The 115343-nt window shown below is 50.9% G+C and carries 111 protein-coding genes (1 of these 111 running past the window's edge); 63 read left to right on the forward strand and 48 right to left on the reverse strand.

The features are described from left to right. The 5 genes from ACYVI1_RS30330 to sufD all read left to right on the forward strand — a co-directional run. Positions 1–639, forward strand: a 639-nt coding sequence (locus ACYVI1_RS30330) for a hypothetical protein (RefSeq protein ID WP_460915327.1), incomplete at its 5' end; no start/stop codon positions are given. A 378-nt stretch (positions 640–1017) separates the two neighbouring features. Further along, complete coding sequence (locus ACYVI1_RS30335) at positions 1018–1290, forward strand: hypothetical protein (RefSeq protein WP_460915329.1); 273 nt, start codon at positions 1018–1020, stop codon at positions 1288–1290. Positions 1291–1834: 544 nt separating this feature from the next. Continuing rightward, positions 1835–4513, forward strand: coding sequence for a hypothetical protein (locus ACYVI1_RS30340; RefSeq protein WP_460915331.1), 2679 nt, complete (start codon positions 1835–1837; stop codon positions 4511–4513). 235 nt (positions 4514–4748) lie between these two features. After that, positions 4749–5498 (forward strand): Fe-S cluster assembly ATPase SufC, encoded by a 750-nt coding sequence (gene sufC, locus ACYVI1_RS30345; protein ID WP_460915332.1) that lies wholly within the window; start codon positions 4749–4751, stop codon positions 5496–5498. An 80-nt stretch (positions 5499–5578) separates the two neighbouring features. Beyond that, positions 5579–6904, forward strand: a complete 1326-nt coding sequence (gene sufD, locus ACYVI1_RS30350) for a Fe-S cluster assembly protein SufD (protein ID WP_460915333.1) — start codon at positions 5579–5581, stop codon at positions 6902–6904. A gap of 66 nt (positions 6905–6970) precedes the next feature. Here the strand turns inward: sufD and ACYVI1_RS30355 are convergent, their stop codons facing one another. From ACYVI1_RS30355 to ACYVI1_RS30365, 3 genes are all read right to left on the reverse strand, one after another. After that, a complete protein-coding gene (locus ACYVI1_RS30355) occupies positions 6971–9622 on the reverse strand; it encodes a carboxypeptidase regulatory-like domain-containing protein (protein WP_460915334.1) in 2652 nt (883 codons plus the stop codon). Position 9623: 1 nt separating this feature from the next. Continuing rightward, on the reverse strand, positions 9624–10400 hold the full coding sequence (locus ACYVI1_RS30360) for a GLPGLI family protein (protein ID WP_460915335.1): 777 nt from the start codon (positions 10398–10400) through the stop codon (positions 9624–9626). A 720-nt stretch (positions 10401–11120) separates the two neighbouring features. Continuing rightward, positions 11121–11441: a response regulator transcription factor gene (locus ACYVI1_RS30365; protein ID WP_460915337.1), complete on the reverse strand. Its 321-nt coding sequence runs from the start codon at positions 11439–11441 to the stop codon at positions 11121–11123. Positions 11442–11900: 459 nt separating this feature from the next. Here ACYVI1_RS30365 and ACYVI1_RS30370 point away from each other — a divergent pair, with 459 nt between their 5' ends. The 5 genes from ACYVI1_RS30370 (at position 11901) to ACYVI1_RS30390 (ending at position 14725) form a co-directional block, all read left to right on the forward strand. After that, the gene (locus ACYVI1_RS30370) at positions 11901–13139 is read left to right on the forward strand and encodes a SufS family cysteine desulfurase (RefSeq protein ID WP_460915338.1); all 1239 of its coding nucleotides are present in this window, start codon (positions 11901–11903) and stop codon (positions 13137–13139) included. Positions 13140–13231: 92 nt separating this feature from the next. After that, entirely contained in the window at positions 13232–13438 is a 207-nt protein-coding gene (locus ACYVI1_RS30375) for a type II toxin-antitoxin system RelE/ParE family toxin (protein WP_460915339.1), read from the forward strand. Positions 13439–13441: 3 nt separating this feature from the next. Then, the gene (locus ACYVI1_RS30380) at positions 13442–13870 is read left to right on the forward strand and encodes a SufE family protein (RefSeq protein WP_460915340.1); all 429 of its coding nucleotides are present in this window, start codon (positions 13442–13444) and stop codon (positions 13868–13870) included. A gap of 10 nt (positions 13871–13880) precedes the next feature. Further along, on the forward strand, positions 13881–14192 hold the full coding sequence (locus tag ACYVI1_RS30385) for a DUF59 domain-containing protein (protein ID WP_460915341.1): 312 nt from the start codon (positions 13881–13883) through the stop codon (positions 14190–14192). 101 nt (positions 14193–14293) lie between these two features. Beyond that, complete coding sequence (locus ACYVI1_RS30390; RefSeq protein WP_460915342.1) at positions 14294–14725, forward strand: BrxA/BrxB family bacilliredoxin; 432 nt, start codon at positions 14294–14296, stop codon at positions 14723–14725. A gap of 75 nt (positions 14726–14800) precedes the next feature. Here ACYVI1_RS30390 and eboC read toward each other — a convergent pair whose 3' ends face one another. Both eboC and ACYVI1_RS30400 read right to left on the reverse strand, forming a co-directional pair. Further along, complete coding sequence (gene eboC, locus ACYVI1_RS30395; RefSeq protein ID WP_460915343.1) at positions 14801–15682, reverse strand: UbiA-like protein EboC; 882 nt, start codon at positions 15680–15682, stop codon at positions 14801–14803. 55 nt (positions 15683–15737) lie between these two features. Further along, positions 15738–16670 (reverse strand): TatD family hydrolase, encoded by a 933-nt coding sequence (locus ACYVI1_RS30400; protein ID WP_460915344.1) that lies wholly within the window; start codon positions 16668–16670, stop codon positions 15738–15740. Positions 16671–16838: 168 nt separating this feature from the next. Here ACYVI1_RS30400 and ACYVI1_RS30405 point away from each other — a divergent pair, with 168 nt between their 5' ends. Both ACYVI1_RS30405 and ACYVI1_RS30410 read left to right on the forward strand, forming a co-directional pair. Beyond that, the gene (locus ACYVI1_RS30405; RefSeq protein ID WP_460915346.1) at positions 16839–17498 is read left to right on the forward strand and encodes a DUF4136 domain-containing protein; all 660 of its coding nucleotides are present in this window, start codon (positions 16839–16841) and stop codon (positions 17496–17498) included. 6 nt (positions 17499–17504) lie between these two features. After that, a complete protein-coding gene (locus ACYVI1_RS30410) occupies positions 17505–18170 on the forward strand; it encodes a hypothetical protein (RefSeq protein WP_460915348.1) in 666 nt (221 codons plus the stop codon). 8 nt (positions 18171–18178) lie between these two features. Here ACYVI1_RS30410 and ACYVI1_RS30415 read toward each other — a convergent pair whose 3' ends face one another. The 3 genes from ACYVI1_RS30415 to rpsU form a co-directional block, all read right to left on the reverse strand. After that, on the reverse strand, positions 18179–18853 hold the full coding sequence (locus ACYVI1_RS30415; protein ID WP_460915349.1) for an EboA domain-containing protein: 675 nt from the start codon (positions 18851–18853) through the stop codon (positions 18179–18181). Positions 18854–18905: 52 nt separating this feature from the next. Further along, the gene (locus ACYVI1_RS30420) at positions 18906–19817 is read right to left on the reverse strand and encodes a tyrosine-type recombinase/integrase (protein WP_460915350.1); all 912 of its coding nucleotides are present in this window, start codon (positions 19815–19817) and stop codon (positions 18906–18908) included. 206 nt (positions 19818–20023) lie between these two features. After that, the gene (gene rpsU, locus ACYVI1_RS30425) at positions 20024–20221 is read right to left on the reverse strand and encodes a 30S ribosomal protein S21 (protein ID WP_012924721.1); all 198 of its coding nucleotides are present in this window, start codon (positions 20219–20221) and stop codon (positions 20024–20026) included. 58 nt (positions 20222–20279) lie between these two features. On the opposite strand from rpsU, the gene ACYVI1_RS30430 reads away from it, so the two are divergent. The 8 genes from ACYVI1_RS30430 (at position 20280) to ACYVI1_RS30465 (ending at position 26452) form a co-directional block, all read left to right on the forward strand. Continuing rightward, a complete protein-coding gene (locus ACYVI1_RS30430) occupies positions 20280–21212 on the forward strand; it encodes a Ppx/GppA phosphatase family protein (protein WP_460915351.1) in 933 nt (310 codons plus the stop codon). Positions 21213–21289: 77 nt separating this feature from the next. Beyond that, complete coding sequence (locus tag ACYVI1_RS30435; protein ID WP_460915353.1) at positions 21290–22294, forward strand: bile acid:sodium symporter family protein; 1005 nt, start codon at positions 21290–21292, stop codon at positions 22292–22294. A 120-nt stretch (positions 22295–22414) separates the two neighbouring features. Then, the gene (locus tag ACYVI1_RS30440; RefSeq protein WP_460915354.1) at positions 22415–22822 is read left to right on the forward strand and encodes a MarR family winged helix-turn-helix transcriptional regulator; all 408 of its coding nucleotides are present in this window, start codon (positions 22415–22417) and stop codon (positions 22820–22822) included. 47 nt (positions 22823–22869) lie between these two features. Further along, complete coding sequence (locus tag ACYVI1_RS30445) at positions 22870–23331, forward strand: DinB family protein (protein WP_460915355.1); 462 nt, start codon at positions 22870–22872, stop codon at positions 23329–23331. A gap of 84 nt (positions 23332–23415) precedes the next feature. Beyond that, positions 23416–23946, forward strand: a complete 531-nt coding sequence (locus ACYVI1_RS30450) for a DUF4442 domain-containing protein (protein WP_460915358.1) — start codon at positions 23416–23418, stop codon at positions 23944–23946. A gap of 8 nt (positions 23947–23954) precedes the next feature. Continuing rightward, positions 23955–24842 (forward strand): alpha/beta fold hydrolase, encoded by an 888-nt coding sequence (locus tag ACYVI1_RS30455; RefSeq protein WP_460915359.1) that lies wholly within the window; start codon positions 23955–23957, stop codon positions 24840–24842. Next, the gene (locus tag ACYVI1_RS30460) at positions 24839–25504 is read left to right on the forward strand and encodes an alpha/beta hydrolase (protein WP_460915361.1); all 666 of its coding nucleotides are present in this window, start codon (positions 24839–24841) and stop codon (positions 25502–25504) included. The genes ACYVI1_RS30455 and ACYVI1_RS30460 overlap by 4 nt, the downstream gene beginning before the upstream one ends. A gap of 183 nt (positions 25505–25687) precedes the next feature. Then, positions 25688–26452, forward strand: a complete 765-nt coding sequence (locus tag ACYVI1_RS30465) for an SDR family NAD(P)-dependent oxidoreductase (protein ID WP_460915362.1) — start codon at positions 25688–25690, stop codon at positions 26450–26452. Positions 26453–26500: 48 nt separating this feature from the next. Here ACYVI1_RS30465 and ACYVI1_RS30470 read toward each other — a convergent pair whose 3' ends face one another. Beyond that, a complete protein-coding gene (locus ACYVI1_RS30470; protein WP_460915363.1) occupies positions 26501–27565 on the reverse strand; it encodes a hypothetical protein in 1065 nt (354 codons plus the stop codon). Between the two features lie 185 nt (positions 27566–27750). Between ACYVI1_RS30470 and ACYVI1_RS30475 the strand changes: the two genes are divergently transcribed. The 5 genes from ACYVI1_RS30475 to ACYVI1_RS30495 all read left to right on the forward strand — a co-directional run bounded on the left by ACYVI1_RS30475 (position 27751) and on the right by ACYVI1_RS30495 (position 32498). After that, positions 27751–28968, forward strand: coding sequence for a putative sugar nucleotidyl transferase (locus ACYVI1_RS30475; protein ID WP_460915364.1), 1218 nt, complete (start codon positions 27751–27753; stop codon positions 28966–28968). A gap of 76 nt (positions 28969–29044) precedes the next feature. Continuing rightward, complete coding sequence (locus ACYVI1_RS30480; RefSeq protein ID WP_460915365.1) at positions 29045–30178, forward strand: DNA polymerase III subunit; 1134 nt, start codon at positions 29045–29047, stop codon at positions 30176–30178. A 98-nt stretch (positions 30179–30276) separates the two neighbouring features. Beyond that, complete coding sequence (locus tag ACYVI1_RS30485; RefSeq protein ID WP_460915366.1) at positions 30277–30753, forward strand: ATP-dependent zinc protease family protein; 477 nt, start codon at positions 30277–30279, stop codon at positions 30751–30753. A 50-nt stretch (positions 30754–30803) separates the two neighbouring features. Continuing rightward, entirely contained in the window at positions 30804–31712 is a 909-nt protein-coding gene (rimK, locus tag ACYVI1_RS30490; protein WP_460915368.1) for a 30S ribosomal protein S6--L-glutamate ligase, read from the forward strand. Between the two features lie 231 nt (positions 31713–31943). Beyond that, the gene (locus tag ACYVI1_RS30495; RefSeq protein ID WP_460915370.1) at positions 31944–32498 is read left to right on the forward strand and encodes a hypothetical protein; all 555 of its coding nucleotides are present in this window, start codon (positions 31944–31946) and stop codon (positions 32496–32498) included. Positions 32499–32512: 14 nt separating this feature from the next. Here ACYVI1_RS30495 and ACYVI1_RS30500 read toward each other — a convergent pair whose 3' ends face one another. The 6 genes from ACYVI1_RS30500 to ACYVI1_RS30525 form a co-directional block, all read right to left on the reverse strand. Then, positions 32513–33634 carry an NHL repeat-containing protein gene (locus ACYVI1_RS30500; protein ID WP_460915372.1) on the reverse strand — a complete coding sequence of 374 codons (1122 nt, stop codon included), beginning with the start codon at positions 33632–33634 and terminating at the stop codon, positions 32513–32515. A gap of 73 nt (positions 33635–33707) precedes the next feature. After that, positions 33708–34115 (reverse strand): hypothetical protein, encoded by a 408-nt coding sequence (locus ACYVI1_RS30505; protein ID WP_460915373.1) that lies wholly within the window; start codon positions 34113–34115, stop codon positions 33708–33710. A gap of 363 nt (positions 34116–34478) precedes the next feature. After that, positions 34479–34622 carry a hypothetical protein gene (locus ACYVI1_RS30510; RefSeq protein ID WP_460915374.1) on the reverse strand — a complete coding sequence of 48 codons (144 nt, stop codon included), beginning with the start codon at positions 34620–34622 and terminating at the stop codon, positions 34479–34481. Positions 34623–34641: 19 nt separating this feature from the next. Continuing rightward, positions 34642–35457, reverse strand: coding sequence for a porin family protein (locus tag ACYVI1_RS30515; protein WP_460915375.1), 816 nt, complete (start codon positions 35455–35457; stop codon positions 34642–34644). Positions 35458–35580: 123 nt separating this feature from the next. Then, entirely contained in the window at positions 35581–36219 is a 639-nt protein-coding gene (locus tag ACYVI1_RS30520; RefSeq protein ID WP_460915376.1) for a response regulator, read from the reverse strand. Then, positions 36216–38468, reverse strand: coding sequence for an ATP-binding protein (locus tag ACYVI1_RS30525; RefSeq protein ID WP_460915377.1), 2253 nt, complete (start codon positions 38466–38468; stop codon positions 36216–36218). Before ACYVI1_RS30525 ends, ACYVI1_RS30520 begins: the two co-directional genes overlap by 4 nt. 198 nt (positions 38469–38666) lie before the next feature. Here ACYVI1_RS30525 and ACYVI1_RS30530 point away from each other — a divergent pair, with 198 nt between their 5' ends. Both ACYVI1_RS30530 and ACYVI1_RS30535 read left to right on the forward strand, forming a co-directional pair. Beyond that, a complete protein-coding gene (locus ACYVI1_RS30530; RefSeq protein ID WP_460915379.1) occupies positions 38667–39323 on the forward strand; it encodes a hypothetical protein in 657 nt (218 codons plus the stop codon). A gap of 149 nt (positions 39324–39472) precedes the next feature. Beyond that, positions 39473–40384 carry a TIGR01777 family oxidoreductase gene (locus tag ACYVI1_RS30535; RefSeq protein WP_460915381.1) on the forward strand — a complete coding sequence of 304 codons (912 nt, stop codon included), beginning with the start codon at positions 39473–39475 and terminating at the stop codon, positions 40382–40384. Positions 40385–40507: 123 nt separating this feature from the next. On the opposite strand, the gene ACYVI1_RS30540 is transcribed toward ACYVI1_RS30535, so the two are convergent. After that, complete coding sequence (locus ACYVI1_RS30540) at positions 40508–40693, reverse strand: hypothetical protein (RefSeq protein WP_460915382.1); 186 nt, start codon at positions 40691–40693, stop codon at positions 40508–40510. Between the two features lie 88 nt (positions 40694–40781). On the opposite strand from ACYVI1_RS30540, the gene ACYVI1_RS30545 reads away from it, so the two are divergent. The 3 genes from ACYVI1_RS30545 to ACYVI1_RS30555 all read left to right on the forward strand — a co-directional run bounded on the left by ACYVI1_RS30545 (position 40782) and on the right by ACYVI1_RS30555 (position 42576). Further along, complete coding sequence (locus ACYVI1_RS30545) at positions 40782–41156, forward strand: 4'-phosphopantetheinyl transferase family protein (RefSeq protein WP_460915383.1); 375 nt, start codon at positions 40782–40784, stop codon at positions 41154–41156. 251 nt (positions 41157–41407) lie between these two features. Then, on the forward strand, positions 41408–41584 hold the full coding sequence (locus tag ACYVI1_RS30550) for a hypothetical protein (protein ID WP_460915384.1): 177 nt from the start codon (positions 41408–41410) through the stop codon (positions 41582–41584). Positions 41585–41697: 113 nt separating this feature from the next. Further along, positions 41698–42576 carry an alpha-1,2-fucosyltransferase gene (locus ACYVI1_RS30555; protein WP_460915385.1) on the forward strand — a complete coding sequence of 293 codons (879 nt, stop codon included), beginning with the start codon at positions 41698–41700 and terminating at the stop codon, positions 42574–42576. Here the strand turns inward: ACYVI1_RS30555 and ACYVI1_RS30560 are convergent. Continuing rightward, positions 42515–42964 carry a GTP-binding protein gene (locus tag ACYVI1_RS30560; RefSeq protein WP_460915386.1) on the reverse strand — a complete coding sequence of 150 codons (450 nt, stop codon included), beginning with the start codon at positions 42962–42964 and terminating at the stop codon, positions 42515–42517. The genes ACYVI1_RS30555 and ACYVI1_RS30560 overlap by 62 nt on opposite strands. Between ACYVI1_RS30560 and ACYVI1_RS30565 the strand changes: the two genes are divergently transcribed. Beyond that, positions 42945–43301, forward strand: coding sequence for a hypothetical protein (locus tag ACYVI1_RS30565; RefSeq protein WP_460915387.1), 357 nt, complete (start codon positions 42945–42947; stop codon positions 43299–43301). The genes ACYVI1_RS30560 and ACYVI1_RS30565 overlap by 20 nt on opposite strands. Before the next feature lie 164 nt (positions 43302–43465). Here ACYVI1_RS30565 and ACYVI1_RS30570 read toward each other — a convergent pair whose 3' ends face one another. Continuing rightward, a complete protein-coding gene (locus ACYVI1_RS30570) occupies positions 43466–44902 on the reverse strand; it encodes a mandelate racemase/muconate lactonizing enzyme family protein (RefSeq protein WP_460915388.1) in 1437 nt (478 codons plus the stop codon). A gap of 196 nt (positions 44903–45098) precedes the next feature. Here ACYVI1_RS30570 and ACYVI1_RS30575 point away from each other — a divergent pair, with 196 nt between their 5' ends. Together ACYVI1_RS30575 and ACYVI1_RS30580 are read left to right on the forward strand one after the other, a co-directional pair. Then, on the forward strand, positions 45099–46031 hold the full coding sequence (locus ACYVI1_RS30575; protein WP_460915389.1) for an RraA family protein: 933 nt from the start codon (positions 45099–45101) through the stop codon (positions 46029–46031). Positions 46032–46106: 75 nt separating this feature from the next. Further along, a complete protein-coding gene (locus ACYVI1_RS30580) occupies positions 46107–47039 on the forward strand; it encodes an RraA family protein (RefSeq protein ID WP_460915391.1) in 933 nt (310 codons plus the stop codon). Positions 47040–47047: 8 nt separating this feature from the next. Here ACYVI1_RS30580 and ACYVI1_RS30585 read toward each other — a convergent pair whose 3' ends face one another. The 4 genes from ACYVI1_RS30585 to treF form a co-directional block, all read right to left on the reverse strand. After that, positions 47048–48703 carry a glycerol-3-phosphate dehydrogenase/oxidase gene (locus ACYVI1_RS30585; RefSeq protein WP_460915393.1) on the reverse strand — a complete coding sequence of 552 codons (1656 nt, stop codon included), beginning with the start codon at positions 48701–48703 and terminating at the stop codon, positions 47048–47050. Between the two features lie 122 nt (positions 48704–48825). Beyond that, complete coding sequence (locus tag ACYVI1_RS30590) at positions 48826–49440, reverse strand: hypothetical protein (protein WP_460915394.1); 615 nt, start codon at positions 49438–49440, stop codon at positions 48826–48828. A gap of 98 nt (positions 49441–49538) precedes the next feature. Beyond that, the gene (locus ACYVI1_RS30595) at positions 49539–50294 is read right to left on the reverse strand and encodes an outer membrane beta-barrel protein (RefSeq protein ID WP_460915395.1); all 756 of its coding nucleotides are present in this window, start codon (positions 50292–50294) and stop codon (positions 49539–49541) included. Positions 50295–50402: 108 nt separating this feature from the next. Further along, positions 50403–51947: an alpha,alpha-trehalase TreF gene (treF, locus tag ACYVI1_RS30600; RefSeq protein WP_460915396.1), complete on the reverse strand. Its 1545-nt coding sequence runs from the start codon at positions 51945–51947 to the stop codon at positions 50403–50405. 198 nt (positions 51948–52145) lie between these two features. Here treF and ACYVI1_RS30605 point away from each other — a divergent pair, with 198 nt between their 5' ends. Further along, complete coding sequence (locus ACYVI1_RS30605) at positions 52146–53411, forward strand: MFS transporter (RefSeq protein ID WP_460915398.1); 1266 nt, start codon at positions 52146–52148, stop codon at positions 53409–53411. A 177-nt stretch (positions 53412–53588) separates the two neighbouring features. Here ACYVI1_RS30605 and ACYVI1_RS30610 read toward each other — a convergent pair whose 3' ends face one another. Continuing rightward, complete coding sequence (locus ACYVI1_RS30610) at positions 53589–57830, reverse strand: discoidin domain-containing protein (RefSeq protein ID WP_460915399.1); 4242 nt, start codon at positions 57828–57830, stop codon at positions 53589–53591. 415 nt (positions 57831–58245) lie between these two features. Here ACYVI1_RS30610 and ACYVI1_RS30615 point away from each other — a divergent pair, with 415 nt between their 5' ends. Beyond that, positions 58246–59373, forward strand: a complete 1128-nt coding sequence (locus tag ACYVI1_RS30615) for a sensor histidine kinase (RefSeq protein ID WP_460915400.1) — start codon at positions 58246–58248, stop codon at positions 59371–59373. Beyond that, a complete protein-coding gene (locus tag ACYVI1_RS30620; protein ID WP_460915401.1) occupies positions 59312–60067 on the forward strand; it encodes a LytR/AlgR family response regulator transcription factor in 756 nt (251 codons plus the stop codon). Before ACYVI1_RS30615 ends, ACYVI1_RS30620 begins: the two co-directional genes overlap by 62 nt. 14 nt (positions 60068–60081) lie before the next feature. Here the strand turns inward: ACYVI1_RS30620 and ACYVI1_RS30625 are convergent, their stop codons facing one another. The 4 genes from ACYVI1_RS30625 to ACYVI1_RS30640 all read right to left on the reverse strand — a co-directional run bounded on the left by ACYVI1_RS30625 (position 60082) and on the right by ACYVI1_RS30640 (position 65371). Next, on the reverse strand, positions 60082–60903 hold the full coding sequence (locus ACYVI1_RS30625) for an ATP-binding cassette domain-containing protein (RefSeq protein ID WP_460915402.1): 822 nt from the start codon (positions 60901–60903) through the stop codon (positions 60082–60084). Positions 60904–60947: 44 nt separating this feature from the next. Continuing rightward, entirely contained in the window at positions 60948–61736 is a 789-nt protein-coding gene (locus tag ACYVI1_RS30630) for an ABC transporter permease (RefSeq protein ID WP_460915404.1), read from the reverse strand. A gap of 10 nt (positions 61737–61746) precedes the next feature. Then, positions 61747–63531: an OmpA family protein gene (locus ACYVI1_RS30635; RefSeq protein ID WP_460915405.1), complete on the reverse strand. Its 1785-nt coding sequence runs from the start codon at positions 63529–63531 to the stop codon at positions 61747–61749. Positions 63532–63775: 244 nt separating this feature from the next. Further along, on the reverse strand, positions 63776–65371 hold the full coding sequence (locus ACYVI1_RS30640; RefSeq protein WP_460915406.1) for an N-acyl-D-amino-acid deacylase family protein: 1596 nt from the start codon (positions 65369–65371) through the stop codon (positions 63776–63778). Between the two features lie 171 nt (positions 65372–65542). Here ACYVI1_RS30640 and ACYVI1_RS30645 point away from each other — a divergent pair, with 171 nt between their 5' ends. From ACYVI1_RS30645 to ACYVI1_RS30675, 7 genes are read left to right on the forward strand one after another with little or no spacing between them, the layout of a single operon-like run. Beyond that, positions 65543–65737: a hypothetical protein gene (locus ACYVI1_RS30645; protein ID WP_460915407.1), complete on the forward strand. Its 195-nt coding sequence runs from the start codon at positions 65543–65545 to the stop codon at positions 65735–65737. A gap of 2 nt (positions 65738–65739) precedes the next feature. Next, positions 65740–65997: a hypothetical protein gene (locus ACYVI1_RS30650; RefSeq protein ID WP_460915409.1), complete on the forward strand. Its 258-nt coding sequence runs from the start codon at positions 65740–65742 to the stop codon at positions 65995–65997. 37 nt (positions 65998–66034) lie between these two features. After that, positions 66035–68032 (forward strand): M1 family metallopeptidase, encoded by a 1998-nt coding sequence (locus ACYVI1_RS30655; protein WP_460915411.1) that lies wholly within the window; start codon positions 66035–66037, stop codon positions 68030–68032. A gap of 48 nt (positions 68033–68080) precedes the next feature. Continuing rightward, a complete protein-coding gene (locus tag ACYVI1_RS30660; RefSeq protein WP_460915413.1) occupies positions 68081–68323 on the forward strand; it encodes a hypothetical protein in 243 nt (80 codons plus the stop codon). Continuing rightward, positions 68302–68604, forward strand: coding sequence for a type II toxin-antitoxin system RelE/ParE family toxin (locus ACYVI1_RS30665; protein ID WP_460915414.1), 303 nt, complete (start codon positions 68302–68304; stop codon positions 68602–68604). Before ACYVI1_RS30660 ends, ACYVI1_RS30665 begins: the two co-directional genes overlap by 22 nt. Before the next feature lie 3 nt (positions 68605–68607). After that, positions 68608–69099, forward strand: coding sequence for an NADH-quinone oxidoreductase subunit C (locus tag ACYVI1_RS30670; RefSeq protein WP_460915416.1), 492 nt, complete (start codon positions 68608–68610; stop codon positions 69097–69099). A gap of 8 nt (positions 69100–69107) precedes the next feature. Then, positions 69108–70775: a hypothetical protein gene (locus ACYVI1_RS30675; protein WP_460915418.1), complete on the forward strand. Its 1668-nt coding sequence runs from the start codon at positions 69108–69110 to the stop codon at positions 70773–70775. A 64-nt stretch (positions 70776–70839) separates the two neighbouring features. Here the strand turns inward: ACYVI1_RS30675 and ACYVI1_RS30680 are convergent, their stop codons facing one another. Next, positions 70840–72204 carry a M20/M25/M40 family metallo-hydrolase gene (locus ACYVI1_RS30680; protein WP_460915419.1) on the reverse strand — a complete coding sequence of 455 codons (1365 nt, stop codon included), beginning with the start codon at positions 72202–72204 and terminating at the stop codon, positions 70840–70842. 159 nt (positions 72205–72363) lie between these two features. On the opposite strand from ACYVI1_RS30680, the gene ACYVI1_RS30685 reads away from it, so the two are divergent. Then, a complete protein-coding gene (locus tag ACYVI1_RS30685) occupies positions 72364–72639 on the forward strand; it encodes a hypothetical protein (RefSeq protein ID WP_460915420.1) in 276 nt (91 codons plus the stop codon). 28 nt (positions 72640–72667) lie between these two features. Here the strand turns inward: ACYVI1_RS30685 and ACYVI1_RS30690 are convergent, their stop codons facing one another. Further along, positions 72668–73402, reverse strand: coding sequence for a hypothetical protein (locus ACYVI1_RS30690; protein WP_460915421.1), 735 nt, complete (start codon positions 73400–73402; stop codon positions 72668–72670). 315 nt (positions 73403–73717) lie between these two features. Between ACYVI1_RS30690 and kaiC the strand changes: the two genes are divergently transcribed. The 5 genes from kaiC to ACYVI1_RS30715 all read left to right on the forward strand — a co-directional run bounded on the left by kaiC (position 73718) and on the right by ACYVI1_RS30715 (position 78031). Further along, entirely contained in the window at positions 73718–75430 is a 1713-nt protein-coding gene (gene kaiC / locus ACYVI1_RS30695) for a circadian clock protein KaiC (protein WP_460915422.1), read from the forward strand. A gap of 18 nt (positions 75431–75448) precedes the next feature. After that, on the forward strand, positions 75449–75742 hold the full coding sequence (locus tag ACYVI1_RS30700) for a circadian clock KaiB family protein (RefSeq protein WP_460915423.1): 294 nt from the start codon (positions 75449–75451) through the stop codon (positions 75740–75742). A 4-nt stretch (positions 75743–75746) separates the two neighbouring features. Beyond that, positions 75747–76067 carry a circadian clock KaiB family protein gene (locus ACYVI1_RS30705; RefSeq protein ID WP_460915424.1) on the forward strand — a complete coding sequence of 107 codons (321 nt, stop codon included), beginning with the start codon at positions 75747–75749 and terminating at the stop codon, positions 76065–76067. Further along, entirely contained in the window at positions 76064–77371 is a 1308-nt protein-coding gene (locus ACYVI1_RS30710) for a sensor histidine kinase (RefSeq protein ID WP_460915425.1), read from the forward strand. The genes ACYVI1_RS30705 and ACYVI1_RS30710 overlap by 4 nt, the downstream gene beginning before the upstream one ends. Positions 77372–77470: 99 nt before the next feature. Then, positions 77471–78031, forward strand: a complete 561-nt coding sequence (locus ACYVI1_RS30715; RefSeq protein ID WP_460915427.1) for a cupin domain-containing protein — start codon at positions 77471–77473, stop codon at positions 78029–78031. Between the two features lie 66 nt (positions 78032–78097). Here ACYVI1_RS30715 and lpdA read toward each other — a convergent pair whose 3' ends face one another. Then, positions 78098–79498, reverse strand: a complete 1401-nt coding sequence (lpdA, locus tag ACYVI1_RS30720) for a dihydrolipoyl dehydrogenase (RefSeq protein WP_460915428.1) — start codon at positions 79496–79498, stop codon at positions 78098–78100. Positions 79499–79721: 223 nt separating this feature from the next. On the opposite strand from lpdA, the gene ACYVI1_RS30725 reads away from it, so the two are divergent. Continuing rightward, positions 79722–80303, forward strand: a complete 582-nt coding sequence (locus ACYVI1_RS30725) for a hypothetical protein (protein WP_460915429.1) — start codon at positions 79722–79724, stop codon at positions 80301–80303. Position 80304: 1 nt separating this feature from the next. Here ACYVI1_RS30725 and ACYVI1_RS30730 read toward each other — a convergent pair whose 3' ends face one another. Further along, positions 80305–82485: a tetratricopeptide repeat protein gene (locus ACYVI1_RS30730; protein ID WP_460915431.1), complete on the reverse strand. Its 2181-nt coding sequence runs from the start codon at positions 82483–82485 to the stop codon at positions 80305–80307. 502 nt (positions 82486–82987) lie between these two features. On the opposite strand from ACYVI1_RS30730, the gene ACYVI1_RS30735 reads away from it, so the two are divergent. The 3 genes from ACYVI1_RS30735 (at position 82988) to nth (ending at position 84573) form a co-directional block, all read left to right on the forward strand. Next, positions 82988–83587, forward strand: a complete 600-nt coding sequence (locus ACYVI1_RS30735; protein ID WP_012930482.1) for an RNA polymerase sigma factor — start codon at positions 82988–82990, stop codon at positions 83585–83587. Continuing rightward, the gene (locus ACYVI1_RS30740; protein WP_460915432.1) at positions 83562–83813 is read left to right on the forward strand and encodes a hypothetical protein; all 252 of its coding nucleotides are present in this window, start codon (positions 83562–83564) and stop codon (positions 83811–83813) included. Before ACYVI1_RS30735 ends, ACYVI1_RS30740 begins: the two co-directional genes overlap by 26 nt. Positions 83814–83904: 91 nt before the next feature. Next, positions 83905–84573, forward strand: a complete 669-nt coding sequence (gene nth, locus ACYVI1_RS30745; protein ID WP_460915681.1) for an endonuclease III — start codon at positions 83905–83907, stop codon at positions 84571–84573. 36 nt (positions 84574–84609) lie between these two features. On the opposite strand, the gene ACYVI1_RS30750 is transcribed toward nth, so the two are convergent. The 4 genes from ACYVI1_RS30750 to ACYVI1_RS30765 form a co-directional block, all read right to left on the reverse strand. Further along, on the reverse strand, positions 84610–85029 hold the full coding sequence (locus tag ACYVI1_RS30750; protein WP_460915433.1) for a nucleoside-diphosphate kinase: 420 nt from the start codon (positions 85027–85029) through the stop codon (positions 84610–84612). 148 nt (positions 85030–85177) lie between these two features. Next, positions 85178–85525, reverse strand: coding sequence for a hypothetical protein (locus tag ACYVI1_RS30755; protein WP_460915434.1), 348 nt, complete (start codon positions 85523–85525; stop codon positions 85178–85180). A gap of 42 nt (positions 85526–85567) precedes the next feature. Further along, positions 85568–85993 (reverse strand): hypothetical protein, encoded by a 426-nt coding sequence (locus ACYVI1_RS30760; protein ID WP_460915435.1) that lies wholly within the window; start codon positions 85991–85993, stop codon positions 85568–85570. A gap of 49 nt (positions 85994–86042) precedes the next feature. Next, positions 86043–86522, reverse strand: a complete 480-nt coding sequence (locus ACYVI1_RS30765; protein WP_460915436.1) for a hypothetical protein — start codon at positions 86520–86522, stop codon at positions 86043–86045. A gap of 451 nt (positions 86523–86973) precedes the next feature. Between ACYVI1_RS30765 and ACYVI1_RS30770 the strand changes: the two genes are divergently transcribed. From ACYVI1_RS30770 to rdgB, 4 genes are all read left to right on the forward strand, one after another. Then, the gene (locus ACYVI1_RS30770; protein ID WP_460915437.1) at positions 86974–88548 is read left to right on the forward strand and encodes a tetratricopeptide repeat protein; all 1575 of its coding nucleotides are present in this window, start codon (positions 86974–86976) and stop codon (positions 88546–88548) included. 88 nt (positions 88549–88636) lie between these two features. Further along, on the forward strand, positions 88637–89668 hold the full coding sequence (locus tag ACYVI1_RS30775; protein WP_460915438.1) for a DHH family phosphoesterase: 1032 nt from the start codon (positions 88637–88639) through the stop codon (positions 89666–89668). Between the two features lie 17 nt (positions 89669–89685). Beyond that, on the forward strand, positions 89686–90606 hold the full coding sequence (locus ACYVI1_RS30780) for an FKBP-type peptidyl-prolyl cis-trans isomerase (protein WP_460915439.1): 921 nt from the start codon (positions 89686–89688) through the stop codon (positions 90604–90606). Between the two features lie 111 nt (positions 90607–90717). Beyond that, a complete protein-coding gene (gene rdgB / locus ACYVI1_RS30785; RefSeq protein WP_460915440.1) occupies positions 90718–91317 on the forward strand; it encodes an RdgB/HAM1 family non-canonical purine NTP pyrophosphatase in 600 nt (199 codons plus the stop codon). Between the two features lie 131 nt (positions 91318–91448). Here rdgB and ACYVI1_RS30790 read toward each other — a convergent pair whose 3' ends face one another. The 3 genes from ACYVI1_RS30790 to ACYVI1_RS30800 all read right to left on the reverse strand — a co-directional run bounded on the left by ACYVI1_RS30790 (position 91449) and on the right by ACYVI1_RS30800 (position 95071). Continuing rightward, on the reverse strand, positions 91449–93569 hold the full coding sequence (locus tag ACYVI1_RS30790) for a peptidylprolyl isomerase (RefSeq protein ID WP_460915441.1): 2121 nt from the start codon (positions 93567–93569) through the stop codon (positions 91449–91451). A gap of 171 nt (positions 93570–93740) precedes the next feature. Next, a complete protein-coding gene (locus tag ACYVI1_RS30795; protein ID WP_460915442.1) occupies positions 93741–94304 on the reverse strand; it encodes a sll1863 family stress response protein in 564 nt (187 codons plus the stop codon). Between the two features lie 149 nt (positions 94305–94453). After that, complete coding sequence (locus tag ACYVI1_RS30800; protein WP_460915443.1) at positions 94454–95071, reverse strand: thioredoxin family protein; 618 nt, start codon at positions 95069–95071, stop codon at positions 94454–94456. A gap of 192 nt (positions 95072–95263) precedes the next feature. On the opposite strand from ACYVI1_RS30800, the gene ACYVI1_RS30805 reads away from it, so the two are divergent. From ACYVI1_RS30805 to ACYVI1_RS30825, 5 genes are all read left to right on the forward strand, one after another. After that, a complete protein-coding gene (locus ACYVI1_RS30805) occupies positions 95264–95881 on the forward strand; it encodes a TetR/AcrR family transcriptional regulator (protein ID WP_460915444.1) in 618 nt (205 codons plus the stop codon). Positions 95882–95928: 47 nt separating this feature from the next. Beyond that, positions 95929–97311: a TolC family protein gene (locus ACYVI1_RS30810; RefSeq protein WP_460915445.1), complete on the forward strand. Its 1383-nt coding sequence runs from the start codon at positions 95929–95931 to the stop codon at positions 97309–97311. A gap of 54 nt (positions 97312–97365) precedes the next feature. After that, positions 97366–97800 carry a DUF3995 domain-containing protein gene (locus ACYVI1_RS30815; RefSeq protein WP_460915446.1) on the forward strand — a complete coding sequence of 145 codons (435 nt, stop codon included), beginning with the start codon at positions 97366–97368 and terminating at the stop codon, positions 97798–97800. After that, positions 97797–98909, forward strand: a complete 1113-nt coding sequence (locus ACYVI1_RS30820; protein WP_460915447.1) for an efflux RND transporter periplasmic adaptor subunit — start codon at positions 97797–97799, stop codon at positions 98907–98909. The genes ACYVI1_RS30815 and ACYVI1_RS30820 overlap by 4 nt, the downstream gene beginning before the upstream one ends. A 97-nt stretch (positions 98910–99006) precedes the next feature. Continuing rightward, positions 99007–102087: an efflux RND transporter permease subunit gene (locus ACYVI1_RS30825; protein ID WP_460915449.1), complete on the forward strand. Its 3081-nt coding sequence runs from the start codon at positions 99007–99009 to the stop codon at positions 102085–102087. An 82-nt stretch (positions 102088–102169) separates the two neighbouring features. On the opposite strand, the gene ACYVI1_RS30830 is transcribed toward ACYVI1_RS30825, so the two are convergent. The 4 genes from ACYVI1_RS30830 to ACYVI1_RS30845 form a co-directional block, all read right to left on the reverse strand. Further along, a complete protein-coding gene (locus ACYVI1_RS30830) occupies positions 102170–105217 on the reverse strand; it encodes an endonuclease/exonuclease/phosphatase family protein (RefSeq protein WP_460915451.1) in 3048 nt (1015 codons plus the stop codon). A 190-nt stretch (positions 105218–105407) separates the two neighbouring features. After that, positions 105408–106505: a T9SS type A sorting domain-containing protein gene (locus ACYVI1_RS30835; RefSeq protein WP_460915453.1), complete on the reverse strand. Its 1098-nt coding sequence runs from the start codon at positions 106503–106505 to the stop codon at positions 105408–105410. Between the two features lie 71 nt (positions 106506–106576). Then, positions 106577–107746 carry an AIR synthase related protein gene (locus tag ACYVI1_RS30840; protein ID WP_460915455.1) on the reverse strand — a complete coding sequence of 390 codons (1170 nt, stop codon included), beginning with the start codon at positions 107744–107746 and terminating at the stop codon, positions 106577–106579. Positions 107747–107825: 79 nt separating this feature from the next. Then, a complete protein-coding gene (locus tag ACYVI1_RS30845; protein ID WP_460915456.1) occupies positions 107826–108794 on the reverse strand; it encodes a Gfo/Idh/MocA family protein in 969 nt (322 codons plus the stop codon). A 104-nt stretch (positions 108795–108898) separates the two neighbouring features. On the opposite strand from ACYVI1_RS30845, the gene ACYVI1_RS30850 reads away from it, so the two are divergent. Then, a complete protein-coding gene (locus tag ACYVI1_RS30850) occupies positions 108899–109750 on the forward strand; it encodes a DUF481 domain-containing protein (protein ID WP_460915457.1) in 852 nt (283 codons plus the stop codon). 95 nt (positions 109751–109845) lie between these two features. On the opposite strand, the gene ACYVI1_RS30855 is transcribed toward ACYVI1_RS30850, so the two are convergent. The 6 genes from ACYVI1_RS30855 to ACYVI1_RS30880 form a co-directional block, all read right to left on the reverse strand. Continuing rightward, positions 109846–110646, reverse strand: a complete 801-nt coding sequence (locus tag ACYVI1_RS30855; RefSeq protein ID WP_460915459.1) for a LysM peptidoglycan-binding domain-containing protein — start codon at positions 110644–110646, stop codon at positions 109846–109848. Positions 110647–110747: 101 nt separating this feature from the next. Then, positions 110748–111233 (reverse strand): 5-(carboxyamino)imidazole ribonucleotide mutase, encoded by a 486-nt coding sequence (gene purE / locus ACYVI1_RS30860; RefSeq protein ID WP_460915460.1) that lies wholly within the window; start codon positions 111231–111233, stop codon positions 110748–110750. A gap of 176 nt (positions 111234–111409) precedes the next feature. Then, positions 111410–112651, reverse strand: a complete 1242-nt coding sequence (locus tag ACYVI1_RS30865) for a DUF1501 domain-containing protein (protein ID WP_460915461.1) — start codon at positions 112649–112651, stop codon at positions 111410–111412. Positions 112652–112720: 69 nt separating this feature from the next. Then, complete coding sequence (locus tag ACYVI1_RS30870; RefSeq protein WP_460915462.1) at positions 112721–114169, reverse strand: DUF1800 domain-containing protein; 1449 nt, start codon at positions 114167–114169, stop codon at positions 112721–112723. A 197-nt stretch (positions 114170–114366) separates the two neighbouring features. Further along, positions 114367–114966, reverse strand: a complete 600-nt coding sequence (locus tag ACYVI1_RS30875) for a hypothetical protein (protein ID WP_460915464.1) — start codon at positions 114964–114966, stop codon at positions 114367–114369. Positions 114967–114969: 3 nt separating this feature from the next. Then, on the reverse strand, positions 114970–115343 hold the end of the coding sequence (locus ACYVI1_RS30880) for a DUF6973 domain-containing protein (RefSeq protein WP_460915466.1). Its footprint extends 454 nt past the window's final position; the window shows 374 of its 828 coding nt (coding positions 455–828); its start codon lies beyond the right edge, outside the window — the gene reads right to left on this strand; the stop codon is at positions 114970–114972.

A 115343-nucleotide genomic window follows, 5' to 3' on the forward strand; every position in this document is an offset into this window, starting at 1 on the left:
ACGGTGACAGCGGGTTTATGCCAGACGGCCACCAACACCTACTCGGCCACGGCCCTGGTCCAACTGACCAATCCGCCAGCGGGTGTGCTGACACTAAGCACGGGTGGCAAAAGCCTGACCTTCTCAACGAGTGCTCTTAGCCCCAGCAGCTTCACGGCCAGTTTTGAGGGGTTGGTTTCAGACGGTGCGTCGCATACGGTGGTAGCCAGTTTGCCCGGCTGTGACCCCGCCCATGTCTCTTACACCGCCCCAGTTTCCTGTTCACCAACGCTAATTTGTTCGGTTAGTGTAACGGCTATAGTTGTTCCCGGTACCTGTATCGGCGGTACGCCCCAGGCGAATGGTCAGATCGTGTTGAGCCAGTTCCAGCCGGGCTACACGTACCAGTATTCGCTGGGAGCGAGTTTCAATCCAGGGGCTTTGCTGTCGGGGGCGGCTCAGGCAATCCCGGCAGGCGGGGTGCTGGCAAGTACCTTAGCAAATCCAGCCGCTGCCCAGGCCTACACGGTGCGGGTATATAATCCTTCGGGTTGTTCCAGCGATATGACGGTAGTGTTGCAGCCAACGGCCTGCCCGTGTCCTCCGGTGGTGTGTGTTCCTCTTTTTATCAGCAGGACTAAGCGGGGGCCTCGCCTATAATGCGTTGCGCCAACCTGAAGTCTGTCTAAACGAAAAAGTCCACTCTACTGGGTGGACTTTTTCGTGGTCCTTACTAATCGGTTAGTAGCTAGCTGCTTACCCAATATGGGCTGACTTACCGAACCCGTTTCGGCGTAGATACAGAGTGAGTTTTATCAGCCTAAACCATTTCACTGGCTGTTTCAAAATCGCTTAACACGAACGGCACTAAATAATCAATAAGTACATTTGCCATAACGCAAAACAGGCTTTCGTATAGTGGTAGTACGGAGAGAACCTCGTCGGGTAAAATGGGCATGGTGATTTGAGTTTGGCGACCAAAAGTTACACACTAAACACCCGTTGGGTTTCTTAATAAAAGGCTAAAGTCAAGCTAAGGTGCGGGCTACATTCGTGTTGCCAGTATTGGTTCGGTGGTCTGGGCGACGGGATGTCGGCGAATTGGGTATCGGTGGGGTAGTGCGGTTGCTTCCGGAAACAATACCGGGAAACTATACGGTGGTACCGGCCACGATAATCTCGGGTGGTGGGCTGTATCTGTTCCCAAATCTCCCGGCGGGTACCAATGTGGCCGAGTTTGATAATACGACTTACCTCCAGGCTATTTCATCAGCACCAAACCCAACGAGTCGGGTGTACCAGCGAACGTGACCAGTGATGCCAACCCCATAATGGGCCACTCTGCGCCGATTACACTGGTGTTAACCAATCATATTCTGGAGATAGATGCTGGATTAGAGACTGGATGTCCACCAACTAACTATGTACCGATTGTAATTAAACGGACTCGGTAGGTTAATAATGGTAACGAATGTCTTTCCGGCTGGCGCTGCCCTTGTCAAGTGCCTTGTAGCTGCTAAGGTGGCATCGTTTTTGTACATCGATCAGGAAGGAAATGACATTCCTAAAACTAAACACAACAATAAACTAATAATACTTATTAGTAAACCTTAAAGACTCTTTCTTCACTACTACAACTAAAATGTTGCGGCTGGCATAGCCTTTGCCATTTGGTGAGCGGGTAAACCCCACTTACTAATCCTGGCACTATATGTACATTTCTACCAGCATACTACGGTCGAAAACGAATTACGAAGTTTTCATACGTCAGCTCGGTACAGCCAACGCTGCGTTCATACTGATTCTGACTTTATTCCTGTCGCAACGTGCTGAAGCACAGACCTGCAGTGTGTCTATGACGTTATCGCCAGGCTCGTGCGCTCCAGCCACGAATACGTATGTGCTATCCGGAACGCTGGCGGCTACCAACGTACCCACCAGTGGCACACTGGTTATTAGTTCGGGCGCTTTTTCGCCCCGTAGTCTGACCCTACCCGTCGGTAACGCTACGGGTACCTTTAGCTACAGCGGCCTCGTCAGCAATGGGCAGACCTACACCGTCACGGCCAGTTTTTCCAACTCAGCCTGCTCCCCTGTCAGTCAGATCTATACAGCTCCTGTTTCGTGTTCGGTAGCACCCGTGTGCTCCTTATCAGCTACAGCTACGGCGGGGGTATGCGCTACCGCCACCAACACGTACTCAGCAACGGTAGCCATCGGCCTGACCAATGCGCTGGCGGGTACGCTTACTGTCAGCATTCCGGGGTCGGCCCCCATTAGCCAGGCGATTGCGGCTAATACCGGTTCGTTTACGGCGGTCTTCGCTGGCTTGCCTTCCGATGGAGCCAGTCATATGGCAACAATCACCCTGCCCGGTTGCGGCACCACCACGGCTACCTATGCAGCTCCAGCCTCCTGTTCGGTCGCGCCCATGTGCAGCCTGAGTGCTATTGCAACAGCGGGCTTGTGCCAAACGGCCACCAACACGTTTACGAACACCGTAGTAGTGAGATTGACAAACCCAACGACCGGTGTGCTCACCGTGAGCGACGGCCCGGCCAGTCTGACCTTCGCCACGACTGCTGTGAGCAGCGCGACCTACACGGCTACGTTCAACAATATTGTGTCCAATGGCTCTCTACACACCGTAACGGCTAACCTGCCGGGCTGTTCGTCAACGACTACTACCTACACGGCTCCGGCGTCCTGTTCAACAGCACCGATTTGTTCGGTAGGTACGCCCGTAGTGACGGCAGGAGCCTGTGCCAGTGCCACGAATACCTACTCGGCTACGGCCCTGGTGACGATCCAGAACCCAGCCAGTGGCGGTACGCTGACCATCTCGAATGGCACGACCAGTCAGCCTTTCAGCACGACGGCGGGCAGTTCCAATACCTTCACGATGGTTTTCAATGGGCTGGTCTCCAGCGGACTACCCCGCACCATCACGGCCACCTTGCCGGGTTGCGGCTCAGCGACGGCCCAGTACACCGCCCCAGCCAGTTGCTCGGCAGTTCCTGTTTGTGTAATCAATAGTCCTGTGGTCACGGCGGGAGGTTGTGCTTCGGCCACCAACACCTACTCGACTACGGCAGTCGTTACACTGATCAATCCACCCGCCGGGGTGCTGACGGTTACTGACGGGCCGCGCAGCCTGACATCCACCATTATCAGTGGATTGGGCAGCTTTACTTTTACGGCTACGTTCAACGGACTGACTTCCGATGCCAGTACACACACCATCACCGCCAACCTGCCCGGTTGTAGTTCGCAGAGTGTTAATTACACCGCCCCGGCCTCCTGCTCGGTTGCACCGGCCTGTTCGGTCAGTGCTATAACAACCCGCAGCCTGTGTGCTACGGCGACAAATACCTTCTCCAACACGGTGTTGGTAACGTTAACAAATCCAACGGCGGGTACGCTGACCGTGACTGATGGACCAGCCAGCCTGACCTTCGCTGTGCCTACGCTGGTGGGCACGGCCACGGTCTCAGCCATTTTCAACGGGCTGCTCTCGAACGGGGCAACCCGCACGGTGATAGCCTCCCTGCCGGGCTGCTCAGCAACCCCCATCACCTACACGGCTCCGGCCAGTTGTTCAGGGGCTGCACCGGCCTGTTCGGTGGGTACACCGGTCATAACGGTGGGCAGTTGTGCCACTGCGACGAACACCTACTCGACCACGGCGGCCGTCACGCTGGCTAACACCACAGCGGGGGTACTGACCGTCAGCAATGGCGCAACCAGCCTGACCACTACGGTGGCCGGGGGGCTGAGCAGTTTCACCTATACAGCCACCTTCAACGGGTTGCCGTCGGACGGGGCCAGCCGCACCATCACGGCCAGTCTGCCCGGTTGCGGTTCGGCCACGGCCAGTTACACGGCTCCCATTTCCTGTACGCCCACCCTGGTCTGTCAGGTCCAAACCCCGACCGTCACCGTCGGTCCGTGTCTGACCGCTACCAACACGTATTCGACCACGGCGGTCGTGGTGCTACAGAACCCCGCCGGTGGCCAGATACTATCGATCTCCAACGGGATCACCAGCCAGGTCGTCGCCACCACAGCGGGCACCAGCAATACCTTCACGGCAACCTTCATCGGTGTACCTTCGGATGGCCTGACCCGCACTATCACCGCAACCCTGCCCGGTTGTGGCTCGGCCACGGCCCAGTATACCGCGCCGGCGAGTTGCGGCTCGACCACAACCTGTCCGCCGTTTACGCTCTCGCCCGCTTCGCTGCCGAACGGTACGGTGGGCATGCCCTATAACGTGACGCTGGTTGCCAGTGGCGGCACGGGGCCGTACAGCTACAGCGTTACGTTGGGCACACTGCCAGCCGGTCTGGCCTTATCGCCAGCGGGTATCATTTCGGGGACGCCGTCGGCTACCGGCTCGTTCGGGATTACGGTACGGGTGAGCGATAATGCCGGTTGTTTCCAAGAACTTGATCCGGGTATTCTCACAATTGGAACAAGCGTAAATTGCCCACCGGCCAGGTGTGTACCTTTAGTGATTCAGCGATTACGTTAAGAGTAACCCCGGCATTACGTGGTAAAATCATCAAGGCTGATTCCTACTATGTTCACCCGAAAAGCGCAGTCGGTTTATACACAAAAAAGTCCTCCACATAGAGGACTTTTTTGTGTATCATGAATAAGCCGGAACGGAGCCAACTTTTAAGCTTCTCATTTTGTTAGTTAACAGGGCAGATCGCCTTGCATCTGTTATCTTTGCGGCTTGTTTGCCTGTCACAATACACCTTATTATGTTATCTATCAGTAATTTACATGCCTCCATTGGCGCTAAAGAAATACTTAGAGGGCTTAATTTAGACGTTAACGCCGGTGAGATTCACGCGATTATGGGTCCCAATGGGGCTGGCAAGAGCACACTGGCATCCGTTCTGGCAGGTCGTGAGGACTATGCCGTAACGAGCGGCAGTATTTTATTCGAGGGGCAGGACTTAACCGAGATGGCTCCCGAAGTACGGGCGGCCGAAGGTATTTTTCTGGCGTTTCAGTACCCCATTGAAATTCCGGGCGTGAGCACGACGAATTTCCTGAAAACAGCTATGAATGAAATCCGCAAGTATCGCGGGCAGGACTCCCTCGACGCGGTGCAGTTTCTGAAGTTGATGAAAGAAAAAATGAAACTCGTCAACATCGACCAGTCCTTACTAAGCCGGTCGCTGAACGAAGGGTTTTCAGGAGGAGAGAAAAAACGGAACGAGATTTTTCAGATGGCGATGCTTGAACCCAGGCTGGCTATTCTTGACGAGACTGATTCGGGCTTAGACATTGATGCCCTGCGGATAGTGGCCGATGGAGTCAATAAACTTCGGTCGCCGGAGCGAGCTACCATCGTCGTAACGCACTATCAGCGACTGCTGGATTACATTGTACCCGATTACGTTCATGTACTCTACAATGGCCGCATCGTTAAATCAGGCCCAAAAGAATTGGCCCTCGAACTGGAAGAGAAAGGCTATGACTGGATTAGAGCTGAAGCGGTATAAATTAATGATGAATGATGAATGATAAATGATTTAGCAAGAGTCATTTATCATTCATCATTCAATCATTCATCATTAAAAACATGACTCCCTCCTACGCATCCTATAACGAGTTTAAAGAGCAGTTGCTGACGTCTTTTCGGGACAACGAAGAGCGGATGAATGGCGAACGGAAAGCACCCATTCATCAACTCCGGCGGGCGGCCCTGAAGCAATTCGAGCAGCTTGGTTTTCCAACCATCCGACACGAAGAGTGGAAATACACCAATGTAAACGGTTTACTTAAACAGGCTTTTGATCTGGATGATACAACCACGCTGACAATTGATGACCTGGCCCAGCTCGAAATTCCTAACCTCGACGGCAATCTGCTGTACTTCGTCAATGGCCGGTATCATCCCGAACTTTCGCGGATTGTCAGCCCGACGAATCAGGTGCAAATTACGAGTTTCGCCGAGACGTTAAAAAACGACCCTGACTTCATTGGGGCACATTTTGCCCGCTATGCCGACTATCAGGAGAATGCCTTCACGGCCCTGAATACAGCTTTAGCCAGCGATGGCGTGGTGGTGCGGGTGCCAGACAACACCACCGTTGAGCAACCGATTATTCTCCGCTTCATTACCGACTCGCGCACAAAAAATATAGCCTCGCAGCCGCGTAATCTCATTGTGATTGGCAAAAACGCAGAGTTGATGCTGGCCGAATCGTATCGCACACTGGGCGACGGTGCCAGTTTCGTTAACGTCGTGACGGAGATTGTTCTCGACCGCGACGCCCGGATGCAATACTATAAAGTTCAGAACGAAACTGATAAAGCTTATCACATTGGCACCACGCAGGTAAACCAGGCTGACAACACCCATTTTTATTCGGCAACGGTAACACTCGACGGCAATTTCGTGCGTAACAACCTGAACATCCGGCTCGATGGGCAACATGCCGAAGCCTTTATGTATGGGCTGTATATGCCTAACGGTCGGCAGCACGTAGACAACCATACCCTCGTTGACCACGCCATGCCCAACTCCTACAGCAACGAACTGTATAAAGGCATCTTAGACGACAACAGCACGGGCGTATTTAACGGGAAAATTTTCGTTCGGCCCGACGCCCAGAAAACCAACGCCTACCAGTCGTGCAAGAATGTGGTGTTGTCGCCGGGGGCATCCATGAACACCAAGCCCCAGTTGGAAATCTTCGCCGACGACGTGAAGTGTTCGCACGGCACCACCACCGGCCAACTCAACGACGAAGCGCTGTTTTACATGCGGTCGCGGGGGATTCCGAAAGACGAAGCCCGGACGCTGCTGCTCTACGCCTTCTCGCAGGACGTGCTGAGCCAAATCAAAATCCAGCCCATCCGCGAGTATCTGGAAAAGGTGGTAACAGAGAAGTTGGGTAAGTAATGAATAGAGGGGTAGAATGATTTTCTAACGTGCCAGGTTTAAGTGCCTGGCACGTTTTTTTTGCAATTAAAAACTATACCGAGCATACAGTAGAACCATCCGGTTGAGTAGCGGATAAGTTCCTTCTGAATATGTTGTTGGCGTGATTCCTAACTGCCGATTTACAGTTTGATTTAGAAGGTTAGTGCCTTCGAGCCGTAGTTGAAGTTTAGGGCTGAATTGGTAATTCACATTACCCTTTAAAAAAGAAAAAGTATTCTGCTGAATTTGGTTTATCTCGCCAGTTAAATCCAATTGATATTTTTTCTGACGATAGAATAAGCGGATGTATGCATTGAGCATGGTAAATGATTGTTGAAGCGATTGTTCGCTTTGAAAAGCTGTTAGTACGGTTCGCTGATAGGTTGCCCCTGTTTCTACATTGAATGGTGATTCAAAAACAGAAATGTATTTAGCTGTTGCCATAGGGATATAGCCAATAGTTGTTCTTAATTGACCATTCACAACTTGTTGAAATTTATTACGCATCAATTTTGCATCTAATCGAATATTTCCAGAAAGCGGATAAACAAGTTTCTCCAGCAAGAGGTTGGCTCCACATGTATTTATGTGTGGCGTATTAATAAGGCTAAGCACTGAATAGTCTGACAATAACCTATAGTTTGATAGACTCCAAAGATCATTCGACCGAAGTGCAAATAGGGTTGCAAAGAATGTCATTTTCCGCAGGGCTACATCGGTGTACGTATAGCTTACTGAAAGTTGGTCCCGATTATCGAACAATAAACTCTGATAACCCTCTTGAGCCGACCGGAAATCCGTAATGATAATCTTATTAATAAGCAGGGAGTTTGCTACAGGATTAACCTGGCGGTCGTAGGCAAGTGCCACCCGGCTTAGGGAACCAAGTCGGCACATAGTTGTTAGATTAGCCTGTACAAGAGCGCGGTTATAACCTCGTGTATCTATAGAAGCATTGACTAAGTCGATCTGTAAATGGCCCGATATCTCGAGAACACGCCCCGTTAGTTTAGCCGCAGTGCGGCTAAATAGTGATTGACGCGATAGGTTTAGGGTGTCACTATTTACTAAAACGGGATTGATTTTCTGCCGGAAGTTTACACCAAAAACACTACATGAATAACCTATCCGTTGCTCAAACTTTCGCTTTTTTATGCCATATAACCATTTAAACTGACCGGAATAGTATTGGTGCCGCTGATTAATTTCCTGATTGAGTACAGTATTGCCAGCAGGCAGGAAAGGAAAGATTTCCATCGCCAACAACGAATTTAACCGACTGTACATTCGTTCTGCCAGCCGGGTGTCAGTGGCCTGCATCATGACAACAACAGCATTAGTGGCGCTCAATTTGTGCGTTAGTTCAAAGGAATGCTGGTTATCCTCAGTTGTGTTGATAAACTGTTGTGGAAAGAGCGATGCTACCCCAGATGCAGTAAAGTATGTTGTTTGGTCTAACTTAATCGTTTTTGTACCAAAGGCCCCTTTATAAATTAGGGTTGTATTTTTCGACCAGTCATAAGCTGCCTGTAAACGCAAGTGCGCCAATGTAGGATGTTGATGCAAGGTGTCGGACTGTTGGTAGGAAAAAGGAGTATCGTTGATTAGCTGGACCGATTGCAACCGGGCATCCCAGACCCGATCCTGAAACAGGGTTAGGTTAGCCGTAAACTTCAGTTTTTGTAGTGGAGTCAAAGCGACATTAAATGTTCCTACCCGTTCGTTATTGAAATTCTCCAGGGGTGAGTTGAGATTACGTGCGAATGGTTGGGCTGTTTGTGTAAATGGCTTTATAACTAATTGTTCGCTGGTTGAGCGATCATCCGCCAGTACGTTGGTGCTTATGTCATTAATCTCTAACCGCTTCGTACCAACGTTATTAGCCGATAAAACCGAAAATCCTTTCAACTTCTTCTGATACGAAAACAAATTCCCCACAGCATCATATCGTTGTGGACCACCTCCTGCGTCCAGCATACCAAAGAGTAATGTTTGTCGATTGTTTTTGACTGTGAGGTTTAGTACGGTTTGGTTCGATTGCTCAATTTTTCGCAACAGTTTGTTCTCCGAAAAGTGCTCTATGGCCTGTACTTCGTTTAGTAAAGTCGGATTAATACTACGCGTGGCGAGTTGATGGGTGTTACCAACGAGGTCATCCCCATCTAAGAATATTTTCTCAACGCGCTGATTTTTGAAATAGATATCACCATTGTCTTCTACCCGAATATTGGGCATCTTTTTCAATACCTCTTCGAGGGTCCGCTCTGACCCATTCATAAACGAGTTGACTCTATAGCGCGTTGAATCTCCCTGTTCCCGAATGGGCACTCGCGCGGTTACCTGAACCTCATTAAGAATTAGTTGCCCTAATTTAAGCTGAATGAGAATTGGCCTGACTAAATCCTGGCTGGTCGGCAACGCCTGTGTTGATTCACGGTAACTGATGTGAGAGACTTTTAATAAATAGCTTTGTACTGGTTCAGGTGTGAAGTTAAGACTAAAAGCACCTTTTGAATTAGTACGGGCAAAGGCGACCACGAGGCTATCGGAACCATTAAGTACTGTAATGTACGCCGATTCGATAGGTTGCTGCGTTGATTCATTATGAACATAACCGGTAATAGGAAGGGGTTGCGCGTTAATGCACAACCCCGACAATAATAGAAGACTAAACCAAACCAAAAAATAACGCACCATATTATCGACCTTCTAAACACTCTGGACTTTGGGTTAAGATTTCTGGGTTTCTCGGATCAGCGGCTGTCCCGCTTATAAACTTTCTTTGTTTATCTTCCTCCATTAACTCAATTTTCTTATACTCAGTAAATGAGAAAGTAGGGTCTCCCGTATTTGGAGGAGCAATGAGGTATGTTTTTTTAGCGGTTGGATATTCGGCTGTAAGCAGTTTGTAGGCAATATTAGCGCGTTCGTTTACAATTTCAACAATTAGTCCCGGCAGGCCACTCAATTTTCCAGGCCCAATACTTAGGGGAATGGCCGTTGTAAACCAGGCAGTATATTTTGCACACCTAAACGTTGTTGTAGCCTTTTGGCACAGATACGGGCCAATCCGTTTCTTTTGGGCTTCGAGTTTCCAATGTAATTGTGGAATTGAATCGTTAACAATGCACTTTTTATTATTCGAGAAGGCTGTTCGTAGAGTCATTAGGCCTTTCGTATAATCCTTATATAACGTAAAATCCTTGCCATCGCCAGAATCATCCCATTCCACTGTAATCCTATCCCCCGAACTCGTAGTAGTCGTAGAATCTGTTGGAGGCACTAAATCTTTGGCATACATTACATACACACTTTCGGATCCATTATAAAATAAATCCTCAACTCGTGAGTCAATAATTTGCGAAAAAAGCGATGTAGTTTTCTGGTAGCTAAAGCGGCTTTGTGAGATATTCTTTTGAGCAGATGCACTAAGAGTACTAACAACAAAGGTTAGCATCAGGAAAAAAAATTTCATAGTTTTTATATTTTTATGAATTAATAAATTCCTCCCAGACCTATCAGCCTGAGAGGAACAACCTGCCATTAGTCTTTCGGACACGGAATTTCAGTAACTTTTGCTTTCTGCGTAATGACGTTATAGTTGATTCTATAACATTTATCGGCAAATTTAGCTGTGGCACCGGCGCTTAATGCAACAGCAAGTGAAAGTGTCATTAGTGTTTTCATTTTGAATTAAGTTTTGTTTTGAGAAATCAATTAGTCCTATTAGTTGGGACATGGTATCTGCCAGCATTCCATTTCACCTTTTCCCTTTTCACGGCACCGGATGCATCTTTCTATCATCTTTTGCTTGATTTTTGAAGCCGATACCATTGCTGTTTGAGGGCGGGTTTTCACCACAGTGCGTCCTGTAGCATGGTTACTACCGACGGATGTTCCTGACTTTGCCATCGTCAGCGTTGTAACAAATAGCAGTAGAAGCAGAAAAGAAAGCTTAGTAAGTATTTTCATAGTAAGCCTAATTAGAGTTTACGTGAAACATATACTCAAAAGCCGCTTCTACTTTAGTCGACATGGGTTTCAGCAGCTTTCTTAACAACAAAGATATTGCCCTCTACTAGCCCAAAATAGGGAGCAAACTCCTCAAAAATTGAGGAGTTTGCTCCCTATTTTTTTTTAAGAAAGTGGTTTAAATAATACGACTTTTTGAGCTTTCCAACTATCGTCTGCACGCCTATGTAACTAAATCGCCGGAAGGGCATTTATCAGTTAGTAGCTCATGCCATTGGCGCAGCTCATCCTGATGTTTTCGGACAAAACGGGCCAGTTTGCGGGCACCCTGCAAATCAAGTTTGCTGCCAATGCGGTTGCGGTAGTTCACAACGCTTTTGGTAGTCAGGTTGAGTCGGTCGGCAATTTCAGCATTGGTCAGATCATCGTTGATGTGAATCAGCACTTCCCATTCGCGGGGAGTGAGTTCAAAAATGCCCCGGTTTGGTATGATCGCTTCGGGCGCTCCTTCGGTACGGTTCTGCAGGTGGCGTGGTGGCTTCATGTCGGTGAGTGGCTTTTGCACGAACAAAAAATAGCAATACGGCATGTAACCTTATCAAATCATGCGAGACAATGATAGTATAATTTTTCCCCTGAAAAGATGACCTTCCGACGCAATCTGACTGAAATCACCATTTTACCGGATGAAATCACCCAAAAACTCAACAAACATGATAATTTTTCAATATCTCGCTTTAAACGCAATTAAGAGCCTGTTTCACTCCTTCTTTAGACAAAACATATCTACCTATTCAATGGGCAATCAACCAGCAAATGCCTATAAACAGATTATGGCACGGCATAGGCAACTTCAACTCCCCCATTTCTCTACTACGATTAACTCCATCTAATTAAGCCGTGAATTTCCGGCTATTCGTCCTCGAACCCGAACCTAATTCAACCTGCTTTGCGTTTTCCTTATAGACTTAACGGACTTTTTGACGCTTCATTTCTGCTCCTCATGCAATCAGCCATAGATACAGCCCTCGATATACAACAAATCCGTCGGGACTTTCCGATACTCGATCAGCAGGTGAATGGTCGGCCCTTAGTGTATTTTGACAATGCGGCTACTAACCAGAAACCGCTGCCGGTCATCAATGCCCTGACCCGGTATTATGAGGGCTATAATGCGAATATTCACCGGGGCATTCACCATTTGGCCGAGCAGGCAACGGCGGCTTTTGAAGCGTCGCGCCGGGCTATTCAGACGTTTCTGAATGCCAAACACTGGCAGGAAATCATCTTTACCTATGGCACCACCGATGGCATCAATCTGGTCGCGCAAAGCTACGGTCGTCGGTTTCTGACCGAGGGCGACGAGATTATTATCTCAACCATGGAGCACCACTCCAACATTGTCCCCTGGCAAATGCTATGCGAAGAACGGGGTTGCGTGCTCAAGGTGATTCCGGTTGACGATAACGGCGAACTGATTCTGGACGAATATGAAAAGTTACTGTCGGAGCGCACGAAACTGGTCTCTGTCGTTCACGTCTCCAACTCGCTCGGTACCATCAATCCCGTTAAAATCATCATCGACAAAGCGCACGAAGTGGGGGCCGTTGTCCTGATTGATGGTGCCCAGGCCAGTTCGCATATCGACCTCGACGTGCAGGCGCTCGACGCTGATTTCTACGTATTCTCGGCCCATAAACTCTATGGCCCAACGGGCATGGGCGTTCTATATGGCAAAAAAGACCTTCTGGACGCCATGCCACCGTATCGGGGCGGGGGTGAGATGATTAAAGAAGTCACTTTTGCTAAGACGACTTACAACGATCTGCCGTATAAATTCGAGGCTGGCACACCCAACATCGCCGATGTCGTGGCCGTTAAAACCGCCCTTGAGTACATGGCCGGTTTGGGAAAAGAAAACATTGCCGCCCACGAAAATGACCTGCTTCTCTACGCAACCGAGCAACTCAGGGAGTTGGATGGTCTGCGAATTATCGGGCAGGCAAAACACAAAATTGGGGTTATCTCGTTTGTGCTGGCCGGTATTCACCACCAGGATACGGGTGTCATTCTGGATCAGCAGGGCATTGCCGTTCGGACGGGTCATCACTGCACAATGCCGCTGATGCAACGCTTCGGCATTGCCGGAACTACGCGGGCCTCGTTTGCGGTTTATAACACCAGAGATGAAGTTGACCGGCTCGTTACAGGCCTGCGCCGGGTGCAGAAAATGATGTTATGATGGGCTAAATCCTTGTAGTTTATGGAAATTGAAACACTTTTAGATAAACATCAGGTAATCGAAAGTTTTGGAAATTTACCCGACCAGGTATTTTGGCAGAAGACTGGTCAGATGAATTGGACAAAAAAGTTGACCTGCTGATGGTATTTCCAGAAATGGGGCGCATGGTTCCCGATCTTGATATTAGCTTCATTCGTGAAGTATTCGTCCGAAAGTATCGGTTAGTCTACCAATATCAAGATGAAACACTCCGAATTTTAGCCATTCGCCCAATGAGCCAACCACTTGGTAAACTTTAATCAATGACTATTAACGAAAAACAGGACGAGATTATCGACGAATTCGACTTGTTCGATGACCAGCTCGACAAGACGCAGTACATTATTGATTTAGGCAAAAAGTTGCCCCCCATGCCCGAAACCCAAAAAACCAACGAAAACCGGATTATGGGCTGTCAGTCAAAAGTATGGGTCGATGCCGAACTGAAAGACGATAAATTGTATTTTTACGGTGATAGCGAACCAACGGCTCAGATTTCCAAAGGGTTAGTGGGCCTATTGATTCGGGTGCTGTCGGGCGAAAAACCCGAAGCTGTGGCCAATGCCGACCTGTATTTTATTCCCCGCGTGGGCATGGGCAACCTCATTACATCGTTGCGGGCCGGTGGGCTGGCATCGATGATCGAACGCATGAAGGCATATGGCCGGGCGTATTCAAACCAAACCGCGTAGCCTCATTGTTATGAACGAAACAGAACTGAAAGAACAAGTCGTGCTGGCCCTTAAAGGCGTATATGACCCCGAAATTCCGGTGGACGTGTATGAACTGGGCCTCATCTACGACATCAAGATATTTCCGGTCAACAATGTCTATATTCTGATGACGCTGACCTCGCCATCCTGCCCCTCAGCGGGGGCGATTCCAGCCGAAATCGAAGAGAAAGTGCGGGCCGTCGAAGGCGTGAACGACGTAAGTGTTGAGTTGACCTTCGACCCGCCTTACTCCACCGAACTGATGTCGGAAGTAGCCAAACTTGAACTTGGATTTATGTGATATACGATGTACGAATTATGATGTACGATAGAATTCGTAGCGTGATTCAAGCGTCGTAAGTCTCTTTTCCCAAATCGTAATTCAAAAATCGTAAATCAATTATGTATCCTCCTCATTTGCTTGTCCCGATGCGGGAAGACCTGACCAGCGTTGGGTTCGATGAACTAACCACCGCTGATGACGTGGTGAACACCATGGAGAACGCCGAAGGCACCATGCTCGTCGTTGTGAATTCGGTATGTGGCTGCGCGGCTGGTGCGGCTCGTCCGGGCGTTAAGGCGGCTCTGGCAGCCAGTTCCGTAAAGCCCGACAAAATGGTGACCGTTTTTGCCGGTGGCGATTTAGAAGCCACTGCCAAAATGCGGGAATATCTGTTGCCCTATCCGCCCTCGTCGCCGGCCATCGGTATTTTCAAAGACGGTGACCTGGTGCATTTCATTGAGCGGCACCACATTGAAGGTCGATCGGCGCAGATGATTGCCCAGCACCTCGAAATGGCGCTGGAAGAATTCTGTACGCCAGCGAACGCGTAAGTAACTGGTCAAAGAGCAACGGGCCGTATGCCATATCTTGGAGATATGGCATACGGCCCGTTGCTCTTTGACCAGTTACGTTACTGCAAATACTTTCGCGAGCAGGCGCGACAGAGGTAACAGACAAAACACCAGCAGGGCCAGCGGAAACGACGCAAAGGCCGCTACCCAGGCTGCGTTCATAACAATAAGCGACAAAACGCCCGCGCGTACCGCCAGGCCAATATTCCGGCCTATTGGTTCGTTCACTGCCCGCCAGAGTGGCGGAAAAATATAGTAGCCAAATAAGAGTAAAAACGGCAGAGCAGTTCCCAATTGTTGCTGTCGTTGGGCCAGCGCTGCCACACAGCCAATGACCAGTGCATAGAGCAAGCCCGCCACCCGAAGTGTAGTTGCGCTGCCCCCGTGAACTTCACCCCGGCTAATCATGGTGATCGCGGCAATGTAGACAATTGGCACCACGCCAACCCAGGCCCAGGGCATAACCTGATTGGGTATAATGCTGATGCCCAGAAGCAAATTCAGCCCGCGGCATAAGCCCATATTCACCGGCCCCAGCCAGGGGTGATGCTTTCCGAAGCGGTCGTAAACAAGCGCGGCAACAGCAATCGCAATCGCCAGAAAGCCAGCCGTTTGATTCACCAGGAAGGAGGCTATACTGCCAATTAATAATAAAAAACTGCCCAACAGTATAGCTGCGGTTTTGCTGACAGTTCCACTTGGGATAGCCCGTTCGGGTCGCTCAGTGGCATCCAGTTCCGCATCAAACACATCGTTGAATACGACTCCCCCGCCATACAGCCCCACGGTTGCCAGCACAAGCCAGCCTATTGGGCCCGGAGCCGGGGAAAAGCCCTGAAAATAACCCGCGATTGCCATACCCGCCAGCACATCGGCAACAGCCGTAACCAGATTAGCCGGACGGGTAAGGGAGAGGAGTGCCTTGTATTTGTTCAATGATGAATGATGAATGATGAATGATAGGCGACTTTTTAATTTATCATTCATCATTCTATTTAATAATCGTTGATTCTTTGTCTATTCTCGGAGCCTGACCACCGCGCAGCACCGAACTGCCGTTGTAGCGCTGGCTTTGGTCGATGTCCAGTGGTTGCGTAAAGTCGTCGAGGCTAAGCTGGCCGCTTTGGGCAAAGGCCCTAATGGCGTTGGTAAACGTCACGAGCCGGATGGCTTCGTCCGAAATGCCGCGTTGTTTCATCAGCGCAGCCGTTTTCGGTACGGCCAGCGGATCGCTGATGCCCCAGTCGGCAGCCGAATTAATCATGATTCGTTCGGGTCCGTACTGCTTCACCACGTCAACCATGCGCTCGTTGCCCATCTTCGTAAACGGGTAAATGGTAAATCCTGCCCAGAAGCCCCGGTCGAGCACTTCGCGAACCGTTTCCTCATTATTATGGTCGACAATCACCATGCCTGGCTCCAGACCATGTTCGAGTGCAATGTCCATACTGCGGGTGGTGCCGTGTTTTTTGTCGCGGTGGGGCGTGTGAATCTGCACCGGTAAACTGGCTTCTTTGGCCAGGTCCAACTGCGCCCGGTAGTATTTTTCTTCGGCGGCCGTCTGATCATCGAAACCAATTTCGCCCACGCCAACCACGCCTTCTTTGTAGATGAACAGGGGCAAGATTTCCATAACCTGTTCGGCCAATTCTTCCTGATTGGCCTCTTTGGAGTTCAGCCCGATGGTGCAGTAATGCCGAATGCCGAACTGCGACGCCCGAAACCGCTCCCAACCTACCAAACTGGCAAAATAATCCCGAAACGAGTCGACGCCCGTGCGGGGCTGACCGAGCCAGAAAGCCGGTTCAATCAGGGCGACTACACCCGCATCGGCCATAGCCTGATAATCGTCGGTGGTTCGGGAGGTCATGTGAACGTGCATATCGAAAAATGACATACCCCGAATAGAATCCATAAAGTCCATACGTTATTCCTGATTAAGCGGACGTGAGGTGTGTCCTCAATTGGCGGGCAAAGTTCTCAAAAAATCTTCCTTTTCCCGCGCCTAATTTTTAGCCAGATTTTACGTCGTTCGCTAAACTTCGGATTAGTCCATTCGTTTTATAGATAAACAACAAATACAACCATCCGTATGTCTCAACAACGTAAATCAGCAAAAGGGAGTCAGTGGGTTCTCTTACTGCTAACGATAGGCGCCAGTTTAACCGCCTGCCGGGAAAACGCCGTTAACGACCTGTCGCCACAGGATGCACAGGTGTATATCACTAACTTCGACCGCTCTGTCAATTTCAATCAGTACAAAACTTTTAGTCTGCCCGACTCGGTCGTCATCGAATCGAATGATGGTTACCGACCGTCGTTGGGTGCGCTGGAACGCCGATTTACGACAAATGTGGCCACAGCGCTGACGAATCGGGGATTTCAGCGGGTTGCTCAGGGACAAACCGCCGATCTGGGCGTTGCCGTGATTCGGGTTACCAACCAATACACTGGCGTAGGCACCAATCCCTATTCGTATTACGGCAATTACTGGGGCGGGGGCGTTGGAGGACTGGGCGGCTATTCACCTTATTATCAGAGCTATTACACCTACCAGGTAACGGATGAGTATTGGGAAATTCAGGTAGTCGATTTACAAAACCGTCCGGCTACAACCGGCATCGGGCAATCGCAACTAAAAGTCATTTACGACGCCACCATCCGGGGTTCGGATGTGACGACAACGGAGAATGTCGATACCGCTATCACGGCTATTTTCAATCAATCGCCTTATTTAAAGGCAGTTCACTAAGAGACTATGAAACGCACAGGCATCCTGTTCGCGCTGCTGGCACTACCACTTAGTGCACTGGCACAGCATCAAAATGATTCCAGAAATGAGTCATCCATTTATGATCGATACGTCACCTTCAACATTTCGGCCCGCTACGGCGTGTCGCTTCCAATGGGCGGACAGAAAGGTTATATCGACAAGATTTCGCCGACTAATGTCGGTTTAGAAGGTGAATGGCTGTTTCCACAACGGTTTTCGCTGGGTATGAAGACGGGTTACCAATATACCCAGCAACGGCTTGGCCGACAGGTTTACACCTACTCGTCTTCAGCGGCTGACCAGTCTATTTCGGCGGTGCAAACGCGCACGCTTTCCATTATTCCGGTAATGGCTTCCGTTTCATACTATTTTGCGACTAACGCTGCCGCCATCAGGCCCTATGTGCAACTTGCCGGGGGCGGGGCTTACATCGACTACACAAATTTTTTCGGCACCCTGGGCGATCAGCAAAGTGGGTTTAAAGGAGCCATTGCACCCGCCGTTGGCCTGAAGGTTTACGGCGGGCGCGAACGCGGGTTAGGAGCCGAAGTTCAGGCCCAGTATCAAAACATATTTTTCGCCTACGACCTATTGAAAAACTCGGCCCCCTCGCTGATGCTGTCGGTGGGTATTTCGTACCGGTGGTATTAGGCCTTGCACTACATTAGCCGCTCGATGTGTTGGGGCAAACTCCGACCGGCAGCCCGGCGTTCGGCTGCGTAATCGGCCAGCGTTTGGGCAAGCTGGCCGTTTTTTCGTTCGTCCAGCCTACTGATCTGCGTAACGTCTTTATCCGTAAAAAATGCTTTCAGTACCATCTGATTCCAGGCCGCTTCGTCGAACTGATCAGCCGGGTAAGGATTATGCAGCATAATGGCCGACTGCACATCGGCAATGTTATTCCGGATGCCTTCGGTGGCCTGAAACCGCCAGGCTTCGGGGTAGGCAAGTACGGGTAGAGCCGAGTAAAGCGCAACTAATTCATTCAGTTCAGCGGCCTTGAAAAGTTGTGCAATCGTTCTGACATACATGGCTTCATCATCAGCAGGGAGTTGAAGCAGCCACCATACCCGCGCGAGTCGGTCAAGTGTCCAGTCGACGACGGTGAAGCCGGGGCGCACCCGTTCCAGGGCAAAGGCGACATCTGCCGGAACGTCAACGGCTTGTTTACCAACAAAGCGGGGCAGGGCCGTGAAAACACGATAAAATACCGGCGTTTGCGGGTTGCTCTGAAATGAATCGGCCTGCTGGCGCAGGTACGCTACGACCTTTTCAGAATTGGGTTGCTGTTCAATCAGATAGAACAGCGTCTGGCTCATTTGGAGGATATTCATGCGTAACGCGGACGGAAGTCCGCTCTTAACAACCTGCGGACCTGCGTCCGCGTTACTTTTTCGCCTTTGGATGGGCCTGGTCGTATGTTTTCTTTAGTTGCTCTAAGCTGGTATGGGTATAAATCTGCGTAGCGGCCAAACTACTATGGCCGAGCAAATCTTTTATCGCGTTCAGGTCGGCGCCCCGGTTGAGCAGGTGGGTAGCAAATGAGTGGCGAAGTACGTGGGGGCTTTTGGTTGAGAGGGTTGTCACTAACGTAAGATTCCGTTTCACAATGCGCTGAATCAGAACCGGATAGGATTGAATTCCCTTATCACTCACGATTAAGTAGACCGCATCGGCCTGCCCGGCGAACGCTTCCTCTTTCAGGCGGCTATACTGTTGGACAAGCTCAAACAAAGGTTGCGTGAGCGGCACAATGCGGTGTTTATTCCGCTTGCCCAGTACGGTAATTGTTTTGTCGTACAGGTTCAGGTCGACAGTTTTCAGCCCGATCAACTCGCTCAGCCGAATGCCGGTTCCGTAGAGTAATTCCAGCACGAGTTTGTCGCGGATGCCCTCAAATGTAGCGGGAAACTCAACGTCATTGAGCAGCATCTCCATGGGCTTCTCTTCGACATACTGCGGCAGTTTTTTGCTGGCTTTCAGGGCCTGAATTTTTAGCATCGGGTCGAGGGTAAGTACGTTCCGGCGCAACAGAAACCCGTAGAAACTCCGCAGGGTAGCAATCTTGCGATTCACCGACGATTTATCCATTCCACTCTCCACCAAACTAACAATCCACGACCGGATGTGCCGAAAGTCGGCCCGTTCGGGCTGCCCGGCATTGCATTCCGTTACCAGAAATTTGCTGAACTGCTCCAGGTCGCTGGCATACGCCGTGAGGGTGTGGTGGCTCAGGCGTTTTTCGTAGCGGATGTGGGCGAGGAAGTCGGAACAAACAGTTTGCCCTGCCGGATTCATCTGATTTTATTGATTACTGAGATTATATACGGTACCAAATCTAATCATGTCAATTATATTAATCACAAAAATTCCGCCGGGCTGCCGGAGCGGTCAAAAAAAAGCAGCAAACATCCCTGCTTGCTGCTCCTGTGTCTTGATTGGCGGTTTGGCATCGCTGACTGCGCATTCAACGATTCAGGGCCAACTGCACACCACCGGCGTTTCTACTGCTCGGTGTGGTTACCGTACATTCTCTCTTTGTAGGCAGCCTTGATAATTTCTGTGCGACGCTTTACCGACGGTTTTTGGAAAGCCGTCCGCGACCGCAACTGCCGCAACACGCCCGTTTTCTCGAACTTCTTTTTGAAGCGTTTGAGGGCCTTGTCAATCGACTCGTTGTCTTTTACGTTAATGATAAGCATGTCTTAAAATATGGTGATTTAGCTAAAACCGGACGGCAAAGGTAATAGATTTGCGACTATGAAGCAAGCCATAATTGACTTAGGTACCAATACATTTCACCTGTTTATTGCCGAAAAAGTCGGTTCAGCGTATGCAACCCTGTTTCGTGAAAGCCGACCTGCCAAAATCGGGCAGGCCGGTATTAATCAGGGCTTTATTACCGATGACGGCATTGGCCGGGCATTGGGCGTGCTCACTTACTTCCGGCAGGTGCTGGACCAGCATACCATTGCCCCGGAGCAGGTTATGGCCATTGGCACCAGCGCCATTCGGGTAGCAAAAAATCAGCAGGAATTTATCGATCAGGTTCAACACACAACGGGCATTCAGGTTCGGGTAATTTCGGGCGAGCAGGAGGCCGACTACATTTACCAGGGCGTTCGGGCGGCTGGCGCCTTAGATGATCAGACGGCGCTGGTCATGGATATTGGCGGGGGAAGCGTAGAGTTTATTCTGGGCAATCAGTCGCGGATTTTCTGGAAACAGAGTTTTGAGATTGGCGGACAGCGGCTCCGCGAACGCTTCATGAATTCTGATCCCATCAACCCCGGAAGCATCCATCGACTGCATGATTATTTTCAGCAGCAACTACTGCCGCTGGCGAACGCCGTTCACCAATACCAACCGGTGGTGCTGGCGGGGTCATCCGGCTCGTTCGATACGCTGGTGGATATGTGGTTCATGCACGAGCGTGGTCATCTGCCCGATCCTGAACAGGCGACATTCACCCTCCCCATTGCCGAGTTTTACCGCACCTATGAATTGCTTGTCACCCGCAATCAGGCCGAACGAATGCAGATTCCCGGCATGATTGAGCTACGCGTCGATATGATTGTGGTGGCCGTTTGCCTGATTGATTATGTGTTAAAAGCATATGGCATCAAGCAAATAAGAACTTCCACCTATTCGCTGAAAGAAGGCGTTCTGGCACATTTAATGAACAATGGATAGTGACAGTAACAGGTAAGTTTTCAGCCTGACAGGCTTTTTACGATCATTATCCATTATTCATTATTCATTTCCTCGTAATGAAAGCCGAAACCAACGCCCGCTCATCCTACAGTAATTTAATTTATACCGCCCTGATTATTGCCTCGGTGGCTATCGCGTTGACCTTTCCGGGGCCGTTCACCAAAATCGGCGACTTTCCACTGAAAAAACTCATCGTTCCCCTGCTGCAAATCATCATGCTGGGCATGGGTACAACCATGTCGATCAAGGATTTTGAGGGCGTTATCAAGCAGCCACGAGCTGTGTTCGTTGGGGTTGTGTGCCATTTTGTGATCATGCCCCTGCTGGGATACACCTTAGCCAACACCTTCAAGTTCCCGCCCGAAATTGCGGCTGGGGTGGTGCTCATTGGCTGTTCGCCAAGCGGCCTGGCATCCAACGTGATGTGTTTCATTGCCAAAGCCAATGTGCCGCTGTCCATCACCGTAACAACGATTTCGACGCTGCTGGCTCCGTTTCTGATGCCCGCCCTGATGACGTTGCTGGCAGGCCAGTTCATCGAGATTTCGTTCTGGAAAATGATGCTCGAAATCATTCAGATTGTGATTCTGCCAGTTGTTGTTGGGTTGGTGTTGAACCGTATTTTCCATAAATCAGCCGTTGTCCTAAACCGCATTATGCCCCTGATTTCGATGGGCGGCATTGTGCTGATTGTGGCCATTATTACCGCTGCCGGGCGCGATAGCCTGCTCACCGTCGGCTGGACGCTGGCCCTGTGTGTGCTGATTCATAATCTGACAGGTTTCACGCTGGGGTACTGGTCGGCGCGGCTGTTCGGTATGGATGAGCAAAGCTGCCGAACGGTAGCTATTGAGGTTGGCCTGCAAAACGGCGGGCTGGCATCGGGCATTGCCGTGCAGATGGGCAAAGTAGCCACGGTGGGCCTGGCTCCTGCCCTCTTCGGCCCCATCATGAACACCACCGGCTCGTTGCTGGCCACCTTCTGGAGCCAGCGCCCTCCAAAAGAAGTGGCCCTGAGTGCGACAATTCCTCCCCGGCCTGTGTCCTCGCAGGACGCCTGATGGCAACCGTTCGTGGATATGACGGTGGATAAACTCTTATGTTAAAGCCCGTTTAATAAGTTCGGGCTAATTTTTTACTACTAAAGTTGCATATGCAACTTTCATATTTATCTTTACCGCATGGATTCTGAAACCTATTGCATTGCTGGCCGGCTGCGAATGCTGTCACGAGTCCTGAGCAGTCGCTATAACGATGCGTTTGCTCAGGAGAGCGTCACGTTCGCGCAGGCGGCTCTGCTCATGCACATCTTCGCGCAACCGGGCATTCGGCAGGCCGAGCTGTCGAAACGGCTGCAGATTGAAAAATCGGCGATGAGCCGGGATGTGCAGCTTCTGCAAAAAAATGGCTGGCTGACGGATAATCTCCGCAACGGCCTTTTTCTGACCGAAGAGGGCCGATTGTTAGCCAAACGATGCCATAAAATCTGGAAATCCCTGAACCAGCAGGTGCATGAAGAACTCGGCCCCGACGCGGTTTCTGGCCTGTCTGTTTTTTCGGATAAAGTCCTGACCAAACCAATTTCTTAACCGCGCTGGACCAGCTAAATCAATTCGTAAACACAACCCCCATCCCTATGACAACTGAACTTTTAACCCAAATCTGGTTAACAAATCAGAACTCGGCAGTCGGCCCTGTTGGCAAATTAACGCCTGAAAATTACCGCCATCGACTAACGCCCGAAACGGCTTCGGCGGGTTTCATTGCGTTGCACACCGCCGAGGCCATGCACCGCTTTGCCAAAATGATGTTTGGCCGCGAAATCAGTATTCAGCCGCAAACGGTTGGTGGTGTTTCGGATGAAGGCAAGCCGCTTGATCTGGCAGCGGTTCGGCAGGCTGTTAATGACAGTTTTGCGATGATTGCTGAACACATCAGACAAACAAGCGATGACCAATGGGCTGAAATTATTCCAACGCCGTTCGGGGATGTGCCCCGAATGCAGGTGCTGGTGTTTCTGATGCACCATAATTCGTACCATGCCGGGCAAATCGCGCAGGCCATTAAAAAAGGGCAGGCGTTTTTAGTAGTCAGTTAATTTATTTCACGTTTCATGGTCAAGATCTCAATTGCACAATGGCAACGGCCCGGCTGAAACCTAAAACCTTGAACTCAAAAAAGCATGAAACCCGATTTTCTGCAAACTAATCGTAAAGAATCGTTCAAAACGTGGCGCTTTCGCACGCTCATGAACTGGTATCCAATGTATTTCGGAACGGGCGGAAAAATCCTGTTCTGGTCGGGCGATTCGCGCGAAGTTCACCTGCGGCTGCGCCGAAACGCATGGACCTATAACTACGTAGGCACGATCTTTGGCGGCAGTATGTTCGCAGCCGCCGACCCGTTTTATATGCTCATGCTGCTCAGAATACTGGGCAACAAATTCGTTGTCTGGGATAAATCGGCCACTATCCGGTTTCGCAAACCCGGTCGGCAAACGCTCTACGCCCGCTTTGACATAACCGACGAACAACTCGATGCAATTCGCCGGCACGTGGCTATGAGTGGCCAAATGGAGCAAACCTTTACGCTTCAATGGGTCGACAAAGACGGTGTTGTTCATGCCGAAATTGAGCGGCTGTGCTATATAGCGGATAAACAGCACTATGAAGCGCGGAAAAACGACCGGCAGCATTCCCGGTTTCAACGGTAACGCATCCAATGGCACCAACCTGGTTAGATACCTACGGCCTGACGGGTCAACTGCGGGCTGACCGACGCTGGGCCGAAGCCTCACGGCCTGGCATTCGCTATATTACGCTGCCCAAAGCCACCGTGCGTGTTCGGGTGCTCGGCAAGGGTAAACGCACGGTCGTGTTTTCGACCGACCCGCCCTGTTGCATCGAACATTTCGACGCCCTGTTCGACAAACTCAGTACCGACTATACCGTTGTGTGCTTTGAGGCCCCGGGTTTTGGATTTACCCACCCCAACCGCAATTTCCGCTTCACACCCGACGATTACGCCGAGGTGCTCACGGGGCTACTGAGGCAGCTAGCTCTGGGACCGTATACGCTGGCATTTGAGTGCGTATCTGCCTACAGCGCGCTGATGGTGGCTGCTCGCGAACCCAGGTTAGTAGAGCGCCTTATTGTCATGCAGGCTCCGGTTTGGTCGGAAGAGCAGAAGTGGATGCAGCGATTAGATGCGAAGAAGGCACTTCGCAAACCCGTTATCGGGCAAATAGCGATGGCTTTATCAAAGCGTCGCATCACGAACTACTGGTATCCGATAGCCGTCAAAGACCGTTTTCAGGTTAGCTCGTTTACAGCCTTAGCGCATGATGCCCTCGATCATGGGGCTTGTTATTGCCTGTCGTCATTTCTCCAGGTATGGCACGCTATTCCAGATTTAAATCTGGAGCAGGTAAATCAACCTGCGTTAGTCATTTGGGGAAATGCTGACCGTTCGCACGCCAAAACTGACAAACCTTCGACGCTGCTTTACCTGACCAACGCTGCCTACGAAGAGTGGAATGATGCCGGGCATTTCCCCGAACTGGAACAAACCGACCGCTTCATTCAACGACTCAACGAATTTACCCTATGACCGAGCATCACCTCACCGTTCAGCGCACCGCCCGCTATTATACCATTGGTGAACTCACCGAAAGCACAAAAAACATTTGGTTCTGCCTGCACGGCTTTGGCCAGTTAGCGCATTTTTTCGGACGTAAGTTTGCTGGATTAGACGACGGCAAAACACTGGTCGTTGTGCCGGAAGGTTTATCGCGCCTATATCTGAACAATGATTATCAGCGGGTTGGCGCGTCGTGGCTCACCCGTGAAGATAAAGAACACGAAATCAGCGATTTTCTGGCCTACCTCAATGCACTCTACGACCTCATCCTGAACGGCCGGGACTCTGCTCAATTTCACATGACACTGCTGGGTTTCTCGCAGGGCGCAGCTACGGCCTGCCGATGGCTTAGCTACAGCGGTGGTCTGAGCCGCCATATCCGTGCCGACCGGCTGATTTTGTGGGCGGGTTATTTCCCGCATGGCTTATCCGACGTGCTTAACCCGGCTGCATTAACCCATGTCGAAACACACTACGTTTATGGCCGACAGGACGAATACATTGAGCAGATGGACGATGCCGAGGGCTACCTCCGCCGACTGCAAACCGATGTGCCGACCCTGAAACTGACCGCCTTCGACGGAGGCCACCGGGTGGAACCGGAGGTGTTGGCAACCCTCATAAACCGCTGAGTTAAGGGTGAAACCTTACTCCTGGATTCATCAACAAATTAGTGCGGTCAGACCCTATCCACTGAACGTTGAATGTATTTGACAAGCCAGTTGATCGTTCACTGGATAACTTTTTAAGCAGGTGCTTCAGGGCAGACGTTCACTGTTTAACCGCATCGATAATCCGGCTGAACTGGTTTAGACATGATTAAGAAATTACTCAATTTATCAGGAAAGAACGCCCTCGTTACCGGGTCAAGTCAGGGAATTGGCCGGGCCATTGCGCTGGCCTTCGCCGAATTTGGGGCTAACGTTCTGGTTCATAATCGGAAAGGCGACGACGAAGCCCATAACGTAGCTGATGCAATTCGGCAATTCGGTGTCAAAAGTGAGGTAATCGGCGTTGATCTACTCCAAAGCGATGCCATCGAAACCCTGTTTCGACAAGCTGAGGAGCCATTTGGCCCTATCGACATCCTGGTGACCAATGCCTCGGTGCAGTTACCCAATGACTGGGAAAACACCACCATCGACGACTTCGATAAGCAGGTAAACGCCAACTGGAAATCTACCCTGCTGCTGATGCAACGCTTTGCCCCTGGCATGACCCAGCGCGGCTGGGGCCGGATTCTGACCATCGGGAGTGTGCAGGAGGAGAAACCTCACCCGGCCATGATTGTGTATGCGGGCACTAAGGCCGCCATTGCCAACACGGTGCGGAACCTTGCCCTGCAACTCGCCGACAAGGGCGTAACGGTCAATAATCTCTCGCCCGGCGTTATCGACACGCCCCGTATTCAGGAACCCACGCCTGTCGTTCCCGACCGTATCAGCGAGCGCATGACCATTCCGGCCGGCTCGCCCGGTCAGCCAGAGGACATTGCTGGCATGGCCGTTCTACTTTGCTCCGACGCAGGCCGCTACGTTACCGGACAAACGATTTTTGTGGATGGGGGAATGGGGCTTTAATGATGAATGATGAATGATGAATGATGAATGATTGTGCAAAAAAATTCATCATTCATCATTCATCATTAAAGAAACGTACTCTGCTACCAGTGCCCAACTGTGGGCTTCGCATTGCCAGCGCATCTGCACAATGGGCCGGTCGGCGAAGTGACGCAGCCAGGGTTGTTCGTAGGCCGTAAGCAGACCGGCGATGAAGAAATGAAACGTTTTGGCGTCCTGCTTAATACCGTTGGTGGTTAATTTGGGGACGCGTTCGCCTAAACGAAGCAGGGCCGTTGCCAGCATCAGTTGCTCCACGCGATTACGGGCTTTAGTCAGTTCCCGGTGCCCGTCCGAAATCAGGCGCGGACGAATGGGTTCCAGCTCAGGAATGTCGAAGGCCGCCATCAGCCGCGCCAGATGATAGATAATCAACGACGTCCGGGCGTAGTGTGGGGCACACCGAAACGGCTCCGACACATACCGGCCCGACTCGACTACTGAACGCAGATACGTGAGCGAATCGGTATCGTGCTGATTCTGGGGTACGTTATACCGATACAGGCAGTACAGTAGGTTAGTCAGAGCACAGGCATCGAAATCGACACCCATGTTCTTGCCAAACCAGGTCGAATATGCGCGCAAGTGCCGATAGTCAGTAAATGTATTTTGGATTTGGTGATGACCGCTCCCATTGGCGTGCTGACTTAGTTTATCTTTAAACCAGAGGCCATCGGCATCGGATTGAGTCGTCGTCAGGTACACCATTGCCGTATCGTCGATATCGTCGGGAAGGCGAAAATGCTCGAAACGGTGAAACAGATGGCCATTGGGAAAGTGCCGGGAAGGGCGTGTTGGCCAGAAGTTATAGGTGTTTAGTCCATCTTTATTCCTGAAAATCGGGTAGGCGGCTGTAGCTTGCTGAGCTATTCGGTCAATCAGGGTTTGGGTTTCGGGCGGCACGTGGGCGCGCAGATTTTGGAGTGTAAAAACCGTAATCGCTGTAAAGAAAACATTGGTATCGAGCCGTTTATAGCCAATGGCATCATTCCGGCGAACCGACGGAAACAGCCCGGTTTCATCCTGCAGCCGGGCAATGTGCCGAATGATGGCGTCGGGTGTTAGGTCAAGCATAATTTAGGTAAAAGTACGCTCGACACGTTCTCTTTTTCCAGATTAAGGTTAGATATTTGCCGCCTGATTCATTTAAAAAAGTTGACAAGTTATCAAGTTGAAAAGTTGTAGAGCGATCGGCTGGGCGGTTGCAGCTATAGACAACTTTATAACCGTATAACTTTACAACTCTATAACTTCATTAGATGCCGAACCTGATATTATTTGACGACCCGGTCATCCGAACCGCTTTGCTGCCCTTCACCTTCACGCGACCGGTGGCAGGCATTCGCATCGGCATTCAGACGCTGGCCGAAAAATGGGCTGATGTGCTGGGACAGACTGGCTCGTTTTTAACCGAAGCGTATTTGCAGGCCAAGTTTCCGCAAATCGCCGGGTCCGACAACTGGTATGTTAACGGTGCCATTTGCCCAACAACGGCCTTGCAGGAAGCTATGGCAACGTTGGCGCCGGGGGCGGGGTTCATTACGCCCGATGGATTAGTGCTGGCCGTGCGAACAAACGGGCTATTGTCGACACCACCGACGGTCGATGATGAGTTTGCGTTTCAGACGTTTGCCGAACCGCTGACGATTGTTTGCAACATGTGGGATATTTTCGTGCATAATGGCGACCAAATCCGCGCCGACTTTGCCCGATTGACCGCAGGCCGAACATCGGCCCCTATCACCGACCCATTTACCCGGTGCTACGCGCCCTCAACCATTTTTGTGGAAGAAGGCGCAACCATTCGGGCGTCCATTTTAAACGCCGAAGGGGGCCCTATTTACATTGGCCGCAATGCAACCATCAGCGAAGGATCCATTGTGATGGGGCCGTTTTCTATAGGCGAAGGGTCGACTGTAAACTGGGGTGGCAAAATGCGGAGTAACACCACCATCGGGCCATTCTGTAAAGTTGGGGGTGAGGTGGGCAACTCTATTTTCTTTGGCTACAGCAACAAAGGGCATGATGGTTTTCTGGGCAATTCGGTGGTGGGCGAATGGTGTAATCTGGGCGCCAACGTTAACAACTCGAACCTCAAAAACGATTACAGCAACGTCAAGCTCCACTCCTACGCGACCGGTCAGCTTGAAGATACCGGGCGAATTTTTTGCGGGCTAATGGTGGGCGATTTCACAAAAGCGGGCATCAGCACCATGTTCAATACCGGCACCGTTGTGGGCGTCAGCGCCAACGTTTTTGGCAGTAATTTTCAGCCAAAACACATCTCCTCATTTTCGTGGGGCGGGGCCATCGACGGCTTCACCACGTATCGCCTTGAAAAAGCGCTTCAGGTAGCTGCTGAGGCTTTCAAACGACGCAACCAGTTGTTTGATGCCACAGAAGAAGGCATTTTGAGAGAAATATTCAGGCTTGAGCGAACCAGGTCGCTCGATATGCCGTCTCGGTTCGATCTGTAATTAGTTGTTTATCAAGACAGTTTTTGCCTGTGGCTGACCATTCCAACCGAAGCGTCGGCCCGGCTCTCTATTACGTATGCAATTTTCCGAAATAATTGGCTATGAGGAAACGAAGCAGTTGCTGCTGCGGGCCGTGCAAACCAATCACCTCGCCCACGCGCTCCTGTTCGATGGCCCCGCAGGTAGCGCCAATCTCGCGCTGGCGCTGGCGCTGGCTCAGTACGTCAATTGTGAAGACAAACAACGGTTCGGTGGTCTGGATGACGACGCCTGTGGCCGGTGTGCATCGTGCATAAAAATCCAGAAACTCGTGCATCCCGACCTGCACATGGTGTTTCCGGTGGCGAATCTGGCAAAGGGAAAAACGTCGGAAGCGTATTTAGCCGACTGGCGGGCGTTTCTGCTCGAACAACCGTATCGAACCTTGCCCGACTGGCTCGAAACGATGGGAGCCGACAACAAACAGGGTAACATATCGGCGGAAGAAGCCCGGAACATTTTGCAGAAACTGTCGCTGAAGGCCTATGAGGGCGCTTACAAACTCATGCTCATCTGGCTGCCCGAACTTATGAACGTGGCTTCGGCCAATGCCTTGCTGAAAGTACTCGAAGAGCCGCCCGCCCAAACGCTGTTTCTCTTAGTGACCAACCAGCCCGATAAATTGCTCATCACAATTTTATCGCGCACGCAGCGGGTAGCTGTTCGGGCGTTTACGGATGAGGAGGTCGCCACACACCTGCGCCAGCACCTGAACCTCGACGAAACTACCGCCCGGCGAAATGCTTACCTCGCCGATGGTAATCTGGCCGAAGCCCTCAGCCTGAGCCGCCAAACGACCAATCTAACTGAACAGCACACCTGGTTTGCCGACTGGATGCGAACCTGCTACCGTCAGGATTTGCAGGCGCTCGTCAAACAGGCCGACCAGTTCGACGGTTTCAGTAAGGAAAAACAAAAGGGGTTGGTCGCATACAGCATTCGCCTGTATCGGGATTTGTTTCTGTATCAGCAGGGAGCTGGTGCGCTGCTTCGACTACCCGACGACGAGCTGGATTTCGTGAAAAAATTCGTAAAAGTGTTAAGCATACAACACATTGAGCGCATTGTAGCCGACCTGAACGAAGCTGCTTATCACCTCGAACGAAACGCCCGCGCCAAAATGATTATGCTCGACATGTCGCTCACGTTCAGCCGGTTAATCCGCACTTAATTTGTTTCAGGTTTCAAGTATAACGTTCCAGATTTTCGGGTTGGAGCCCCATTTCAAGCTGGAACGTTACACTTGAAACCTGAAACAACCAATAAACTATGAAACTCCGGACGCCCAGGCCTAAGCAACTAATTGGCATAACGGACCTCGTTGACTTTCCAGACCTGGGCCTTTTTGATGTGCAGGCTAAAGTCGATACGGGAGCGTTCACGTCCGCATTGCATTGCAAAGATGTTCGGCTACTAAAGTCAGGGCTGAGCAAAACGTTAAGTTTTTTGCTGATTGATAAAACCGGAGAGGACTCCCGGCGGTTTTATAGCGACCAGTTCAGTCAGCGCATGATTCGTAACTCGTTCGGTGTGGCTGAAAAGCGGTATGTCATTAAAACCCGCATTGTTTTATTCGGGCGCACCATCCGGGCCGAGTTTACCCTCGCCGACCGGGAGCGGCTCAAAAACCCCGTGCTGCTGGGTCGGAAATTGCTTCGCAACCGCTTCATCGTTGATGTGGCGCAGAAAAATTTATCCTATCAGATTAAAGTCAACAAAAAGTCAATAGTCGATAGTCGCTATTAACCTCCGGCAAACGACTACTGATCACTACTGACTGACGACTATCAACTTCTATGCGTATTGCCATTTTATCGGCCAATCCGAATTTATACTCTACCCGACGACTTCTCGAAGCCGCCAGTCAGCGTGGTCATGAGGCCATTGTGGTCAACCATCTGAACTGCCAGGTCATGATTGAGGTCGGTAAACCCTCTATCCTGTACGAAGGGCGGGAGTTGGCTCCGCTCGACGCCATTGTGCCGCGCATTGGAGCGTCTGTTACCGATTTTGGCTGCGCCATCGTTCGCCAGTTTGAAATGATGAACGTGTTTACGACCACCAAATCGCAGGCCATCATGCGGTCCCGCAACAAACTTCGGAGTTTGCAGGTACTCTCAAAAGCAGGCGTCGAATTACCGAAAACCGTGTTTGCCAACCATCCTAAAAACGGCGACATTACGCAGTTAATTAAGCTTGTCGGCGGTCCGCCGGTGGTTATAAAACTGCTGGAGGGCACACAGGGGATTGGCGTTGTGCTGGCCGAAACGACGAAAGCCGCCAAATCGACTATCGAAGCTTTTTATGGCCTCAAGAAGAATGTACTCATCCAGGAATTCATTGCCGAATCCAGGGGAGCCGACCTGCGGGCTTTTGTCGTGGGCGGGCGCGTAGTGGGGGCTATCAGGCGGCAGGGTGTCGACGGCGACTTTCGTTCCAATATCCACCGGGGCGGCAGTGCTGTGGCCGTGCACCTCACTTCTCTCCAGGAGAAAACGGCCATTAAGGCGGCTAATGCCCTGGGCCTGAAGGTTGCCGGGGTCGATATGCTCTTGTCCAATCGCGGCCCTTTAGTGCTCGAAGTCAACTCATCGCCGGGGCTGGAGGGTGTCGAAACCGCAACGGGCACCGACATTGCCAGTGAGATTATTGCTTATATCGAAGATAAAATCCGAACCGATGAAGGCGATACGGTGGGGGTGTAGGTGAATGATGAATTGTAATTCTTTTTTTACATTCATCATTTATAACTGATGTTACGCCCGGTCTATTGCTACGCCCCTACAGGGCTGAAGCCGACGGGGCTGAAGACAGGCTACCAAACCAGACGCCCCTACGGGGCTGAACCAGCACCATTCCGCAGCCCCGTAGGGGCGTCTGGTTTGGTAGCAATTGGGCGTAACATCATTTATAATTCATCATTCATCATTATAAAAATGCCTGCTCTCGATTCTGACCTCAAAAAAGCCATTGTTCGGATGCCGGGCGTGGAGAAAGATAAGTTGCTGCTGCGCTTAATCGCCAAAGATGCCGTGCTGACCGAACGGCTTCAGTTTGAGTTAGTTGAAGCTGGAAAAACCATCGATGAGCGACGCACGCTGATTCGAGAGTTTATCGACCGAACAGCCAAACTCCATGCCGATACGGCAGCCTGGCTCATGATGGATATGCGGACCGTAAGCGGCTACATCAGCCGACACCTAAAAGTCACGAAAGATAAATATGGCGAGGTGGAACTGATGCTTTACATGCTCAACACCTTCTACGAACACAACGCCCACTTACTCCAGAAGTACAACTCCCGAACCGACAAAGCCGCCGACTACATTGCCAAACGCACTGAGCAGGTCTTGAAAAAAGCCAGTAAACTCGACCCCGACTATCACATTGAGTTTGCCGACGAGATTAACAAACTCCTCGGTTGGGTTCATTATTCGGCCCCGGCGCATTATGCCCGGCAATTGGGCCTGCCAAAGGAGTGGATTGTGTGAACAACCGACGGTGGCTATTGAACGACGATCTTCCGAATGGCCTGGTTTGGCAGGTCAGCCACGTACAGGACGCCCTTGCTGTCGATGGTGATGGAGCGTATGTCCCGGAAGCGAGCCGCCGTACCCGTGCCATCCGTATAGCCTGTACCGCTGCCCGCAATAGTTGTCACCGTACCATCGGGCGTAACCCGGCGGATCAACGTGTTGTCTGCTACGTACAGATTGCCTTGTTTATCAGCTACTAAACTGGTTATGTTTCTGAATGTAGCGGCCGACCCCTTACCATTGGCTATTCCCGATACCCCTGGCTGACCCGCCAACAAACTGACCACTCCCGCCGGGGTAATTTTTCGGATGCAGGCATTCTCATCCCCTACATACAGATTGCCGTCGGCATCGAAGGCGAGCGCGTTGGGATTATTAAATTGAGCCATGCTCAACGTTCCGTTGGCATAGCCCCGTGTGCCGCCCGCAAAAATGGAGAGGTTACCGTTACGAAAGAGCCGGATCGCGTTGCCATCAGAAATATAGAGGTCACCGTTTGCGGCTGTAGCAAGACCATAAAAGCCCACAGGCGTACCAATTCCGATAGGTATGGTGGTTAGCGTGCTGACGACGCCCGCTGGGGTAACTCGCCGGATGGATGTCTGGACGGTGCTGTTTTCCGCTATAAGGAGATTTCCGGCTATATCGCGGCTTACATACGTACCCCCCGCCAGATAGAATGTGGCAGTTGTCCCTGTTCCGTCGGTTACACCAACGGCCCCACTTCCAGCCAGCGTCGTTACCGATCCCGTCGGCGACACGCGCCGGATGCGGCCATTATTCAAATCAACGACGTAGATATTATCAGCCAGATCACATACGAGTGCCGATGGATTTTTGAACCGGGCGGCTGCACCTATTCCATCCACATACCCCTCATCGCCGTTGCCTGCCAATGTCGTGACGATAGCCGTGATACCCGTTGCGGTGGTCGTGGACGAAGGAGCGACGGTGGTGGTCGATGAGGGAGGAACCGTTGTTGTTGTCGATGTGGGGGGCGTAACGGGTGTAGGCGCGTCTGCTTTTTTCGAGCAGCCCGCTGTTAGCACCCCAAGTATGGCGATGAAGTAAAGAATGAGGGCGTGTTTCATGAGGATAGGAGAACCGTTCGTTTATCCAACAAAATTCGGCTACCCCAACGCCCTGTACTATAGTTAGTTCTAACTATTTCTTCAAATCAACCGTATACTTTACCGCTGTGCCGGACTCTACCCCCGTCATCGTTCCTGTGATCGCGGTGTTGTCATCATTGGCATTTCCCGAAAACGTATAGGTCGTTCCACTGGCAGTGGGCTTCAGCGTCAGGTTTAGAATAGTTCCTAACACCGAACCGCTTACCGTTCCGGCAGTTCCAGCCAGATTATAGGTACCGGCAACGGGATTATCCTGACTGGTGATGGTTAAGGTCAGGTCTTTTTTAGTGGAACTGTTGTTGCCAAAGTTGACAATATAGCCCGTGTACTTACCAAGCAATTCATTAAATACTTTAATCTCCTTCTCACCACAGTTCAGCGTGACGAAGGCCATACAGACAACTAAAAGTAAGGGCAGAAACCTGGATTTACGTTTCATAGCAAGTTTGATTTATGAGATAGTCTGGTAAACGTTTCACAAAGTACTGAGTAAATTACTCATAATGAGCTGGTTATTTCTAACTATTCAAAAATATCACTGTCGCTTCAGGCCATTACGTCCGACCGTTGGGCCTGCCCAAGTATTGGTGTAAGGCCCTTAGAAACTATACGCCAGCGCCACTCCCAAAGCCCGAACGCCGTAATAGGGGCCGCTGAAGTTAGCTGTTATCAGGGGGCGTAGCGCACGAACGGCGCAATGTACCAGCCACGCGATGCGCGGCCCGCCGGATAAAAACAGTATTCGAGTGTAGCCATTCGCCTGGAAAACAGCATGTTTTCAATACCCCGCCGGGCATCGGGGTTATTGCCAACTCTGAATGACTACACCTGACAGATTGACTTTCACAATGGTGCGGTTGCCGGGTTGCGCGTAAGCCGACTGAGTCGGTAAAAGGCACAGCAAACCCAGACCCCCCAGCAGGGAGCTATTGCCTAAACGCTTCATAGATCGTGTAGTTTAACGGTTATTTTTTCCTGGTGAGGGCTACTAACTTTTTGAGTGGATAGCCCACGTTCAGGCTCCAGACGCTGTTGCGGGTTTTATCGCTGCCCGCAACGGGATCAATGCTGGTTACCCCCAATTCGTGGACGATACTGAGCCGAAGTCTCTGCGGCAGTTCATAGCCTGCCATGAAGTTCAGACCCGCATCGAAGCGTTTATAGCCGTTGAACTTATCGAAAGCCGAAAAGGATTCCGTACCCCTGGGGTCATCAAATTTCAGTGTGCCCCACAGCCCATAAGCAACGTAAAAACCTAATCCACCAAATAGCCGCCCTTTGTCCTCCGGCAGCATATACGTATAGATGGCATAAATCGGAATTTCCAGGTATGTCATGTGGGTAATGGATGTACCGAACCGATCCGAATACTTGCCCCCCTTACCAATAAGTTGAATACCGACTAACGGAGAAAGATGGCGTAAAAATGAGGAACTGGCTTTAGGATCAGGAACCATAGGGCCGGGTTTACGGTCGATGGAGGCCAGCAGGGTAGCGGAATTGAGTGGGGAATTCCGTAGGCTGCGGTCAGGCAAATGATAATCGTCCCTGAGTTCTTCTGAAGCCCTGAAAGGATTGAAGTAAAGGCCAACATTGAAGCCATACGTATTATAGTTCGCTTTAAAATCCTCGTAAGAAGGCCCCGTTAAAATCTGCTTGGCCACATCGAGAGAACCCTGAAGGTAAGCTTGTGAAAGACCATTCTGATACTGCGCTTCGACACGCTTCGGGTGTAACCAAACAGTCAACAGCACGAGAAAGTGAATCCGTAGTTTTTTCATGACATGAGTTAATTTTGAGGTAGCAGTTCAGATTGTCTGAACACCACAAAAATCACTACCGCCAACGCCTTGAGCAATAGTTAGTTCTAACGATATTTCAAGAGATTCGCCATGAGAAAAGCCTTACAATAAACCCTGCTCACGGGCGAAGTTGAGCAGGCCAACCGGCGTGTCGATGCCTGTTTTGCGGGTAATATTGCGCCGGTGAGCATTAACGGTAAACTCGCTTAGGGAGAGCCGGTCGCTGATTTGTTTGGTCGTCAGGCCGTTGGCAATGAACCGGATCACCTCAACTTCGCGCTTCGTAATCTGGTATTTCTGCATGAAGTCGTCCACGAAGGCAGATTCCGATTCGTCGGCGGGCGGTTGGGAGGTTGTTAAATTATCTGGAAACCATTCTCCCCCGGCGGCTACAGTCAGGATGGCCTTTTTCAGCGTGGCGGAGTCGCTGGTTTTAAGCAGGTAGCCCTTCGCGCCTAATTCCTGCACGTCCCGAATCAGTTTGGGCTGGTTGTAGCTGGTAAATACAATCACTTTTGTTTGCGGAAATCGCTTCGTCAGGATGTCCAGTGTTGTGATGCCGTCCATCCGGGGCATATTGAGGTCGAGTAGCACGAGGTCGGCGGGCCGAACGTACTGCCGGTCGATGAGTTGGCGCCCGTTCGTAACCGAACCGATTTCCGTTAGGCTATCCAGTTCTTCCAGTACGGATTTTAGTCCGTCGATAAGCATGGGGTGGTCGTCGGCGATCAGAATATTCATGTTCCAGGGATGTCAATAACCACCAATGTACCTCCTTCGGGTTTGCGCTGAACATCCATCTGTCCCTTCATATACGCCACCTTCGACCGTATTGTACTCAAACCCATGCCATCAGTTAGTGCATCGTCGGTAATGCCCACGCCATTGTCATCGACCATCAGCGTTACCGTGTCGGGGTGCTCGACCACCTCCACCGTTGCGTGGGTAGCCTGGGCGTGTTTCAGGATGTTATGCACCAACTCCTGAATGATTCGGTACAATTCGTTCAGGAATGAAAGTGAATACGCATCAGGTTGATCGAAACCTACGACAATCGTTTCGAGCCGAAGTCGCTCGGCTATGTTGACTGACTCGGCCAGGTCTTCAATGGCGTGCCGAAAGCCGTAGCGTTCAATAAGCAGGGGTGTCAGGCGGTGGCTGATGCCCCGAACGGTGGCCGAAACGGTGGTCAGTACATCCTGCGTTTTCTGTAATTTCAGGACACTCTGCGCGTGTTGTGGCCCTTTCTCAATAACAGACGATACATTGAGGGTTGCCAGGGCGAGCATGGCATTTACGTCGTCGTGGAGTTGGTCGGCAATTTTCCGGCGTTCGTTTTCTTCGGCACTTAAAACGCCCTGCATCAGGTCGATATGCCGCTGTTTTTCGAGTTGCTCCAGTTGACTTTGCTGTAGAGCTTCCCGCTGACGGGTACGGATTTGCCGGTTACGCAGGTACAACGCCAGCAAGCCGATGGTCAGCGCGGCCAGTGCAAGAATGGCCCCGTAAAAAATCCGTTCGCGCCGGAGCTGGTCAAGCCGGGCCGCGTTTTCAGCGTTGAGCCGGTCAATCTGCTGCTCTTTGTCGCGGATTCTGACGCGGGCCAAAATCTGCTGCACAGCCCGATACTGGTTCAGGTTGGTGAGCGAATCGCGGATGGCGTGGTAGGTGTCGATTGCCTGGCCGTAGCCGACGTAGTTACCCTGTGCTTTGCGAAGGTCGGCCAATGTCTGGTAATAATACAGGCCAATGGCCGAATACTGGTTGGCAGTTGCTGCCGTCGTCAGCGGGCTTAGCATCTGCCGGGCCTCATCGTATTGCCCGGTTTGGACAAGCGCACGGGCGTAGAAAAGTTCGGGGGGAATGCGCGAAAACGAAGCCGCGGTAGCGCCTTTCGTGAGCGATTGTTTGTAGTAATCAACGGCTTTGGTCAACTGCCCGTCGTGTTCGGCCAGCAGACCGGCAGCCAGGAAATAACCCGAATAAGGAATCTGGGGTTCGGCCCCGCCAAACTGCCGCCGACTCGAATCAATGAAGGTTCGGGCCTGGTTAATCTGCCCCTGATACATCCGAATCATGGCCATTTCGGCGTTGAAATAGGGTACCATTGGCGCCTGGGGGTTGGGCCGGACAAGTACCTCATACACCATATCGGCAAATTTTCCTGCATTGTCGTAGTCGGTCAGTAATAGATTTAACTGGGCAAGTTTGAAGAGGACCGTCGGGCGGGGACTGCGAAAATAAACCGTGGTACGCTCATACAGACGGGGGTTGCGGGCCAGACTACTGTCGTTGGCGAGTTCGAGCAGGCTGTCGAACGCCACAACCTGTTGCTGCGGATTGGTCAGGTAGAGGGAGGCCCGGCTGTACCGCGCCATAAAGAGCGCATTTTTGTTGGGCAGGTCCGTTGCCAGCCGGGTAGCTTCGTCGAAATCGGCCCGCATGGAATCGGCCTGCCCCGCCCGGCTGCGCGACGCCCCCCGGAACGTGCGGAGCAAAGACAGGGTCTCGCGGTCATTGGCAGCCTGGGCAGCCTGTTCACCAAGAACAAGGTAGTGGGCCATTGAGTCAGGTTTGGCCCAGTCGAAGTATAGTTGAACTGTATACGTAAGGGCGTGGCAGTAGAGTTGGGGAACGGGCCGGGCATTCTGGCGGGCCTGCCGGAACAGCGGTTCGGCTTCGTCATAATGATTCAGCGATTCTTTCGCCTTGCCCCAGTTGATGAGCAGGATGTGCAGCCATCGCCGATTGCCCATTTTCCGAATCGTCGGCACGTAGGCGGCCAGTAAATCGTAGGCGAGTTTCAGGTTTGTCTGGCCGATATCCTGAATCAGGTCGCAGGTTTGCCGGAACGTGGGTTCGGTTATCGGCTGGCGCTGGAGTTTGGCCCAGGCAGTACGACCTTCGGCATCGGTGTAGGTGCGTGACCAGCCAACACGGTATGTCAGTAACAGCAGCACTACTAAAGGTATCAATCGCTGGATGTTCATGACAAATGTCGTTTAGCCTTACGTAAAAACAGATGCCTGACCAGGCGCTTCAATACTATTGATTAAATGGCTAAAAATCAACATATTGTGCAAAATATCACAATGGGTGATGGCTTGGTTTGAACCTTGTGGTTGTGTAGTTTAGCATCCCTGAAAGGTACAGATTTTTTCTTCCTTCGTAACGCTGTTTTACCGTCTATGGATACCCCCCGTAATAACTCCGATCCAATTCTAATGTCGTTTATGGCCGTTCGTCGGGCGGTTGGTATTCTGGGCATTTCGCTGCCTGCTCTACTTATTGCGGGTACAACTCTTATTGGCGATTGTACGGCCATCCAAGCCACAGTCAGCCATTATTATTACACGGTCATGGGCTTTGTATTTGTAGGAATACTATGTGCAGTAGCTTTATTTTTAATTCTCTACAAAGGCTATACTGCTACCGACGACATCGCCACAAACTTTGCAGGCATCTGCGCGCTGGGTGTTGCTTTTTTCCCTACTTCGGAAAATCTGGATTCTGTTTGCAGCATTCTGGTATATAAAGAAAATAAGCTTCGCGAGGGAATTCATTACACATCGGCTGGTTTATTTTTTCTGACACTGGCCTGCATTTCGTTTTTTCTGTTTACCAAAAGCCGCGGCCAAAAAACAAAGCAGAAAAGGATCAGAAACCGGATTTACCGGATTTGCGCCGTAGCCATTGTCTTCTTCTGTGCCTTAATTGCACTGGTAGGTATGTTCGGACCCGACATCAACAAATACCAGCCCGTGTTTTGGTTTGAATGGGGGGCGTTATTTGCCTTCGGAATGTCGTGGCTCATCAAAGGCGAATTCCTGCTGGCCGACGAATAGTCGCCGAAGCAGAGACATCCTGATTCAGTATCTATTGACCGTTGTTTGTGCTGTGGGTAGCGCCCTTGAACGTATTCTCTGACTAAGCGAGAAAACCCAAATCCTTCACGAGCAGTTAATCAGGATACTTACTTCACGAAGCATCATTTATGACCCAAACTGTTTTAATCACAGGGGGCACCGGCTTCATCGGTCGTCGCCTAACGCAACTGCTTCGGCAACAAGGCTTTCAGGTTTCTTTACTAAGCCGCAGCAGTAAATCCATCCCAAACGTAGCCGTTTATCAGTGGGACATAAAAAAGGGGCATATTGATCCGCAAGCTATTGCCTCCGCCGACCATATTATTCACCTCGCTGGCGAAGGCATTGCCGACGAACGCTGGACCGACAAACGTAAAGACGAAATTCTGACCAGCCGTACCCAGTCGACCGGGTTACTGGCACAGGCGTTGGCCCAAAACCCACACCACGTAAAATCATTTATTGGGGCATCGGCGACGGGCTTCTACGGGGGCGATACCGGCGACCGACCGCTGACTGAAACGGCTCAGGGCGGCTCGGATTTCCTGGCGCAGGTTGTGCGGGCCTGGGAACGGTCAGAAGACCAGTTAGCAGCCCTCGGTATTCGTACTGTAAAAATGCGAATTGGCGTCGTGCTGATGGCCGATGGTGGCGCGTTGCCAAAGTTAGCCCAGCCCGTTCGGTTGGGGGCCGGAGCGCCCATCGGGTCGGGGCAGCAATACATTTCCTGGATTCACCTCGACGACCTCTGCCGGCTGTTCATTACGGCCCTGACCGATGAATCCTGGCAGGGGGTTTACAATGCCGTTGCACCCACGCCCGTGACCAACGAAACCCTGACGCGGGCCATTGCCCAGGCACTGCACCGACCTATGCTGCTACCCAACATTCCGGCTTTTGCCGTAAAGCTTTTGTATGGCGAAATGGCCATCGTTGTTACCGGTGGCAACTACGTACTCAACAAACGCATTGCCGACGAAACGAGCTTTACCTATGCGTTTAGTGATTTGACGAATGCGCTGGAGGATTTGTTGAAGTGATGCGGGTGGAAGGAGTATAGACAGCCTCTAAGCAACGTATAAAATAGTTGAAATGATAAAGAGGAGCACTGGCCGGCCAGTGCTCCTCTTTTTACATCTACAAAATACCTTTCGAATACTACTCTACACGCCCCGGTAGGCTGTCCCTATGGCGAGTAAAACGAAGCCTGTAAGCAGCATCCAGTAGCTATAGGCCGATAATTGATCGACGTGAACAAAATGCAGCAGGATACCTAACCCACCAAGCAGGAGCGCAATTAGCCAAAGGGTTGCGCTGGGCGCACTGGGTGCGAATGATCGTTTTGCCATAATAGCTGTTTAGTGAATGATTGGACCAGAGGGTTATCCGATAAGAACTGATAACTCCGTTGGCTTGTCAAGATACACTAATTTTTCAGTGAGCAAGAAAAGCTGGCTATTTTTCAAGACTGTTTCAGATAGGTCAGTTGCCACAACCGCCACTTCTCTGATTGTTAATGAGTTTCACGACAACCGGTTCGTTCACATTGGGGGTGTTCCCGATTGGCAGGTTAACGTGTCGCATACCGGTGCCTGGATTCTGCTGGCAATCAGGCAGTTCAGTGTGGATGTAGTTGCTGAGCGAATAAACCCTGATTTTGCCTTTCGGGACCTTATGATGCACAGTTTCAGCCAAAAAGAGCGTGCTGATGCACAGCAACTTTTTTACCGGCTATGGACCCGGAAAGAAGCTTTGGTGAAAGCCGTTGCTGAGGGTTATCCGTCCACCGTGGCCTGCCTGCCACGCTCATAAATTCCTGAATTTTATACACTTAACAGTGACTTTTCCCCTAAACCGAGTCATAGAATAGTTTTCTCCTGGAAAGCGACTTGTGTACAAACAACGTAAAAATAAACATCAGATAGTAACTTCGTTAACGGCTAATTACTTCCCTGTATGCAGCGATTGGTTCTAAAATTTCTGTACGCAGGCGCTGCGCTGAAATACTCCAGAATCAGATCTGGTTCATCGCCAGGGATTATCTGACAAAGCAAAAGTATAAGGTGATCGCCTTCCACGGCGAGTTCGATCAGGAACTGCGCTACGCCTACTGGCATCACCATCGAATGGGACAAGCCACCGATTTTGGCGGAACCAATATTATTCTTTCCCATCCCGGCGGGGCTGGGACATCATGTCAACGAAAACGCCACATTCTCCCCAGCGTTGTCGGGGGCTAAAATCCTGCACGCAAAACACACTGAAGACGTATTTGACTATCTAACTGAATGTTAGTGATTTTAGGTAGTGAGTTGTTGATAACCAATTTATTATTTCTTCGATTTTCGTTCTTATGAGTATAATTATTGCCCGGATTACGAGCGGATTAGGCAACCAATTGTTTCAATATGCCCTGGCCCGGAGTCTCGCCCTGCGGAACAACACGTCGCTGTATATCGACATGAGTTACTACAACTATGAATTCGAGACGGATACACCGAGAAAATTCAAACTGAATCGGTTCAACACCGACTATGGCGTGTTGAATACCTCACCTTATCTGTACGTATGGAAAGCCACCCGACTCTTACCGAACCGGACGCTGAAGCCTTTTTTTCAGTTTGTAAAAGAAAAGCAGTTTCACTTTGAACCACAAGTACTTGATGCCAATGCCGCATTTATCACATTAGCGGGCTTTTGGCAGTCAGAAAACTACTTTAGCAACCGTGCCGACGTTATCCGGGAAGAATTAGCGTTTAAACGGGAAACCGGACCGACTTTTGCGGTTTATAAAGAGAAAATTGAGCGCGTCCAAACGCCAGTATCTGTTCACATACGGCGGGGAGATTATATCAGCCATCCCGAATTCAGCCAATCGTTTGGCTTCCTTGGTCTCGACTATTACCATACAGCTATTCCGCTATTGATGGAGCGATTATCGGGGGTTAAACTGTTCATCTTCAGCGACGACCCAGATTGGGTAAAGCAGAACCTGGCTCTAAACGTACCGCATGAGTTCGTCGCCAATACCGGACCCGACGCCGATCTGGACGATCTGCAACTGATGAGTTTGTGCCGCCACCACATAATCGCCAACAGTTCATTTAGCTGGTGGGGGGCCTGGCTTAATCCAGCTAAAAACAAAGTAGTGATTGCACCCAAACGGTGGTTTAAAAACAAACCAGACTGGAACACGAAAGACCTGTTACCCCATACATGGCTACGGGTTTGAGTAGTAAGTGGGTAAGTGGTAAGTAAGTAGCTGTCAGGCGTAGCGTTTGGCAAACGGCATGGAAGCCCGGCGGCTTCGGCCCGCAGAGTGCCCCGGCCTGGTTAAAATTCAGCGCATCGTCGGGCCGGGAAGCCAGCCAGAACAAACCCTTGCTGCGAATGATACCCGCCGGAAAGTTTTCGCTCAGGTAGTGCCAGAACCGCACCGGGTGGAAAGGTCTGCGGTCGCGGAACACGAACGAAGAGATATCATATTCTTCCGTTTCGGGAACGGCTACGCTGACGTTGACGAGCCAGACGAAGCCCCTACAAACGGTAACGGCCACCGTCGAGAATCTGAATACTACTGCCGATTTTAGCCGGACCACATTGACCCTGCGAGCCAACACGACCTATACCGGCGCGGTAGTATTGCTGGATAAAACCAAAATACCGATACTCGCCGTGTCGGCGGAGGTCAAAAGTGAAGCCAATGAGCACCTATTTCTCTACACGTTCACTCCCGCCACCGGTTCGCCCGCATCGCTGACCGTATCGGCCACTGACAAAGACATTGACCCCGCGCCAGGACCGTATCCCATCGGGTTAGCTACCCAGGTTAAAACCGGAGCCGCCGGAACGGGCAAACTGAAGGTAGTGCTAAAATACCAACCCAACGCCAAAAACGGCACGACTTCGCCCGGCACCACGGATCTGGATACCGACTTTACCGTGACGATCCAGTAAATAGAGAAGAAAGGAGCCTGCTGCATCAGTCGGCCTGAGAACCGTATGCGCTCCTGGTAAGATGGGCAGGTCATAGAGGGCTGAAGTTGATCAAATAGAAAACAGCCAACAGTATCCTGCAAAAGAATACTGTTGGCTGTTTTCTATTTACTATTCACGGCAGATCAACTCCACTCCCGATCCGCCGAATCTTTAGTGTTCCAGGTATCGGTGGGTGCAAACCAGGTTGTACCTTTCCGAAGGAATTTTTTGGCAACTTCCTCGTTCAGTTCAACGCCTAAACCGGGTTTATCGGGCACTTTCACGAAGCCTTTTTCGGTGATGGGCTTCATGCCCGTAATCAGGTCTTCCCAACCGGCAACATCCACGCCGTGGTGTTCGAGGGCCACAAAATTCTCAGTAGCAGCCGCACAGTGAACGTTCGCCATCATACAAATGGGCGAACCGGCAAAGTGCATGGCCATGGGAATGCCTTTTTCTTCGGCATAATCGCCAATTTTCTTTGTTTCCAGCAACCCACCCGACGAGGCTAAATCGGGGTGGATCATGTCGATGGCTTTGGCGTCGATAAGTTTAATAAATTCTTCTTTAAGAAAAATGTCCTCACCCGTTAATGTTGGCGTGTCGATGGCGTCGGTAATCTGCTTCCACTGGTCGGTATAAAACCAGGGCACGAGGTCTTCGAGCCAGGCCAGCCGGAAGGGTTCCATCGCTTTCCCGATCTGAATGGCCGTGTTTACGTCGAAGTGGCCAAAGTGGTCGGCGGCTAAGGGCGTATCGTAGCCGACAATGTCGCGCACTTTACCAACGTGTTCCACTAATTTGTCGAGGCCCTTCTTCGTTACCTGAATGCGGGTGAAGGGGTGCTTTGTATTGGCGTAGTTGCCGAGCTTACCCGATTCGCGGTCATTCCATTGCTGCTTTACACTCCAGTTGTTGGCGTTTACCAGCATATCGGGCTGGCCAGCCAGCATACCGATGCCAAAATCCATTTTCAGAAACGTATAACCCTGATCCTTGCGCTTCTTCATATTCTGGGCAAATCCTTCGTAGGTATCCGCTTCGGGCGTATCGGCATAGAGCCGGATAAAGTCGCGGTATTTACCACCCAGTAATTGGTAAGCGGGTACATTGTAGGCTTTACCGGCCAAATCCCACAAGGCCATCTCAACCCCACAAACGCCCCCAGCCGCCCGGCTGTGGTTACCAAACTGCTTAATCTGCTTGAATATCTGCTCGACATTACACGGATTTTTGCCCAGTATCCGGCTCTTGAGCATCAGCGCGTAATTGGCACTTGCCCCATCGCGCACCTCGCCCCAGCCGACAAGCCCCTGGTTGGTGTCGATGCGAATGATCGGGCTGCTAAACGGAACGCCCTGTAGAACAGCCACGCGCATGTCGGTGATTTTCAGTTCCGACGGTTTGGAGTCGCGGGAGACCTTCTGGGTAATGAACTCCATTTCCTGCTCGTGTTTGCCATCGAAAAGCATTCCGAGCGACAGGCCGCCTAAGCCCGCGTTGCGGATAAACTCCCGGCGGTTGGGTGCGTCGGCGGAGGTAGGGGCGGGCGATGCGAAGCGCGATAAAAAGTTTTTCATAAGTAAGGGTTTCCTGGTTTTTGGCTAACTATTCTATAAAATAAGTCAATGGCAGTATTTTACTTATTCAGTTGTCTTTTTGGTGTAGACCTAAAAGGTTTCTGAAACCTTTCAGGTCTTTCCTAACCCTGGTTTTCCTAATTTTTCAACCCCCTCTGAGCGTAGTTTCACTGACCCTTTTCTACCAATTAAAGCCATGATAAAGAAGTTTTTACTACTATTAACCATTACTCTTTCAGGGAGTTTTTTGGCCCAGGCCCAACGGGTCGGCTCATCGGCTGAATTTGTTACTGCCTTAACGGCCAAATGGAAGGGCGAACGCACACCCGACGGTCGTCCGAAGGTGCCCGATTTAGTGTTGGACCGCCTGCAGAACTGCACCCTGGAGCAAATATGGGGCTATCTGAATAACAAAGGCTATCGCAACCAGGTCGAAAAAAACTGGATAATTCTTAACCCTGGCCAGACCATGACGGGCCGGGTCGTAACGGCGCAGTTTATGCCTACCCGCCCCGACCTCGACAGTTTGGTCAGATCGCAGGGCAAAGCCGAAGGCCGTTCCCAAAAGGGGGGTATCAACATCTGGCCGATTGACATCCTGACGAAAGGCGACGTGTATGTGGCCGATGGCTACGGCAAGATTAAAGATGGTACACTGATTGGCTCAAGCCTGGGCAATGCTATTTATGGAAAAACGGGCAAGGGCGTTATTTTTTACGGGTCGGTGCGGGACATGCAGGAGTTGAAGGACACAAAAGGGTTTAATGCCTGGGTAAAAGGCCATGATCCGTCATACATCAAAGACATGACACCCACCTCCATCAACGCACCCATTCGCATTGGTGAAGTTACGGTGATCCCCGGCGACGTCGTGTTTGCCAATGAGTACGGAACCGTGTTCATTCCGGCCCACCTGGTCGAAGGCTTGGTGTCGGCGTCGGAGATGACGGCCCTGCGCGACGAATTTGAACGGGTGCTTCTCCAGCAGAGTAAATACCCGTCCGGCGAGATACACGGCGACTGGTCGGCCAAAATCAAAGACGAATTCAGAGCCTGGGTAGCAAAATACCCTAAGAAATTAGCGATAACCGATAAGGATTTGGAAGCCTATCTGGCGAAAGAGCATTAAAATAATTTCCCTCACCGCCCCGGCGGTGAGGGAAAGCTATGAACCAAAATCCTAATTCTGATTAATTTCCCACAAATGAAATCCAGCCTTGTTTTCTTCGTTGCTCTCCTTGTTATTTTTAGCGTTTCGGGCTCCTTATACGCCCAGACGATTCCGAAAGATGAACTGGTTTTTTTAACCGCCGACTGGAAGGGCGAACGCTTTGCCGATGGCCGACCCAAAATTCCAGATGCTTTAGTGGAACGGGCTAAACATATTGGTCTTGACGATGCCTGGACGGTTCTAAAAAATGAAGGCTACACCAACCAGTTTGAAGGCAACTGGAAATTGATACAGAACGATGTGCCGGTGACAGGGCGGGCCGTTACGGCTCTGTTTATGCCCAGCCGCCCCGACGTTGAAAAGCGAATTAAAGACCGGGGAATTACTACACAAGGCCGAAAGGGAAATACCAATACCTGGCCAATTGAAGTGCTGACGAGAGGTGACGTGTATGTAGCCGACGCGTTTGGCAAAATTGGCGGAGGAACCCTCATGGGCGCTACGCTGGGCAATGCCATTTATAGTAAAACAGGTAACGGAGTCGTATTTAACGGAGCAGCCAGAGATTTGCAGGAGCTACAGAACATCAAAGGATTCAACGCCTTTGTGCGCGATTTCCATCCGTCGTTCATTGAGGAGATGGTGCTCATGGGCTTAAATTCCCCCATTCGCATCGGCCATGTGATGGTCCTGCCGGGCGATTTGGTGATTGCCCAGCGCGAAGGGGTTCTGTTTGTTCCGGCTCACATGGCCGAACGGGTTATCACTACCTGTGAGTTCGTTACCCGCAAGGATCAGTATGGTTTTGAGATGGTTAAATCGGGGCGCTACACCACCGGTCAGATCGACAGCCAGTGGACCGACGAGATCAAAGCTGATTTCCTGAAGTGGCTTGGTCAGCATCCTGAGTTAGGCAGTATGTCCCGGCCTGAATTAGACAAAGTGATGAGCAAACGAACCTGGTAGTTTGATTATTACGTCGTTGCCAGTTCCGGCTGTTCGGGTGTTAGCCCGGCCTGTTTCATGAACGCACGCAGCAGATTCTGATAAGCCTGTACCTGCTTCGTCCGGTGCGTTTCGCTCCACCCCAGTTCAGCCGCCATCAGGTCGGCAACGGGCGGAGCAAGTTGGGATGTGAATTGCCAGTCGGCCAGTTCGAGCCGCCACCGGCGAGCCAGCACGTCGCGGAGGGTAACGGCCATTTCTTCCCGCACCTGATGAACGACTTCGGCCTGAATAAAGGGCTGACTATCCGTTAGTTTCCTGGCCAGTTCCGGCTGTTGCTGCGTTAGTTGCGCCACACGATCAGCACGGGTGCCGTAGGTACGCATCAGGTGCTGACAAACATCTGCCGGAAGGTTATACCGGCTTTGCAACAACTGCCAGTCCTCGAAGCGATAGTGTTCGCCCCCAACTAAATAGTGATTCTCGGTGCTGCCGCTCACGGACTTCTTCAGCAGTTCCCCGGCCCGGTCGATGGCGTCCTGCGCCATCAACCGATAGGTTGTCCATTTCCCGCCAAGCAGGCTTAGCAAGCCCGATGCGGGGTCATGTTCAACTTCGTGGTCGCGGAGCAGCGTTTTCGTGTCGGCCCGGCTGCTGACAATCAGCGGACGAATACCACCAAAACCAGCCTGCACATCCGCCCTAACCGGAGGTTTAGCCAGATAAGGCCGAACCGTTTCGAGCAGATAATCGACTTCGGCAGGTTCGAGCACGGGTTCCTGATTCAGGTTTGAGTAATCATTATCCGTCGTACCAACAAATACCTTATCGCCAAAGGGAATCGCAAAGACGACCCGTCCATCCGTTGTTTTGGGAATCAGAATGGCGTGATCGCTATTCAATGTTTCGCGGGGCAACACAATATGAACACCTTTGCTGGGCCGGATGCGCGGCTCCAGAGCCGGGTTTGCCAGCAAACGAATACTGTCAGCATACGGTCCGGTGCAGTTTAGGAACACCGTTGCCCGAACCTCAATTGTTTCGCCTGTGAGCTGATCTTCGATAAGGGCGGCTATGATGTGTTCGTTTTTGCGGACAAAGTCAGTCACGGCGGCATAATTAACTACGGCGGCTCCGGCTTCGTCGGCAGAGTGGGTGAGTGCCAACGCATAGCGGGCATCATTCAGTTGCCCGTCGTAATACAGCACCGCACTGTGCATTTGGCGCGTCAGCATCGGACTTCGGTCCAGAGCCTGTGCCTGGTTGAGCCATCGCCCTTTCGGGAATTGGTCGTGCCCGGCAATAAAGTCATAGAGGGTTAGGCCGATGGTCATGTACATACCCTCGAACCAACTGAAAACGGGCGTAAGAATGGCTAATGGATGAGCTAAATGCGGGGCATTTCGGATAACGGTCCGGCGCTCGGCCAACCCGTGCCGCACCTGCCGGAGTTGGGCCAGGTCGAGTTTTTTAATGGCCTGCTCCAGATAACGAACGCCCCCATGAATTAGCTTGGTGGAACGGGAAGACGTCTCGCCCGAAAAATCGCCCCGGTCGATCAGGGCAACACGGTAACCCCGCAGGGTTGCGTCTAAGGCAGCACCGGCACCACTGGCACCAGCCCCAATTATGCAAATATCAACCGTTTCCTGCCGTAGCCGCTCCCAGTTTTTTTTCCGATTCATAGGGCAAAGATAAGGGAAAATAGTGTAGGGACCGGAGGAGAGGGAGGAAGGAAGGAAGAGGAAAAAAAGGGTGTAATGTGCGTAGTGCATCCATGCCCTTTCTTCCCTCTCCTCCGTTCTTTCTACCCCGAAAAGCTCCGGCTGCGACCCCCAAAGAAACCGCTGCGGCCACCCGATGGCCGGGTAGTACGGGTAACGCGGGAGGCACGAACGTTTTCGCGAACCTGGTTCGACCGATTGTAGACACTGGAGTTTGCATAAACGCCAGCCCCATACCGACGTTCATCGGCGCGGTACTGCGGAGCCGTTGAGCGACCCAGCATGTAGCCTAAACCGCCCCACAGCAGCACATTGGCCAGGCCGTTATGATGCTGATAGCCGTTAGGATTGTTCAGGTAGGTACGCGTCGACTCGTCGGTTTCAACGAGCCGTTTGGCAGCCTCGACACTCAGGGTATCCCGGTGTCCGTCGAAGTAGTTGACGATAGCGCCAGCCTGACCGGGTTGGGCCTGTACTTCATCGGTGATTTTGAAATTGCCGGGCGCCGTTTCGGTGATATAGGTCCGAACACCCTGCTTAAAGCTGGTTTCGGTTTGCTCAGTTTGATCTTCATCGGAGTTACTGTTGCTGCAACTCTGAAGCACAGCGGTTCCGTTGAGTAGCGCGAGACTTAATGTAGCACTGAACGTAATGTCTTTGACGCGCCGAAGAACGGCCTGTCGACGAAGAGGTGTCATAGCCTGATATAGTGGTAATTATCCACTAAACTACGGCTTATGGCTGAGGGTTACAATTGAATACGGATGAACCGTCGGCAGAGCTTGCCTAACGGTCGTTAGAACGGACGATACCGATTACCGAATAACACGGCTACGCCCGCCGATACGCTGACAACATCGACAACCCGGTTGCTGCTATATTTTGAACTCTCGGAACGATTATCTGCGCTGACCGCCGTTGAGGTGAGGTTATTGAAGGTGAAATCGGCGCGGCTGTAGTCGCTGTTCAGATGTAGGGAGATGCTTCTGCCCAGCCGGTAACGGAGCGACAAACCGCCCCCCAGGGCCAGGGCCGTACTCTGCGAACCGGTTGTTTTCACCGACATTTCCGTTCGGCCGAAATTGCCACTCATGGCTGTATTCGGCAAAACGGCTAAGGCTCGCCCGGCCAGCAACCGTGCATCGACCGAGAAGCGACCACCAACTGGAATTGAGATATAAGGGCCAGCCATAACGGTCATAATTGACCAATTATCGGCTTTTGCCGTCCAGACATCGGTATCGTTTCGATACAGCGAGTTGAGCATGGCGTTCGTATTAACCGAATTTCGGTGCTGTTCGCCACGAACCATCAGCCCAACAGGACCCGCAATCCGGTAGCCCACCGATACATTGACCGCAAGCCCTTGCCCAGCCATGCAGGCCTGATCATCGACAGGCGAGCAACTGCCGAATCTGCCAACGGGCAAACTCGCTCCCGCCGATACAGCAAAGAATCCTTTTTTATCCTGATGCGATAGAATAAACGTCTTCTGGCAAAAGGCAGCGGTGGTTATACCGGCCGCCAGCACGGTAATGAAGAGCTTTTTCATGGCTAATTGCTTGTTGGGTAACTCGTTACGAGGATACCAAACAAATACAGTGCCACAAATTGGCGAATGAGTGAAAGAGCGAAAGCGTGAAAGCCATCCGGCAGATTTTCACGCTTTCACTCTTTCACTCATTGCTAAATACACGCCGTTTGTCCAGCCGAAGCCATCCTGGTTTGGGTACTCGCCCCCGCCGGTGGTCAGGGCCGCATCGACAACATTGTATTTTTCCATCATTTTACCCGTTGCCCGAAAAACTTTGTCGTTCAGGGCCAGCCATCGGTCGCGGCCTTCATTGGCGGTTTCGGTGAATTCATAATTTAAAAGCCCCTGATAAACAATCCACTGCAAAGGTGCCCAGCCGTTGGGCCAGTCCCATTGTTGCCCGGTTTGGTTGAGCGTCGTTACCCAGCCACCTGCCTGTAGGAAATCTGCTTTGAGCCGGTCATGAACACGGGCGGCCTGTTCGGGCGTTGCCAGTCTGAAAAATAAGGGGAACGCTCCGGCCAGGGTCAGGGCATCGGTTTGGCGACCGGCAACTGCATCATAATCATGAAAAAAGCCGGTTTCTTCGTTCCAGAACGTCTGTTGAATAGCTTTTAGCCGGTCTTTAATCAGCCAGTCATAGTCATCATAAGCCATCTTATACTCACCACCATACAGCGCTGCGTCATGGAGCGTCGTTTCGAGCCGGTAGAGCAGGCAGTTTAAATCCACCGGCACAATATCAGCGGTATGAATAGACGTCATTGTTTGCTGATCCGTAAACCAGCGACTGCTGAAATCCCAACCCGATTCGCAGGCCGCGCGGATGTGGTTGTATAACTCTTCGGGCACGATGCCGAGCGGTTCAGTCTCTTCAGTGAGTTCGATTTCCTGCCGATACGCTTCGGGGCGGGGCGTAGGCGTGTTATCCCAATACCGGTTCAAAATCTGGTTGTTCGCTCCTTTCACCACACGTTTAATAACCGGCTGTGCGTCCGTCAATGTATGCCAGCCATCCATCCAGAAATCATATTCCCGTCGGAGTTGCGGCCCGTATTTCACCAATATTTCTTTCCCGGAAATTTCGGCCAGCAGACTCACCATCAGCGCGAAATAGGGTGGCTGCGAGCGGCTCAAAAAATACGTCCGGTTGCCGTTCGGAATGAAGCCAAACTGGTCGATGAGGTAGGCGAAGTTGTCGAGCATATCACGGATTAAATCGACTTTCTCCGATTCTTTCAGACCGAGCATGGTAAAGTAGCTGTCCCAGTAAAAAATCTCGCGAAACCGTCCGCCGGGCACGATATAGGAGTGCGGCAACGGAACCCGTGAGCTTCCGTCTACCGGCGCATCTGCCTGGCGGGTAAGTCGATCCCACAGGCGATCGATGTGTTCGGCCGTGCTGATGGTCATATCGCTCACATAATCGCTGTGCGCCGGGCTACCGTCCGCTTCATCCGGCAAGGTGAACTGTTCCTGCACAAATGCGCTCAGGCTGAATCCGGGTTTATGTTTTTCCGTTTCGTAGAGTGCGACGATAGCCGCAGGCGTTTGTTTCGGCACGCAGTCTACGAAGGTTTTAGAGTCTGTGAAAACGTGGCCGAGCTGCACATCATGAAACAGGCTGCCGAAGATCTGATCGGGCGATTGCGGGAGGGATGAAGTTGCCAAAATAGAACGAAGCTGGTTTAGGTAGTGTAACGAATAACGGGATGGTTTGGCCCTGACTGCACAGGGCGAAGTGGCAAAAATGCGAAATGCCCGTCAGAATAGTGCGAAAAAATAATGGCGGGAAAACCGTATGTTTATCGCCCTAAACGTTAGACGTTGTTTGGGACCCAAAGAGCGTCTTCTAACCAACCTATCGGAATGAGCCACTGGCGTATTAAACTCTCGCTGATTCTTAACTATTTCGTGTTCGCCATTCTGCTCAACAGCGTCGGAACGGTGATTTTGCAGGTTCAAAACAATTACGGCGTCTCGGAGTCGTCGGCCAGTGTACTCGAAGCCTTCAAAGATTTGACCATTGCGGTGGTGTCGTTTCTGATAGCTTCCTACATCACGCGCATCGGCTACAAACGGTCCATGCTGGCTGCGCTGGCCCTCGTTACGGCGGCTTGCCTGCTGATGCCGCAGGTTCCGGCTTTCTGGACGACCAAACTGCTCTTTGCGGCTACCGGAGCTGGTTTCGCCCTCATTAAGGTGTCCGTTTTTGCCACCATTGGGTTAGTCACGAAGGACTCGAACGAGCACGCCAGTTTCATGAATTTTTTAGAGTCGTTTTTCATGATTGGCGTATTGTCGGGCTATTTTCTGTTCAGTGCTTTCGTGGATGACACCAACCCGCAGTCGACCGCCTGGCTAACGGTTTATTACATGCTGGCGGCTATTGCTGTACTTGCCTTTGTGCTACTGCTGACGACGCCCATCGACGAGTCGAGTGTGAAGCACGAAGCGTCAAAAAGCCTTGTCGAGGACCTGGGCGATATGCTTCGGCTGGCCATTACGCCCGTTGTGCTGGTGTTCATCGTGACGGCTTTCGTGTATGTATTGATGGAGCAGGGCATTATGAGCTGGTTGCCGACCTTCAACAGCAAAATTCTGAAACTGCCGACTTCGCTCAGCATTCAGATGGCCAGTATTCTGGCGGCTTCCACCGCAGCCGGGCGGTTTGGGGCGGGCGTGTTGCTGGGCAAAATATCCTGGTACTGGCTGCTGATGATTTGTTTGGTCGTGTCGGCGGGGTTGGTATTAATCGCCTTACCGTTAGCCAGTTCGCTGGACAATCGACCCGTTACGGGCTGGGGCGATGCGCCCATCGCTGCGTTCATTTTCCCGCTTATTGGTCTGTTCATCGCGCCCATTTATCCGGCCATCAACTCCGCTATTCTAAGCAGTTTACCCCTCCGTCAGCACGGGCCAATGGCGGGCCTGATTGTGATTTTCTCGGCCCTCGGCGGCACAACAGGATCGATTATTACGGGCAACGTGTTTGAAGCCTACGGTGGCCAAACGGCGTTTTATTTCTCGCTGATTCCCATTGGTTTACTATTGGTATTCATCACGATTTTCAGCCGAATGCAGAAGAAAACGGGGCAGGAGGTAAAGCCGATGGCGGGGGTTGGCGGGCACTGAGTTTTGATGTATGATATAATATGTATGATGTATTTTGGCGGTTCCACCAGGCAAGTAGTTCCAGTGGAAGCTATTGAAAGGGTCTCAGGCTCGTAGGCGACTTATGGGAAAGTCATCTACGAGCCTGAGACCCTTTAAACGTTATCCTGATTTGTTAAAAACGAATCGCGGAAATAATTATGGATGAGTAAATCTCTTCAGAGTAGGCCATTTACCGGAGGTTGTAATCGTTACAATCCAGTCATCGGCTAACTTAACTGTCAGGGTAGATTTATCGCTCTCGTTAGCGAATGGGTTGACGGCCATTACGAAAGCTTCATCCTTACCATTCGGAATTACCTTCACCTTTTTTAGGACAATATGTTGCTTGTTAGCAGCCCGATGTAAAATGGCGGTTTCACCTTCTTCATTTAGGAAGGAAGTGGTGCTCCCAGTCAAATTAAACGGTGCATCCTGAGCATATCCTCCGTCTAAAATAGTGTTTACCTTGGAGAGTTTATACTCGGCCAGATTGACGTGTTCGTTATAATACTGTGGCTCCCGAGGGTAGCAATGGTCTCGCATCGTAGTGGATATAGGAGTCGGACTGTGATTAGACGTTTCCCAATAATCGCTCATATCACCCCACGGACAGGCAAGTTCGGGATTGTTGGTTGAACTGGCCTGATCGTGAAAAGGACTGTAGCCATCTGTTACCAAGTAGGCCAGATACGTTTCCATTTCCACAGCAGCAGCCGATTTATAGCGACGGGCATAATGCGATACCCAGCCTTTACCCGGAATCTCACGTTTCAGAGTATAGCCGATGTCATAATCAGCTCCTGGCCAAGCATAAGAAATAATTCTCTTGCTGTTCCCAACTACTTTACGCATAATTCGGCTATCGTGAATCATCGAATACGAGCGGTAGAGTTCATACTGATTATTCGGTTCAAATGTCTCCCGGCCATAGTCGTCCAACAACCATACATTATATAGATTTCGTAAACTAGCCGGTGTACCATTCTCACGAATAAAACCACGATAAGCCTCCGTGACTGCAGTATCAGGATTGCTATACTGCCTTACATACTTCCTATGAAGCGGATTAGGTTGCCCATTTCCTGGATCTGGGAACCCCTTATTATTTACTATATTCCGGTAATAATCCGTGACCAATCGACCCGGATTTTTATTAATCAGTGCTTCATGATACGTGTAGAATTTTCGTAGAGTAGCATCATTATCACCATCCCAGTTAAGGCTAACAACCGACCAATCGCGTGCTTGTGTCTCAAAGTCAGTAAAATACAGAGCTGGTATTCCTTGCTGGGCAGCAGCTTGGATATAACCATCCGATAATCCTCTGAATGTTGTCCGATCTATTGCGGTTGAACCACCATCCCATGGCTCACCATTGATAACCTGCATCTTATTCAGGTTAGTTTCCGAAGTATTTTTCCCAAAGTGTGTAGCACCCAATGCTTTCAGTTGGCTGTCTTGGTGCACTTCATTATACTTCACTTTGACAGTTATCTTGCCTTTCAAAGTATCATGTGCAGGAACCATAGCTACACTATTGTCAATATAGTTCTCTGAGGGAACGAACGATGTAGGAGTTTCAATAGCATCGGGTTCATTCATAGAACCGGGGAGAATAAATTCCATGCGGAAGGCTTCAATATCGATTTTTCTCCAACTATCGGGACCCTGCCACCGCGTCATTTCTACAATATACCGACCACCTCGATTCCCGAGTTTATAGCCATTTGCGCTTAATAAACCCCCGGAACCATCAGGTACATGTGCTCGATTAATATTATAATGCCGGGGGCGATTATCTGTATAATTCGTTGCCTTTTCCCGAATCCACCAATCGCCAGTAGCGTCCTGATATAGCTCTGGATCGAATACACCAGGTACGGCACGGCCTACATAAAAACGGGGAGTGGAAGTATTACACGTTGTATTTATAGCCACTGTAGCCGTTTTTATACAGCCGGATTTGGAAGCGGTTACAGTGTAGGAATAATTACCTGTAGTATTGGGCACTGTTGCATTAACTGTCTGACTGTTCGAAGTAAACCCGTTAGGGCCAGTCCAGGCATAGGCTACTCCGCTACAGTCAGTACCGGAACAGGTTGCACTCAGCGACACCGTACTGCTACAGGCAGGATTGGTATTACTTACAACGGCTGTGGGCGTGAAGTTGCACGGCTTTGTATCGAGCCCCGCAAAGTTTTGGGTGGCATATGTCTGACCACTCCACAGGGTGGTCGGATTGCCATCAAAGGCTTTCGCATAGGAGTAGTTCTGCGGTTGATTAAGGTGAGCTGATGCTGAACCAAACGGCACACCCATAAGCTTTACACCATTCTTCCGGAATTCCAGTTCCATCAAATCACCATAGCTGAAGTTTTCGGCGGAGGCTAAAAAGCGTATGTAACGCCAGTTGGCGGGCGGACTCAGAGAGTATTCTGTCCAGGTGTCTTGAGCAGGCAGAGAGGTGGGGCTGATGGTGTACAGCGTAGTCCAGGTCGTGCTATCAGGAGAACTTTGAAAGCTTCCTCCCAAATAGCGAGACATACAACAGTCGAAATTGGACCGAGTCAGAATGCAAGCCTTAAATACGTCTGCAGTTGACTTGGTATCCAGCCCTGCATAGTTTTGGGTGCCGTTTACCCGGGTGGCCCAAATCGTGGTCGAATCGCTATCAAAGGCACTCGAATAGTGGTATTTTGATTCGTTAATATGCACCCCCGTAGAGCCAAAAGGAACACCGGTCAGTTTCTGACCATCTCGCCAGAATTGCAATTCCACCAGGTCGCCATACGCGTTAGCTGAGGATACGTATCGTAAGTATCGCCATACGGTAGGGGTATTTAGTGGATAGTCTACCCAGGCATTCTGCTGTGGCGGAGCGGTGATTGTACCCAATAAAGTCCAGTTCGTTTGGTCATCAGACCCTTCAAAGGTTCCCCCCATATACCGGGATAAACAACAGTCGAAATTGGGCCGAGTCCGAATGCGAGCCGTAGTACTCGCCACCGTCACAGTCACGTCCTGCTGGGTGGTGCAACTACCTGAGGTTAGTGTCACCCGATACTGATAGGTGCCCGCCTGAGTCGGCGTTACCTGGGTGCTGGCACCGCTGGCAATGATATTGTTCCCCGGCAGGGATCGCCACTCATAACTCGCCCCCGAACCACCCCCGCCACTGCTGATCTGAATGTCATCCAGCACAAAGGCATGCTGCCAACTGGTGGCGTTGGGGACTTGTATCGAGAAAGGCACGCTGCCCGTTGTGGTAGCTGTCCAACTCCCGCTCAGTTGCACCCACCCACCCGTACAGCTTGGATTTGAAGCACCAATGCTTTGGCTGGCCATCTCATAATCAATATCGTTGACCTTAACCTTCAACTTCAAGGTCTGCTGGGTAGCCCCACTGGCCGGATTGCCCTGAAAGACAGGCTTGGCCCACACACTAAAGGTGTAGGTTGTGCCATTTGTAACACTCCGTTCCTTTATCCAGACGCTTCCCGCGTCTTCTCCCCGGAACCGCAGCATCTTGCCCCCGCTGTTGCCGGTGTGATCCGTCAATGAGCAGTAGGCACTGTTATCCCCCTCCTGAGCATTACTGACCACGCTGATCTGGTCCGTATAACTAGATTGGAAGTCGGTGTTGGGTGCCTGCCCATCGAAGTTGGTGCTGTACAAGGTCGAGCCACCCCCGCCACTACACCCTGTGCAGGCGGCTGACAAAGTCACCGAACCGCCCACGCTCACAATAGTTGAGCTGGCCTGGGCTGACAAACTGATACCAGCGCAGGGGTCAGACAGGCGAGCGGCCCCGTCGGATTGAGCCTGGACAGTGATTTGCAGGCGTGCTTTTTCCTCATACAAACTCTGGCTATTCGCCTGACCATGACTTCGCAGCAGCCGGAACGATAGCCCTTCGGTAGGCGCGGTGAAGTGGCCCCGCAGGTGATACGTGGCCTGTGTTTTGGCCGGGTAGGTTAACTCCTCCGTCACGTACTCAGCAAAATCGCCACCGGTGGCTTGAAACCCAGCAGGCGTAAGCAGTTTTAGGGTATAGGCATTCGAGCCGGGCAGAAAAAACATCAGGTTGGGTGAGAGACCCATTAACTGAGCCGTTATAGTCAACTCAATCTCTTCACCGACGGCAACCTGCCGTTTATCGGCTTGCAGCGTAAAACGGATCGGGTCGTTGGAGGCAGGAGTCTGTTTGCTCCTCGTCCGACGCACTTTACTTTTTGGTGCGGTCTCCTTAGGTCGTTCAGGAGCCGACTTGAGGCCCGGCCGTACAGTGGGGTTATCGGGCCGTAGCCGGGCCTGACTGACGTAATTGATTAACAGCACCAGCGCGAGTATAGGCAACAGCCAATACCTCAACCGGTTTGGGAGTAGTGCATTCTTCATAACTTTTTGGTTTACTTGGTTTGTAACGTATACTGAGCACCACAAGCAGGATGGGAATTGAGCAAAGCCTGGTGGCAAAAGCATCGCGTATAGCAAGGCTATGGCTTAGTCCCTTTCAGGCTAATGATTGCGGCAAGAAAAGGGAGATTCTGCGGAGGACAAACTTTTAGCGACCGATACTTAATTGGCAACGGCATATACTTATCCATCTGCGACGAATTCAATTCGTCGCAGATTTAGCTGAATTCATCGAAAATTTAATGAAGAGTATGCTTTCATATGACAAAGCACTTCTTAGCTTTGACTTGTGCTTTCTGCGTTCTGGTGCCTTATATGCCAGCCCGTTAACTGCTTAGTTAAGCATCTTATGTACAGGTATATTTCAAGTAGGCTAATTCAATTCCGCTGGTCAAAGTTGTTTCTACATCTGCTGGCCTGGTCGATAGCATGGGTACTGGCGAGTTGGATATCGTGGAACTATTTAAATAACAGTGGTAAGCACCAGGCTGAATCAAATCAGGTCATTTGTGTATGGTTAGGATTGAAAGATGTCTTGATTCAAATTACCTGTTACTACTGGATCACACGTCTAATTATTCCGGCAGCTATTAACCGTCGTTGGTTTACCATGACGCTTCATTTATTTCTCGTCTATATAGTCACAGCCCTTGGACGACACTACATGGCACTAGAAATTGGTCATTATTTTGCTGGTTATAACGGGCGTCTTGATGGTCATGTAGTACGAACCAGCGAATATAATTTCTTAGAAATTACTACTAATTTGAATCATTTCTTTGATACCTGGATCTATGTTTATAGTGTCATTCTGGCTCCTGTATGTATAAAAGTGATAAAGGAGATTTATCTGGCCAAAAGCCGTTCCCTGCAGTTAGAACTGAACTTATTACGAGCGCAAATCAACCCACATTTTGTGTTCAATACGTTAAACAATATTTATTCGATTATCGAGGAAAAAGATAGATACGCTGCTGATGTATTATTGAAATTCAGCCACATTCTGCGCTATACATTTTATGAAACCGAAAAGGATTATATCCACCTGCACCGAGAGGTCGAGTCCTTGATGGCCTATATCGAACTGGAAAAAATTCGCCATGATCAGACTGTAGATCTGCAACTGACGGTTGCTGTTGACGAAGCCGAACAGACCTTTCCTATTGCTCCCCTATTACTGGTTTCTTTAGTCGAGAATGCGTTTAAACATGGGGTCAATTCAACCATTGGCTCGTCGTGGGTCCACATTACACTCAGGGCAAGCCAGTCCGTCGTACAGTTTGACGTAATCAACAGTAAACCATCGTCTAATCCGGTAGTTTTTGCAAAGACGCTTGTCGCCACTCATCAGGTTGGCTTGAGTAATATCAAACGACGCTTAGAATTACTTTATCCGAAAAATCATGACTTACTAATCACGGAGTTGCCCGATACATACTCAGTACAATTAACCCTTACTCACCATGGAAAAACCGATAACCTGTTTACTGGTCGACGACGAGCCATTAGCCCGGAACCTGCTTGAACGCTTCATCTCCCGCGTGTCGTTCCTTAAATTAGGTGGTATCTGTACCAATGCAGTCGATGCCATGGAGAGATTATATGACGTTAAGCCGGACTTGCTTTTTCTAGATGTACAGATGCCAGAGGTAACGGGCTTTAGCCTGCTGGATATGTTAACCACCAATCGGCCACAGGTCGTCTTAACAACAGCTTATCCCCACTATGCCATCAGTGGGTTTGACTATGCGGTAACCGATTATCTCCTTAAACCTATCCGGTTTGAACGGTTTTTAACGGCTGTTAATAAAGTGCAGGCCCAAGTTGATCATTCCCGAACCCAACCGCCTGAGTTAGCCGCAGTACCAATCAATATGGCCCTAAATCACAACTCAGTTTCTGAGCTTGTAGACCCGTACATCTGGATTAATATAAACAAAACGAAGGTTCACTTAAATACGCAGGAAGTACTCTTTGTTGAGAGCCTGAAAGATTATGTCGACTTCCATATGCCTGCTCAAACAATAACTGTTCGCACGGCCCTGCATAAAATTGAGCGACTCCTGCCTACCCAGCAGTTCATCCGCATAAATCGTTCCTACCTCGTCCGGCGGGATGCTATTCTGGCCGTGCACGGACATATGGTCGAGCTTATCAATAAAAAACAATTACCCATTGGCATTAGCTATCGGGAGAGCATTCGGGAGAAATTAAAGTAGCCCTTTTGCCCAGTCTACAACGTATGAAACAAACTCCGGATTTCTTTCACTAAGGCTCGAAATTCGGGCTTGTCGATGAGGCCCGGCTGACTGTAGAGACCCATGTCGATCAAATCGTAACTATGCTTGATGCGGGCGCCGGGAATGCACTGATTGTTTGTGCCGTAGTCGCGGCCCATTAGCCAGAGCGTATCGGCAACGGCGGCTGTGGCTTCAATATCGTGCGAAATGACGATGACCGTATTGATTTCGTTCAGGTGAGCAATCTCGCAAATCAGCCTCGACACCTCATCGACCATGTTGACATCTAAGCCACTGAAGGGTTCATCGAGTAACAAAAAATGTTCGGACGAGAGCAGTTGCTGGGCAATGGCGATGCGTTGTTTCTGCCCACCCGACAGTTGAATGGGATACAGGTGCTGTTTGTCGGTGAGGTTGAAGCGGTCGAGCAGATAGGCCATGCGTTCTTTCGCTTCGGCATCTGTTTTATATAACTTCCGGGCGGCTACCATCAGGTTGCCCGCCACGGTCCGGTGCCCAAAGAGCGGGTAATTCTGCTGCACAACGCCCACCATGCCCACACCCACCGGTTGCAGTGGAGTTCCCAATAGCACCTGCCCCGTGGTGGGGGTGATCAAACCCGCCAGTATCTCGAAAAATTTGGTTTTACCAACCCCCGACGGCCCCAGAAACCCGACGATCTGGCCGGTGGTCTTTCCAGGCTGGGTAACATCCCTGATTTCGACGTTCAGGTCTTTCAGAATAGGATTGCCGCCCAGTGTCAGGCTGATGTTTTCGGCTTTAAGAATGATGCCGGACCGTTGAAACGTAGTCATTATTGAGTTAATTGGAAGGCAAAAGAACAACCAGCGGCAGCTATTTACCGTTGGTCCAGCGACAAACGGGCGTAGGGACAAAACAGGTTACGCATAAACCCAATGAGTTGGTCTAAGCCAATGCCAACCAGTAAGATAACGAGTTGGATAGCAAACACGGCATCTAAATGGAAATGCTTGTTCTGGTTGAGGAGCAGCGTACCGATGCCGCCCTCGGAGCGGGAAATGCCTTCGACCAGCGTCAGCATCATCCAGGAGATGGCGAAATTTTGTCGGATCACTTCAAACACGACATCTAACCGGCCCAGAATCACCACCTCCCAAACCACCTGCCATTCGGGCATTCGCAGGGTGCGGGCATGGGTAAGTTCATTGCGGGTTACAGACTGCACGACGGCGACCATGTTGGTGACGAAGAAAACTGTAATCCCGAATACCAGCAGATACACTTTTAGCCCGTGGCCTGAATGGGTCATCAGCGTGAACACGAACGACAGCCCCACCAGCGTCAGAAACCGGAATTTAGAAACCAGAAAGGCAAAAGGCCGAAAAAAAGGAATGACGGTAGCGTAAGCAATCGTTAGTGAAATCACAATGGCGATCAGCATCGACTCGATACTCAGGGCCATGCTTGTCCAGAGTTCATCCAGCAACCCCTCCGACGAAACTAACCGGCCCAGGGCCGACAGAATCTCGATGGGCGTAGGCAACAGGGGCGAGTTCGACAAAAACCACAACAGCATGGCCACCAGTACCTGCACTCCTACCATGAGCAGAAACGTGGGCCGGTGAACCCGGCCGTTGGGCTTTATCAGTTCAGCATATTTGTTCATTGCAGGTGCTTTATTTCCCCATGATAATGGTAACCCGCCGGTTCTGGGCGCGACCAGCCGGGGTAGCGTTCGACACGACCGGATTCATCTGACCGTGTGCAATGATGCTGACACGACCCGACGGGAAATTGCTCGGCGACTTTTTCTCTAACCACTGCTTCACGGCGAACGCGCGGTCTTCGGAGAGTTGCATATTGCGGTTGGCATCCCCCACATTGTCGGTGTGTCCGTGTACTTCGACCCGCAGGTTGGAGGCCACTATGAGGTCGTTGAACAAGGCTTCCATTTCACGCTGAGCCTGGGGCGTCAGGCGGTTATTACCCGACTCGAAGGCGATATTCCACGACTTCTCCGACACCTTCTGGCGAATGGCATCATCGTTTTTGAACGTGAGTTTATCCGCCGATGCCTGATTGGTTGTTTTAGCGGCTACCGCCTTTAGGTAACTCAGGTCGATCACATCGTCGGCAGCCGGGTAGGTCGGCATTAATTTGGGATACAGCTTTTTGGCTACGTCGCCGAAAACCGTGTACACAATTTTGAACACGTTGGTACTGCCCTGCCCCAGGCCAAATAATTCGAGATTATCGCCCAGATTGTGTACCCGCGAACCACCCAGTTCAACAACCTGCCCCTGCTTATCAGCCTGCGACACACCGTTGTAGTATTTAACCCAGTAGGGACCACTTTCTTCGTTATAGACCTTCGCCGAAATATCGCCCGCTTTGTTCAACGCTGCCGAATAACTTTTAACCTGATCGCCCCCGGTGGCAATGCTGCTGATGAGGTTTTCGACAGTCGGGCGGTTGTCTTCCATCCATTTTTTAATCCCGATTACCACGCAGGGCATTTGCGAGCGGTATTCTTTGGTCGATACAATCGACACCAACCCACCTTTCTTTTCAGCCACCATCACGTCGCCGGGTGTCCAGGTGGCTACGGCGTTGACGGGTACGTGCCGGGTTTCGCCAGTGGGTTTTCCGTTCACGACCACGGCGCGGTCCTCGGCATAATTGGAAATGTATTTCTGAGAGGCATCGATATACGAATCAGCCGCTACGAAGTTCATCGCATCGGGGTCGTAAGTCTTTTCGTCGGGGTTTACCTTGATGTTGTTATCACCACACCATTTGACCACGATGTTCCAGTCGCCATCACGCAGGTAAGCCGCACACAAACCACCTTTGGCCGTCTGCGGATTGTCGCGCCAGGCTGCGGGTCCCATCAGTTTATCCTCGCCCAGCGACTTGCCGCAGGTATACACAATCTGGGCTTTATATTCCGGTCCTAATTTTTCGAGTTCCGGGTTCACACCGGCCAGAAAAGCCGGGGCGCCATCGCCCATAATGGACACAAACTGCGTTCCCTCGGTAGTAGCCGGGTTGGTTTTGTATTCCGACGCGAATTTGATAAGCGAGGCCTGCATCTGCGGCACGTCGTCCTGGCGGGTAAGGTGCAGGTTAACACCATTTTTTGCCATAATCGACCCCTCGGTCGTTTGAGCACCCCCATTGGCGAACAGCAGGCCCATCTGGGCATTCCAGGCCCACAGTTGCCAGCGAATTTCGGGTTTATCGGATTTGGCCAACTGGTCGGTCGGCATGGTTGCCTGAGCAACGGCGGTAGCTGCATTCTGCGGGGCATCGGGCAGGTCGATGCGGCTGATTGTCTGCGATTCGGTTACCTGTTTTTTGGTAACGTAACCACTATCTAAAATAAGCCATTTAAGGCCCCATAACCCACCCAGAATAGCTAATGTCAACAGGATTCGACCTGGTACTGTTAATCGGCTCATTTGTCGTAAAGGTTAAAGCATGAAAAGGGTTATACAAGTTGTCAACAGGGCAAAAGTAGCCGTTTCGATTGTATTCCTGGCAGTAATTCATACGAGTGGTCACCCGATTGGGGAATAGGTTACGGGGAATGACCAGCGGCTACCACTCCTGCTTACAAGGAAATGAAATTCGCCATAAACTATCCAATAAAACCGATACCGGCAATTACAGCAACAATCACCGAATAGAAGAGTATATCATTCATCATTCCTTCTTCTCATACCCCGGCCCCATGAGCAACTGACCCGGTCGCTGACCGTTGTGTTTGCCATGTTCAATAACGGGCGTTCCGTTGACCAGCACCCACGCAATGCCGGTCGCGTAGGCATGAGGCTGCTCGTAGGTCGCGCGGTCGGCGATGGTCTTCTCGTCGAACAGGACAATGTCGGCGGCATAGCCGGAACGGAGCAATCCCCGGTCGGTGAGCCGGAAACGTTGAGCGGGCAGGGATGTCATTCGGCGGATGGCTTCTTCGAGCGGAATGATTTTCCGTTCGCGCACGTAACGACCCAATACGCGGGCATTGGTGCCGTAGGCGCGCGGGTGCGGCATCCCCGACCCCAGTTTAGCCACACCCGCATCCGACGCAATCATAGTATTTGGGTAGCGTAGAATGGTTTCGACGTCGGTTTCCGACATCTTGTGATAGACCATCTGAATCACGTTCAGTTTGGCCCGTTCCATCAGGTCCATGATTAAATCAGCTTCTGTTTTAGGGGTGTTTTTGCGGCCTAATTTCTGGTTGATCTGGCTGATGTTCATACCGTTAAAGGTTGTATCGGGCTTGTAGCTCGCAACAACGGCATAGTCATAGTTTTTACGCAGGTCCTTCTTGAGCGATTCCAGCATTTCGGTCCGAATTTTAGTTCGCGATACCGGATTCCGAAACCGAGCCAGCACGGCCGAATCGCCATCGGCCAATGCCCAGGAGGGCACCATACTCTCCAGCGATGTGCTGGAAGCGGTGTACGGATACTGGTCGACCGTTACGTCCAGCCCTTCGCGCCGGGCGGCTTCCACCAACTCAACGGTTTCGGTGCTTTTACCCCACAGCGGTTTGCTGGCGACTTTAAAATGCGAAATTTCGACCGGAATCCGGGCTTCCCGACTAATCTGAATGGCTTCTTCGATGGCTTGTTTGACGTTCTGCCCCTCGTTGCGGATATGCGAGGCATAGACGCCCCCGTAGCGCGACGCCACTTTGGCTAAGTTGACCACTTCGGGCGTGCGGGCATAGGTGCCGGGTGTATAAATCAGGCCGGTCGACAAGCCCATGGCTCCATCTTTCATGGCCTGTTCAACCAGTGCTTCCATATCGGCCTGTTCGCGGGCGGTTGGCTCCCGAAAAGCCATTTTCATCACTTTCATCCGAACCGAATTATGGCCAATCAGCGAACCGACATTGACGGACGTCGTTAAGAGTCGAAGCGCATCAAAATAAGTGCGTAGGTTGGCGCTCGACCCGCCACAATTGCCCGTTATCACGGTGGTAACACCATCATGAATGAAGTTAGGGGCGCCAGGCTGTGCTTCCAGACTACCTTCTACGTGGGCGTGTACATCCATGAAACCAGGCGCTACAATCAGTCCTGTTGCGTCAATCGTCTGCCTGGCATCGGCGGTTGGTATGGTTCCCACCCGAACGATTCGCCCGTTCTGAATGGCTACGTCGGCATACACCCACGGATTACCGGCGCCATCAATTACCCGGCCATTTCGGATAACAAGGTCATACGGTTGGGCGTAGGTGAGACAGGGAACAATCAGGCCGAGAAGGAGCGCAGGGAAACGGTGTTGCATTGGTTCGGAGAGGATGGCTAAAGAGGACAATCAGCTATCAATATGGATGTTTTTTGGATTGCAACAAAATGTGACTCGCTGCTCGGTGGTCATACTCAGCAGAAAAAAGGATATATGCGCTGGCAATAATTCATATATTTGATCCATGGCCAGTACACTTTATTCCAACCTATGACCGACGACGAATGCAATGATATAGTAGAATTGAAAAGGATTGTATCAGGCTATTTGGCCAATGTGGAGCAACAAATTTTAGAATATAGTCCACACGCTGATAAGGCTATTTTTGATTTCATGATTCTAAAGGCTCGACGCTATCAGCAAACACTAACCGAAATAGACCGACAATTACAAAACGAAGACTAATTATGACTGAGGTACAACGAACAATCAATAGGCTGCTGGCTCACGAAGCGCAGGCCAAGACAGAGCAGGAAAAATCAAAAGCACATATTGAACTACTACGTTACCATTATTTTTTATCAGCAGACGACCAGGACAGCGTTGCCGATGTGATGAAGCCGACCTTAGACGAACTCGCCCAAATCTCAACGCCCCCTGACCCACTGATCCAGAGGGCTGAAGAATTAATTTCCCGTATCAAATCGCGGGTGCCCCAATCCTAACGAGCGGAGTTTATTCTGTTCCTGCTTCACGCATTTCATGAGACGGTTCCTACTTATTTTGCTCCTGCTGGGTTCATTTCTAATGAGCCTTGCTCAGTCTGCGAAGCCCATTTTCCCGACGCCATTAAGTCCGCGTCTGGCCAATTACCAGATTGACGTAACGCTGGACCCGGCCACGAAAAAACTCACAGGCCGCCAAACACTCACCTGGCGCAATCCATCGACTGATGTGATTCGGGAGTTGCAGTTTCATTTGTATCTGAACGCCTTTCGCAATGAAAACTCCACGTTCATGCGCGAGTCGGGCGGGCAGTTGCGGGGTGAAGAGATAGACCGGGATGCCAACGAAAATTCGTATGGGTCCATTGATGTCGTTTCGATGAAGACGCGAGGTGGTGAGTCGCTGGCCTATCAATTCATCCAGCCTGACGACCGTGCAACGGGGGTGCGGCCTTCCGACCGCCGGAATCAGGACGATCATACCGTGATTCGGGTGCCCCTGAGCAAGCCCATTGGGCCGGGCGAAACCATCACGCTGGACATCGTCTTCCGGGCAAAGCTGCCCAAAATATTTGCCCGCACGGGCTTCAGCCGCGACTTTTTTCTGGTGGGCCAGTGGTTCCCGAAAATTGGCGTTTATGAACCCGCTGGCACCCGCTACGCAAGCGTGGGCCAGTGGAATTGCCACCAGTTTCATGCCAATTCGGAGTTCTACGCTGACTACGGGGTTTATGACGTAAACATCACGACCCCGAAAGATTACTGGGTGAGCGCCACCGGGCTTTTCCAGTCGGAAAAACAGCATAAAAACGGCACCAAAACGCTTGTCTATCATGCCGAGGATGTGGTGGATTTTGCCTGGACGGCCTCACCCCACTTTCAGGTTGTTGAGGACAAGTGGAAACGGCCTTCGGGTGGCACCGTCAGCCTTGAATTGGTCATGCAGCCGGAACATCTGCATCAGGCAAAGCGCCACTTAGAGTCGGCCAAAGCCGCCCTGACCTATTTCGATAAACACCTCGGCCGGTATCCCTTTCCGAATCTAACCATTGTTGACCCTCCGCTCCATGCCAGCGGCTCATTCGGTATGGAGTACCCAACGCTCATCACGGCCGGAACTGCCTGGTTCCTGCCCGATGGGGCGCACTTCCCCGAACAGGTGGTAATCCACGAATTCGGGCATCAGTATTTCATGCAGTTGCTGGCGTCCAACGAGTTTGAAGAAGCCTGGCTCGACGAAGGGTTCAACCAATATTACGAAAGCCGGATTATGGACGAAACCTATGGCGTCCGGCAGTCGGTAATCAATTTACTGGGCTTCCAGATGGGCGATATGGAAAGCGGGCGGGATAGCTATGTTCACCAGGATAACCCCGCTCTTGGGTCATCGTTTGGCAATACGTGGCAGTTGCCCGACGGGCAGTATGGCGTGCTAACCTACATGAAAACGGCAACCTGGCTCCGAACGCTGGAGGGCTTAGTCGGTCGGGAGGTGATGGACGAAATCATGCAGACGTATTTTATCCGCTGGAAATTCAAACATCCGAATGCCAACAGTTTCATCGCCATCGTCAACGAAATTGTTCCGAAGCGGCTCGGTCAGAACTGGCCCGTTACCGGGTACGGACCCGACATGAACTGGTTTTTCGACCAGGCCCTCTACGGCGATCAGGTTATTGATTACGAACTCGCTTCGCTGGTAAACAGGCAGGCCGATGGTCGGCAGCAGGCCGTAGTTACGGTGCAGCGCAATGGCGATGGCCAGATGCCGGTGGAGGTGCTGGTGCATTTCGACAACGGCAAAGAAGTTATGCTGTTTTGGGACGGTAAGGGCCGCGAACGCCGGTTTACACTCGCCGAAGGCGCGAAAGTGGCGTGGGCGAAAGTAGACCCGAAGCAAAAGATTTATATGGATACGAACCTCAACAACAACAGCTTAACGCTGACACCCTCGTCGGCTCCGGTGGCTAAATTCGCCACAAAGTTTTTATTCTGGATCGAGAACTGGATGCAATGGCTGGCCTGGCTGGCGTAAGTCCTGATCTTTTTTTCGTATCTTGTCGGTAACTAAGCAAGGAAGCAGATGAGCATTCAGGAAATGAAAAGTAAGATTCATCAATTAGTGGATGACCTTCAGGACGAAACGATTCTGAACGAAGTAAGCCGAATTTTATTGGGAGAATCAGAAAATGACATTCTTGACGACTTGACCGACGAGCAACTGGAGGGGATTGAAAAAGCCCGGGAGGAGATTCGGAACGGTAATTATGTCACACTCGCTGAACATAAACAAAAAATAGAACAATGGCTGTCGGCCCGAAGATAATTGTATCCGCTTCGGCGGAGGCCGATTTACAAAAAGTCATTGAATTTTTAGAAGAGCGGTGGTCGCTTGAATTAGCCATTAAATTCATTGACAGTTATTATCAAAAACTGGATTTAATTGAATCAATGCCGGGGATTGGTTTTATTTCTCAAAAAGATGCCAATGTCAGAAAAGTAAATATTGACAAGTACAATGTTATTTGCTACGAAACAGCTAATGAAATAATAACGATTCTTCGTATTCAGGATAGTCGCGGCAATCCCGCTCAGAACCCGTATTGACTAATGAGCTTTTCTGAAATTACCACACTCCTCACCGAACGGTTTGGGTCTGACATCCAACCCAATACCCAAAATCCACAACCCTATTTCGCCCTCCCAGCAGAACGATTGGCCAAGCTTTGCCAGTTTCTGCGTGATGATGACCGGCTGTTTTTCGACTTGCTGGCCTGCGTCACAGCGATTGATAACGGCCCGGAAATCAGCACGATGGAGGTGATTTATAACCTGACGTCCATTCCTTACGGGCACAATCTGATGCTGAAAGTCGTAGTGCCGCGCACTACCAGCGAAACGAACCTGCCCTCAGTGCCGAGTGTGGCTCATATTTGGCGAACCGCCGACTGGCACGAGCGCGAAGCCTTCGACCTTCTGGGCATCCACTTTGAAAACCACCCCGACCTGCGCCGGATTCTACTGCCTGCCGACTGGGTGGGCCATCCGCTCCGAACCGATTATCAGGAAGAAGAACAGTATCACGGCATAAAAACGAAGTAAGCAACGCAATGAAAAATCTGTATTGGCCCTCGTTTTATTTACTGCTTACTGCCCCCTGCTTACTCCCTGCTGTTTCCAATGCCCAACCCGACTCGGTTATCGTTCAGGGGCGAATCGGGAATTTCACGGCCCGGCTCTACCGCGAATCGCCGACGGTGTTTATCAGCCGGAACAACATTTTGCAGGCGAATCGCGAGTTGGTGCGCCCGGCCCCGCTTAACGCCGACGGGACCTATCGGGTCGCTTTGCCACTGATTTACCCACAGGAAGAACTCTATTTTAACTACGGGCGTATTTCGACGGCGTTTCTGGCCGCTCCCGGCACGCTGAACATCGACTTAGAGGCTGATTCGCTGTTCACGGCGGCTGTACCGTTTAAATTTGGGGGTGTTAATGCACAGGTGAACAGCCAGTTTGCCCGCTATCAGGCATTTGCGGCCAGTTCTACAGACAAGCCCGACAACAAAAAACTATCCGAGCAGGTGGCCGATAACAGCGATGCCGAAACATACAGTACCGTTCTAAAGGCCTACCAAATGCCCTTCCGGCAGTTTACCGCCCGCCAGACACCGTTTCAGTTGGTATCACGCTGGATTCAGTCGGTCAATCGCTACAACGCGGCTGCCTTTGTTTATGACAAAGCCATGTATGAAAGCAATCAGCTACCCGTTTCGCTGACCGACTCCCTTCGTCCCCCCAACGATAAACTATTGACAGCCGCCCGCGCGTCGGCCATGAACCGCTTTGCCGAGTATGCCACCCAACGGGTTATGAATGAATCGACAAACCGCTCCAATAGTCTGTCGGTACGGACACTATCGAGGCTGCTTGAGCGATATGGCAACAATCTGACTGCCGACGAGCGTACCAAACTGGCCGAGTATGCCACCCAAAATACGGCCCGTACATCGGATTTGCGCTTTTTTGACCGGTTAGTCAAACGCAGCCCCGACACACTGCAGCGGTTAGTGAATTACGAAACCCTCATGCAGCGCGGTCGGCAGCAGTTCGACAGTTTGGCCCTTAATTATTTAGCGGCCTATTGGTTAGCCAGTTCTCTGCCCGGTCTGACACTCAATTTCGCCCGACTGCTCTACGACTACGCCCGCCCCCAGGTGAACGACCCCCAACTGGCCCAATCGCTTGATGAATTATATCGACTCGAAGTGAAAGACAGCACCCGCATCCGGGCGGCTATGCAAACGCTGCAAAAAGCCAGTACAGGAACCAGCAATCTGGAAATTTCGCCCAACGTATTCGTCACCCGCGACAGCAATCTGGATGGGTCGGCCCTGCTCGATCGGGTAATCAACGCCAATCGCGGCAAAGTAATTTATGTGTTGCTCACCTCCCCCGCCAACGAAGCCGGGCGGCAGGCCGCTCTCGATGCCCAACGGTTGCGTGACGCCTACAGCCCGCGCAATTTCGCGCTGGTTTATCTGCCCATGCCCGGCGACGATAAATCGCTTTGGCCCGAGATAGCCACTCGCTACAACCTCTCCGGCGACCATCTGCTGCTCACCGACGCGCAGCTAATGGAGGCCGTCGAACGACTGCGGCCTGACAATGAACTATCGGCAACGGTAATTAACCGAACGGGTAAGATCGTCAAGCGAAACGCACCCTTGCCGGGTGATTTTGGGGAAGTGAAGAAAGTGTTGGAAAAGAGTTTGTAGTTAGCTGGCGCACAATTGGTTATGCACAGCCCAAAGTGGCGGTCAGCCAATCATAAACCACAACCTACAAACCATACTGATCCAGCAGATATACCAGCGATGCCATCGAAGCCGCGCCAAGTTCGAGTTCACGCTGGCTGACAGCCTCAAACCGATCAATCGTTGTGTGGTGATAATCGAAATACCGTTGTGAATCGGGTTTAAAGCCAAACAGCACCGTACCGGGTTGCGCCAGGGGGCCAATGTCAGCCCCGCCCCCGCCGGGGCCAATGTCGGTTAGGCCATAAGGTGCCAGCAACGGTTTCCAGCGTATCACCTTTGCCCGTTGCTCTGGTGTTCCAACAATCCCGAAGCCACGCGGGGTGAAGCCGCCGTTATCGGACTCAATAGCGGCTATGTGCTTTTCGTTGTTTTTCTTCGCCAGGTCGGCGTATTGAATGCCCCCGCGCAGGCCGTTTTCTTCGTTCATGAACATGACCACCCGAATGGTGCGTTTGGGCTGGATACCCAGCGTTTTCAGAATCCGCAGTACCTCAATGGATTGAACGCAGCCCGCTCCATCGTCGTGGGCGCCTTCGGCTAAATCCCACGAATCCAGGTGGCCGCCTACAACAATGATTTCGTCGGGTTTCTCGCTGCCCTTAATCTCGCCGACAACGTTGTAGGATTTGGCATCGGGCAGGGTCTCGCAGTTTTGTTTGAAATAAAATGTCAGGCCTGGATTTTCGGCTAATGCCTTGCTTAGCAAATCGGCTCCGTTGGTGCTGATGGCTGCCGTTGGAATCAGGGGAACCCCGGTTCCGTAGCGCATGCTACCCACATGCGGGTTGTCGTCGTGGAGATTGGTCATCGACCGGACAATGGCTCCAACCGCGCCAAGTTTAGCTGCTTCGGTGGCCCCATTGGCGCGTTGGTCAACAGCTCCGCCATAGGCTTCAAAGGTGTTGATTTTGGTGGGGTCCATCGGGCGATTGTAAAAAACAAGTTTACCCTTTACTTTATCAGCACCCAGCGCCCGCAGTTCCGGGAAACTTTTCACCTCAAGGATGCCCGCTTCGACACCGGCTGGCCCGGTTGCCACCGACCCGCCAAGGGCTGCAATGGGCACCGCAATTTTTTGTTTACCCGTTTGAATATATGCTACTTCTTTAGTGCCCCGTATCCAGTGCGGCACCATCACATCCTGCAAAAACACCCGGTCGAAACCCTGCTGTTCCATCACCTGCTTTGTCCAGTCGACAGCTTTTTGCGCCCCCTCCGAGCCGCTCAGCCGTGGCCCAATCTGCTTGGTCAGGTAACGAAGCCATTCGTAGGATTTACCATTGGCCAGCGCTTCGTTGTAGATTCTGCGGATGGCAACAGAGTCGGCGTTTTGGGCATAACCGTAGCCTGCCACCAGGCAAAAAAGGAGCGTAATCGTTTTTTTCATGATTAAGCGGTTGTATCGATTAAAAGGGCAAGGTAGGCAAAAGATGGGTTGTCAGCCAGTTTTTACGAGATAATGGCTCTAATCAGGTTAGTTGTAGCCAGCGTTTGTGTGGACATAAAGATGCATTTGTCCTTATTTTTCTTCACCTTAGATTTACCGATGTCGTACCGCCAAATTATTACCCGCGAACTCGAGGTGGCCTTCTCCAGAAACGCCCAGCCCATTTGGTTTCGCCTGGCCAAATACCTGGTGCTGGGCGTGCTGCTGTATGTGTATTGGAACACATCGACTCTGTGGTTGTGGCTGGGCATTAGTACCGTAGCCGGATTGATTCTGCACATCTGGTATCGCTATCAGACCAAAGGCTGGACCCGTAGCTATGGCGGCTGGAATTACGAGAAGAACAAGCCCAGGCAGCATAGGAAAATTCAGTAAAGAGTCGCTAACGCAGCATCCAACTACGCTACTCCGGCGTCAATCCATTTCTTGCCTGAATAACCAATTGCCGAATTGAAACCAGATGCCCAAACAGTACAATCGGAACGACTACGCCTGGCAACCCAACAAACGGAAACTTCAATACCCCCACATTAGGCTGCTCGAAGGCGAGCTGCTGAAAGGGAACCGGCGCCGATAGGACGGCGAGTGCCACAATGTTAATGAGCAGCAGCAACGCCAGTATATGCCAGACTACTAATTTTCGGCGGTTAGACGAACTGGAACGGGTTGCCCAGCCACCAGCCAATGGAGCTGTGAGACCAGCCAGTATATCCAGATTCCGGCCAGCAAACGTCATCAACTCAGGGATCTGGTCATACATAAATAACCCAAATAACACTAACTCAACCGGTATTCGAACGACGTTCAGATACGTTAGGGTGCGGATAGGCAACCGGTCGATGACCCGACGCCCTCCGGGGGCCAGAAACAGGACGGCAATCAGCGTGAACGGCGGCAGGATTATCAACAGAAAACGGGGTGGAACGGCGTTAATCTTCAGAAAAAAATCGGTTGAGGCCACTTCCAGAAGCAGCGTGATCCAAAGCAGCAGGCCCAGCAGAATTCGCCCGGCGTTACTGGGTGCTGCCAACCGGATCGCGCGGTAAAATCCGGCCAGGGTAACGAGCAGGACAAGGCCGAAACAGGCCGACAGCCAAATAGGTGGGTTATCGTAAAGATGCGTGAGATTGAGCGGCATAGCTGCGTGTTTTTGACGTGCAGGGCAAAAGTAGTCCCCTCACAATCACCCATGCAACCCGCTCGGCAGCGATTTTGATGAACGCTCTCAATTCCATTAACGACTGATGGGGCAGTAGTTGGTTGTCGAAATCACTTTCTGAACGCTACAGGTCGATACCAGCTAACTATGACGGTTTCCTCCACCGGCTGCTGGTGCAGGCCGGGTATTCATGTGACCAGGAGTTTCAGGGCCTTTATACAAAAAAAACCAACTATTCTGTACTTTTAGAAGTTGTAGATGTCGGGTTAGTAGCTGATTAAATTTTGATGATAAATGAACCCTGAACCACCCAAAGACCGTAATGAGGCTGTGCATGCATTATCCAAATCGCCAACCGGCATCGTTGGGCTGGATGAAATAACGGGTGGAGGGCTCCCCAAAGGCCGGCCAACACTTGTTTGTGGGGGCGCAGGCTGCGGAAAAACGCTGTTCTCCATGGAGTTTTTAGTGCGGGGGGCACTTGAGTTTGGCGAACCCGGCGTTTTTATAGCTTTTGAGGAGAAAGTCGACGAATTAGCCCTCAACGTAGCTTCCTTAGGGTTCGACCTCCAGCAACTTCAGCAGGACAGGCTGATTAAAGTCGATCATATCCGTATTGAACGCAGTGAAATCGAGGAAACCGGCGACTATGATCTGAATGGGCTATTTATCCGGCTGGGCTATGCCATCGATAGCCTGGGCGCAAAGCGGGTTGTGCTGGATACCATAGAAAATCTATTCGCCAACCTGAACAATGAGGCTATTCTGCGGGCCGAGTTACGGCGGCTTTTTGAATGGCTCAAAGAAAAAAAAGTGACTGCTATCATTACCGGCGAACGGGGAGCCGGTACGCTGACGCGGCATGGTCTGGAAGAATACGTTTCGGACTGCGTTATTCTGCTGGACCACCGCGTCGATAACCAGATTTCGACCCGGCTGCTGCGGATTGTCAAATACCGGGGTTCGATGCACGGCACCAATGAATACCCATTTCTGATCGATGAGGACGGCATTTCTGTTCTGCCCGTTACCTCCCTGACGTTAGATCATGACATTTCAGACCAGCGGATACCGTCTGGCATTCCGGCATTGGATAAAATGCTGGATGGGAAAGGTTTTTTCAGGGGAAGCAGCATCCTCGTATCCGGGACGGCTGGCACCGGCAAAACCAGCATTGCCGCCAGTTTTATCCACGAGACCTGTTTGCACAATGAGCGTGCCCTGTTTTTGGCCTTCGAAGAGTCGCCCCAGCAAATTATCCGCAACATGCGATCCATTGGCTTTGACCTTCAGAAGCACGTCGATGCAGGCTTGCTGACGGTTCATGCCTCCCGGCCTACGCTGAACGGCCTGGAAATGCACTTAGTGGCTATTCATAAACTGGTCAGGGAGTTGAAGCCCCGTGTGATTGTTCTGGACCCCATCACGAATTTAGTGACAGTGGGGACGATGAGCGATGTGAAATCCATGCTGATTCGGCTGATTGATTTTTTACAGGCCGAACAGATAACCGTAATGTTTACGGCCCTTACCCGGAATACGGTCGTTACGGAACAGGCCGATGAAGGTGTGGCTTCTTTAGTTGATGCGTGGCTGCTGGTTCGGGATATCGAATCGAACGGCGAACGCAACCGGGGTTTGTACCTGATGAAGTCGCGCGGTATGAAGCACTCCAACCAGGTGCGCGAATTTGTGATTACAAGCCAGGGGCTGGATCTGGTGGATGTATTCCTAAGCCCCGATGGAGTACTGACAGGTTCGGCCCGGCAGGCTCAGCAATTGCAGGAGGTGACCGGGGTTGCCCTGCGCGATCATGCCATGAGCCGCAAAGACCGCGAAATCGAACGGAAACGCTTAGTGCTGGAGTCAAAAATTGCGGGCCTGAAAGAAGAGTTTGAATCCCTACAGGAAGAACTCAACAAAAGCTATATCGAAGATGAATTGCGAAAAGATATTATGGAAAAAAACCGTGAGCAGCTAATCCGCAACCGGCATAAAGAAGATTGAATAACAGTCAGTCAATCAATGAAAGAAACAGAATCACCCTGGGAATTGCGGCTCTATGTGGCCGGTAATACGCCGAAGTCAAATCTGGCGCTGATTAATCTGAAAAAGTATTGTGAGCAGTATTTGAAAAATAAATATGTCATTGAAGTGATTGATTTATTGGTGCATCCGCAATTGGCTGAAGGCGACCAGATTCTGGCCGTGCCGACGTTAGTTAAAAAAGTGCCCGAACCGATTCGGAAGATTATCGGCGACTTATCGAACGAAGAAAAGGTATTGGTGGGGCTGAACATTCGGCCAGCGAAAAAATAGGCGAATGGAACCACATCAAACCGAAGCGAACCATCCAGACGACGGTCAGCCGTATCAGTTGCATCTGTTTGTTACCGGGGCTTCGGTCAATTCAGTGCGGGCCATCACCAATCTGAAACACCTCTGTGAAACCTACTTAGCTGGCAAGTACTCGTTAGAGGTCATTGATGTCTATCAGCAGAAGGACGTTGCCGAACAGGAGCAAATTATTGCGCTGCCCCTGCTCATCAAACGCCAGCCCCTGCCCGAACGACGGCTCATTGGCGACATGTCGGATACAGAAAAGGTACTTAAAGGATTAGGGCTTTCTTATCAACAGGAATGAACGGGCTAAAAACCTACGAGGAACTTCTGGCCGAAAACGAACGCTTACGCTGGCAATTGGAGGAGGCTACCGAAACCATTCAGGCCATCCGCACCGGCCAGATCGACGCGCTCATTGTTGAGGGGAAAGAAGGGCATGAACTCTACACGCTGAAAACGGCGGATCAAACCTTTCGGGTTTTTATCGAAACCATGAACGAGGGGGCCGTGACCCTGAGCGAGGACGGACTCATCGTGTACTGCAATTCCATGTTTGCCTCAATGGTCGAACGACCCTCGTCGCAGGTGATTGGCTTACCCTTCGACCACTTTATAACCCAGGATTGCCAGGCACTTTACCAGACTATGTTCAAAAGCGGATGGAACGAGAAACGAAAGGTGGAACTTGCCCTTACCAGCAGTACGGGCCATAGCGTTCCCTGTCTGTTTTCAGTAACAACAATGGCGTTGGAGGAAGGCACTTCGCTCAGCGTGATCCTTACCGATCTAACCGCACAGAAAGAAGCCCAGAAGCGAATGCGGTCGAACAACGAACAATTGAAAAAATCGAACAACGCGCTGGAAATCAGTAATAACGCGCTCCACCTGTCGAATGCCAACCTACAGCAGTTTGCCTACATAGCCAGCCACGACCTGCAGGAGCCACTGCGTAAGATTCAACAGTTTGGCAGCCTGTTGAAAATGCGTTATGCCGCCACCCTGGGCGAAGAAGGCACAAACTGGCTTGAACGAATGGAAGGAGCCGCCCTGCGGATGTCGGTACTTATCCGGGATTTGTTGGCCTATTCCCGCCTGACAGTTCCCATCGAAGCCTTTGTTGAGCAATCATTAAACAAAATTGCTGGCGATGTGCTGAGTTTACTGGATACACTCATTCAGGAGAAACAAGCTACCCTGGAAATCGGCGACTTAGGAACCGTACCCGGCGAAGAGTTGCAATTAGCCCAGGTGTTTCAGAACCTGATCACGAACGCGCTTAAGTTTGCCAGGGCGAACGTGCCGCCCGTCATTCACATTAGCCGCCAAACGGTGAGCCGGGCCGAATTACCGAGACAGTATCAGCCACTGAACACCCATCAGTTTTTCTGTGCCATCCGGGTAAGCGACAACGGCATTGGGTTTGATGCCCATCAGGCCGAGCGCATCTTTGGCACGTTTCAACGGCTGCATGGGCGAAGCCAGTATCCCGGAACGGGTATTGGCCTGGCTATTGTTAAGAAAGTGGTCGAAAACCATCAGGGTTACGTAATTGCCCAAAGCCAGCCCGATCAGGGAGCGACGTTTACGGTGTATCTCCCCATTTGAGGAAACATAAACGTATTTTTCCGCTTACTAAAACCTTTCTCCGCTTTCGGCATGTCTGGTTGTATCTTAGACACGTTCACTAATTAGATCTGTCTATTCATGAAGCGTCGTACATTTATCCAGACAACCTTATTGGCTACGCCCTTCGCGGCAACGGCTCCGTTTCAGCCCAAAACGGAACGATCGCCCAAAGGGTTTAAAATCAAAGCCGGTGAAGGGCGCTATCATGGTCATATTCAACTGAAGGGGGTCAATTCAAACATTCAGGACGTCAAAGTGTCGGGTAAAGACACCAATGGCGATTTGGCCATATTTGAACAAACCTCGCTGTCACCCAAACGTGGAACGCCCCTGCACATCCATCCTCATCAGGACGAAATTTTTCATGTTCAGGAAGGTGAATACCTGTTTCAGGTTGGTGATGATAAGTACCAGCTTAAAGCCGGAGACAGTATTTTTCTGCCCCGAAAAGTTGCCCACGCCTGGACGCAGGTAAGCGACAGGGGGCGAATGACGGTGATTGTTCAACCGGCCGGAAAGCTCGAGGAGTTTTTTCTGACAATGGCGGGCTTGCAGAGCGAACCGACCAAAGAAGAAATGGTCAAACATTTTGCCGACCATGAGATGCAGGTAGTTGGGCCACCCCTGAAAGTTGACTAACTCAATCACTGAAAACGCCCGTCCACTCTACAGCAGACGGGCGTTTTTTGATTCTTTTCAGGGAAATTACATATTAATCGCCCGGTTGTCTGTGGCGGCTAAGCAGGCTTCTTTGAAGGCTTCGGTGTAAGTCGGGTGTGCGTGCGACATGCGGGAGACATCTTCTGCCGAGGCCCGGAATTCCATGGCCATAACGGCTTCGGCAATGATGTCGGCAGCACGGGCGCCAATGATGTGAACGCCCAGTATCTCATCGGTCTCTTTATGAGCCAATACCTTCACCAACCCATCAATGTCCATACTTGCCCGCGCCCGGCCAAGTGCCTTGAAGGGAAAGGAGCCAACCTTATACGGAATTCCTTCCTGCTTTACTTCTTCTTCGGTATAGCCCACTGCAGCCACTTCGGGCCAGGTATACACCACGCCGGGAATCAGCCGGTAATGAATGTGGGGTTTCTGACCAACAATGGTTTCGGCAATAAACGTCCCTTCTTCTTCAGCTTTGTGGGCCAGCATCGCCCCGCGAATCACATCGCCCAGCGCGTAGATGTGCGGAACGCTGGTGCGTAAGTAGTTGTCTACCTCAATCTTGCCTTTGCTGTCGGTTTGCAGGCCAGCCGCTTCGAGGTTAAGGCCATCGGTGTAAGGCCGCCGACCAACCGATACTAAGCAATAGTCGCCGGTAAGCGTGATCTTATCCCCTTTGGGTGTGTCGATGCTGACCACGACTTCTTCGCCTTTATTCTCAACATTGGTAACTTTATGACTGAAATAAAACTCAGTGCCAAGTTTCTTCATGGCCTTCTGAAGTTCCTTACCCATCGTTTTGTCCATTGTTGGAATCATCGAGTCGAAAAACTCCACAAACGAAACTTTCGCACCAAGCCGGGCATATACTGACCCTAATTCGGCCCCAATAACGCCCGCGCCAATCACAATCAGGTGTTTTGGTATTTCGGGCAGGTTCAGGGCTTCGGTCGACGTGATGACCCGCTTCTTATCAATCGGCATCGATGGAAACGACGACGGTTTCGAGCCGGTCGCAATCACAATATTCTTGCCGTTGATGATCTGCTCCGAGCCATCGTCTTTAGTGATTTTGATGGTATGTGGGTCAACAAACGAACCCACACCGTGCAGTTCGTCAATTTTGTTTTTCTTCATCAGGAAGGTAATTCCCTTGGTAGTCTGGTCAACAACGCTGGCCTTTCGGGCAAGCATCTGCGCCAGGTCTACCTGCAAATGGTCCAGTTTTATCCCATGCTCGGCAAAGGTGTGAGCCGCATTGTAAAAATGCTCCGAGGAGTCGAGCAGCGCTTTCGATGGAATGCAGCCGACGTTGAGACAGGTGCCGCCCAGGGTTGGGTATTTTTCAATAATGGCCGTTTTCAGTCCGAGTTGAGCACAACGGATGGCTCCGGTATAGCCGCCCGGCCCTGAACCAATGAAAATCACATCGTATTCCATGAAACAGTTGTTCTTGAGTTTCGGGTTTTAGGTTTCACGTCTTAAGTTCCTGTTGGCTTCTTCGATAAACCTGGGCCTTGTACCGTAAAACCTGAAACCATTATGAAGAAAGCATTGTGAGTGCAAATTTGGTTCAGAAATTGATTACCTAAACCGATTTGTAAAAATTCGTGTTGGTGGTTTCGTAAGGCCCTTTTCATTTGAGGTCGTTTTGTCCCGATTTATGCGCTTCGCTTATCCCCTTCTTGTGTTTATCTCGCTGGTAATCAACGGTTGTAATGATCCCAACCAGCAAAATCAGCCGAACGTTTATTACGATGTGTCAGGATTTGTGAAGCAGCAAATTGCCAGCCTCTCCGTTCAGAAACCGCCTGTAACTAAGATTGTTTCCCTGAACAACAGCCACAATCAGCAGAACACCCGCGACATCAACTGGAACCGGGAACTGGAATTGTTCATGCAGGCCGACATTAACAAGCCCGCTCTCCGCAGCAGCTATCAAATTTCACGGCCTGATTCGCTGACATTTCAATACACGCTAAAAAATTCGGAAGAACGACTGACGGTTCGGTCGCTGATGGTGAACGTCGATTCGGTAACGCATCGACCGCGCCGGATTGAAGCCGTTCTGCAAACAAATAATCCACTGTATTCATCCGAGCGGCATCTGCTGTTAGAGAGCGGATTAGCCAGGCCAGACCAGGCAAGCGGGCAATGGCGTGTGCGGCATTATAAACTATCGGGCTTCCAGAAATTACCTTATTTCGACAAAAACTCATTTCTGGTCGAAGGGCGATTGCCCTGAATCAGGCCGTTGCTAAATCCGGCGATACGGGCAGGATGAAAATAAAAGTTGTCCCCTGGCTGGGGTCGGAATGAATTTCATAGCGCCCCCGAATCAAATCCATCCGTGCCTGAATGTTATGCAGGCCCATGCCCGTTGCGTCAGCCGGGTTCATGCCGCAGCCATTATCTTTCACAATCATATTCAGTTCGTTGTTGAACCGCCGAAACAGAATATCAGCCTCCGTGGCTTCTGAATGCCGGATAATGTTGCTACAGAGTTCAATACAAATTGAATACAGATTAAACTCAGTTGTTTTGCCCAGGCGGGGCAGTACTGCATTGTCTAATCGGAAGGTAATGTTCTGGGTAAGGTTGAGTTTGTTGATCAAGCGTGTCAACGCTTCCGACAAGCCTTGCTTTTCCAGTTCATCGGGCTGCAAATTGTGAGATAAATAGCGTATTTCTGCGAACGCTTCTTTACTCATATTCAGCAGATTATGATAAATTTCCTGCTCCCGTTCAGCCATTTTTGCGGGATTCAGGGCCGACAAGCTGGCTTTTATAGCCGCCAGCAACCCACCCAGACTATCGTGTAAATCAGCGGCCATGCGCTTTCGTTCGAGGGTTTGTCCGCGCAGGAGCGCTTCTTCAATCTCCCGGTTTTTAGCCCGTAGCTGATCGTTAGCGAGCTTTAACTCAATGGTTCGGGCCAGTACTTTATCTTCCAGGTCATGATTGAGGGCTTCAATTTCCCGCTTCTGACGATTAATTAACCGATTTTTCCGGTAATAAACCGCCACAAACCCAAGCAGCATGGCCAGGCCCCCAACCAGAATGATCCGCATCAGGCTTGCCTGCTCAATGTCATGACTAAGCCGGTCAATATGCGCTCGCTGCTCTAAGCGGGTTTTCTGAGATTCGGCCCGAAGGCGCTCAGTTTCAATTCGTTGTCGGAGTTGGTTCAACCGGGTTTCGCCCGCCAACTGGTCACGCTCCGATTCGGCCCGCAGCCGGTCAAGTTCGGCCTGCCGACGCACATTAATTAATTGCTGCTGCTGAATAAACCGCTCTTTTTCGGCCGCCACCCTGACCTGGTTAATATCATATTTTTTCTTAACCGCCGACAACTCTTCGACTCGCCTAAGGGTTGTCAGGCTATCACGCAGCATACTGTATTCTTCATACATAGCCAAAGCCTGAGTCGGCTGATTGGCCAGCCGATAAGCCCGGTAAAGCGATTGAGTCGCCATCTGCCGGATGCGGTTATACCCCGCTTCGCGTGCCACGGCCACGGCTTTTTCGCCAAATTCTATGGCCAGTAAAGGTTGGTTGGTTAGCGTATAACATTCGGAAAGCCTTGCCCAAACGGCGGCCTGGCCTGGCCGGTCCTGAAGCTGAGTCCAGACGGACAACCCTTCTTCAAAAACCCGGATAGCCTGCTCAGGTTGATGCCGACTAATAAAAAAATCACCCAGCCGCTCGTCAGCGTAGGCCAGATTAACCTGTGAGCGCGTATCGAGCGCAATTTTTCGGCTGGTTTCGTAGTGTTGACGAGCCAGTTCATACTGTCCCTGGATTTCGTACACCTCGCCTATTTGCGTAATGACCTGACTGGCCAGGAGTGTTCGGTTTTTGGGGGTTAGCAGCGTATTATAACCGAGGAGCGTTTGTGAGAGTTGATAACTCGTCAGTGCGTTGTCGTACTCTTTCAGAAGTACATAAATATCGCCCATGTTCATCTGAACCTGCCAGCGGGGAGAGCTTTCCCGCGGTAGTTTAGCGCACAAGAGCAACGCCTTTTGATTGATGCTTAATGCCTGCGGATAATTGCCCTTTATCGTTCGCAGATAATGCTCCTGAAACATCATACCGCGCACTTCATATAACGTGTTGCGAAAGAGCCGTGCCTTTTCTTCTAACTGCCTGGCGTACAAATAACTACTGTCGCGCTGCTGCCCACGCATTTGCTTAAACACAAGGGCCATAAACCGAAGCCCTTCCAAACGCAGGGTGTCGTTCCGGCGACTCTTTGGCAACCGATTGGCTATTTGGCGGTGAAGGCGGCCTAAAGAGAGCAGGCTATCCATATAAGCGGCATTGCTCCGCCGGTCGAAGTTCAATTCCGGCAGTTTAGGACACGATTGCCCCAGGCTGGTATTCCACCAGCCGAGTATCAGGATGCCAAGCCAAACCGCCCTCATAGGTATCTGCTAACCTTTTACAAAGTCGATATGAGGCACTAAACTACTTATTTAATGCAGTAAATCAAGGCATTAGGGTAACTATAACATTATGACTATCAGCCTACCCGGTCGTGGGCACTGGTTAAGTCAACAGAAAGAACGTTAGCAACGATTAACAGGCTACTACAGAAAGAGCTACCGGCGGCTGATTAAAAAATTTGACTTATAATTAAACGGATGCGGCTCAATTAGAATCTATACACCGCTATCAAACGTAAGTACAATAATTTCTATGAATAAGCTATGTTTGGTAAAAATAGAAATTTCAGTATTTTTCCTTGTTAAAAATAGAAATTTTTAGAGGAAAAAGACCATTTGGCAGATTTTTTGCAGGATTTATTTGGATTTAAGCCGAAAAGTTTCTTACTTTTAAGGCTGTTTTCAATAAATCTCCTAAAAAACATAAAACCACGCACACTATCGGAACACAACTCTACGTTACCTAATTGTCTTACTGAAAATGGAAAAAGCCCAGGTAAACGACAGTGAGTTGATTTCCCTGTATATCCGTGGTAATGAAAAAGCCTTTGCTAAATTAGTGCAACGGCACAAATCGAAAATTTACACCACTATCTATCTTATCGTAAAAGATCAGTACATAGCGGAAGACCTGATGCAGGACACGTTCATCAAAGCCGTGGACACCATCAAGTCGGGTAAATACAACGAGGAGGGAAAATTTCTACCCTGGATCATCCGAATTGCTCACAACTTGGCAATTGACTATTTCCGAAAGGATAAACGCTACCCCAGTGTGGTGTTTGAGGACGGAAGCAGTGTGTTCAATACGCTTGAATTTGCGGAGGATTCAGTCGAATCGCTCCAGATTCGGCAGGAGACACACGAGCATTTGCGCGAATTGATTCAGCGATTGCCGGAACAACAGCGTCAGGTGCTTATTATGCGGCACTACGAGGAAATGAGTTTCCAAGAGATTGCCGATGCGACCGGCGTCAGTATCAACACGGCTTTGGGACGTATGCGTTATGCGCTGATTAATCTGCGCAAACAACTGAGCAAACGTTCGCCGAGTTATGATAAAAACATTTACCCAAGATGATGTAGTCCGGTATGTCTATGAGGAGACCTCCCCCGAGGAAAACCTGCTCATTGAGGACGCTCTTATGTCTGAACCGGAATTAATGACGTTCTTCCTCGAAGCTCTCGAATTACGGGCTTTGATGAACAAAATAGAACGCCAGCCCCGCCCTGATACGGTTCAGGCTATTCTGAATTATTCAAAAAATTATCCGGCAAACCCACCTGTTCGTCTACGACATTCGTAGCGGACAGATGAGTTTGTTATTTCCTGTAGCGCGGGTGAGAACCCGTGTAGCATATGGCTATACGAATTCTCACCCGCGCTACATGACCACTATGCTCAAAAAAGAACGCTTCCGCCGTTTTTTAGACTACTTCACGCAGCATTATCCCGAACCTCAAACGGAACTTAATTTTAGCAATCCCTATGAATTGCTGGTTGCCGTAATTTTATCAGCGCAGTGTACTGACAAGCGCATTAATCAGATTTCGCCCGCCCTGTTCGCACGCTTCCCGGAAGCCCAGTCACTGGCGGCTGCGTCGGTTGACGACGTATTCGTGTATATCCGAAGTGTGTCCTATCCCAATAACAAAGCCAAACACTTAGTGGGGATGGCTAAAACACTTATGGAGAAATTTGACGGAGAGATACCGGCAACAGTCGATGAGTTGCAAACGTTGCCGGGTGTAGGCCGTAAAACAGCCCATGTGATTTTATCAGTCGTGTACAACGAGCCGACAATGGCCGTTGATACGCATGTTTTCCGCGTTTCGCATCGGCTGGGGCTGGCTCCATTAACAGCCACTACGCCATTGGCGGTTGAGAAAGCCCTGATGGCACATATTCCAACCCACTCTGTTCACAAAGCCCATCACTGGCTCATTCTGCATGGACGCTACGTCTGCGTAGCGCGTTCGCCCAAATGTGAGATTTGTGCGCTGCGGGAATTTTGTAAATACTATGAACGAGTCGCTGGTGGTCAGTCAATCGTTGTGAGTAGTTGAGGCTTACCCTTATTGACTGAGCCCACCAGCGACTGTTTAGTACTGCTCCATACCCGCAAAGAAGAAACTGCCTTCTATCTGGGCATTTTCATCCGAATCGGACCCATGAATGGCGTTAGCTTCCAGCGACTTAGCGTATAGTTTCCGGATGGTTCCTTCTTCGGCCTGGGCCGGATTGGTAGCACCGATTAGTTTACGAAAATCAGCTACCGCATTTTCTTTTTCCAGAATCATCGGAACGATGGCCCCCGATGACATATAGGCCCGCAGGTCATTATAAAAAGGGCGTTCGCGGTGAACAGCGTAGAATTCGCCCGCTCGTTCGCCCGTCAGTTGCGTTTTTCGGATGGCTACAATGCGGAAACCCGCTCCTTCAATTAGTTTAATAATTGCTCCTGTGTGCCCGGCCTCTACGGCATCGGGCTTAATCATGGTGAATGTACGGTTCGTTGCCATTCCTGCTGGTTATATCCAAATTTTATTTGGCCGCAAAGGTAAGGACTTTTATGGTAGCGACGAACGGAATCCCCCAGAAAGCTCATTAAGACAACCCCTATCACTCACTAAATCGGGCGATAGGGGCTGGATTGTGTTTCGTACTTTATTAGTTCAGTTCAATAGTCCGGCATTGACCCTCCAAAACATCGACTTCTGCATTGAACGACTGGCCCGTAGCTGTTTTAAATTCAAACTTGTGCGTACCGGGCGTTACCTGAGTCGTGAGCGAACCCGGTTCACCACATGCTGGCGCTACTGTGCTGGCTTTAGTTAAGGTGCCAACGAGTTGGCCGTCCACGTAGCAGTTCGGTTTTAACGCGTTGATGTCTGACCGTTTTGTCCAGAACACTATACTGGTATTGGGTACAACATCACGCTCTTTTTTACAGGCAGCCAGCGAAAAAGTAAAGAACAAAGCAACAAGGATTGCACAGAGAATCTGATTTGTTTTCATTGGTTTTGATGGTCTATAGGATAAAAATGGATAGTGTGGTGCTTATTTGCGTTTGGCCGTAAATCGGAGTATGCCCTTAGGATGGTCAAGTCCTACTTCTACTACGCCGTTAGCATAGGAACCGATTTTTTCCGAACCGTTGTACACCTCAATAGCGCGGCCTACTCGCTTCAATTCAAAATTGCCGTAGTCGTCTACCGTATCCGACTGACCGCTGTTCGATTCATTAAAAAGCATAGTAGCCTGGCTGTCAGCTATGTAGCCGAACGAAATTTGAATGCGCCGACCAGCAGGCAGGTTTTGGGGAGATTCATTGTTGTAGCGATACTGTGTCACGACATAGTCGCCCGCCAGTTCAGCGGCTGGCGGAACGGCGTTAGCGGGGGCAATATCGGCCTCTTTCTTACTGCACGAAGCAAAAATGGATAGAGCAACCAGGGCAAACAGGGCATTACGAAGCGTTTTCATTGAATGAATTGGTTTGATTGTGAGAAAAGTGAATTATTGACGTATTGATTTAAATGATGACGACCTCGTAGCGAATTTGCCGGGCCGGTGTTGGTCCTGACTCGCACCGCAGCCAGGCACGACCGTTAATTAATTCGGTAGTTGCTTCACACGTGCCCGGAGTTGAGACACTGACGATAGCACCGTTGCCCTCGCGGAGTGAAGCCGTTAACTCGCCTTCATCCGCCTGAACAGTTACCCGAATGAGCAGGTAAGGCAACCAGGAAGGCAGGTCTTCAAAAAGGCCAATCATTACGGAGCCGGTCAACTCGCCGATTTTACCCGTGCAGATGCCATTGATCTCACTGTTATGGTAGGTCAGCTTCCGTTCTTGTTGTGGATGGCGAAGCCGCCCCGTCGTGGCTTCCCACTCGATGACGGGCAGGCTTGAATGCCCCACTTCAGATCCAGTTGACTCGGGCGAATCAGCCCAAACGACCGACGTGCGCTGGCCGCTCAAAAACTGTTTGACTGTGTTAAGGATAGACATGACTCGTGGCGATTTAGACGAGAACCAGACCTCTCAAATCGTCTGCCCCGCTGTTCGGTTTGGACGATGCAAAGGTGGCAGGTCGCCAGGGGGCTAAGCAAATTTTTGACCCATACAAAAGCCCTACAAGCCAGAAGAGTGAGCTATACAAATGCTATACAAGTAAAAATAGTTTTAATCTAAAAAACTGACTTTCAGTGTCTTATTCAATAATTATCACTTTTATTGTTTTTCCGGCTAAAACCGATAATGGAGATTGCGGGCTTCATTACATTGCTTTTTACGAGCCATTCCGTTACCAAAGTAAGGCTGTCATTTCCCGGTAAAGTATTGTCGAAACCACCAGATTATTCTAAATTCCCAATCTATTTCTGAACCCTCTTCTATGCGACCAGTCTACTGTTTCTTTTTGGTGTTACTTACCGGATGGAGTTATGGTCAAAAACAGTCTATGATTGACAGTTTGCTGACGGTTTTACCCCAGCAGACGGATACGGCCAAGACATTAACGTATGCTAAATTATGCTGGGAAATCGCCAAAACTGACCAGAGCCGGGCGCGGCAGTATGGTCAGGTCGGGCTGGCGTTGGCCCACAAATTGAACTATGGCCGGGGAGAAGTTGAAAACCTGCAAAAGATAGGGGTGAGCTACGGCCGGCAGGCTAATTATCCCGAAGCATTAACGTATTTTCTGAGAGCACTCCCCATTGCTGAAAAATTACCGAATAAGCCCCGATTAGCTCATTTATTAGAGAATATCGGGATGGTTTATACTACCCAAAAAGAATTTGCGAAAAGCCTTGCGTTCTATGACCGCGCTTTAGCACTTTATCAGCAGCAAGCCGATAAACTTGGTGCCGCCAACACGTATTATTGTTTAGGCGAAGTATATACCTATCTGAAGCAGTTTAAACGAGGGATGAACTCGTTTGAAAAAAGTCTGTCATTGTATGATCCCACACTGCAGCGGTTCGATTACGGAGCCAGCCTGAGCGGTATTGCCTGGGCGTTGCATCGGCAACACCGTTTCGCCGAAGCCATTCCTTACGACTTACAATGCCTGGAACTAATGGAAGCGGAGAATTTCCAGACGGGAATAGCAAATGCAGCAGATAGGCTGGCAATATCCTATTCGCAACAGGGCGACCATCAGCGAGCCGAGCAATATGGTTTACGGTCGTTAGCCGCTTGCCGGGCCGTTCATGACTGGAATCAGACAAAAAACACCGAGAAAACATTATTTCGAATTTATACAGCGTCGGGCAACCTCATCAAAGCAAACCAGCATTTCTCCGCCTTCGAGGCCGCTCAGGACTCCGTCTTTGGCCAACAGCGAAGTCAGGCTATCGCCGAGGTTGAAACGCGCTACCAAACCAAACTCAAAGACCAGCAGATTGCCGGACTGAACCAGAAAACGCAGTTGCAGCAATACCTGCTATGGGCAGGTGTGCTGGGCGGAATTTTGCTGCTGCTGGTGCTGGGATTACTGTATAACCGCTATCAACTTCGCGACAAGGAAAAAAGGGCGATTGAGCAGCAACATGGAGCCGAACGTGAACTCAGTCAGGCGCAACAGGAGAAATTACAGTTAGAACTTGACCTTAAGCACCGCGAATTAGCCAGCAATGCGCTCTTTGCCTATCAGAAAAACGAAATGCTCGGCGACCTGAAAGAACAGGTCGATGAGTTGCTGCTCGAACCCGACAAGCCCCAGAAACAAAAACTAAAAGCGATTCAGAAGTTTATCCAGAGCAACCTGCACTTTGAAGCCGACTGGGATGGGTTTAAACTCCACTTCGAGCAGGTCCATCCGCGCTTTTTTGAGAAATTACAAACGAACTTCCCCGATTTGACACCGAACGAACTGAAACTATGCGCCTACACCCGCATAAATTTGTCGAACAAGGAAATTGCCCGGTTGCTCAACATCAACAGCTCGAGCGTTGAAATGGCGCGGTATCGCATGAAAAAGAAGGTGGGCTTAGAGGGCCAGGCTACGATCAACGACTTCATCCAGACCATCTGACTCGCCCAGGCGCCCGGTTGGCGGCAATCCCTGCTTTCGGAAATTATTCGTACTTTTGAGTTTCGATTATGGCTTCGGCCATTTACATATGCTAGACATTGAAGCGATTGGCGCGGTTATTGGACAATGGCCGGGTAGTTCCGCGCAAACCGTGCTGATTACGACTCACCAGAATCCCGATGCCGATGCAATGGGTTCATCGCTGGGGCTGGCGGGCTACCTTCGCAAAAAAGGACACCGAGTGACCGTTGTTACACCAACCGATTACCCACAAAACCTGCACTGGATGTCGGGTAACGACGACGTAGTTGCCTTCGACGAGAAAATACGCGTGTCCATAAATCAGTTGTTTGAACAGGCCGACGTCATCTTTTGTCTCGATTTTTCGAGCCTCGACCGCATCCGTGAACTCGCGCCCATGGTGCGGCAGTCCCGCGCCCGTAAAATACTGATTGACCACCACCTTGAACCCGAATCATTTGCCGATTTGGCGTTATGGGACGCTGGTGCGGCTGCTACGGCCGAACTGGTTTTCCGGCTCATTGTGGAGATGGGCGACAAACACCTCATTGATGGTTCGATTGCCGAGTGTTTGTATTCAGGCCTGATGACGGATACGGGCTCATTTCGCCACTCGAATACAACGGGCAATGTTCACCGAATAGCGGCTGATTTAGTCGACCTAAACATCGACGTGAGCAGCATTCACCGGCGTATTTTCGACAACGTATCGCTCGATAAATTCCGGTTGCTGGGCTACGTACTGAACGATAAACTAAAAGTTTTACCTGAATTCAGGTTCGCCTACATTACTTTAACCGATGCGGAGTTGAAACGGTATCGCTCAAAAACCGGCGATACGGAAGGCATGGTCAATTATGCGCTGGCCGTGGAAGGCGTTGTGGTGGCAGCCATTTTGATTGACAGAAACGACGAAATCCGGATTTCCTTCCGCTCAGTCGGTAACTTTTCGGTACGCGATTTAGCCAGTAAACACTTCGATGGCGGAGGCCATCGAAATGCCGCTGGCGGCCGGTCGAAACGCTCATTGGCCGAAACGGAGCAGAAATTATTAACCATTTTGCCGCAGTACCAGCAACAGTTGCTGGAAACAGTATAATCAACTAACAATCTCTCATGTCTCTTAAACATTTCGGGAAAGCCGCTTTACTCGTCGCTGTGGTAGCGGCCTGCGGTAAAAACCGCGTACAGGTAACGGATAACGGCCTGAAGTATCAACTTCACGAGCAAGCAGAAAGTGCGCGTAAGGGTAAAGTTGGCGACATTATGACGCTGCACCTTACGCTGATGAACAACAAAGATTCAATTCTGCGCGATACCCACAAAGAAGGTGCGCCCTTCCAGATGCTGCTACAGGTGCCCCCGTTTAAAGGTTCCTACGAGGAAGGGCTAACCATGCTCGGCAAAGGCGACAGCGCTACCTTCTACGTTAGTGCCGACTCGCTCTTTACGAAGGCCATGCAACCTCTGCCGCCGGGCGTTCTGAAAGGAACTGACATTGGCATTGCCGTAAAAGTTCTGAATGTGCAGTCAGAAGAAGAGTACAAGAAAACGCAGGCGGCTGATTTTGAAAAACAAAAGGGCGTTGACGTAAAAGTTATCGAAAACTACGTGGCAAAGAACGGGATGGCCGGTAAAGCACAGAAGACCGAGTCAGGCGTTTATTATGTAATAACGCAGCCGGGGAGCGGTCCTGCACCCAATCGGGGCGATGTTGTATCTGTACACTACACCGGTAAACTGCTAAATGGCAAAGTGTTTGACAGTTCACGCACGAATCCACAGGCGGGAGGTAAACCGGCTCAGTTTCAACTTGGCGTTGGCATGGTGATTCCGGGCTGGGAGGAAGGGGTCAGTAAATTACACAAGGGTGAAAAAGCTACACTGATTATTCCATCGACATTGGCCTACGGACCACGCGGCAATCCGTCAATTCCACCCAATTCGGTGCTTCTGTTCGATATTGAGTTGATGGATATTCAGAAAGGGCAACCCGGTCAGATGGGGCAACCTGGGATGCCACAGCCGGGCCGCTAAGCTTTTTACAACAGGAATCTTCCTGGTCTTTTCAGGTTCCTTTCTTTTGGACGTTAAATATCCATTCGAGCCGTTTGCAGTTATCGCTGTAAACGGCTTTTTTTGTCTTATATGAAACTGTGCTTTGCGACCAACAACCAACATAAATTAGCCGAAGTTGCGGCCCGGCTTGGTAACGCTTTCACCCTCAAAACGCTTCGCGACATCGGCTGCACCGACGAACTGCCCGAAACATCGGGTACTATTGCCGGTAATTCACGCCAGAAAGCCGGTTACGTCTGGACGCACTTTGGCGTGTCGTGCTTTGCCGACGATTCAGGACTTGAAGTTGCTGCACTCAACGGCGAGCCGGGTGTCGATTCAGCCTTTTATGCAGGCAGCCGGGATGCGGCAAAAAATATTCAGAAACTATTGGTTAATCTGGCCGATAAGCCCACTCGTAAAGCCCGATTTATTACTGTTTTTACCCTGGTATTACACGCAGTGGAACACCAGTTTGAGGGCATAATCGACGGTCAAATTATCCTGGAACCACGCGGGATAGGCGGCTTTGGCTACGACCCTATTTTTCAACCGGATGGCTACGACCGCACGTTTGCCGAAATGAGCATCGAAGAAAAAAATAGGATAAGTCATCGGGCGCAGGCATTGGCGAAGATGATCGTTTATCTGGAGCATAATTTTGTCATTCCGACGAAGGAGGATTCTTAAAACATCCTTATTCATACGTCAAGAAAATTTAAGATTCCTCCTTCGTCGGAATGACAAAATAAATTAACAAAAAAGCCCTCGGCTGCTTATAAGCAGCCGAGGGCTTTTTTAAATAACCCTAAAACGCACTATCAATAAAACTTAGCCCGGCGGTCCTCTACTTTAGCGGCTTCTTTGATGGCTTCGTTAATATAGAAACCTACGCGCGACGTGTTGTTTTGCTGAAGCTGCGTTTTATACAGTGCATAATCAGCAACAGCCGGAGCAGGCGTCAACGCAACGGTCTCCATCACTAGCACACCACCTTCGCCAGCAAAGGGCTTCGAGCGTTTGCCGGGTTTCAGCCCAAACGATTTTCCAAGAGCGACCGGGTCAACACCGGCACTACGCAGGAAGCCTGTTGCCAGGTTTACATCGTCAACCGTTTCGACCAGTGCGCCGGCGCCATACTTCTGCGCCATGACTTCCAGCGAGCCACTGGCATTCCCAAGTTTGCTGATAATTTGTTCGCCCTTCTGCTGGTTCCGTACTTTGGTCGTCAACTCCGTGCGGTAGTCATTTACCTCCACCTTGTCTTTGCTGGTCTTGTTAGTCAGTACCGAAATCACATACTGATCGCCTACCTCAATTGGCTCAGATACGGCATTCAGGTCGGTTTTGTCATCGAACGCCCACCGAACAATTTGCCGAACTTCGGAACCCGTCAGTGCATTAATTTGATTGGCGCCTTCAGCAATCCGTTCAGCCGTAGCAACAACCAATGATTTATCTTCTTTTACTTTCGCGTCGAATGCTTCTTTTGTCCGAACATCCGAAGCAAACTGATCTGCTTTCCGCAGCGCTTCATCGCGGGTAGTCTGACTGGGCGCAATTGATTTACCAATAGCCGCAATGCGGTACAGAACATTCGTTTTTGGCTGAGTTACCTTGATAATATGATAGCCATATTCCGTTTCGATCAGGCGCGGAATCAGGCCCGCCGAGGCAGCACCGAACACGGCCGCTTCAAACGGCTTTACCATTTGCCCATTGTTCTTGAAATAGCCGAGGTCACCACCAACTGACCGCGAACCATCGTCGCTGTTGGTCTGTGCCAGAGCCTCAAAACTGGCCCCACCCTGAATCTGCTTCAGGATACCCTCGGCCCGGCGACGGGCGTCGGCTTTGGCAGAATCGGCCAACCCTTTTGTTTGAATCAGGATGTGGCTGGCGCGGGCCGTGAAACTGGTATCTTTCTTTGTTCCGCCGTATTTATAAATGAAATACGTGTTGCCTTCGCGGAAGGGTCCGTAGATTCCACCCGGTGAGAACGTTGGAATAGATGCCCGAAGTTGTTCCGGCATTTCACCGGCTGTGAGGTAGAGCGGCACCCGAACGTCGCTGTTTTGCTGGGCAAACGTCGAATCGTTTTTGGCCGCGCCCAACCCACGCGCCAGCGTTTTGATTTCAGTATAAAGCGTGGCGCTGTCTTCTTTGGAAGGAGCCACCGAGAAGGTCACGTACTGAATCGAACGGCTGTCGGTGCCCGGATACTCGTCTTTGTGCTTGTCCAGATAATCCTGCAACTGCGAGTCCGTTACTTTCACCGTCGTGTCGTTGATGGTGTAGTAGGGCACAAACAGGAATTTGACGTTGGCTTTCGCGTTTTGTGCCTGATATTCCTTCTGCGCTTCGGCCGTTGTGGCAAACACCGACAGCCGCATCAGTCCTTCGTATTTATCACGCAACCGGTCAGAGCTAAGATTTTTCTCGAAGCTTGTCCAGGCTGCCTGCTGCTGGGCTGGCAGATTCTTCAACCCTTTGAGGTAGCTGATAATTGAGCTTTTATCGAATACACCCGTTTGGGGGTTCGTAAACGCCTGCCGAACAGAGGGGCTAATGTTATTCCCCTGCACCATGTCTACCAGTTCTTCGGGCGAGACTTTAAGACCAAGTTTGTCGAACTCTTTCTGATAAGCAATCTCGAACAGCATCTGATTCCAGGCTTGCTCGCGAATTTGCGCCAACTCCTGATCGGCGGGAGGCCGACCGGTTTGCTGCTCATACTGCACCCGGAGTTCATCCACTTTAGCATTGAACTGCTGGTAATCAATGGATTGCCCGGAAATCTCCCCGACTTTCTGCTGGTTTCCGCCGAATAGCAAACTACGGCCACCGAGCAAATCACCACCCACAATGAACAGAATTAAGCTAACGGCAATAATACCCACGGCTAATCCTGAACGTTCTCTGATCTTATTAATGACAGACATCTCGCTTTTAACAATCAATTTAGCCCGCAAAATAACAATTTTCCTCGCTGGAATCCAAGTAGTCGCAGTATATCTCTCCTCACTTTTGAGGAGAAGGTTCTACAGCTACCTAACAAAAAAAGTGCCGACATTCCGATGAAGGCCGGCACTTTTTGTTAACGCCACACTTAATCAGTTCGGGTCATCTTTACCGTCCGGATCAATTTTATCTTCGGCTTTGTCAAAAGCCTTCCCAATACTTTTACCAGCCTGCTTAAAGCCGGATTTTACATCTTTCCAGGCAGCCGCCGTTGCATTTTGTGCCTTGTCAATATCGTTGCCAAGCTCTTTACGTTCCGTTTCAAGTTCGGCCAATTGCTCTTTCGACTTAGCCTTTGCATTTGCGCCCTGACGCTTCATGTCAGCCTGCAATGCATCGATTTTAGCGTCTAATTTATCTTTTTGCACCTTCATATTCGCCACAGCTTCATCGCGTTCGCGTTTGAAATCGGCGGCCATTTCGTCTGATTTAGCTTCCGCTTTGTCCCCAGCTTCGTTCATGTCCTCTCTGGCTTCAGCGGTTGCGTCTTTCGCATCGGCCTCAACCGCGTCGCCAGTTTTTTCGAGCGCATCCTCCGTGCGCGATTCATTCTTGTTGTCTGAACCGCAGGCCTGTAACAGGGCCAGCGATGCCACCAGCATCAGGGTACCGGCAACGTGTTTAATCCGAGTCAACATCAATACGGACTTTTTCATGATAGTTCTGTGTAGTTTGATTACAGTAACTATTTGTCAAACGGTGTGCCAGAAAAAAAGGAGGAAGGGAGGAGAGGAAAGGAAAAGGGATAGCCGATAACGCTTTCCTGTCTCCTTTTCTCCCTTCGCCCTTCCTCCTTTTTTACCGCTTACTTCCATTTAATAGCGCAACCAATGGGTTTAGTAAACGGCGACTGCACAGGTCGTCCGGCCAGCAGGCTATTAACTGCTTCCTCAACGTATCGGCGCTGAACCCCGGTGTTATTCTGTGGATTGTCGTCAATGGTACCGGCATATTCCAGAATAAACTGCCCACCCGTTTGCTTCAGCACATATACTTCAGGGGTGCGGGTAGCCCCAAAAGCACGAGCCACTGTTTGCATTTCGTCCAGGACGTAGGTAAACGGATAGCTTTTGTCGCGGGCACGGGTTTTCATGTTCTCGAATGAATCGTCTTCATAGGCCGTCGGGTCGTTGGGCATGATGGCTAATACTGGATAGCCCTGCGAGGCATATTTTTGGTCTAATGCAATCAAACGGCTTTCATACGCTTTGGCAAAAGGGCAGTGATTGCTCATAAAAGCGACAACCAGCCCCTTCTGGGCGCGGTAATCAGTTAGTGAAACCTGACGGCCATCTACACTCTTCAGCCGAAAATCGGCTACGGCATCACCGAGGTTATATCGCCCGGCGTTCTGGGCGTCAACAGATTGAGCCAGTGTCAGTACCAGCAACCCGGCTAATGACCAGCCCCTGTTTTTTTTCATGATGAATTTTCTGAACATATCGCTATTGGATAACAAACGTAACGGAAAGATTAATCACTCGTTGGACCAGACTGATTTTCCTGAACTGTTGAGCAGGTGAAGTCCTCATCTGCTCAACAGTAAAAAATATAGTAAACGGTACTTGTTTACTAAACAGTGTTCATTATATTTGCATCATTAATTTATAGAGCAATGGGAATAATCGAGCGGAAGGAACGGGAACGGGAAGAAATGCGGAAGTTGATTCTGGATGCAGCGCAGAAATTATTTTTAACAAATGGTTTCGAGAAAGTTAGCATTCGCAACATTGCCGACGAAATCGAGTATAGCCCGGCTACCATCTATCTGTATTATAAGGACAAAAACGACCTCTTTTTTGCTCTGCATCAGGCCGCATTCACAAAATTAATTGACGAGTTTGCCCCTATTGCTCATATAGAGCAACCGATGGACAAGCTCATTAAAATGGGGCGTCTGTATCTGCAGTTTGCGTTTGATAATCCAGAGCTATACGACCTGATGTTTATTATGACGGCCCCCATTGACACACTCGATTGCCGCGAAGACGTTTGGGAGGATGGTCACCACGCTTTCGGTATTTTACAACAGGTGGTTCGGGCCTGCATTGATACGGGCGATATCAAACATACTGACGCTGAACGGGCTGCTCTGATGATTTGGAGTACAGTTCATGGTCTGGCGGCTCTGCTCCTGCGCCGACGATTGAGCATGTTTGGTGAGGGTCAACATGAAACAATCATAGATGAGGTCTTCACCCTGTTTGTCGATACCATAAAGAAAGGGCTGTAATTTTTTTGACTAAGCACTAAACACTGTTCATTAACTAATAAATGATTATGAACTTTATTCGCAACCATATCCGCTATTGGATTCTCCTGTTTCCCTTAGCAACAACGGCACAACCTGTACCAACGGGGCAATCAGCTATTCTGGAGAACTATATTCGGGAGGGCTTAGCCAACAACCTCGCCCTTCGGCAGGAATCACTCGAAATCAGCCGGGTAACGGAGTCGCTCAATCAGGCAAAATCGCTCTTCTATCCACGTATTACTTTCAACCCAACCTATTCGCTGGCGGCTGGCGGTCGGCGGCTGGAGTTCCCCGTGGGCGATTTGCTTAATCCGGCCTACAAAACGCTCAACCAGCTTACCGGCTCCGACCGGTTCCCGACAAACATCGAGAACGTGAACCAGTTGCTGGCTCCCAATAATTTTCACGACACTAAATTCAGTGTTAACTACGCTATTTTCAACACAGACGTTCAATACAACTACCTCATTCAGAAACAATTAGTGTCAGCCCAGGCAGCGCGCAAGCGCGTTATCGAAAACGAACTCCGCTACAACATTGCCACCGCCTATTACCAATACCTGCAAACCCTCGATGCGATTCGCATCTTTGAGAACTCCCGCAAGGTGTTGAGCGAACTGACCCGGCTGAATGAGAAATTGGTCAGCAATAACGTAGCCACAAAAGAGGTCGTCACCTCGGCGCGCTATGAGGTCAGTAAGATTGACCAGCAACTCGCTGTTGCCGAAAAAAATCGCGAAACAGCCCGTGCCTACATCAATTTCCTGCTCAACCGCGACCTGACGGCATCGGTGGACGTGGACTCATCGCTGACGAAAATCTTACCTGAATCGAAAGAGAACCTGATCGATTTGCAACAGACTGCTCTGCGCGGTCGGCAGGAGTTAGCGCAACTGAATGGTTCCCTGGAAGCCTCCCGAACAGCAGTGAAACTGAATGAAGCAAATGCCAAACTGCCGAACGTGTATGTAGGAGCCAACGCGGGTTTTCAGGGTTTCGGCTACACCTTTAAGAATCAGGCGTATGTGGTGGCCCAACTCGGTTTGCAGTGGGATTTATTCAAAGGCTATGAAAAACGCTCGAAAATCCAGCAGGCTAAAATCCAGACCGAAACCCTTCAGACACGGCTAACCGAGGTGCAGCGGCAGATTCAGTTGCAGGTCTTGCAGGCTTACTACGATCTCGACGCAGCCACCGAAAGCTTAGCAGCCACGCAAAGCGGCATGCTCAACGCCGACCAGACATTTCGGGTTGTCGACAGCAAATACCGCAATGGGCAGTCGTTGCTGATCGAGTTTCTGCGCTACCAGAACGACCGGCAAACGGCGCAGTTCCAGCACTCGCTGGCCCGGATGGATATACTTGTCAAACGTGCCGCCCTCGACCGGGCAGTGGCGGTTGGGCAGTAGGTGTTAGCGATAGCCTACTGCTTTAGCTGTGGGCTAATAAATATCCTCTAACCGATGATACCAGCATTTATCAACTTCGCCATTTTACTGCTAATCAGCGGCATCCATACCTACTGGGGGCTTGGCGGCAACTGGGGCGCTCAGGCGGCACTGCCCCAACGAAGCGGTACGGCAGTCAGGCAACCGGGTCGGGGACTAACGCTGGTTGTAGCTGTTATTTTTGGAACGATGAGTCTGTTTTACCTGTATAAAATTGGTCGGCTGGCTGGGGTCGATTCGTTCGTGCCGGGCTGGTTAAGTCAGTATGGCCTTTGGTTGCTGGCCGGTATTTTTCTCCTGCGGGCCATCGGCGATTTTCGGTATGTCGGCTTTTCCAAGCGAGTCCGAAACAGCCGCTTTGCCGACTTAGACACCAAATTTTATTCGCCCCTGTGTCTGTTGCTTAGTCTTAACACGCTTCTGCTCATTTCTTTCCTGTCAAAATTATGAAAGCACTACACATCCTTCTATCTCTATTCCTTGCCGTTGCGCTGTGGGCGTGCGGCAGCAAAGCCGACAATGGAACCACCGAACGCGGCCCGACCGAAAAAACAACGGTGGCTGCCGAAGTCCAGTCCGACATATCGGTTGTACCCATCAAACTCGCACCCATAAGCACGGTTGTGCGGGCAGAGCCGATTGCAGCTTCGGGGTTGGTGTCGTCGGCGCAGGAAGCCCGACTGTCGTTCAAAGTTGGCGGCATCATCGACCGCCTGTTTGTTGAAGAAGGCCAGTCCGTTCGCCGGGGGCAACTCTTAGCCACACTCGACCTCACCGAAATCAACGCCCAGGTGAGCCAGGCCCAACTCGCCAACGAAAAAGCCGAACGCGATTTTGGCCGGGTTCAACGCCTTTATGCCGATACGGCTGCCACGCTCGAACAACTCCAGAACGCTACGACCGGCACCAGCGTGGCGAAGCAAAGCCTAACCATAGCACAGTTTAACCGCAGCTACGCCCAAATCCGCTCGACGGTAGACGGGACCGTGACGCGCAAGGTTGCCAATGCAGGCGAATACATTGCGCCGGGCGCATCGGTTTACCTGATTTCGTCGAACCGCCGAAGCGACTGGGTTGTGCGCGTGGGCGTGTCCGACAAAGACTGGGCAAGGCTTCGGCTGGGCAACCGGGCCAGCATCCTCCTCGACGCATACCCTAACCGCACATTTAACGGCACTATCAGCGAACTGGCACAGGCCGCCGACCCGACCAATAAATTGTATGAAGTGGAGGTAAAAATCAATCCCGGTGCCGATGGCGCGGTGAAGTTCGCTCCCGGTCTATTTGCCAAAGTAACGATTGTGCCAGCACAGAGTCGCTCATACACCCTTGTGCCCGTCGAAGCAATTGTGGAAGGGAATGGTAAAGACGGCTTCGTGTATGTATTAGCCGACGATAACCGGGGCGCCGGACCATTGCGTGTTCGCAAAACACCGGTGCAAATTGGTTTTTTAGACGGCAATAAAGTTTTGTTGACCAATGGGTTAGCGGGTGTAAAGAATGTCGTTACGGCAGGGTCGGCGTTTCTGACTGAAGAATCAAGCGTAGTTGTGAAATAACCATTTAAACACGGAGAACACAGAATAAAAGCGCAGAGAAACACGGAGACCTCGGTTATCTCCGTGAAGCCCTCAGTGCCCTCTGTGTTTAAAAAACATGAACTTATCCGAATTTTCCGTCAAAAACTGGCAGTTTATGCTGGTGCTGTTTCTGGGTGTAGCCGCCCTCGGCATTAACTCGCTGCTGAACATGCCCCGGGGCGAAGACCCCGAATTTACGGCGCCCGAATTCGCCGTAGCCGTTGTATATCCCGGCACCGATGCCCTCGATATGGAGGAACTGGTCGTTGACCCGGCTGAAAAACGCTTCAACGAACTCGACAACATCAAACACGTCATTACCAGCGTTGATGATGGGCTGGCAGTGTTTCGGGTGTCGTATGAATATGGCCAGGACCCCGACGAAAAATACCAGGAAATGGTGCGCGAAGTAGGCGCTCTGCGGAATGAACTGCCCTCCGATGTATTCAAGATAAACATCATCAAATTTTCCCCTTCCGATGTGAACATCGTGCAGGTAGCCCTGCAGTCGGAGGTAGCTTCGGATAAGGAGTTAGGCAACTACGCCGAGGAACTGACCAAACGCCTTGAGAAAATTACCAGCCTGAAAAACGTGCAGGACTGGGGCACGTCGGCGGGGGTAGTTCGGGTGTCGCTCAACATCGAAAAAATGGCGCAGGAAGGCATTCCAACCAACCGCGTTGTGGGCGCACTACAGGCCGAAAATGCCAACATTCCGGGCGGCAGTATTCAGGTTGGCTCGCGTAAGTTCAACGTCAAAACAGCAGGTGATTACCAGTCGCTCGATGAAATCAGGAATACGATTGTCTCCAGCAATGGGCAGAAAATCATTCACCTGCGCGACATTGCCGATGTTGACTACAACCTCGAAGACGAAACCCACATTACGCGGTTAGATGGCCATCGGGCCGTACTCGTAACGGCCAGTCAGAAAATCGGTGAGAACATCGACAAGGTAGGCAAGAAGATTAACCCGGTCATTGAGAACTTCGCTAAAACACTGCCGCCCCATATCAAATTGGTCAAGAATTTCGACCAGGCTGCCAGCGTTGGTAAACGATTAAATCATTTTGCGCTTGATTTCGCCATTGCCATTTTATTAGTCTCGCTGACCTTGCTGCCATTAGGTTTCCGGGCGGCTATCGTGGTCATGATTTCGATTCCGCTCTCGTTGGCCATTGGCCTCTCGTTGCTCAACGCCTTCGGCTACAGTATCAATCAGTTGAGTATTGTGGGGCTGATTGTCGCGCTGGGGATTCTGGTAGACGACAGTATTGTGGTAGTCGAAAACATCGAGCGGTATCTGCGCGAAGGGTATTCCAAAAAAGAAGCCGCTATCCGGGCTACCAGTCAGATTACATTGGCCGTTATTGGTTGCACCGTCACGCTGATTCTGGCGTTTATGCCGCTGCTGTTCCTGCCCGAAGCATCCGGCGACTTCATCCGCTCACTGCCGATGGCGGTCGTGACAACCATACTGGCCTCCCTTTTGGTGTCGCTCACCATCGTACCGTTCTTATCGAGCCGGATTCTGAAGCACAGCCATAACCCCGAAGGGAACATCTTTTTGCGTGCGCTGAAAAAACTCATCAGCGGGTCATACAGTAAGTTACTGAATGTGGCGCTTAACCGCCCGGCCATTACGTTACTGGTGGCGCTTGCTATTTTTGGCGGTGCGCTTTCGCTGGCGGGCAAGGTCGGATTCGGCCTGTTCCCGGCCTCTGAAAAGCCGCAGTTTCTGATTAACATCGAAACCCCCGATGGCAGCAGCCTGAGCGAGACAAACCGCGTAGCCCGCTATGTCGATAGCCAACTTAAGCGCGACCCGGCCATTAAGCACTTTACCACTAACGTTGGCCGGGGAACACCCCGCATTTATTACAACATTATTCAACGCAACGAATCAGCCAATTTTTCGCAGTTTTTTGTGCAGTTGAACGATGTTGAACCCGCCGAAAAAAGGGCCATGATTGATAAATACCGGGAGAAATTCGCCCTCTACCCGAATGCCAAAATTGAGGTGAAAGATTTTGAGCAGGGACCCGCTCAGGACGCCCCTGTTGCCATCCGGGTATTTGGTGAGAATTTGGACACGCTGCGAACCGTTGCGGCCCGCGTGGAAACTATTCTAAAGCAAACGCCCGGCACCATTTACGTGAACAACCCGTTGGCTAACCGCAAAACCGACCTCCGTATCAAGATTAATAAAGAGAAAGCGGGTTTGCTGGGCCTGTCTATCGCCGACATCAACCGCACCATCCGGCTGGCCATTGCGGGCCTGAACGTGGGCACCTTCAAAGCCCCTAACGATGACGATGACTACACGATTAATGTCACCCTGCCGAAAGGTCGCACGGCTGACCAATCCGTACTAAATAACCTGTATGTCAACACCGTAACGGGGGGAGCCGTACCGCTGCGGCAAGTAGCTGACATAGAATTTGAAACGGGCACAAACCTTATCCGCCACTACGATAAAGACCGCTTTGTTACGGTAACGGCCTTCGTTAAAACGGGTTATCTGGTGGACAATGTGTATACCGAAGTACTGCAAAAATTAGATGCCATGAAGTTTTCGAACGGTTTTCGATACGGGGCCGCCGGAGAACTCGAAAGCCGCGAGCAATCATTCGGTGGATTAGGGACGATTATTCTGATTACGGTTTTCGGTTTTCTGGCCGTGCTGATTCTGGAGTTCGGCACCATCAAAAGCACACTGATTGTGCTGTCGGTCATCCCACTGGGCATTATTGGCGCCATTGCCGCGCTACTAATAACGGGTAATCCGTTTTCATTCGTGGCCATCATCGGCCTGATCGCCCTGATTGGTATTGAAGTTAAAAACTCGATTCTGTTAGTCGATTTCACCAATCACCTGCGCGAAGAAGGGATGCCGCTGGTCGAAGCCATCAAAGAAGCGGGCGAAGTTCGATTCGTACCTATTGTACTGACATCTTTAACGGCCATTGGCGGCCTGATGCCGCTGGCCCTGGAAGGCAACCCGCTCTATTCGCCCTTAGCCTGGGTGCTCATTGGGGGCCTGATTTCCAGCACGTTACTTTCCCGAATTGTCACGCCGGTGCTCTATAAACTGCTGCCGCCGAAGGTAGACGTGAAAGCGGTGAGCGTGGAGGAGCCGGAACCTGCCTTAGCCTGAAAATCTCGCTAACAGGCAACCATAAAAGAAGCCGGGGATTGAGCGTTATGCTGCTCAATCCCCGGCTTTTGTTTTCTCTCAATTACCGAACAATCACCTTTTGAACAAGTCGGGTTTTGTCTGTTTCGGCACGGAAGAAATAAACGCCGGGCAGAAGAGCTTGCCCTGGAATAAACGTCAGTACCCCATTGGTTTCGATTGGTGCTTTTAGTGATAGTTCGCGCCCGGTGAGCGTTGTGAGGTGGTAAGTAGCGTTGGGCAGGTTACGGACAGCTATCCGAATAAGCTGGTTATCGGTTGGATTACCCAGCAGTTCAAAAGCCGGGGTTAAGTTGTCGAGCACCACCGATACAATTGTTGAATAGGTCGTTTTTCCATCAAGGTCAACCTGTTTTAATCGGTAATAGCTCGTTCCACGCAGCGGATTTTCATCCAGTAACCCATACGTTTTCAGACTCTGGGCGTCGCCCGCAGCCGTTACCCGGCCAATAGCACTAAACTCCCGCGCGTTGGGGCTGCGCTCAACATCAAAATAAGCGCTGTTTGTTTCACTGGACGTTGTCCAGGATACAGCAACGTTCTCCCCCACCACTTTGACTCCGAACGACGCCAACTGAACGGGCAGCGCGCTGGCCAAATTAAACCGGGCAAAGGTTGGGTAATGGTCGGAGGTTGTTGTTGCATAGTTGACAATACCGGGCCGCACCGAGGCTGCTGAACCAGCCACATAAGCCGGAGCCAGTTCGTTCGATACGGTTATGTGGTCGATGGCGTCGGCAAAATTGGCATCGGTATTGCAACTGTTGCTGCTGAGTTCTTTTGACACGATGGTGTAGTTCGCATCGGTGGCAAAGTTGGCATAGGACGACGGGTTACCTGCTGCAATCGACTGGTCGACATCATCGTTGTAATCGCCGGCCAGCATCAGGTTCGCATTGCCATAATTCGCATCTAATTCAGCTTTCAGATCGATAATATCCTGTTTTCTGCGGTCGTAATCTTCCTGCGCCGAACCCGATTTCGCATGAATATCAATGATGTATACCTTGCGGGTTTGCCCGTTGACTGTTACATTGGCGACAAACAAATACGGCAACCGGCCCGATGCCCAGGCGCTGCTGCGGGGAGTGCCAGTGTAATTATACTTGGTAGCCAGCAGTGGTTTACTCTCGGCAGCAACTATAGAGACAACACTGGTTTTATACATCACGCAAACCTTCTGGTTAATGGCCGTCGGGTTAAACCCCTGCGGGTTTCCGTTTGCATCGCATAAATCCTGAAAGAAGTACGACGTATACTGCTCGGAGCAACTCAGGGCATAGCCTGGTGGAGTATTCTGCACCAGCCGATTCTGGTCGCTCACCTCCTGCAATACGTAAATATCCGCGTTGAAGGCATCCATCACACTCCTGACGTTCTGCGCCTGAAGAACTTCGTTCGTTGGTCCATTGTCGGCATACGTCCTCGAACCGTTGGTGCAGGTGTAGCTGCCGCCATCGAAGCCGTACCATTCGAGATTCCAGCTTACTACGCTTAGTGTCTGGTCATTATCACTAATATCCCGTCCATTGGGGCAGGTTATGGTAGTTGGCAGCGGAGGCTGAGCATCGGAACCGGGAATATCGAACTTCGCACGGGGATTGAGTTGCACCACATTTTTCGACATGTCGGTTGCGATGAACCGCTCCGAAATACCCGTTGCCGACAGCGGAACCGTAGGCCGGGTAGCGCCAACCAGATCACTGGCGCTCGACACAAACAACTCGCCGGTTCCATCGCTGGTGGTAAGCGGGTACGTACCTGCCGAACCGCCCTGAAACGTTCCACCCGAACCGCCGATGGTAGCATTCTGAATCGTGACTAACTGACCTTCATACGTAGCCAGTTGATTAATTGTAACCGTCTGGGGCGTAACGGGCTGATTGCTATTATCTACTTTCGAGAAGGCAGTGACTCCGTTGATTTCCTTTTTGCCCTGGAAAAGGGCGACTGGGCCGGTTATCTGCACCAGGTCGCCGAGTTGAACCTGATTACCATAGCTGATGTTCGGGTCGTAAACAGCGATTCCGCCGGTAGCATCCTGTATATAAAATAGTTTACCGCCAAATTGGGTGCTCACCGTTACCCGCCCCTGAATGGTAACGGTTGTGCCAACCTGTCCCCGCGCCGTTCCGATGGGCGTTGGCACGTTGGCCGGATCAACAGTGCCACTAACGGCTACAGTCTGCGTAGTAGCTCCAGCGCTGGCATTGGTGATGTTGCCGGTAAGTGTACCGCTGCCAGCACCCGTCAGCCGGACACTAACTGACGTGTTCGGCACGCTCCCACCCGACTGCGGTAGTGTCTGCGTAGCCGCATAGCTTGCCCCATTGTCTTTGCTAATCTCATAACCCGCTGGCGCTATTACGGTAATATCGGTTGTCAGGTTTGCACCAGAAACCGTATAGGATTTAGCTGTCGAAGGTGTGCCGGGGATGGTAGTAAAATTAGTGAGTGCCGCGGGATTGATGGAGATCAGGGGCGCACTCGAATTAACGGGTGCAACGGTACCACTTAGCGTTATGTTATCGAATCGCCAGGTTCCGGCTGCGCCACTGGCCCCATAGCCATAGATGCGAAAGGTAACAGGCGCACTTAGGTTCTGAAAACCCGTAGTTGCGCTCAACGACACGACACGGGTTGTAAACGAGCCATTCGACGTAGGCGAGGTTGTTGAAGAGGGTGTCGTGTTCAGATCAGCGGCAAAGTTATCCAGACTTGAGCGCAACGACCAGGTGGTTGGCCCCGTACCCGAGCGTTGCTCATCGAAGGCAAGCTGGGTTAAGGTCATTGTGTAACTGGCCGCCGGACTCAGGCTCACCTGAACGTACTTGTTGGCATCGAAGCTGGGCACGTTCCAGCCCGATCCCGAAAATGCCTTCCCCGCTGCGGGATTGCCCTGCGGATAGGTTGGCCCGGTAACGCCCGACCCAATGGTTGCGTTTGTTGCCGAAACATTCGTGATAACGGTGGGTGGCCCAGGCAGTGAATTATCAAAATTCCACTGGGCTAATGTCGTCTGGGCATAAGACGAAGCGGCCACCGCCCACAAAAGCAGGCTGGCTACGGTAACCTGTAAAAATCGGTTCATACGAGTCGGTGTTGAGTATGATTTACTAAATGAGTAATCAAAGATAAATCCAGAATAATTAAGCCAATATTAAGTCTGGAAAACTAATCGCGTCATTTATAAGTAACCAATTGATTAGTATGTACTTAGTGAAAAACTACTAAAAAACGACTGAAGGGTCAGTTTTCGCCATGATACCCATAAAGAGGTCTTATCGAATTAGTAGGCTTATAACTCGCTTTTTCCCGTTGATTTGTACAGCCAGCCAGTATAGTCCCGCTGGCAACGGGTGCTCAATCAGTAAGTCAGCTTGGCCCGGCTGGCGTTCTACCTGACAGTTTATCGGTTGGCCGGTTATGGTGAGCAAACGCACGGTTGCGTCGTCCGCATTCCACAGCCGCAGATGAATCCGGTCGGGGCTGGCCGGATTCGGGTATACTGCCACAATCGGTTCCTGAGCCTGGATTATGACCGACACGGGTTTAAATTCGTGAGTGGCACCGGCAAAATCAATCTGTTTCAACCGGTAATAGTTGATGCCGGGTTCGGGGTTCAGATCAGTCAGACCGTAGTATTGTCGCTCGTTCGTTGTGCCGTTGGCGGCTACTTCACCCACGGTTACGTACTCGCCCAAATCGCGGCTTCGCTCCACAACAAAGCGGTGGGCGTCGCGCTCGGTCGACGTTGCCCAGGCCAGTAGAACGCGGTCGCCTTCGGGTTTGGCCGTAAACGAAAGCAAGGTAACGGGGAGCGCGATTGCATTAATCTGAATCTCATCCAATTTGAGCGTTCCCCCGCTGGCCATTGGGTTGCAGGCATAAATACGAAAGGTGATCGACCCCGACTGGTTAATAAATCCCGGATTGCTTAATGAAATGGTGGCTGTCTGGTAATTTGCGGCAACGCCCGACGAGTAGATGTCACTACCGAACCCATCGACACTCGACCAAACACTGATTTGTTGCGGCCCCTGTGTCGAATTAGCAAAGGCAAATGACAACGTTGTTAAGGTGATCGTTGCCGAACCAGCGGGTTGTACGGAAAACTGCACATATTCGGTCTGATTGCAAAGCGAGGTAGACCAGTTCTGCACATTAGCACCCAAACCTGCAAAGCCCGTTGTGTACTGATTAACAGCCAGCAAATTCACCCCCGTATAGGTGGCTGGCGAAGCATTCACTAATCCACTCGATGAGTTTCCGTTGGAATTTCCTTCAAAATTCCACGTAGCGGTAAACGGCGTCTGGGCCAGAACCAGATTCGTAAACAGTAGCCATACGCTAAACGACAGCAGGTAATTTTTGAGCATACGCAAGCCAGATGGTTACTTACCGCCATCAGCCTGCAAGGTATCAATTTCTGGATTTATAGCGACAAAGATCAGTACACAAATTCACCTGCCTCACTTTGTATAGTCACCCGTTTGCCTGCATAGGCTTCTACGCGCCCAATGACGCGAGCCTCAATACCGAACGATTGGGCGATCTCAATAACTCGCTGGGCGTTGGCTTCAGACAGGTAAATCTCCAGCCGATGACCCATGTTGAAAACCTTATACATTTCCTGCCAACTCGTGCTGCTCTCAGCCTGAATGAGCCGAAACAGGGGGAGAATCGGAAATAGATTATCCTTGATGATATGCAGATTCTCCACAAAATGCAGCACTTTCGTTTGCGCCCCACCCGAACAGTGAACCATACCGTGAATTTGGGGTCGGAGTTCATTGAGCAATACGCTGGCAACGGGTGCATAGGTTCGCGTGGGCGACAGAATCAGTTGACCAACGTTCACTACCTGGCCATTTACCACTTCTACATCATCCGTCAATCGTTTTGAACCACTGTAAATCAAACTCTTCTCAATGGCTGGATCGAAACTTTCGGGGTATCGGCCGGCGAGGTAATGGGCCAGCACATCGTGGCGGGCCGAAGTCAGGCCATTGCTGCCCATACCGCCATTGTAGGCCGTTTCGTAGGTTGCCTGCCCAGAGGAAGCCAGCCCAATAATCACATCGCCCGGCTGAATGCGGTCGTTACTGATGACCTGATCGCGACGCATCCGGGCAATCACAGTGCTGTCGACAATCACCGTCCGAACCAGATCGCCCACGTCGGCAGTTTCGCCCCCGGTGCTGTAAATCTCGATGCCATGCTCGCGCAGCATTTGCAAAACTTCCTCCGTGCCGTTAATAATTTCGGCAATAACCTCGCCCGGAATCAGGTTTTTATTACGCCCGATGGTCGATGACAGCAGCATGGGGCCCGTTGCGCCAACGCAAATCAGGTCGTCGGTATTCATCACGACGGCGTCCTGAGCAATGCCGCGCCAGACGCTTAAATCGCCGGTTTCGCGCCAGTAGAGATAGGCCAGCGCCGATTTCGTGCCGGCGCCGTCGGCGTGCATGATGGTACAGAAATCGGGGTCGCCCGCCAGCGTATCGGGCACAATTTTGCAGAATGCGTTGGGAAACAGACCTTTGTCGAGTTGGGCAATGGCGTTGTGAACGTCTTCTTTACTGGCGGAAACCCCGCGCTGAGCGTAGCGGTCCATTTAAGAAAGAACAATGTAAAATGAATAACGAGCAAAGGTAAGTACGTTCAACCAGCCATTATACATTATTCATTGTTCATTATTCATACACAATGCTGGCTTCGGCCCGAACCGCATCTAAGAGGGTCATCAAATTCAGGCTGTCGTCGAGCGACCAGAGCGGGCTTTCAGTGCGGCCTTCGGCCAGGCAGTGCATCACATGCTGGGCTTCATAATCGTAGCCATGTGTACTGCGTTCGAACACGAATGGGGTTGCCATGTGTTCATCGCGTTTGAGGGTTACCCCTTTCGTTTCGTGAAAGCGGGTGTGAATGCGAATTTGCCCGGTCTCGCCCTGAATCAGCCCCACGCAATCCGTTGACGCCAGTAAGGTACTGTCCAACAGGGCGAGTTGACCACCGGGGTAGGTCAGCACGATGCCACACTGCTCATCGACACCGGTTTTCCCGAACGTTGCCGATGCTTTGATGGTAGCTGGTTTTCCAAGAATCAGATAGGATAAAAACAGCGGGTAAATGCCAATGTCGAGCAATGACCCACCGCCTAATTCTTTGTTAAACAGTCGTTTTTCAGGCAGAAACGGCGCTTTGAAGCCAAAATCTGCCTTCACCGAAAGGACTTTGCCAATGGCGCCTGATTTGAGTAAATCCAGGGCAAACTCAATCCCCGGCATAAACCGGCTCCACAGGGCCTCCATCAGAAACACGCCTTTGGCCCGCGCAGTCCCGACCATTTCGTCAACCTGCCGGCCGTTCATGGCAAAGGGTTTTTCACCTAAAACAGAGATTCCTCCATTGAGCAACATCATGACGTGTTCGTAATGTTTGACGTGGGGCGTAGCTACATAGACCACGTCTAAATCGGGCAGGGTAAGCAGCTCCTCATACGACCCGAAGGCGTGGGGAATGGTATACGTTTCAGCAAATTCATCGGCTCGTTGCTGATTGGACGAAGCTACGGCATACAGTTGTGCATTGGGCAGCGTCAGCAGGTCCTGCGCGAATTTATGGGCAATGCGGCCCGGCCCTAAAATTCCCCAGCGAGTCATAAACAGAGACTTAATTGACGTAGCTATTCGATAAATTGACCAGCGGGTCAGCCCCCAAATGTATCTTTTTTTTCTAAGTTGCGCCCTCACTACTTCGGCATTCCGTGAAAAATAGGCGGTTATTTCTTCTTCTGCTCGGTTCCCTTCTCTTTCATTACAGCTCAAGCGCTCAGATTGTTGAGCAGCCCGACCCGCTGCGGCCATCCCGCCCCTCGCCCGATAGTACGCTGGCCAATGCACCAATCGACTCCGGCAGTGTGGATACAGACGATTTAGGCCACGATGAACCTGATTCCACCGTTGCCCTGTATCGGTATAAGGTTACGGCGGATGGAACGATAACGGAAGGCAATGTAAGCCGTGTCCTGCTGCAACTTGCAGGCGCGGTCGATTACACGCTAAGCCACTCGTTCAAGTTATCGAGTAACCCGTCGTTTGTGTATGGCAAACAAAGTGGTTTTCTGGCTGAACGCGAGTGGTTTGGTGATTTACGAACGACGTTTCGGCACGAAAAACGGCTGTATTATTTAGCCTTCGGCTCCTATGAACGAAGCAACCTGCGCCAGATCAATCACCGCTGGACGGCAGCCGCCGGGCTGGGCTACAAGTTATTGAATCGAACCGGGACGTATATCTCCGTTACCAATGTGATTTTGCACGAAAGCACGGATTTTATTGAACGCAGCGACATTCTTATTTTTCGCAATTCAGTACGTCTGTTTGGCGAATATGCGTTCGGTAACAACCGATGGACCCTAACGCACACGGCCTATTATCAGCCCGCACTGGGTCAGTATAACGTCCGCTGGAATGCCAGTTTGAGTCTTCAGCTAAAACTGACCGAAGTCATTAGCCTTCGCTCGACCGTTGCCAATGCCTATGAAAGTCTGGTTGGACCGGGGCGGCAAAACAACGACTTCCGGTTTACGGTGGGGCTGGCCTATGAGAGAAAGTAATCTGGAGTGTGAAGCGCGTCGGCATCAACTTTGACAAAGTTTAGAACTTTGTCAAAGTTGATGCCGACGCGCTTCACACTCCAGATTACAAAAAATCACTGTTTCTCCGGGAAGGGGATAATCAGTTTTTCGCCCCGCGTAGCGATGTCTTTATCTTTTCTATTGGCCCGCATGATGGCTTCTTTGCTTACACCGTATTTCTGAGCCACTACCCGCAGCACATCGCCCGGCCCGACGGTGTGGACGGCCATCGCCTTCACATTCAGTTTCGTAATGCCTGCTTTAACTTCGCTCTCCGACACGCCGGGATTAAGCGCTTTCAGGGTAGCCAGTTTCATGTTGTAGCGAGTAGCCACGCCATAGAACGTTTCGCCCGCTCCAACCGTGTGCGAACTCGAAACACCCCCCGGCTTAATTTTCGGTTTTTCAACGGTTACCTCAGCTTTTGGTTTTTCGGCAGGCTTCTCCACTTTCGGCTTTTCAACCTTCGGTTTCTCGGCCTTTGGTTTCTCAACAACGGGCTTTTCGTCAGGCTCCTCTTTATCATCGGTGGTTTCCCGATTGTCTTCGGCTACTTCTTCCGCTTTGGCGTTGGCTTCGGGCGCATCGGCAGGCGGAGTTGCCTGCGAGAGATCGACCGGGGCTGGCTGCGACGACGTATCGGCCTCCTCGGGCGCCATCAGCATTTCGGGGTCATTCTGTGCCAGCGGCTGCTGGGAGGCCGTGTCGAGTGCCACGTTGGTCAATTCATCGGAGCCGTTTGTATCGTCGGTCACGTAGCCATACCCCACATAAAGCAGGGCGGCTATCAGGCCAACCAGCACAACGAGCGTAATGGCAGGCAGACTGGAATTTCGGGCCGGACGGGGGTTGGAGGCTTGATTTTCGGTATTCATGGGTTAACGAATAGAATGACTAATGGATAATGAACAATGGATAATGAATAGCGAGCCCGGAAGGGTAGCTTACCGACCAAGCGGCCCCAATTAATTGTACATTATACATTATCCATTAACTGACGGCTCATATCGGCCACTTTTTCTTTTAAATTTTCTTTGAACTGGATAAGCTTACGGGCTACGGCCTCATCGAAGGTGCCAATAATCTGCGCGGCCAGAATACCCGCATTCCGCGAACCGTCGAGTGCCATTGTGGCTACCGGAACACCGGCAGGCATTTGCAGAATCGACAATACCGAATCCCAGCCATCTATCGAATTGCTTGATTTAACCGGTACACCAATAACGGGAAGCGTTGTGAGCGATGCAACCATGCCGGGCAGGTGAGCGGCTCCGCCTGCCCCGGCGATAATAACCCGCAGCCCCCGGTCGTGGGCTGTTTTGGCATAGTCGACCATTTTTTCGGGCGTTCGGTGAGCCGACACGATATCCATTTCCCACGGTATGCCAAACTCGGTCAGCACGTCGGCGGCCTCCTGCATGACCTTCCGGTCGGAAAGGCTACCCATAATAATACCTACCATTCAGAGGAAACCAGTTGACTTTCTGCGAAATAACGCAGATTAAGGGAGATTTTGAGCGTATGACGCCGATTTTTTTTAGTCTCAGTCACCAGTAGTTAGCCGTTCGTGGCTGACGCGAGTCTGTAGCTTTTGCGTCAGCCACGAACGACTAACTACTGGTGATTGAGACTAATGACTTACGCCAGTTTCAGGGCATCGAATTTCCGGCCCAGAATCGCCACGTCATCGGCACCGAGGTAATCGTGCAGGAGCGTTGCGTAAATCTGCCGGAAATCAACCGAATAGGTCAGGTCGCCGTCGGTGAGGTTGGTTAGGTTTGGGGCTTCGTTCAGCACGCGCCGTGAGGGCAGGCCACCGCCAATCAGAAACACGTTATTGGCCGTTCCATGATCAGTACCGTTGCTGGCATTCTGTTTCACCCGCCTACCAAACTCCGAAAACGTCATCAGCAGCACATCGTTCTGCCGCCCGGCGGCTTTCAAATCGTCCATGAAGGTGCCAACGGCGCTGGCATATTGCCCCAGCAATCGTTCCTGTTGACCCGGCTGATTGGTGTGCGTGTCGAACCCGCTGATGGACACGTAATACACGCTCGTACCCACACCCGACTGGATCAGTTGCGAGACTGTTTTTAATCGCTGACCGAGTTCATGATTTGGATAGGTGGTCGATGTAGCATGAACGGGACCGCCACTCTGGTTCGCCTTGTCGTAGACATACTCTGCCGAGGAGACCGTTTCGGCCAGCGTTTTGTAGAGATATGCCACTGATTCGGGTTCGTTGCTGTGCTGCGAATCTGTACTGACTTTATGCCCGTTACTCAGTCCCTTCACAAGTCCAGAGCGAGTTTGGTTATACAGTTTTTTGGGGTCCAACACGGCCAGTCCATTCAGCGTATTGCCTTTGAGAGCCAGACTCAGCGTGTCGTCCACTTCGATGGTACGGAAAGGTTGCTGTGCCTTACCCGAACAGGCCGCATCCAGATACCGCCCAACCCAACCCGTGGGGAGATATTGATCCGAATCGCTGCCGGTTTGCCAGATGTCCATCGAGCGGAAGTGCGAGCGGTCAGGATTCGGGTAGCCAACGTTGTTGATGACCGTTACCAAACCCTCGTCATACAGGGCCTTGAGGGGCGTCATGGCCGGGTGAAGGCCAATTTCGTCGGTCAGCGTCAATACTTTTTCGGGGCGGATGGCAATCGTTGGCCGTTCGCGGTAGTAGATGTCGTTTCGGTAGGGGACAACAGTATTCAGACCGTCGTTACCGCCCGATAGCTGCACAACGACTAAGATTTTACCGTTCGTACCGGACACCTGACCCAGCGTTTGGGTTTCGTAGGCTTTCAGAAAGTGCGGAATCAGCATGGTTCCCGCCGTTGTGAAAGCCGATTGTTTGAGGAAGTTTCTGCGATTCATGGTTAAAGAGCGAAAGAGCGAAAGAGTGAAGCCATCCGGCAGATTTTTCACTCTTTCACTCTTTCTCCATTAAGTGAGTTGATACTCCGGCAGGCTCATGAGGGCCGCCGTTACGGCTTGAATTCGTTCGGTGCGGGTTGGCGCGGATTTGAGTTGCGTGTCGATCAACGCACGTTGCTCAGGCCGGAGCGGAAACGGCAACAGCGTGAGCGCGATGGTATTAATCAAATCAGCATCGGTCGTTTTGGCAAAGGCTGCTTCAAACTCGGCCCAGTTGACCGTCGTCTGGAACTTTGCCCCTCCCTTTCGGGCTAATGGCTCCGTGTTGACATCGCCATCCTCTTTTGGGCGCACGGCGATATCGTTGGCTTTCAAAATATAGCCCGGCAGTTGCATCCGAAACAACAGACTCGACGAATCTATCCAGCTTTTGCCGCCCGGCCAGCCCGCTACATTTGGTGGATAAAACAGCAGTTGGCCCAGCGTGCGCTGCACAAAAATCTGTGCCTGCGGCTGCTGAAACTGAACGTTGAGCGTGTGACGCAAACCGGCCAGCAACTCCACCGGCGACTTAATGTGCGCCCCCTGATTTTTGGCATCGTAGAACCAGTCGGCGGAGAAAATCGTCTCCATCAGATTTGCGATGTCGTAGCCGCTTTTATAGAATTGGTCGGCCAGTTCATCGACCCGTTTTTTGTCTTCGTTTTCATTGACGAAGAATCGGTAAATTTTGGTTGTTACGAACCGGGCCGTCTGCTTATTTTCGAGCAGCATAGCTATCACGTCCTCGCCTTTGAACGCGCCCGTTTTTCCGAAAATTGTTTTCTCGTCTTCATCGTGAACCCGCTCCCGAAAAACAAACTGACCGTCGAGTGTGTATTGCCAGCCCGTGAAGGCGCGGGCGGCATCCTTAATGTCGCGTTCGGTATAGTTGCCGCGCCCAACCGTGAACAACTCCATCACCTCGCGGGCAAAGTTTTCATTGGGTGCATTTTTTCGGTTTTGCTGATTATTCAGAAATTGCAGCATGGCCGGTTCTTTCGACACCGCCATCAGCAAATCGCTGAAGCGGCCCAGGGCGTGTTGCCGAAGGGTGTTGGCGTATTGCTGCATAAAGAGCGGATTGCGCCCCTGCGTCCGGCAGGCAAAGTGCCCATGCCAGAAAAGCGCCATTTTTTCGCGGAGGGCCGAGGTGCCGGTAGCCATTCGGTCGAGCCATTGCAGATTGAGGTCACGCACTTTCTCCACATTGAGCCGAATGCGCTCTTTGAGCATGTCTTTGTCGAGTTGCCCATTCTGAAACATGCCTTTCAACTGCTTCTTCGACTCGTTTTGGTCGGGTTCTACCACCTTAAGCGGCTCGACCGACTGGCTGTGGTTGAAAAGCTGGCGAACATTTTTCCGCAGCGATTGTCGGGAGGCCTCATCTAATTCGGTGGGGGTAGCCCCAAAACCGGCCCGGCTGAACAGGTAGCGCAGTCGGGCAATATCCTGAGCGTTTTTGGCAAACGTATCCATACCAAAGAGGAATCATTGAGCTAATATGATTCGTTGAGCGCCAGAAGGTTTAGCGAGAGATGGGTAAAAATTTTGTTAGTGAGTAAGATCACAAAAAAGCGTCCAACCTGTGCGCTGATAATTTAGTCAAACACAGGCTGAACGCTTTATAAATATGTCTCGTGGGTGGAGAGGATTTATAGAATTACTTACCTTTTCTAGAAGCTAATCATCCTCTTCTCTATTTGTTCTTCCGACCGATTGTAGAGAAACAGGACTTCTATAAACTGTGGGCTACTTTTTGAAAAAGTTGGCGGCTTACGAAGCCCCACCTTCAACGACGAATCGGCACGAATGAGTCCATACGTAACTGACCCTCCATCAGGCAGCATGTTTTGTAAATTAGCTGGTAGTTTAGTAAGGCCAAATCGTTGTGTGTCACTATCCATAACCATTTTCTGCTTAAACTGAGCCTCCAGAACATGACGGAGTGAATCCATAAGCCCCGGACGGAATGGAAATGAATGAATGTAAGAATGGACTTGTCTATCATAGAGAACTTCCTTAGGCTGATGTTCATTATCAAAATCACCCGCCTGAAACAGATATTCCAGGGTAACAACGCTGCCGGTTTGGCTTTCGGTATAATAATGGCCAGGTGGTTTGTAGGACAAATTATATTGTTTTACAGCCTCACCTACGGAGAGTGGAAACTGCCATTTATTTCCATTAAAACTGACCGTTATGGGTTTAGGGGGCGCAGATTTACAGGTTAGGACCACTAAACAGGCGCAAAAAAAAATTCTTAGCATGATCATAAATTAAGGGGTTCGGGTGCCATCAATCTTTCTTAAATCTCCTTTTTGAAATGCCTCTAAAACAAGTCCTACCAAGTTAGCTGGGTTACAACCATGTACTTCCCACTTCTTCCCTATATCTATACCAACATTATTATTATGAGTATCCATCCTGAACGAAGCATCACTACCAGCCCTCTCTCCATCGCACTCCTCATGTCGTTCAGCCATCTCACGCGTGTGGGTAGCTCCAAACGAGCATGTATTTAATGCTTGATAAAGTGCATGCTTTATAGCATTCTCTGGAGCATCCCCATTATCAATTTGTTTCGGAAAGGTATCATTCATAAATTTATCGACAGCACCTCGATTCACTGATATTGGAACTGCAATTAAAG

Source organism: Spirosoma areae, assembly GCF_054781775.1.

What these genes read in the sequence shown, in the direction of transcription:
- ACYVI1_RS30440 (WP_460915354.1), top strand. Translation starts at nt 22,415, where the DNA reads ATGGATTCTGAAACCTATTGCATTGCTGGCCGGCTGCGAATGCTGTCA.
- ACYVI1_RS30625 (WP_460915402.1), bottom strand. Translation starts at nt 60,903, where the DNA reads ATGACTACGTTTCAACGGTCCGGCATCATTCTTAAAGCCGAAAACATC.
- sufC (WP_460915332.1), top strand. Translation starts at nt 4,749, where the DNA reads ATGTTATCTATCAGTAATTTACATGCCTCCATTGGCGCTAAAGAAATA.
- ACYVI1_RS30340 (WP_460915331.1), top strand. Translation starts at nt 1,835, where the DNA reads ATGACGTTATCGCCAGGCTCGTGCGCTCCAGCCACGAATACGTATGTG.
- ACYVI1_RS30725 (WP_460915429.1), top strand. Translation starts at nt 79,722, where the DNA reads ATGCGCTTCGCTTATCCCCTTCTTGTGTTTATCTCGCTGGTAATCAAC.
- ACYVI1_RS30415 (WP_460915349.1), bottom strand. Translation starts at nt 18,853, where the DNA reads ATGAATATCCTCCAAATGAGCCAGACGCTGTTCTATCTGATTGAACAG.
- ACYVI1_RS30540 (WP_460915382.1), bottom strand. Translation starts at nt 40,693, where the DNA reads ATGGCAAAACGATCATTCGCACCCAGTGCGCCCAGCGCAACCCTTTGG.
- ACYVI1_RS30445 (WP_460915355.1), top strand. Translation starts at nt 22,870, where the DNA reads ATGACAACTGAACTTTTAACCCAAATCTGGTTAACAAATCAGAACTCG.
- ACYVI1_RS30635 (WP_460915405.1), bottom strand. Translation starts at nt 63,531, where the DNA reads ATGAGCCGATTAACAGTACCAGGTCGAATCCTGTTGACATTAGCTATT.
- ACYVI1_RS30420 (WP_460915350.1), bottom strand. Translation starts at nt 19,817, where the DNA reads ATGAATCCGGCAGGGCAAACTGTTTGTTCCGACTTCCTCGCCCACATC.
- ACYVI1_RS30815 (WP_460915446.1), top strand. Translation starts at nt 97,366, where the DNA reads ATGATACCAGCATTTATCAACTTCGCCATTTTACTGCTAATCAGCGGC.
- ACYVI1_RS30480 (WP_460915365.1), top strand. Translation starts at nt 29,045, where the DNA reads ATGCAATTTTCCGAAATAATTGGCTATGAGGAAACGAAGCAGTTGCTG.
- ACYVI1_RS30465 (WP_460915362.1), top strand. Translation starts at nt 25,688, where the DNA reads ATGATTAAGAAATTACTCAATTTATCAGGAAAGAACGCCCTCGTTACC.
- ACYVI1_RS30400 (WP_460915344.1), bottom strand. Translation starts at nt 16,670, where the DNA reads ATGGACTTTATGGATTCTATTCGGGGTATGTCATTTTTCGATATGCAC.
- ACYVI1_RS30455 (WP_460915359.1), top strand. Translation starts at nt 23,955, where the DNA reads ATGGCACCAACCTGGTTAGATACCTACGGCCTGACGGGTCAACTGCGG.
- ACYVI1_RS30370 (WP_460915338.1), top strand. Translation starts at nt 11,901, where the DNA reads ATGCAATCAGCCATAGATACAGCCCTCGATATACAACAAATCCGTCGG.
- ACYVI1_RS30525 (WP_460915377.1), bottom strand. Translation starts at nt 38,468, where the DNA reads ATGAACATCCAGCGATTGATACCTTTAGTAGTGCTGCTGTTACTGACA.
- ACYVI1_RS30650 (WP_460915409.1), top strand. Translation starts at nt 65,740, where the DNA reads ATGACTGAGGTACAACGAACAATCAATAGGCTGCTGGCTCACGAAGCG.
- ACYVI1_RS30755 (WP_460915434.1), bottom strand. Translation starts at nt 85,525, where the DNA reads ATGAAAACAAATCAGATTCTCTGTGCAATCCTTGTTGCTTTGTTCTTT.
- nth (WP_460915681.1), top strand. Translation starts at nt 83,905, where the DNA reads ATGCTCAAAAAAGAACGCTTCCGCCGTTTTTTAGACTACTTCACGCAG.
- ACYVI1_RS30690 (WP_460915421.1), bottom strand. Translation starts at nt 73,402, where the DNA reads ATGCCGCTCAATCTCACGCATCTTTACGATAACCCACCTATTTGGCTG.
- ACYVI1_RS30825 (WP_460915449.1), top strand. Translation starts at nt 99,007, where the DNA reads ATGAACTTATCCGAATTTTCCGTCAAAAACTGGCAGTTTATGCTGGTG.
- ACYVI1_RS30730 (WP_460915431.1), bottom strand. Translation starts at nt 82,485, where the DNA reads ATGAGGGCGGTTTGGCTTGGCATCCTGATACTCGGCTGGTGGAATACC.
- ACYVI1_RS30515 (WP_460915375.1), bottom strand. Translation starts at nt 35,457, where the DNA reads ATGAAAAAACTACGGATTCACTTTCTCGTGCTGTTGACTGTTTGGTTA.
- ACYVI1_RS30620 (WP_460915401.1), top strand. Translation starts at nt 59,312, where the DNA reads ATGGAAAAACCGATAACCTGTTTACTGGTCGACGACGAGCCATTAGCC.
- ACYVI1_RS30355 (WP_460915334.1), bottom strand. Translation starts at nt 9,622, where the DNA reads ATGGTGCGTTATTTTTTGGTTTGGTTTAGTCTTCTATTATTGTCGGGG.
- ACYVI1_RS30680 (WP_460915419.1), bottom strand. Translation starts at nt 72,204, where the DNA reads ATGAAAAAAACGATTACGCTCCTTTTTTGCCTGGTGGCAGGCTACGGT.
- sufD (WP_460915333.1), top strand. Translation starts at nt 5,579, where the DNA reads ATGACTCCCTCCTACGCATCCTATAACGAGTTTAAAGAGCAGTTGCTG.
- kaiC (WP_460915422.1), top strand. Translation starts at nt 73,718, where the DNA reads ATGAACCCTGAACCACCCAAAGACCGTAATGAGGCTGTGCATGCATTA.
- ACYVI1_RS30840 (WP_460915455.1), bottom strand. Translation starts at nt 107,746, where the DNA reads ATGGACCGCTACGCTCAGCGCGGGGTTTCCGCCAGTAAAGAAGACGTT.
- ACYVI1_RS30365 (WP_460915337.1), bottom strand. Translation starts at nt 11,441, where the DNA reads ATGAAGCCACCACGCCACCTGCAGAACCGTACCGAAGGAGCGCCCGAA.
- ACYVI1_RS30715 (WP_460915427.1), top strand. Translation starts at nt 77,471, where the DNA reads ATGAAGCGTCGTACATTTATCCAGACAACCTTATTGGCTACGCCCTTC.
- ACYVI1_RS30790 (WP_460915441.1), bottom strand. Translation starts at nt 93,569, where the DNA reads ATGTCTGTCATTAATAAGATCAGAGAACGTTCAGGATTAGCCGTGGGT.
- ACYVI1_RS30585 (WP_460915393.1), bottom strand. Translation starts at nt 48,703, where the DNA reads ATGAATCGGAAAAAAAACTGGGAGCGGCTACGGCAGGAAACGGTTGAT.
- purE (WP_460915460.1), bottom strand. Translation starts at nt 111,233, where the DNA reads ATGGTAGGTATTATTATGGGTAGCCTTTCCGACCGGAAGGTCATGCAG.
- ACYVI1_RS30670 (WP_460915416.1), top strand. Translation starts at nt 68,608, where the DNA reads ATGAGCTTTTCTGAAATTACCACACTCCTCACCGAACGGTTTGGGTCT.
- ACYVI1_RS30795 (WP_460915442.1), bottom strand. Translation starts at nt 94,304, where the DNA reads ATGAAAAAGTCCGTATTGATGTTGACTCGGATTAAACACGTTGCCGGT.
- ACYVI1_RS30865 (WP_460915461.1), bottom strand. Translation starts at nt 112,651, where the DNA reads ATGAATCGCAGAAACTTCCTCAAACAATCGGCTTTCACAACGGCGGGA.
- ACYVI1_RS30460 (WP_460915361.1), top strand. Translation starts at nt 24,839, where the DNA reads ATGACCGAGCATCACCTCACCGTTCAGCGCACCGCCCGCTATTATACC.
- ACYVI1_RS30765 (WP_460915436.1), bottom strand. Translation starts at nt 86,522, where the DNA reads ATGTCTATCCTTAACACAGTCAAACAGTTTTTGAGCGGCCAGCGCACG.
- ACYVI1_RS30570 (WP_460915388.1), bottom strand. Translation starts at nt 44,902, where the DNA reads ATGAAAAACTTTTTATCGCGCTTCGCATCGCCCGCCCCTACCTCCGCC.
- ACYVI1_RS30495 (WP_460915370.1), top strand. Translation starts at nt 31,944, where the DNA reads ATGCCTGCTCTCGATTCTGACCTCAAAAAAGCCATTGTTCGGATGCCG.
- ACYVI1_RS30360 (WP_460915335.1), bottom strand. Translation starts at nt 10,400, where the DNA reads ATGAAATTTTTTTTCCTGATGCTAACCTTTGTTGTTAGTACTCTTAGT.
- ACYVI1_RS30590 (WP_460915394.1), bottom strand. Translation starts at nt 49,440, where the DNA reads ATGACACCTCTTCGTCGACAGGCCGTTCTTCGGCGCGTCAAAGACATT.
- ACYVI1_RS30575 (WP_460915389.1), top strand. Translation starts at nt 45,099, where the DNA reads ATGATAAAGAAGTTTTTACTACTATTAACCATTACTCTTTCAGGGAGT.
- ACYVI1_RS30750 (WP_460915433.1), bottom strand. Translation starts at nt 85,029, where the DNA reads ATGGCAACGAACCGTACATTCACCATGATTAAGCCCGATGCCGTAGAG.
- ACYVI1_RS30595 (WP_460915395.1), bottom strand. Translation starts at nt 50,294, where the DNA reads ATGAAAAAGCTCTTCATTACCGTGCTGGCGGCCGGTATAACCACCGCT.
- ACYVI1_RS30665 (WP_460915414.1), top strand. Translation starts at nt 68,302, where the DNA reads ATGGCTGTCGGCCCGAAGATAATTGTATCCGCTTCGGCGGAGGCCGAT.
- ACYVI1_RS30675 (WP_460915418.1), top strand. Translation starts at nt 69,108, where the DNA reads ATGAAAAATCTGTATTGGCCCTCGTTTTATTTACTGCTTACTGCCCCC.
- ACYVI1_RS30630 (WP_460915404.1), bottom strand. Translation starts at nt 61,736, where the DNA reads ATGAACAAATATGCTGAACTGATAAAGCCCAACGGCCGGGTTCACCGG.
- ACYVI1_RS30535 (WP_460915381.1), top strand. Translation starts at nt 39,473, where the DNA reads ATGACCCAAACTGTTTTAATCACAGGGGGCACCGGCTTCATCGGTCGT.
- ACYVI1_RS30385 (WP_460915341.1), top strand. Translation starts at nt 13,881, where the DNA reads ATGAACGAAACAGAACTGAAAGAACAAGTCGTGCTGGCCCTTAAAGGC.
- ACYVI1_RS30610 (WP_460915399.1), bottom strand. Translation starts at nt 57,830, where the DNA reads ATGAAGAATGCACTACTCCCAAACCGGTTGAGGTATTGGCTGTTGCCT.
- ACYVI1_RS30775 (WP_460915438.1), top strand. Translation starts at nt 88,637, where the DNA reads ATGCTAGACATTGAAGCGATTGGCGCGGTTATTGGACAATGGCCGGGT.
- rdgB (WP_460915440.1), top strand. Translation starts at nt 90,718, where the DNA reads ATGAAACTGTGCTTTGCGACCAACAACCAACATAAATTAGCCGAAGTT.
- ACYVI1_RS30580 (WP_460915391.1), top strand. Translation starts at nt 46,107, where the DNA reads ATGAAATCCAGCCTTGTTTTCTTCGTTGCTCTCCTTGTTATTTTTAGC.
- ACYVI1_RS30655 (WP_460915411.1), top strand. Translation starts at nt 66,035, where the DNA reads ATGAGACGGTTCCTACTTATTTTGCTCCTGCTGGGTTCATTTCTAATG.
- lpdA (WP_460915428.1), bottom strand. Translation starts at nt 79,498, where the DNA reads ATGGAATACGATGTGATTTTCATTGGTTCAGGGCCGGGCGGCTATACC.
- ACYVI1_RS30700 (WP_460915423.1), top strand. Translation starts at nt 75,449, where the DNA reads ATGAAAGAAACAGAATCACCCTGGGAATTGCGGCTCTATGTGGCCGGT.
- ACYVI1_RS30735 (WP_012930482.1), top strand. Translation starts at nt 82,988, where the DNA reads ATGGAAAAAGCCCAGGTAAACGACAGTGAGTTGATTTCCCTGTATATC.
- ACYVI1_RS30555 (WP_460915385.1), top strand. Translation starts at nt 41,698, where the DNA reads ATGAGTATAATTATTGCCCGGATTACGAGCGGATTAGGCAACCAATTG.
- ACYVI1_RS30660 (WP_460915413.1), top strand. Translation starts at nt 68,081, where the DNA reads ATGAGCATTCAGGAAATGAAAAGTAAGATTCATCAATTAGTGGATGAC.
- ACYVI1_RS30800 (WP_460915443.1), bottom strand. Translation starts at nt 95,071, where the DNA reads ATGAAAAAAAACAGGGGCTGGTCATTAGCCGGGTTGCTGGTACTGACA.
- ACYVI1_RS30605 (WP_460915398.1), top strand. Translation starts at nt 52,146, where the DNA reads ATGAGCCACTGGCGTATTAAACTCTCGCTGATTCTTAACTATTTCGTG.
- ACYVI1_RS30835 (WP_460915453.1), bottom strand. Translation starts at nt 106,505, where the DNA reads ATGCTCAAAAATTACCTGCTGTCGTTTAGCGTATGGCTACTGTTTACG.
- ACYVI1_RS30405 (WP_460915346.1), top strand. Translation starts at nt 16,839, where the DNA reads ATGTCTCAACAACGTAAATCAGCAAAAGGGAGTCAGTGGGTTCTCTTA.
- ACYVI1_RS30710 (WP_460915425.1), top strand. Translation starts at nt 76,064, where the DNA reads ATGAACGGGCTAAAAACCTACGAGGAACTTCTGGCCGAAAACGAACGC.
- rimK (WP_460915368.1), top strand. Translation starts at nt 30,804, where the DNA reads ATGCGTATTGCCATTTTATCGGCCAATCCGAATTTATACTCTACCCGA.
- ACYVI1_RS30475 (WP_460915364.1), top strand. Translation starts at nt 27,751, where the DNA reads ATGCCGAACCTGATATTATTTGACGACCCGGTCATCCGAACCGCTTTG.
- ACYVI1_RS30760 (WP_460915435.1), bottom strand. Translation starts at nt 85,993, where the DNA reads ATGAAAACGCTTCGTAATGCCCTGTTTGCCCTGGTTGCTCTATCCATT.
- ACYVI1_RS30435 (WP_460915353.1), top strand. Translation starts at nt 21,290, where the DNA reads ATGAAAGCCGAAACCAACGCCCGCTCATCCTACAGTAATTTAATTTAT.
- ACYVI1_RS30705 (WP_460915424.1), top strand. Translation starts at nt 75,747, where the DNA reads ATGGAACCACATCAAACCGAAGCGAACCATCCAGACGACGGTCAGCCG.
- ACYVI1_RS30645 (WP_460915407.1), top strand. Translation starts at nt 65,543, where the DNA reads ATGACCGACGACGAATGCAATGATATAGTAGAATTGAAAAGGATTGTA.
- ACYVI1_RS30820 (WP_460915447.1), top strand. Translation starts at nt 97,797, where the DNA reads ATGAAAGCACTACACATCCTTCTATCTCTATTCCTTGCCGTTGCGCTG.
- ACYVI1_RS30520 (WP_460915376.1), bottom strand. Translation starts at nt 36,219, where the DNA reads ATGAATATTCTGATCGCCGACGACCACCCCATGCTTATCGACGGACTA.
- ACYVI1_RS30390 (WP_460915342.1), top strand. Translation starts at nt 14,294, where the DNA reads ATGTATCCTCCTCATTTGCTTGTCCCGATGCGGGAAGACCTGACCAGC.
- ACYVI1_RS30500 (WP_460915372.1), bottom strand. Translation starts at nt 33,634, where the DNA reads ATGAAACACGCCCTCATTCTTTACTTCATCGCCATACTTGGGGTGCTA.
- ACYVI1_RS30485 (WP_460915366.1), top strand. Translation starts at nt 30,277, where the DNA reads ATGAAACTCCGGACGCCCAGGCCTAAGCAACTAATTGGCATAACGGAC.
- ACYVI1_RS30470 (WP_460915363.1), bottom strand. Translation starts at nt 27,565, where the DNA reads ATGCTTGACCTAACACCCGACGCCATCATTCGGCACATTGCCCGGCTG.
- ACYVI1_RS30450 (WP_460915358.1), top strand. Translation starts at nt 23,416, where the DNA reads ATGAAACCCGATTTTCTGCAAACTAATCGTAAAGAATCGTTCAAAACG.
- ACYVI1_RS30640 (WP_460915406.1), bottom strand. Translation starts at nt 65,371, where the DNA reads ATGCAACACCGTTTCCCTGCGCTCCTTCTCGGCCTGATTGTTCCCTGT.
- ACYVI1_RS30770 (WP_460915437.1), top strand. Translation starts at nt 86,974, where the DNA reads ATGATTGACAGTTTGCTGACGGTTTTACCCCAGCAGACGGATACGGCC.
- ACYVI1_RS30740 (WP_460915432.1), top strand. Translation starts at nt 83,562, where the DNA reads ATGATAAAAACATTTACCCAAGATGATGTAGTCCGGTATGTCTATGAG.
- ACYVI1_RS30875 (WP_460915464.1), bottom strand. Translation starts at nt 114,966, where the DNA reads ATGATCATGCTAAGAATTTTTTTTTGCGCCTGTTTAGTGGTCCTAACC.
- ACYVI1_RS30870 (WP_460915462.1), bottom strand. Translation starts at nt 114,169, where the DNA reads ATGGATACGTTTGCCAAAAACGCTCAGGATATTGCCCGACTGCGCTAC.
- ACYVI1_RS30855 (WP_460915459.1), bottom strand. Translation starts at nt 110,646, where the DNA reads ATGAATACCGAAAATCAAGCCTCCAACCCCCGTCCGGCCCGAAATTCC.
- ACYVI1_RS30805 (WP_460915444.1), top strand. Translation starts at nt 95,264, where the DNA reads ATGGGAATAATCGAGCGGAAGGAACGGGAACGGGAAGAAATGCGGAAG.
- ACYVI1_RS30685 (WP_460915420.1), top strand. Translation starts at nt 72,364, where the DNA reads ATGTCGTACCGCCAAATTATTACCCGCGAACTCGAGGTGGCCTTCTCC.
- rpsU (WP_012924721.1), bottom strand. Translation starts at nt 20,221, where the DNA reads ATGCTTATCATTAACGTAAAAGACAACGAGTCGATTGACAAGGCCCTC.
- ACYVI1_RS30410 (WP_460915348.1), top strand. Translation starts at nt 17,505, where the DNA reads ATGAAACGCACAGGCATCCTGTTCGCGCTGCTGGCACTACCACTTAGT.
- ACYVI1_RS30505 (WP_460915373.1), bottom strand. Translation starts at nt 34,115, where the DNA reads ATGAAACGTAAATCCAGGTTTCTGCCCTTACTTTTAGTTGTCTGTATG.
- ACYVI1_RS30510 (WP_460915374.1), bottom strand. Translation starts at nt 34,622, where the DNA reads ATGAAGCGTTTAGGCAATAGCTCCCTGCTGGGGGGTCTGGGTTTGCTG.
- ACYVI1_RS30830 (WP_460915451.1), bottom strand. Translation starts at nt 105,217, where the DNA reads ATGAACCGATTTTTACAGGTTACCGTAGCCAGCCTGCTTTTGTGGGCG.
- ACYVI1_RS30780 (WP_460915439.1), top strand. Translation starts at nt 89,686, where the DNA reads ATGTCTCTTAAACATTTCGGGAAAGCCGCTTTACTCGTCGCTGTGGTA.
- ACYVI1_RS30845 (WP_460915456.1), bottom strand. Translation starts at nt 108,794, where the DNA reads ATGACTCGCTGGGGAATTTTAGGGCCGGGCCGCATTGCCCATAAATTC.
- ACYVI1_RS30380 (WP_460915340.1), top strand. Translation starts at nt 13,442, where the DNA reads ATGACTATTAACGAAAAACAGGACGAGATTATCGACGAATTCGACTTG.
- ACYVI1_RS30430 (WP_460915351.1), top strand. Translation starts at nt 20,280, where the DNA reads ATGAAGCAAGCCATAATTGACTTAGGTACCAATACATTTCACCTGTTT.
- ACYVI1_RS30810 (WP_460915445.1), top strand. Translation starts at nt 95,929, where the DNA reads ATGAACTTTATTCGCAACCATATCCGCTATTGGATTCTCCTGTTTCCC.
- ACYVI1_RS30530 (WP_460915379.1), top strand. Translation starts at nt 38,667, where the DNA reads ATGGATACCCCCCGTAATAACTCCGATCCAATTCTAATGTCGTTTATG.